Here is a 111426-nt window from a genome sequence, read left to right as displayed (position 1 = left end):
ACGTCGATGCCACGTGCCTGCAGCAGCGGCACCCAGGCGCCATCGGAGCCCAGTCGCGCCCAGCTACCGCCGCCCAATGCCAGCAGGCAGGCGTCGGCGGCCAGTGCGCGTTCGCCGTCCGCGCCGACGATACGCAGGCTGCCATCGATGTTCCAGCCCAGCCAGCGGCTACGGGTATGGATCACCACACCCAGCTCGCGCAGGCGGCGTAGCCAGGCGCGCAGCAGCGGCGCGGCCTTCATGTCGCTGGGGAATACGCGGCCGGAGGTGCCGACGAAGGTGTCAATGCCCAGGCCGTGAATCCAGGCGCGCAGGGCGTCGGCGTCGAAGTCCCGCAGCAGCGCCGCGACCTCGGCCTGGCGCTCGCCGTAGCGGCCGATAAAGGCGTCCTTGGGCTCGGAATGGGTGATGTTCATGCCACCGACACCGGCCAGCAGGAACTTGCGCCCCACCGAGGGCATGGCGTCGAACAGCTCCACGCGCACGCCGCCCTGCGCCAGCACTTCGGCAGCCATCAACCCGGCAGGGCCGCCACCGATGATGGCGACGTGATAAGCGTTGGGTGAAGTGCGTGTGATCATGGCGGCGGAACGGTTCGAGAAAGGCTGCGCATTCTACCCGAGTGCCTTGCGGCCTTGTCATTTGCCCCGGGTTGGGGCAGGTTCAGCTCGAACCTTTTCGGCTGGAGCCCGTTATGTCCCAGATCTGCCCCGACATCGATCCCGATGGCCTGCTCGAATATTCGGTGGTCTACACCGACCGCTCGCTGAACCATATGTCGCAGTCGTTCCAGGGCGTGATGCGCGAGATTTCCGCCACCCTGAAGCAGGTGTACAACGCCCACGCCGTGGCGGTGGTGCCCGGCAGTGGCACCTATGGCATGGAGGCGGTGGCGCGCCAGTTGGCCACCGAGCAGAAGTGCCTGGTGCTGCGCAACGGCTGGTTCAGCTACCGCTGGACGCAGATCTTCGACATGGGCCGGATTCCTGCCGAGGCGCGCGTGCTCAAGGCGCGCCCGGTAGCCGAAGGCCCGCAGGCCGCCTTCGCCCCGGCGCCGCTGGACGAGGTGCTGGCCACCATCGCCGCCGAGAAACCTCAGGTGGTATTCGCCCCGCACGTGGAAACCTCCTCGGGCATGATCCTGCCGGACGACTACCTGCGTGCGGTGAGCGACGCGGTGCACGCCGTCGGCGGCCTGTTCGTGCTCGACTGCATCGCCTCCGGCACCCTCTGGGTGGACATGCAGGCCTGTGGTATCGACGTGCTGATCAGCGCCCCGCAGAAGGGCTGGAGCGCCTCGCCCTGCTGCGCCCTGGTGATGCTCAGCGAAGCGGCCAAGGCGCGCGTCGAGACCACCCAGAGCACCAGCTTCGCCTGCGACCTCAAGAAGTGGCTGCAGATCATGCAGGCCTACGAGCAGGGTGGCCATGCCTACCACGCCACCATGCCCAGCGATGCCCTGGCGCGTTTCCGCGACGCCATGCTGGAGGCCAAGAACCTCGGTTTCGCCAAGGTGCGCCAGCAACAACAGGAACTCGGTGACCGGGTGCGCGCCTTGCTGGCCGCGCGTGGCTTCAAGAGCGTCGCAGCCAAGGGCTTCGAGGCGCCTGGCGTGGTGGTCTGCTACACCGACGATGCGCAGATCAAGACCGGCGCCAAGTTCGCCGCCGTCGGTCTGCAGATCGCCGCTGGCGTGCCGCTGCAATGCGATGAGCCGGTGGACTTCCAGACCTTCCGCCTCGGCCTGTTCGGGCTGGACAAGCTGGGCCATATCGAGCGCACGGTGAAGATGCTGGAGCAGGCGTTGGACAAGGTGCAGGGCTGATTCTCAGCCCTGCTTCACCGCCTGCAGGCTGTAGCTCAGCGGCAGGCGCTCGGGCCTCTCGCGCAGGCGCCATTCACCGTCGGTGCCTGGCTGCATCTGCCCTGGCAGGGCTTCCCAGGGCAGGCAGTCGTGTTCTTCCAGCGCGGTGAGCCGCATGCCCTGTTGCAGCAGCGCAGTGATGATCTCACCCAGGCCGTGGTTCCATTCGTGGGTGACGCTGGCGCTGAGCGTCGCATCGGTCTGCACGTAGCTCTGCTCGTCGTTCCAGACCAGTGGCTCGGCCTGCTCGAAATAGGGGTGGGCGATGCGCAGGTCGTGCTCGCATTCCTCATCCAGGGCCATCAGGATCGGGTGGGCCTCGCGTAGAAACAGGCGTCCACCTAGCTTGAGCAGGGCGGCGACGTTGCGTGCCCAGTCGTCGATACGCGGCAGCCAGTTGAGGGCGCCGATGCTGGTGTAGATCAGGTCGTATCGCTGTTCTCCCAGCACCTGTGTGGCCTCATCAACCGAGGCTTCGACGAAACGGATGCGTTGCTGACAGACCTCGGCCAGGCAGCGCGCCTGTTCCAGCGAGGCGCTGGAGAAGTCCAGGCCGGTCATCCTGGCGCCCAGGCGCGCCAGTGACAGGGTGTCGGTGCCGATGTGGCATTGCAGATGAAGTGCATCCAGCCCTCGGATATCGCCTAGGCGCGGCAGATCGAAGCGCACCACATCGGATAGGTGCTCGTCCGAGTCGATGAAGCGCTGTACCTGATAGTCGGGGGAGGCAGCGTGCAGCGCGGCGCGCTCGTTCCAGTTGGCCTTGTTCAGCTCGAATGAATCGTCCATGAGGCTTTTGTTTCCATGAGGGGGCGAAGCGCGATTATGACGAAGCGCCGGGCGTGCTCGTCAACTCAGGCCTCGTGCCGCCCATACCTTCGCCGCGCTGTGATGGAGGATGCCGTGACGGCGGGCGAGGGCGACGTGATCCTTCGAGTAGCCGCCGCCGATCACCCACAGCACCGGAATGTCGCGGCCCAGGCAGTGCTGCAGCACGGCTTCGTCGCGCGCCGCCAGGCCGGCGTCGGTCAGTTGCAGGTAACCCAGAGCGTCGTCCTTGTGCACGTCGACGCCCGCATCGTAGAGCAGCAGATCTGGCTGGTAGATCGGCAGCAGGTAATTTAGCGTGTCGTCCACCACTTTGAGGTAGTCGGCGTCGCCCATGCCTCGCGGCAGGGGGATGTCCCAGTCGCTCTGCGCCTTGCGCGCCGGGAAGTTCTGTTCGCAGTGCAGCGACACGGTGATGGCATTCGGCTCGTTTTCCAACAGCCGTGCGGTGCCGTCGCCCTGGTGCACGTCGCAGTCGAAGATCAGCACGCGGTGCACGCGCCCCGCCTCCAGCAGGTAACGGGCGATCACTGCCAGGTCGTTGAAGATGCAGAAACCGGAGGGGAAATCGTAATGCGCATGGTGCGTGCCGCCGGCCAGGTGGCAGGCCAGGCCGTGGCGCAGGGCCAGTTCGGCGGTCAGCAGCGAACCGCCCACGGCGCGCACCGTGCGCCGCGCCAGCGCCTCGCTCCAGGGTAGGCCGAGGCGGCGTAGCTCTTCCTGGGACAGTTCGCCCGACATGTAGCGGGTGATGTAGTCCGGGCAGTGGGCCAGGGCGAGAATCTCCGTTGGGCACAGTTCGGGGCGTTGCAGCTCGGCATCGGTGGTCAGGCCACTGTCCACCAGGTGGTCGCGCAGCAGGCGGAATTTTTCCATGGGGAAGCGATGCCCGGCGGGGAAGGGCGGGCTGTAATCCTCGTGGTAGACCAGCGGTAGGGGCATAGGAACTGTATTCATCGAGTCGACGACGCCCTATGGTCGCAGCCAATCGAGGCAATCACCAGGCCGTCGCCTCTTCGTCGGGCAGCCACTGGCGCTGTCGCGTTGAACGTCCTTCAAGCGATGGAAGAAAAGGTTCTTCGCGGAATCTCGGGAAAGCCAGTTTTGATATCAGACTGGCAAGTTTGTGTTGGCTGGTTGTTCTTGTGTCTGTTCCGAATTGCCGCGTTTTTGCTGATGTTTCTGGTTTCGCCCTCCCGGGCGAGTCACTTTTGACGGGCAAAAGTAACCAAAACCCTCCGCCCGGTCATCCGGCCCTCGCTGCGCGAGGGTTCGCTCACTCCATCGCCGCTCCAGAGGCCCGCCGCGGTGGGCCATCCATGGCCCATCGCGGCTCTCGCGACATCCATGTCGCTCAACCTCTTCCACGACGACTCCGTTCGCCCTCCTGGGCGGGCTCTGCACGCGCCTGAACGCGAGGTAACCCAGAAGTAGTGCGCAGTGCTTGTACATGTGTCAGCCCTAGGGCTGACCGGGATGCCGGCTGAAAGCCGGCAAGCTATCCGGGAGAATGAAACTACGCGAATGAAAGTTTTGGTTTAACCCGGCGGCCACGTCATGGCTCCACAGCTACCAGAGCACGCCGGATATGCCCGAAACCAATGTACATTCAGGCGCGCTAACTCCCCCTTCAGGAGGCCGAACGCAGGCATTGCGCAGGGGGCGAGCGGCATGGATGCCGCGAGAGGCTTAAAGGGCCAGGGATGGCCCTTGTAAGCCGACCCCGGAGCGATGCCGGAGTGAGGGGAGTCGAGCGAAGCGAGACCCGGATGGCGGGGGTGCGTTTCTTTTGCTTACTTTTCTTTGCGCATTTCAAAGAAAAGTGAGGCGCCCGAGGGGGCGAAACCCGGAATCTCTGAGGACACCTAAAGCGGCGTCCAAACCACCAACAAGACCACACAAACTTGCCAGTCCAGTATCAATGAAAACGGGATAAACCAAGAAAAACCTCACAGCACGTAGAACAGAATCGCCACGAAGTGCAGAAGGCTGCCAGCCATCACGAACAGGTGCCAGATGCCATGCCAATGGCGAAAGCGGCTGTCGTAGGCGAAGAAGATGATACCCACGGTGTAGAGCACGCCACCGGCGGCCAGCCATTTGAAACCGCTCATGCCCAGAGCGGCGATCAAGGGGTTTACCGCCACCAGCACGATCCAGCCCATCACCGCGTAGATGATCAACGACAGCACACGTGCCTCGGAGCGGGGTTTGATTTCCTGCAGCATGCCGATCAGTGCCAGACCCCATACGATGCCGAACAAGGTCCAGCCCCAGGGGCCACGCAGGGTTACCAGGCAGAAGGGTGTGTAGCTGCCGGCAATGAGCAGGTAGATCGACAGGTGATCGAGTTTTTGCATCACCCGTTTCGCCGGGCCGCGCATGCTGTGGTAGAGGGTGGAGATGCTGTACAGCAGTATCAGGGTGACGCCGTAGATGGCCACTGCGACGATTTTCCAGGCGTCGCCCGTGGCACTGGCCAGTACCAGCAGCCATATTGCACCGATGGCGGCCAGAACGGCGCCGATCAGGTGGCTCCAGGCGTTGAATCTTTCTCCGTGGTACATGCTACCTGCCGTCGTTATCCTGTTGAATCGACGACCTATGGTCGCAGTCTCATGAGTCAATCGCCATGCCCCTGATCGAAACCTCCACCGAGCGCCTGCTGCTGCGCGCCTGGCGCGATGCCGACCTGCCCGCGCTGGTCGCGCTCAATGCCGATGCCGAGGTGATGCGCCATTTCCCTGCGCCCCTGGATGCCGAGCAGAGCGCACAATTGCTGGCGCGCATACGGGCGCATTTCGCCGAGCACGGGTTCGGCTTCTGGGCGCTGGAGCGGCGCGACAGTGGCGAGCTGATCGGCGCCACTGGCCTGGCGCACGTCGGTTTCGAGGCACCCTTCGTGCCGGCCGTGGAAATCGGCTGGCGCCTGGCCCGCGCCCACTGGCGCCAGGGCTATGCCAGCGAAGCGGCGCGTGCGGCACTGGCCGTGGCCTTCGAGCGGCTCGGGCTGGAGCAGGTGGTGAGTTTTACCGTACCGGCCAATCTGCCGTCGCAGGCGGTGATGCGCACCATCGGTATGCGTCGTGACCAGGCCGGCGACTTCCTGCATCCGTTGTTGCCGAGCGGCCATCCCTTGCAGGCGCATGTGCTCTACCGTATCCAGCGCAGCGAGTGGCAGGCAGGCGCTTCGATGGGTATTGCTGGCTAGTGGCAAACCGATGCCGACAGCAGCACGCAAATTCTTTACCATCGCACACCTTGCCAACCTATTCCCCCCTGCACGAGGAGAGACCCCATGACCCAGGTGCTCGATGATCTGGTCGCGCTGCTGAGCCTGGAGCAGATCGAGGAAAACCTGTTCCGTGGCCGTAGCCAGGATCTGGGCTTTCGCCAGTTGTTCGGTGGTCAGGTGCTGGGCCAGTGCATTTCCGCCGCCAGTCAGACGGTGGAAGAAGCGCGCCACGTGCACTCCATGCATGGTTATTTCCTGCGCCCTGGCGATGCCCGCCTGCCGGTGGTGTATCAGGTCGACCGTACCCGTGACGGCGGCAGCTTCAGCACGCGGCGCGTCACGGCGGTGCAGAAGGGCCAGCCGATCTTCTTCTGCAGCGCCTCGTTCCAGTACGACGAAGAGGGCTTTCACCATCAGAGCGCCATGCCCGACGTGCCTGGCCCCGAGGGGCTGAAATCGGAAACCGAGCTGGCGCGCATGGTGGCGCCGATGATTCCCGAGCGCATGCGGGAGCAGGCGACCAGCGACAAGCCCATCGAGATTCGCCCTGTCACCCTGATCAACCCCTTCGCGCCCAAGCCCTGCGAGCCGGTCAAGCATGTCTGGTTCCGCGCGGCTGGCGCGCTGCCGGACGACCCGCAACTGCACAAGTACCTGTTGGGCTACGTCAGCGATTTCAACCTGCTCACCACCTCGATGCAGCCCCATGGCGTGTCGGTGTTCCAGAAGTTCATGCAGGTGGCCAGCCTTGATCATTCGCTGTGGTTCCACCGCAATCTGCGCATGGACGACTGGCTGCTGTACGCCATGGACAGCCCCTGGGCCGGCAATGCTCGTGGCTTCTCGCGCGGCAGCATCTACAACCGCCAGGGCGAATTGGTGGCCTCGGTGGCGCAGGAGGGCCTGACCCGCGTGCGCGAGGACTGGAAGTGAGCCTCGCGGCCGTGCGCCACTGGGTGTTCGACATGGACGGCACCCTGACCCTGGCGGTGCACGACTTCCCGGCGATCAAGCGGGTGCTGGGCATCCCTCAGGAAGCCGACATCCTCCATTACCTGGCCGCGCTGCCGGCCGAGGAGGCAGCAGCCAAGCATGCCTGGCTGCTGGAGCACGAGCGCGAGCTGGCCGTGGCCTCGCGCCCGGCACCCGGCGCCATCGAGCTGGTGCGCAGCCTGTGCGAGCGCGGTTGCCGGCTCGGCATCCTCACCCGCAACGCCCATGAGCTGGCGCTGCTGACCCTGCAGGCCATCGGCCTGGACGACTGCTTCGCCGTTGAGGACATCCTCGGCCGTGACGAAGCACCGCCCAAGCCCCATCCCGGTGGCCTGCTGCACCTGGCCGAGCGCTGGCAGGTGGCGCCGAGCGAGCTGCTGATGGTGGGCGACTACCGTTTCGACCTGGAGTGCGCCCAGGCCGCCGGCGCGCGCAGCGTGCTGGTCAACCTGCCGGACAACCCTTGGCCGCAGTTGACCGAACTGCATGCCGTGGATTGCGCGCAGTTGCTGGCCCGTCTGGGCTGAGGCGATCCCTGGCAGCGTAGCCCGGATGCAATCCGGGGACAGAGTGGCAGGCATTCCCGGATTGCATGCGGGTCATGGTTTGGATCCAGTGGAGCCTGGGCCATGGAAGGAAATACCGTCTGGTCTTTCCTTCAAGGAGCCGCCGTTCGATCAGCGAACACAATATCGTTACCCTAAAACAGGGCTTTCAGTCAGGATTCACGCGCCTTCCGAGCGTTTTCAATCGAGTCGGCCTGGCGCCGCTGCGGTGCCGATGAATTGTTCTTTGGATCCAACTCTGCCAGCTTCGCAGCAGTAGTCCCGACAAGAACAATCAAGGGTTTGCGCTGATGACTCACGCCTTCTTCCCGGCGGCAGGCCGTGCCTGGCCGTCTTCCTCTCTCCCTTCGTTGGCTGTGCGCCTGCCGGTAACCGGCGAAGGGGGGGCGCCATGAGCGATCTGCGACAGGTCGTCGATCAAGGCCCGATGCGTGGCTTCCAGTGGGTGGCCATTGCCGTGTGCGTGGTACTCAACATGATCGACGGTTTCGACGTGCTGGTAATGGCCTTCACCGCTTCCTCCGTGACGGCGGAGTGGGAACTGAGCGGGGGCGAACTGGGCATGCTGCTCAGTGCCGGTCTGCTCGGCATGGCGCTCGGCTCGCTGTTCATCGCCCCCTGGGCCGACCGCATTGGCCGGCGTCCGCTGATCCTTTTGTGCCTGGTGTTGTCCGGCACTGGCATGGTGCTGTCGTCGCTGAGCCAGTCGCCCACGCAACTGGCCTGGCTACGCGGGGTGACCGGGCTGGGCATCGGCGGCATCCTGGCCAGCAGCAACGTGATCGCCAGTGAGTACGCCAGCACGCGCTGGCGGGGCCTGGCGGTCAGTCTGCAATCGACCGGCTACGCCCTGGGCGCGACGCTTGGCGGCCTGCTGGCGGTCTGGCTGCTGTCGCACTGGGGCTGGCGCTCGGTATTCCTCACCGGCGGGCTGATCACCTTCGCCGCCATCGCCCTGGTGCTGCCATGGCTGCCAGAGTCGCTGGATTTTCTTCTGAGCAAGCAGCCGCGCCATGCGCTGCAGCGGGTCAATGCCCTGGCCGCACGCCTGCGCCAGCCGGGCCTGGCGGCATTGCCGGCCAGGCCCGCACAGGCCACCGAGAGCAACGGCAATGCCGTACTGCGGCTGTTCACGCCGTCATTGCTGCGCGGCACATTGTTGATCTGGCTGCTGTTCTTCCTGGTGATGTTCGGCTTCTACTTCATCATGAGCTGGACGCCCAAGCTGCTGACTTCGTCCGGGCTGTCGGTGCAGCAGGGCGTCACCGGCGGGGTCTTGCTGAGCATCGGGGGCATCTTCGGCGCCACGCTGCTGGGTTTGCTCTCGGCACGTTTCGCCCTGCCCCGGGTGCTGGCCGCTTTCATGCTGATCACCGCGCTGTTGCTGCTGCTGTTCACCGGTATCGGCTCGTCCTACCTGGCGGCATTGGGCATGGGGCTGCTGATTGGGCTGTTCTCCAACGGCTGCGTCGCGGGCCTGTATGCGCTGTCGCCGCTGCTCTACGGTGCCTCGATCCGTGCCACCGGCGTGGGCTGGGCCATCGGTATCGGCCGTGGCGGGGCGATACTTTCACCCACCGTGGCCGGGCTGATGCTCGATGGTGGCTGGCAGCCGCTGGAGCTGTATGGCTGGTTCGCCCTGGTGTTCGTGGTGGCGGCGCTGTTCTTGCTGCTGCTGTTGCCGGCACGCCGGGCGGCGCGGCTGACACCTTCGCAGGCCTGAGCCGAGCCGCTTACAGGCGCGTCGCCTTGAAGGTGTCGCAGCGCCCTGGCTGGCCGGTGTCGAAGCCGGTGCTGAACCAGCGCACGCGCTGCTGCGAGGTGCCATGGGTGAAAGCGTCCGGCACCACCTGGCCACGGGCCTGTTTTTGCAGGCGATCATCACCGATGGCGCTGGCGGCGTTCAGCGCCTCTTCCAGGTCGCCGGGCTCCAGCCAGGCGTGGCGGCGTTGGGCGTGATGGGCCCAGACCCCGGCCAGGCAGTCGGCCTGTAGCTCCTGACGTACCAGCAGACCGCCGTCGCCCTCGATGCGTTCGCCGCGTTGGCGCGCAGCGTTGACCTTGGCGGAGACGCCGAGCAGGGTCTGCACATGGTGGCCGACCTCATGGGCGATCACGTAGGCCTGGGCGAAATCGCCGGCGGCCGCGAAGCGCTGCTCCATTTCGCGGAAGAACGCCATGTCGAGGTAAACGCGCTGGTCGCCCGGGCAGTAGAAGGGACCGACTGCCGAGCTGGCGAAGCCGCAGGCCGAATCGACACCGCCGGAAAACAGCACCAGTTGCGGGTCGCGGTACTGCTTGCCGGCCTGCTGGAACAGCTCGCGCCAGGTGTCCTCGGTGTCGCCGAGGATGGCGCTGACGAAGTCGCGCTGCTCATCCTGAGCCGGCGGCGTATTGGCGGGTTGGCTGACCTGCGGCTGGCTGGCCTGACCGGCGATCTGGCCGAGAATCTGCAGCGGATCCTGCCCCGTGAGCAGGCCGAAGGCGACGATCAGCGCCACCGCCCCCAGGCTCAGGCCGCCACCGATGCGTCTGCCCGAGCGGCCGCGCGCGTCCACGACATTGTCACTGCGTCTACCCCGTTGCCAGCGCATGGTTGTGTTCCCCGTTTGCTCAGTTGGCGGGATGGTCGCTCAACACCACATCCTGGCGCTGGCGATCCAGACCGATGACCTGGTAGGCGTCCACCCGCCCACCGTATTCCATGCCGGGCGAGCCCATGGGCATGCCCGGCACGGCGGCGCCGAGCAGGTCGGGGCGTTGGCGCAGTTTGAGGATGTCGGCGGCCGGAACATGGCCTTCGACGAACTGGCCGTCGATCACCCCGGTATGGCACGAGGCCAGGCGTGGCGGCACACCGAGGCGCTGCTTGACCGCGCTCATGTCCTTTTCCACATGGTCGTTGACCACGAAACCATTGGCTTGCAGATGATCGATCCAGGCGGTGCAGCAGCCGCAGTTGGCGTCGCGATGCACGTCGATGGTCAGCGTTTCGCCAGCCTGGGCCAGCGAGCTGAAAAGGCAGAGAGCGAGAAGAGTAGGGCGCATGATGGGGCTCCTGAGGGCGATGGTGTCGAGGATAACCCCATGGCTGAGCAGGCCCAAGCATCCGTGGCTGCGAAGCCAGGCTTCGCAGCCACGGGTAGGGACTGTTGATGTTGCTACGCAACCTCAACAGGTTCTAGGTCACTCCAGAAGCTCCATCAGGCTCGGATCACGCTGCACCGGCTGGATGTCGTCCATATCCACGCTACCCTTGAGCATCAGCTTCAACTGGCTGGCTTTCTGGCAGGCGTTCTTGCCATCGACGAAGACGCCGCCCTGGTTGCACTTCCAGTCATAGAAGTTGGCCAGGCCACCGGCCAGTTGCAGGCTGTAGTCCGTGCTCTTGGTACCTTCGCTGAAGGGCTGGCCGGCCGGGATGTTCTGGAACCAGCGCATCCACTCCGGCGAGCCGACGGCAGGCGGGTTGGCCTGGAAGGTCGGGTTCATGATTGCCAGTTGCGGGTACTCACCGGTCATGTGGCAGCTCATGCAGGAGCTTACCGGGTTGTCCACCGGGCCGTTGAGGCGACCGTTCCAGCCCAGGTGGGTCGGCGGCAGCTCGCGGGTGTTGGCGTTGATCGCGGTTTGCTTGAGGTTGGGGTTGATGCGGGTCTCGGTCGGCTTCGGGTTGCTGTAATCGTTGCCGTTGTCCTGCGGGTCGTTGCCCCACATGATGCCCACCGGCACCAGATTGTCCCAGCCCGGCTTGCCGGTGATGGCGCCGTTGTACTGGAAGGTACCGAAGATCCAGCCGGTTTCGTCGATGCGCGTATCACGCACGGCAATGTCCATCTGGATCAGCGCCACCTCCTTCACCACGCGATCGCCCGAGTCGAAGGTCTTGGTGATGTAGCCCTGCCACAGCACCGGGTTCTGCAGGAAGGGCACCTGGCTGCGGTCGACGTCGGCGAACAGCGGTTTGCACACCACGGTGCCGTTGGCGAAGCTGTTGGGCTTGGAGGTGAAGTCCGGGTTGGGGTTGCTGGGATCCTTCCACACCTGGCCGATGGTGTAGGCGCCGATATCGTTGTAGATGCCCACCGCGTAGGTTTGCCCGGAGGTGGTCTGGGTCGGGGCGAGCTGCTTGGGTTGGATCTGGGCTTCCTTGGTCAGCCCGTGGATGCCTTCGCGGCCCAGTGGGCCGTAGTGCTGCCAGGGCATGTGAAACCAGCCGCGTACCTTGTTCTTCTGCACGTTCCAGTCGTTTTCCACGTTGCCTTCCAGGCAATAGTCCTTCACTGCGTCCATGTAGGCGCGCCAGGTCTCGAAGTCGTTGTTGCGCTCCTTGGGCAGCAGCTTGAAGAAGGCCGGCAGGGCCGAGGCCGGTGGCGCTGAGGTGGGGTAGGTCTGGCTGAGCTGGAACAGCGGGCCATCGTATTCCTGTTCCGATGGCTTGAAGCCGAAGTCGGGATAGACCCCGGCCTGGGCGGCAGTGGTGAGCAGCGGCGTGGTGATTGCCAACGCGCGGATCAGGGTTCCTTGTACGTTACGCATGATCATCTCCTTGATGGAACGCGCCTGCCGGGTCGTCCGTTGGCGGGGCGTCCTTTATGGTTTTCGGCTAGGTGCGGCGCAGGGCCGCTTCACGGTGTTGCGTGGGGGCTCCTGGAGGCAGGTGGCAGAATGCACTCGACAGGAACTGAGGGGTCACGCTGGAGGCGTACTACGGACTTCTCGCGGGCAGGCATGTCGACCTCCTTGTCGAGTACGGTTACACCCTTAGGTGTAGATCACCCTGGCGAAAGTGCAATCGAGCCAAGCTTGGTGCAGGGCATGGCGATTTTCGTCGTATGCTCTGTGTCTCAACCGAACGAGGAGTCCTGGCATGCTGTTCGCCCGAATCGTATTGACGATCCAGATCGTCGTCCTCGCCGGCCTGGGACTGGCCTACTTCATTCGCCCCGAGGAGATGGCCAGCTTCAGCGGCGCGCTGCTGATGGGCAATGCCGCGGTGACCGAGGTGCGCGCCTATTACGGTGGCCTGCAATTGGGCCTGGCGGCCTACCTGGCGATGGCGCTGACGCGCCTGGATCTGCTGCGCCCGGCCCTGATGCTGCTGGTCTTGCTCTATGCCGCGCTGGCCCTGGCACGTGTCGCCGGGCTGTGGCTGGACGGCGGTGCGCAACAGACCTTCAACCTCACCGCGCTGCTACTGGAGGTGGTATCGGCTGGTTTGGCCTGGTGGGCGTTGCGTGGCCTGCAACGCGAGGCCTGATTAGCCATCGGGCGGTAGGGGATGGAGGACAGAAAAAGTTTTTCGCGGAGTCTCGGGAAAATCAGTATTGGGGCGGGACTGGCGAGTTTGTGTGTTGTTTTCGGTGTTCAAGCTGCTTATCGGCGTTTAGTTGATATCTCCCGTTTCGCCCCCCGGCGACCTTCTTTTGTCAAACGCCACAAAAGAAGGCAAAAGGCTTGGCCCCGCCATCCGGCCCCGGCTTCGCCGGGGTTCGTTCGCTCCATCGTCGCTCCGAGGGTCGGCGTACATGGGCCATCCCTGGCCCATTACGCCTCTCGCAGCATCCATGCTGCTCGCCCCTCTACGCAACGATTCCGCTCACCCTCCTGAAGGGGCCATTCGCGCGCCTGAACGAACCGGCATTCCAAAGAATGCTCGACGTGTTCTGGTAACAGTGGAACCCAAACGTGGCTGTCGAATTAAACCAATAGTTTCATTCGAGCAGTTTCATTCGCCTGGATAGCTTGCCGGCCTTCAGCCGGCATCCCGGTCAGCCCTAAGGCTGACCCATGTTCAAGCACTCCACTCTAATTCTGGGTTACCTCGGGTTCAGGCGCGTGCAGAGCCCGCCCAGGAGGGCGAACGGAATCGTCGTGGAAGAGGTTGAGCGACATGGATGTCGCGAAAGCCGCGATGGGCCAGGGATGGCCCACTGCGGCGGGCCTCTGGAACGGCGATGGAGTGAGCGAACCCTGGCGCAGCCAGGGCCGGATGATCGGGCGGAGGGTTTTGGTTACTTTTGCCCGTCAAAAGTGACTCGCCCGGGAGGGCGAAACAAAGAACATCAGCAAAATCGCGGCAATCCAGAACAAGCACCCGAACAAGCTCTCACACAAACTTGCCAGCCCAGTGTCAACCAAGCATTCCCCTGAAAATGCGATGAACCACAAAAAGCGTTGTCCATCCTACTCATCGGCCATGTTGTGTAGCCCGGATGCAATCCGGGGATTTCCACGCGACCAGGTTCCCGACACTCAGCGCCTTTCCAGCAGCACCCCGGCTTCCATATGGTGGGTGTAGGGGAACTGGTCGAACAGGGCGCTGCGCGTCACCTGGTGGGTGTCGGCGAGCTGGGCGATATTGGCCGCCAGGGTTTCCGGGTTGCAGGAGATGTACAGAATGCGCCCGAAGCGTCGGGTCAGCTCGCAGGTGTCCGGATCCATCCCGGCGCGTGGCGGGTCGACGAAGACGCTGCCGAAGTCGTAGCTCGGCAGGTCGATGCCGGCCAGGCGGCGGAACGGGCGCACGCCGTTGAGCGCCTGGGTCAGCTCTTCGGCGGACAGGCGCACCAGCTCGACGTTGCTCACGCCGTTGTCGGCCAGGTTGGCCAGGGCCGCGTTCACCGAACTCTTGCTGATCTCGGTAGCCAGCACACGGCGCACGCGGGTGGCCAGCGGTAGGGTGAAGTTGCCATTGCCGCAGTACAGCTCCAGCAGGTCGTCTGCGCGCTCGCCGAGCACCTCATGGGCCCAGCCGAGCATCTTCTGGCATACCTCGCCGTTGGGCTGGGTGAAGGCGCCTTCCGGCTGGCGGTAGCGGAAGCTGCGCCCGGCCACACTCAATTCTTCCTCCACGTAATCGCGGCCGATCACCAGGCGCTGGCCACGGGAGCGGCCGACCAGGCTGACGTTCAGTTCGGTCGCCAGGCGTTCGGCTTCGGCCTGCCAGGCTGCGTCCAGCGGGCGGTGGTAGGCCAGGGTGATCAGCGCATCGCCGGCCAGGGTGGTGAGGAACTCCACCTGGAACAGCTTGAACGACAGCGCCTCGCTGGTCTGCCAGGCGGCGCGCAGACGCGGCATCAGCTCGTTGATGCGCCGGCTGGCGATGGGGAAGTCGTCCAGCAGGATCGGCGTGTGCTTGTCGCCCGGGGCGAACATCGCGTAGTGGCGCTGGCCGTCTTCACGCCACAGGCGGAATTCGGCGCGCAGGCGGTAGTGTTCGCGCGGCGAGTCGAACACCTCGGGCTCGGGTGCTGCGAAGGGTGCCAGCAATGCGACCAGGCGGGCCTTCTTCTCGGCGAGTTGGGCGTCGTAGGTGGCGGGGTCGAATGCGGGGCGGCTCATCGGTCACTCATGCAGGCTGAAAAACGGGGCGCCATTGTAGCGGAGGCGATGGTCGCGTGCCTGGGGTTGCTCGTCGGCGGCGCGCAAGCCCCTGAGTCGTAGGGTGGATGACGCTTTTTTCATCCACCCTCTGCGTGGCCGGAAAGAAGGTGTTGGTGGACATGAAAAACGATGTCCACCCTACGCCTGGCGCTACGAGCGGCCAGCGTCCCGATCCGCACAGATGTAGGGTGGGCCGGGCAGCGATCCGCTTCAGCCCACCGATACCTGCGATGACATGAGCGCCTGCCTTCAGAACAGCGACAGCTTGATCACGCAGAAGATGGCCAGCGCCACCAGCATGCCGTTCAGTTCGCGGAAGCGCCCGGCCAGGGTCTTGGCGGCGACCCAGGTGATGAAGCCGAAGGCGATGCCGGTGGCGATGGAGTAGGTCAGCGGCATGGCCAGCGCGGTGACCACCACCGGGGCGGCGACGGTGATGTCGTCCCACTCGATCTCGGCCATGCCCGAGGCCATCAGCACGGCAACGAACAGCAGCGCCGGAGCGGTGGCGAAGGCCGGTACGCTGCCGGCTAGCGGAGCGAAGAACAGGGCCAGGAGGAACAGCACGGCGGTGACGATGGCGGTCAGGCCGGTGCGCCCGCCAGCGCTGACGCCCGCCGCCGATTCGATGTAGCTGGTGGTGGTGCTGGTGCCCAGCAGCGAACCACCGAGGGCGGCGGTGCTGTCGGCGATCAGCGCGCGGCCCATCTTCGGCAGGTGGCCGTCCTTGCGCATCAGCCCGGCTTTCTTGGCCACGGCGATCAGGGTGCCGGAGTTGTCGAACAGGTCGACGAAGAGGAAGGCGAAGATCACGCTGATCAGGCCCACGTCCAGTGCGCCGGCGATGTCCAGTTGCAGGAAGGTCGGGGCCAGCGACGGCGGCATCGACACCAGGCCGCCGAACTGGCTGACGCCCAGCAGGATGCTCAGGCCGGTGACCACCAGGATGCTGATCAGCACCGCGCCGGTCACGCGCAGCGCTTCCAGGCCGATGATCAGGAAGAAGCCGAGGATCGCCAGGATCGCCTGCGGGCTGGCCAGGTTGCCGAGGCCGACCATGGTCGCCGGGTTGGCGGCGACGATACCGGCGTTCTGCAGGGCGATCAGCGCCAGGAACAGGCCGATACCGGCAGCGATGGCCGAGCGCAGCTCGAGCGGGATGCTGTTGATGATCCATTCACGGATCTTGAAGATCGACAGCAGGAAGAACAGGCACGCCGAGAGGAATACCGCGCCCAGTGCCACTTGCCAGGTGTGGCCCATACCCAGTACCACGGTGTAGGTGAAGAAGGCGTTGAGGCCCATGCCCGGTGCCAGGGCGATCGGGTAGTTGGCGATCAGACCCATGACCACGGAACCGAAGGCTGCGGCCAGGCAGGTGGCGACGAACACCGCGCCCTTGTCCATGCCGGTCTCGCCGAGGATGCTCGGGTTGACGAAGAGGATGTAGGCCATGGTCAGGAAGGTGGTGACCCCGGCCAGTACCTCGGTACGCACGTTGGTGTTGTGGGCTTGGAGTTGGAACAGTCTTTCCAGCATGTGGGGCTCCCCGGTGCGCGAGCGCGCGGCAATGGTCAGAATCCAAGCAAAGCACATCCACCAGAATGCGCCTCGAACAGGCTTGGTTCCGCGAAAGCCGCGCATCATAGCAGCAAGATTTTTCCCGGTGAATTTATGACCAGGCGGACAGCTTACTACCCGTGAGTCGCGGCTCTGCGCTGCCTCAGGTCAGCATCTGCCGAGCCACTCTCAGGCGCCTTCCTGCTCCAGCAATTGTCGCTTGCGCGCCAATCCCCAGCGGTAGCCGCTGAGGCTGCCGTCGCTGGCCACCACCCGGTGGCACGGCAGCAGCAGGCCGATGGCGTTGCTGGCGCAGGCCCGGGCCACGGCGCGAGGGTGGCTATGCAATTGCGCGGCCAGTTCGCCATAGCTGCGTGTTTCGCCCTTGGGGATGCCCTGCAGGGCCTGCCAGACGCGCTGCTGGAAGGCCGTGCCGCGAATGTCCAGCGGCAGGTGGGCGGCACGCTCGGGCTCCTCGAGCTGATCCAGCACCTGTTGCAGCCAGGCCTGCAGGCCGGGGGCGTCTTCCTCCAGATGGGCTGCGGCGAAGCGCTGTTGCAGCTCGGCGCGCAGGGCATCGGCGCTGTCGCCGAAGAGCAGGGCGCAGACGCCCTGGGCGCTGCTGGCGAGCAGTACCAGGCCCAGCGGGCAGGGGGCGATGGCATAGCGCAGATGTTCGCCGGCGCCTTGCTGGCGACGCAGGCCTGGGCTCATGGCCTGGGGCTCTTCGTACAGGGCACGGGTGCCGGAATAGCCGGCGGCCAGGGCTGCTTGCAGCACGCTGGGGGCGCCGGGCAATTGGGCGTCGAGACGCTGGCGCCGCTCGGCCGCTGCCCAGGCATTGGGGGTGAGCCCGGTGCGCGCCTTGAAGGCGCGGGCCAGGTGCGACGGCGACAGGCCGATGCGCGCGGCCAGTTGCGTCAGGGTCAGGCGTTGTTCGCCGCGCAGCAGCTCACAGGCAGCCGCGACCAGGGCATCGAGCTGCTGCGCCGGACTCTGGCCCTGCGGCGAGCAGCGTTTGCAGGGACGGAAACCAGCGGCTTCGGCACTGGCGGCGTCAATGTGGAAGCTGACGTTGTCGCGTCGCGGCCTGCGCGCTGGGCAATTGGGCCGGCAGTAGATGCCGGTGCTGTGCACGGCGAAGACGAAGCGGCCATCGTGCTGCGCATCGCGGTCGCAGACGGCCTGCCAGCAGCGATCCGGGTCGAGCATGGGGGCGTGCTCCATGGAGGTGGCGATGGCGGGATTGTCCTGCGGCCATCGCCACCTGCCAATCCGCATCGCGCTTTCAAAACCGCTTGGCGGATAACTCCATGCGCTTGCCACTGCGCACCGTGCTGGCAGGAGCGGAGCCGTCCGCTAAGGAGGGCCTCAGCCAGCGATGCGTTCCACGTGGTGGCAGGCCACCTGCCGCGCATCGATCAGCCTCAGCTCTGGCCGTTCGCCGCGGCAGCGCTCGTCGGCGTGTGGGCAGCGCTTGTGGAAGGCGCAGCCCGACGGCGGGTCGAGCGGGTTGGGCAGCTCGCCGCTGATCTTCACCCTGGGCTTGTTCGGGTCGGGGTGAATCGCCGGCGTCGCCGACAGCAAAGCACGGGTGTAGGGGTGCAATGGCCGGCTGTACAGCGCTTCGGCCGGGCCCATTTCCGCCGGGCGGCCGAGGTACATCACCAGCACCTCGTCGGCGACATGGCGCACCACGGCGAGGTTGTGCGAGATGAACACGTAGCCGGTGTCAAACTGCTCCTGCAGATCCATGAACAGGTTGAGTACCTGCGCCTGGATCGACACGTCCAGCGCCGAGGTCGGCTCGTCCGCCACCAGCACCTTGGGCTGCAGCATCATGGCGCGGGCCAGGGCAATGCGCTGGCGCTGGCCGCCGGAGAACATGTGCGGGTAGCGCGCGTAGTGCTCGGGACGCAGGCCCACCTGCTGCATCATCGCCTGCACCTTGTCGCGGCGCTCGGCGCGCGACAGCTCGGTGTTGATCAGCAGCGGTTCGGCCAGTTGATCGCCGATCTTCTGCCGGGGATTGAGCGAGGCGTAGGGGTTCTGAAACACCATCTGCACGTCGCGGCGCAGTTGCTTGCGCTCGGCCTTGCTGGCACCGGCCACTTCGCGCCCGGCAATCTGCAGGCTGCCAGCGCTGGGCTGCTCGATCAGGGTCAGGGCGCGGGCCAGGGTGGACTTGCCACAGCCGGACTCGCCGACCACCGCCAGGGTCTTGCCGGCCGCCAGCGTGAAGGACACGCCATTGAGTGCCTGCAGCGTGGCTGCCGGTTTGAACAGGCCGCGCGAAACGCTGTAGTGGCGGGTCAGCTCACGGGCTTCGAGTACGTTGCTCATCAGGCCACCTCCAGGGGAAAGAAGCAGCGCGCGGCGCCACGGGCATGTTCGTCCAGCGTCGGGCGTTGCTGGTGGCAGCGCTCCTGCACGTAGGGGCAGCGCGGCGACAACAGGCAGCCCAGTGGGCGGTCATAGCGGCCGGGGACGATGCCGGGCAGGGTGGCCAGGCGGCTGGCACCTGCGCTGTGTTCCGGGATGGCTTTGAGCAGCGCCTCGGTATAGGGGTGGCTGGGGGCGTCGAACAGGGTCGGCACCTGGCCCAGCTCCACCGCTTGGCCGGCATACATCACGCAGACGCGCTGGGCGGTCTCGGCGACCACTGCCAGGTCGTGGGTGATCAGCACCAGGGCCATGCCCTGGTCGCGTTGCAGGCTCAGCAGCAGCTCCATGATCTGCGCCTGGATGGTCACGTCCAGCGCCGTGGTGGGCTCGTCGGCGATCAGTAGTTTGGGCTCGGCGGCAATCGCCATGGCAATCGCCACGCGCTGGCTCATGCCCCCGGAAAGCTGGTGTGGGTAAGCGTCGAGGCGGCTGGCGGCAGCGGGAATTTCTACCCGCTCCAACAGCTCCAGAGCGCGGGCGCGTGCCGCCTTGCCTTTCAGCCCCATGTGTTGGTGCAGCACTTCCTCTATCTGGAAGCCCACGGTGTAGCTGGGGTTGAGAGCGGTCATGGGGTCCTGGAATACCATGGCCAGGTCCTTGCCGACGATATGCCGACGCTGCCGGCCTTTCAGGCGCAGCATGTCGGTGCCGTCGAACTGCATGCAGTCGGCCTGGACGATACCGGGGGCATCGATCAGGCCCATCAGCGCCATCATGGTCACCGACTTGCCGGAGCCGGACTCACCGACTATGGCCAGCACCTCGCCCTTGTCCACGCTCAGGTCGAGGCTATCGACCACCGGCATGGCGGAGCCGAAGCGTACGGACAGATTGCGGATATTCAGCAGGCTCATGGGCGTGCCTCCAGGCGTAGGGTGGACGACGCTTCACCCGTCCACCGTCGTGCGTTCAGGGTGGATGAACAGAGCGTCATCCACCCTACGGAGCGGCGAGGTATTGGCATCACTGCAGAGGTAGGGTGCGCCGTGCGCACCGAGAATGCTCCGGATTGCATCCGGACTATGCGGTTACTCATTCCGGGCTCCTCATTGCGCATTCTTGAGTTTTGGGTCGAGCGCATCGCGCAGGCCGTCGCCCATCAGGTTGATCGCCAGTACGCTGAGCAGGATGGCCAGGCCGGGCAGGCTCACCACCCACCAGGCGCGTTCGATGTAGTCGCGCGCCGAAGCCAGCATGGTGCCCCACTCGGGTGTCGGCGGTTGCACGCCAAGGCCGAGAAAGCCCAGGGCGGCGGCATCGAGAATGGCCGAGGAGAAGCTCAGCGTGGCCTGCACGATCAAGGGCGCCATGCAGTTGGGCAGCACGGTGACGAACATCAGCCGTGGCAGGCTGGCACCGGCCAGTTTCGCGGCGGTGACGTAGTCGCGGTTCAGCTCGCTCATCACCGCGGCGCGGGTCAGGCGCACGTAGGACGGCAGCGAGACGATGGCGATGGCGAAGATGGTGTTGATCAGCCCTGGGCCGAGGATGGCGACGATGGCCACCGCCAGCAGCAGCGAGGGCAGGGCCAGCATGATGTCCATCAGGCGCATGATGCCGGGGCCGAACAGGCGCGGGAAGAAGCCGGCAACCAGGCCCAGGAGGATGCCGGGGATCAGCGACAGCAGCACCGAGGCCAGGCCGATGATCAGCGACAGGCGCGCGCCATGGATCAGCCGCGAGAGCAGGTCGCGGCCCAGCTCGTCGGTGCCGAGCAGGAACTGCCACTGGCCACCTTCCAGCCACACTGGCGGGGTGAGCAGAAAGTCGCGGTACTGCTCGCTGGGATCATGTGGCGCGACCCAGGGCGCGAACAGCGCGCAGAACACCATCAGCAGCATGAAGGCCAGGCCGCCAAGGGCGCCCTTGTTATGGGCGAAGGCCTGCCAGAACTCCTTCAGCGGCGAGGGGTAGAGCAGGCTCTGGTCGAGGGTAGTGGCGGTGGTCATGGGTATGCCCCCTCCATGAGGATGAACTTGCTAGGGTGCGCTGTGCGCACCGAATGTTGACCCACAATCATGGTGCGCACAGCCTGGGCGGCCCCGCGACACCCTACGAGACGATTCATCACGCCTTCCTTACTTCTGATGACGAATGCGTGGATTGGCCAGGCCATAAAGGATGTCCACGGTGAAGTTGACCAGGATCACCAGGCAGGCGATCAGCAGAATGCCGTTCTGCACCACCGGGTAGTCGCGGGCGCCGATGGCTTCGATCAGCCATTTGCCGATGCCCGGCCAGGAGAAGATGGTTTCGGTCAGCACGGCGCCGGCCAGCAGGGTGCCGACCTGCAGGCCGAACACCGTCAGCACCGGGATCAGTGCGTTGCGCAGGCCATGCACGAAGACCACCCGCGCTGGCGACAGGCCCTTGGCCCGCGCGGTGCGGATGTAGTCCTCGCGCAGCACTTCGAGCATGGCCGAGCGGGTCATGCGGGCGATCACCGCCAGCGGAATGGTGCCGAGCACGATGGCCGGCAGGATCAGGTGGCGCAGGGCATCGCCGAAGGCGCCGGGCTCATCGGCCAGCAGGGTGTCGATGAGCATGAAGCCGGTCACCGGCGGGATGTCGTAGAGCAGGTCGATGCGCCCGGAAACCGGCGTCCAACCCAGGTTCACCGAGAAGAACATGATCAGCAGCAGGCCCCACCAGAAAATCGGCATGGAGTAGCCGGTCAGGGCTATGCCCATCACTCCGTGATCCAGCGGTGAGCCGCGTTTGAGCGCGGCGACCACTCCGGCTACCAGGCCCAGGGTGCCAGCGAACAGCAGGGCGGCCAGGGCCAGTTCGAGGGTGGCCGGGAACAGGGTGATGAACTCGTTCCAGACGCCCACGTTCGAGCGCAGCGATTTGCCCAGGTCGCCTTGGGCGAGTTGGCCGATGTAGTCGAGATACTGCGCATACAGCGGCTTGTTCAGGCCCAGGCGCTCCATGGCCTGGGCATGCATCTCGGGGTCGACGCGACGTTCGCCCATCATCACTTCCACCGGATCACCGGGGATCAGGCGGATCAGCGCGAAGGTCAGCAGGGTGACGCCGAAGAAGGTGGGGATCAGCAGTCCCAGGCGTCTGGCGATGAATGACAGCATCAGGCGGTTCTACTCCGTTGCGGGATGTATGCACCGGGCTGCATGGCTCGGCGTTTTTGTGGCGTTCGCATAGCCCGGATGCAATCCGGGGATCGGTTAATCACGGCAACTTCACCCGAGCGAAATTGTTCGAGCCCAGCGGGCTGAGGACGAAGCCCTCTATGCCCTTGCGGATGACTGCGAACTGCTTGGGGTGGGCCAGGGCAATCCACGGCGCCTGCTCATGGAAGATCGCCAGGGCCTGGCGATAGAGTGCGGCGCGTTTGCTCTGTTCGGGTTCCCGGCGCGCCTGGGTGATCAGGGCATCGAAGGACTCGTCGCACCATCCGGCCTGGTTCTCGCCGCTTTCAGCGGCGGCGCAGGACAGGTTGGGGGTGAGGAAGTTGTCCGGGTCGCCGTTATCGCCGGCCCAGCCCATGAACACCAGGTCATGCTCGCCGTTCTTGGCGCGCTTGATCAGCTCGCCCCACTCGAACACGCGGATATCGCTCTGAATGCCGACGGCGGCGAGATCGGCCTGCAGCATCTGCGCGCCGATGCCGGGGTTGGGGTTGGTCGGGCCGCCGCCTGGGCGGGTCCAGATCGACAGTTTGAAGCCCTCGCCAAGGCCGGCCTGGGCCAGCAACTGGCGGGCGCGCTCGGGAGCGTGTGGCCAGTCCTGCAGCGTCGGGTCGCTGCCCCACAACGTGCTCGGATAGGGCGCCACGGCAGGAGTGGCGTTGCCTTCGCCGAACTGCGCGCGAACATAGGTGGCCTTGTCGAAGGCCAGGTTCAGCGCCTGGCGCACGCGCACGTCATCCAGCGGTGGGTGGCGGGTGTTGATGCCGATGTAGGCGGTCAGCAGCGAGTCCAGCTCCAGCACCTGCAGGCGCGGGTCGCGTTTGAGTTCGGGGATGTCTACCGGGCGCGGGTACAGGGCGACCTGGCAGTCGCCGGCCTTGAGCCGCTGCTGGCGCACGTTGGGCTCGGGGGTGATGGCCAGCAGCAATCGCTTGATCTGGGGCGGGCCGTCCCAGTAGTCGGGGTTGGCGCGAAAACGCACCTGGGCATCCTTGGCATAGCGCTCGAAGATGAATGGGCCGGTGCCGATTGGCTGGCTATTGAGGCGCTCGGGCGTGCCGACGGCGAGTAGATGATCGGCGTACTCGGCCGAGTAGATGGAAGCGAAACCCATGGCCTGATTGGCCAGGAAGGGCGCTTCCGGATGCTTGAGTACGAAGCGTACGCGGTGCTCGTCGAGCTTGTCGATGCGCTCGATCAACTGCGCCAGGCCCATGGCCTCGGCGAAGGGAAAGCCACGTGGCGACAGCTTGTGCCAGGGGTGGTTGGGGTCGAGCTGGCGCTGAAAGCTCCACAGCACATCGTCGGCGTTGAAGTCTCGGCTCGGGGTGAAATCCGCGTTGCCGTGAAACTTCACTCCCTGGCGCAAGGTGAAGATGTAGCTCAGGCCGTCATCGCTGATCGTCCAGCTCTGCGCCAGGGCCGGGACGATCTCGCTGCTGCCGGGAGCGAAGGCTACCAGGCGCTCGAACAGGGTTTCCGCCGAGGCATCGGCGGTTACTGCAGCGGTGTACTGGACGATGTCGAAGCCCTCGGGGCTGGCTTCCGTGCACACCACCAGGCTGTCGCTGGCAGCCAGCACGGGCCCGGTAAATAGCGCGGCCAGCACCAGGCCGGCACGTAGAAAAGGCAGGGTTGGCATGGGAACTCCTCAAGACGGCGCCCTCACGGGCGCCGCACGCATCACTACTTGTCGATGCTTACGCCATAGAAGGAGTTCAGCGCGAAGGGACTGATGCGGAAGTCATGCACTTCCTTGCGCATCGGCTGGTACACAGTGGAGTGCGCCAGCGGGGTGATGGGCACCTCGCGCTTGAGGATCACCTGCGCCTGCTGGTACAGCTCGGTGCGCTTGTCCACATCGGTGGTGCGCTTGGCGGCCTTGACCAGCTTGTCGTAGTCCTCGAAGCACCACTTGGAGAAGTTGTTGCCGTCGACCGCATCGCAGCCGTAGAGGGTGCCGAGCCAGTTGTCCGGGTCACCGTTGTCGCCGCTCCAGCCGATCAGCATGGCGTCGTGCTCGCCGGCCTTGGCACGCTTGAGGTACTCGCCCCATTCGTAGCTGACGATGCGCGCCTTGATGCCGATCTTGGCCCAGTCGGCCTGCAGCATCTCGGCGATCTGCTTGGCGTTGGGGTTGTACGGGCGCTGCACCGGCATGGCCCACAGGGTGATCTCGGTGCCTTCCTTGACGCCAGCGGCCTTGAGCAGCTCCTTGGCCTTTTCTGGATCGAAGGGCGGATCCTGGATGTCTTCGTTATACGACCACTGGGTCGGCGGCATGCCGTTGACCGCCAGTTGCCCAGAACTCTGGTACACCGCGTTGAGGATAGCCGGCTTGTTCACCGCCATGTCCAGCGCTTCGCGCACTTCCAGCTTGTCCAGCGGCGGGTGGGTGACGTTGTAGGCGATATAGCCGACGTTGAAACCGGCCTGCTCGGGCATCTGCAGGTTGGCATCCTTCTTCAGCGACTCGATGTCCGCCGGGCGCGGGAACAGGGTGACATGGCATTCGCCGGCCTTGAGCTTCTGCATGCGCACCGAGGCGTCGGTGTTGATGGCGAAGATCAGGTTGTCGATCTTCACGTCCTCGGGTTTCCAGTAGTCCTTGTTACCCTTGTAACGGATCACCGCGTCCTTCTGGTAGCGGCTGAACACGAAGGGGCCGGTACCAATGGGCTTCTGGTTGATGTCGGCGGCCTTGCCAGCCTTGAGAAGCTGGTCGGCATACTCGGCGGACTGGATCGAGGCGAAGCTCATGGCCAGGTTCTGGATGAAGGCGGCATCCACCTGGTTGAGGGTGAAGCGCACGGTCATGTCGTCTAGCTTCTCCACCTTGGCGATGTTGCTGTCCATGCCCATGTCGGTGAAGTAGGGGAACTCGCTGGGGTAGGCCTTGCGAAACGGATGACCCTTGTCGAGCATGCGCTCGAAGGTGAACAGCACGTCGTCGGCGTTGAATTCGCGGCTGGGCTTGAAGTAGTCGGTGGTGTGGAACTTCACCCCGGGGCGCAGCTTGAAGGTGTAGATCAGGCCGTCGTCCGAGACTGTCCAGCTTTCTGCCAGGCCGGGCTGAACCTTGGTGCCGCCGCGCTCGAACTGGGTCAGGCGGTTGAAGATGGTTTCCGCCGAAGCGTCGAAATCGGTGCCGGTGGTGTACAGGGCCGGATCGAAGCCGGCGGGGCTGCCCTCGGAGCAGAACACCAGGTTGGCGGCGCTGGCGAGGGGGGCGCTGGCAATCAGCCCAGCGGTAAGCAAAGCCTGGATAATGGCGTTCTTGCGCATCATGACCTCATCGTTTTTTTGCTTGTTGGCGAGGAGCCCCTTGTGAGGGCCTCCTGGCAAGCTATGCAGGGCATGTGCCTGAGGCAAGAGGCAGGCGGCGTTCAGCTCGGGTTGTGTGACGACTCTGTAACCCGTTGTCGCATTTATGAAAGAACAGCGGTGCCAGGTGGCAGAACGCCGCTATCGCTCGATAGCGGCGTTGCTTCGACATGGGGCGTGGCTCAGGGCATCTGCACTTCGATGACGCCATCGGCGCTGACCGTGACCTGGCTGGTGCCGGCTTCGATCTGCGGCGTTGGCGCTGCGTCCATGCTTTCCAGGCCCTTGGCCGCGTAGGCGCGCATGGGCATCGGCGGTTGGAAACCGCCGGTATTGAGGCTCAGGCTGACCAGCTTGTAACCCTTGCCGCCGAGCGCCTCGGTGGCCAGTTGTGCGCGTGCCTTGAAGGCGTTTACCGCGTCCTTGAGCATGGCATCTTCGCGCGCCTTGCGGGTATCGCTGGCGATGCTGAAATCCATGCCGGCCATCTTCATCGATTGCAGCAACTCGCCGGTGAGGGTGGACAGGCGGGCGAAGTCGGCGCTTTCCAGGCGCACTTCGGCGCGCTCGCGCCAGGCCGTGATCTTCTGCCCCTTGTCATCGTAGACCGGGTAACTGTTGCGGCTGCCCAGCTTGACCGCCACGCCCTTGACCTGGCGCGCCTGCTCCAGGGTCTTGTTGAGGGTGTTGGTGATCTCGGCGGCTAGCTTGGCCGGGTCGGTGTTCTGCGACTCGGTATAGAGGGCGACGTGCATCAGGTCGTGAGCCACTTCCTGATTGACCTCGGCACGCAGGGATATCTGGTTGTAGCGCGCCTCGTCGGCGAACAGGGCGCTGCTGGCCAGGCTGGCGGCAGTCAGGGCGAGGGCAGTGGCGAGGCGGGTCAGATTTCGCATGAGGCAGTTCCTTTTTCAGTGGCCGTGATGGCCGTTTCCAGAGGGTAGACGAAAGCAGTTGTGCATTCGGGTTAAACCCGCATGAGGATTTTGGTTCTGGCGGGGCTTGCCGCCAAGGTATGCGTCCGGTTGCCGCAGCGGCGGAAGGCCGCGACAGGCTTGGTTATACTCGCCTGCATTCAATGGAGTCGTCATGCTCGAACCCGTTCAGCTACTGTCCGCCAGCCGCCAGAACCTCTGGCGCCTGACCCTCATCCGTATTCTCGTGCTCGCCGCCCAGGCCGGCTCGGTGGGCCTGGCCTACAAGTCGGGCGTCCTCGCGCTGCCCTGGCTGCAGTTGTCGGTGACCCTCGGCATCTCGCTGCTGCTGTGCCTGGGCACGGCTCTGCGCCTGCGCGGGCCCTGGCCGGTCACCGAGGTGGAGTACGCGGTGCAACTGGCCTGCGACCTGATCATCCACAGCGTTCTGCTGTACTACTCAGGCGGTTCGACCAACCCCTTCGTCTCCTACTATCTGGTGCCGCTGACCATCGCTGCCGCGATTCTGCCGTGGATGTTCACCATCGCCCTCTCCGGCCTGGCCCTGACCGGCTACACCCTGCTGCTGATCTGGACGCACCCGCTGGAGCTGCCCGCCGCCCGCGAGAGCCTGCTGGTCTACGGCATGTGGCTGAGCTTCGCCCTGGCCGCTGCGCTGATCACCTTCTTCGTCGCCAAGATGGCCGAGGAACTGCGCCGCCAGGACGAAATGCGCGCCGAACGCCGCGAGGAAAGCCTGCGTGACCAGCAACTGCTGGCCGTGGCCACCCAGGCCGCTGGCGCTGCCCATGAGCTGGGCACGCCGCTGGGCACCATGAGCGTGCTGCTCAAGGAGTTGCGCCAGGAATACAGCGACAAACCGGCCCTGCAGGACGACCTGGCCCTGCTTCAGGAACAGGTCAAGCTGTGCAAGTACACCCTGCAGCAACTGGTGCGCGCCGCCGAGAATGACCGGCGCCAGGCGGTGGTGGAGCAATCCAGCGTCGAGTGGCTGGAAACCACCCTCAATCGCTGGCACCTGATGCGCCCCGAGGCCAGCTACCGCTACCAGTGTCTGGGCCGTGGTACGCCACCGCGCATCATGCCGCCGGCCGATCTCACCCAGGCGTTGCTGAACCTGCTCAACAACGCTGCCGACGCCTGCCCGGACAAGCTCGATATCCGCCTTGACTGGGACCATCAATGGCTGCGCCTGAGCATCCGCGACCATGGCGTCGGCGTGCCGCTGGCCATCGCCGAACAGCTTGGCCGGCCCTTCTTCACCACCAAGGGCAAGGGCTTCGGCCTGGGGCTGTTCCTCAGCCAGGCCAGCGTGACCCGCGCCGGCGGCACGGTTAAGCTGTATAACCACGAAGAAGGCGGCACCCTCACCGAATTGAAGTTGCCGCGTACCTACGGCGTGGCCTGACAAGGAAAACCAAGCATGAGCGAAGAATCCCTGTTCGAGGGTGAAGAACACCCGCACCTGCTGCTGGTGGACGATGATCCCACCTTTACCCGCGTCATGGCGCGCGCCATGAGCCGCCGCGGCCTGCGCGTCTCCACCGCCTCCAGCGCCGACGAGGGCCTGGCCCTGGCCAAGGAAGACCTGCCCGACTACGCCGTGGTCGACCTGAAGATGGAAGGCGACTCCGGCCTGGTGCTGCTGCCCAAGCTGCTGGAGCTGGATCCGGAAATGCGCGTGGTGATCCTCACCGGCTACTCCAGCATTGCCACGGCGGTGGAGGCGATCAAGCGTGGCGCCGCCAACTACCTGTGCAAACCGGCCGACGCCGACGACGTGCTCACCGCGTTGCTGTCACAACATGCCGACCTCGACAGCCTGGTGCCGGAAAACCCGATGTCGGTGGATCGTCTGCAGTGGGAGCACATCCAGCGCGTGCTGGCCGAGCACGAGGGCAACATTTCCGCCACCGCGCGCGCGCTGGGCATGCACCGCCGCACCCTGCAGCGCAAACTGCAGAAACGCCCGGTGCGGCGCTGAGATGTGGGATGGGCATTAGGCCGTAGGGTGGGCTTTAGCCCGCCAGCGTTGCTCGGCGTGGGCTACGCGGATCGCCGCTCGCTCTACCCTACAAGCTGGCAGGCAGGTTCCTCCGGCTTGCCCATGGCCGATAAATACTTAGCCAGCTAACATAGGTCGCCAGACCTCCCGCTGGTGTGCTTATGTTCGCCGTCGCTGCCCAAACCCTCGCCGTCACGGCCCCCGTATTCGCCATGCTGTTTCTCGGCGTGGTGCTCAAGCGTTTGCGCTGGATCGATGGTGCCTTCATCGATATCGCCTCGAGCCTGGTCTTTCGCGGCACCATGCCGACCTTGCTTTTCCTCGGAGTGGTCAAGGCCGATCTGGATACGGCGCTGCAGCCGGAACTGCTGAGCTACTTCTTCCTGGCCACCGTGGTCTCGTTCTTCGTCGCCTGGGCCTGGGCGGTCTGGCGGGTGCCGTTCGCCGAGCGCGGCATCTACACCCAGGGGGCCTTTCGCGGCAACAACGGCATCGTCGGCCTGGCCCTGGCCACCAGCATGTACGGCGACTACGGCCTGTCGGTCGGTTCCTTGCTCGCAGCGGTGGTGATCCTCTGCTACAACGCGCTTTCGGCGGTCGTCCTGGCCATCTACAGTCCAGGGGTGAAGCCCGGCATCAAGGTCATCGCCCTGAGCATCCTGAAGAACCCGCTGATCATCGGCGTGCTGCTGGCCGTGCCTTTCGCCTACTGGCAGATCCCTCTGCCGCAGTGGCTGCTGACCTCGGCGGAATATTTCGCGCAGATGACCCTGCCGCTGGCGCTGATCTGCATTGGTGGCACGCTGAGCCTGGCCTCGCTACGGCGCAGCAGTGGTGTGGCCATCGGCGCGAGCCTGATGAAGATGGTCTGGCTGCCGCTGCTGAGCACCCTGGGCGCCTGGTTGTGGGGCTTTCGCGGAGCGGATCTGGCGATCCTCTTTCTCTACTTCGCCAGCCCCACGGCCGCCGCCAGCTTCGTCATGGCCCGCGCCGTGGGCGCCAACCACGAACTGGCAGCGGCGATCATCGTCATCACCACCCTGGCGGCGGTGCTGTGCATCAACGCCGGTTTGCTGTTGTTGCAGTGGGGTGGCTGGATCTAGCAGGCTGTTGAAAAACTACCTGCGTTGGCAATACCGCGTTAAAAATGGCCTCAAAATGCTCATTTACAGCACGTAAACTGCGCTTTTTCGGCCATTTTTGCCTTGTCTTGCCTGCCTCGCCGACGTTTTTCAACGGCCTGCTAGGCTTTCAGCATTGGCCCTGGATGTTTTTTCAAGGAGAGAAAAATGGGGGATTCCGTTCATTGGTTCGTTGTGCAGTGTGCCTCCGAGGATGAGGCGCAGGTACGGGCCAGTCGAATACTGAATTGGCTGATCGAGCACAAGATAGTCGTGGCGTCACCTTGTCCCAATACCGGCCTTTATCCGCCGGGGGCCGGGGCACAGGGGTATGATCCGCGCATCGAGTACTGCGGCGTTCAGCTCGTGCCGGAGCGTACTGTGTTCCATGCCGGCGACAGTGGTCTGGATGGCTTGGCCTGTCCGAGCTGTCGGCAGGTCGCAGCCGTTGAAGCGATTGCCTGGGACGACGCTGTCGGCAGTTGGTTCGCTGGGCAAGATGATGTGACGCTGAGCTGTCCAGCCTGTAGCCACGCCAGCCGCTTGCATGACTGGCAGTTCCTGCCCATGCCTTGGGCGTTCGGTAACCTGGGGGTGGGCTTCTGTAACTGGTGGCCGGATGAAGCCCTGACCCAGGCGCTGCTCGCGGAACTGGGGGCGGACGTGCGGCAGGTTCATGCCCATGCATGACGCCTGGCATCGCTGTCGAGAGCGCAGCCTGGTTCTAGCGAAGGTCTACAGCCAGGCTGCTAGCAAGAACTGGTGCGCATAGCGCACCCTACTGTTTCTGCCATTCCTCGATCACGTCCTGCGCGGCGCGGAAGGCGTCGATGCTGGCCGGTACGCCGGCGTACACCGCGCAGTGCAGCAGGGTTTCGCGGATTTCCTCGACCGTGCAGCCGTTGTTCAGCGCGCCGCGCACGTGGCCCTTGAGTTCCTGTGGGCATTTCAGTGCGGTCAGCGCGGCCAGGGTGATCAGGCTGCGGGTCGCGCGCGGCAGGCCTTCGCGCGTCCAGACGCCGCCCCAGGCGTGCTCGTTGACGAAGTCCTGCAGCGGCTGGGTGAAGGCGCTGGCATTGCCCAGGGCGCGGTCGACAAAGTCATCGCCCATCACTTCCCTGCGCACCTGGAGGCCACGATCCTGGTCGTCGCTCATGGCTGCAGTTCCTGTCCGCGTTGCTTGTGCCAGGCGCGCACGGCGATCACCACCAGGGTGATGGCGGTCAGCGGCAGGGCATAGCCGAGCATCGCCTCGCCAAAGGTCTGCGCGAATGGGCGACCTGTGCTGAACAGCACCAGGTAGAGGGTATAAGCCACGTAGTAGGCGAGGAACAGCGCACCCTCCCAGCGGTTGATGCGGTAACCGGCGAAGAAGATCGGCAGGCAGGCCACGGCCACCGCGATCATCACCGGGAAGTCGAAGGCCAGGGCATTGGGTGATACCGCAATGGAGGCTGGTGACACCAGCGAGGCCAGACCCAGCACGCAGAGCAGGTTGAAGATGTTGCTGCCGACGATATTGCCGACGGCGATGTCGCGTTCGCCCTTGATGGCCGCCAGAATCGAAGTGGCCAACTCCGGCAGCGAGGTGCCGACGGCGACCACCGTCAAACCGATGACCAGCTCCGAAATACCCAGTGCTCGTGCAAGTGTCACGGCGCCTTCGACCAGGAAGTTGGAGCCCGCCACCAGCAGTACCAGACCGACGATGACCAGGCCAAGATTGATTGCCCAGGCGTAGGGTTTTGGCTGCTCGTCGAGGCCGAACTCCTTGGCGAACTCATCGTCCTGGCTGCCCTTGTCCTTGCGTGCGCTGTAGATCAGAAAACCGGTGTAGCTGAGCACGCCAGCGAACAGCAAAGCACCGTCGAGGCGACTCAGCTCGCCATCCCAGGCCAGGCCGAAGGTGAGCAGGCTGGCGCCGATCATGATCGGTACATCGAGGCGGATCAGTTGGCGCGAGACGATCAGCGGCGCGATCAGGGCAGTCATGCCGAGAATCAGCAAAACGTTGGCGATATTGCTGCCGACCACGTTGCCGATGGCCAGGTCGCCGCTGCCATTGAGGGCAGATTGCACGCTGACTGCGGTTTCCGGCGCGCTGGTGCCGAAAGCCACCACGGTCAGGCCGATTACCAGCGGTGGAATACCGAACTGGGCCGCCAGCTTGGCGGCGCCGCGCACCAGCACTTCGGCACCGGCCACCAGTAGCACCAGGCCGGCGATCAGGTAGACGTAGGTCATCAGGGTCATTGCAGGGAAGCTCCGAGAAAAGTGCGGCTAGTGTAGCCATGGCCTATCACGGCGCCAGAGGGGCGGCGCAGCGATTTGTTACAGGCTCTGTTCAGTCCAGCGCTTCGATACGTACCGGCGCCACGCCTGAGCGCAGCATGCCCAGGCGCTCGGCGGCGGCGCGCGATACGTCGATGATGCGCCCGCGCACGAAAGGGCCGCGGTCGTTTATGCGTACCACCACGCTGCGCTCGTTGTTCAGGTTGGTCACCCGTACCCGGGTGCCGAAGGGCAGGGTGCGGTGGGCGGCGGTCAGTGCATGCTGGTCGAAGCGCTCGCCGCTGGCGGTGCGTTTGCCATGGTGCGCCTGGGCGTAGTAGGACGCCTTGCCGGTTTCGCTGCTGCCCGCGCCGCCGCCAAAGGTGGAGCAGCCGCCGAGCAGGGCGAACGCACCGAGCAAGGCCCAGGCCTGTAGCCCGGATGCAATCCGGGGGCTGGCGATTTCCCGGATTGTATCCGGGCTACGGATCATCATCGTGCTTTCTCCAGATAGAAAGACGCCGGGCAGGCCCGGCGTCGTTTCGTTGGCTCGAGGCTCAGTCTTCGAGCTTTTTCTTCAGCAGTTCGTTCACTTGCCCCGGGTTGGCCTTGCCCTTGGAGGCCTTCATGGCCTGCCCGACGAAGAAGCCGAACATCTTGCCGCGCTTGGCTTCGTCGCTGGCGCGGTACTGCTCGACCTGCTCGGCATTGGCGGCTAGTACCTCGTCGAGCATCTTGTCGATGGCGCCGGAGTCGGTGACCTGCTTTAGGCCCTTGCTTTCGATGATGGCATCGGCGCTGCCTTCACCGGCGGCCATGGCCTCGAACACCATCTTGGCGATCTTGCCGCTGATGGTGTTGTCCTTGATGCGCAGGATCATGCCGCCCAGGTGCTCGGCGGAAACCGGCGACTGCTCGATCTCCAGGTCTTCCTTGTTGAGCAGGCTGGACAGCTCGCCCATCACCCAGTTGGCCGCCAGCTTGGCATCGCCGCAGACTTTGGCCACCTGCTCGAAGTACTCGGCCATCTCGCGGCTGGCGGAGAGCACGCTGGCGTCGTAGACAGACAGGCCGTACTGGCTCTGGAAGCGCTCGCGTTTCTGCGTCGGCAGTTCCGGCAACTGGCTGCGTACCTCGTCGAGAAAGCTCTGCTCGATCACCACCGGCAGCAGGTCGGGGCAGGGGAAGTAACGGTAGTCGTTGGCTTCTTCCTTGCCGCGCATGGAGCGGGTCTCGTCCTTGTTCGGGTCGTACAGGCGGGTTTCCTGTATGACCTTGCCGCCGTCCTCGATCAGGTCGATCTGGCGCTGGATCTCGTGGTTGATGGCCTTCTCGATAAAGCGGAAGGAATTGACGTTCTTGATCTCGGCACGGGTGCCGAAGGCTTCCTGGCCTTTCGGGCGCACGGACACGTTGCAGTCGCAGCGCAGCGAGCCTTCGGCCATGTTGCCGTCGCAGATGCCCAGGTAGCGCACCAGGGCGTGGATGGCCTTCACATAGGCCACGGCTTCCTTGGCCGAGCGGATGTCCGGCTCGGAGACGATCTCCAGCAGCGGCGTACCGGCGCGGTTGAGGTCGATGCCGCTCATGCCGTGGAAGTCTTCGTGCAGGCTCTTGCCGGCGTCCTCTTCCAGGTGCGCGCGGGTGATGCCGATGCGCTTGACGGTGCCGTCTTCCAGGGTGATGTCCAGATGGCCCTTGCCGACGATGGGGTGATCCATCTGGCTGGTCTGGTAGCCCTTGGGCAGGTCCGGGTAGAAGTAGTTCTTGCGCGCGAAGATGTTACGCGGGCCGATCTCTGCGTCGATGGCCAGGCCGAACTTGCAGGCCATGCGCACGGCTTCGGCGTTGAGCACCGGCAGGGTGCCGGGCATGCCCAGGTCGATCAGGCTGGCCTGGGTGTTGGGCTCGGCGCCGAAGCTGGTGGCGCTGGCGGAGAAAATCTTCGATTGGGTGCTGAGCTGAGCGTGTATCTCGAGCCCGATCACGGTTTCCCATTGCATCTTTAGTGTTCCTCGATCCTGTATGGCATGGACAAGCCCTCTCCCGGCGCTACGCGCCACCCTCTCCCACTCTTCATAAGCAAAGAGTGGGAGAGAGGAAAAGGCCGCATGGCTGCGCCATGGCCTAGAAGCCGCTCGGTGCTTGTTTATGCCAGTCGCTGACCTGCTGGTACTGGTGCGCGACGTTGAGCAGACGACCTTCCTGGAAATAGTTGCTGAGCAATTGCACGCCCACCGGCAGGCCATCGACGAAGCCGGCCGGCATCGACAGGCCAGGAATACCGGCCAGGTTGGCGGTGATGGTGTAGATGTCTTCCAGGTAGGCGGACACCGGGTCGGCGTTCTTCTCACCGAGTTTCCAGGCCAGGTTCGGCGTGGTCGGGCCGAGGATCACGTCGACGTCGTTGAACGCAGCGACGAAGTCGTTCTTGATCAGTCGGCGGATCTGCTGCGCCTTGATGTAGTAGGCGTCGTAGTAACCGGCGGACAGGGCGTAGGTGCCGACCATGATGCGGCGTTTGACCTCGGCACCGAAGCCTTCGCCGCGCGAACGCTTGTACAGGTCTTCGAGGTTGACCGGATTCTCGCAGCGATAGCCGAAGCGCACGCCGTCGAAGCGCGACAGGTTGGAGCTGGCCTCGGCCGGTGCGATCACGTAATAGGCCGCAATGGCGTGCTGCATGTTCGGCAGGCTGATGTCCTTGACGCTGGCGCCGAGCTTTTTCAGCTCCTCGACCACGGCCATTACCTTCTCACCGATGCGCGCGTCGAGGCCGGCACCGAAATATTCCTTGGGCAGGCCGATGCGCAGGCCAGCCAGCGGCTGAGCCAGCGCCGCCAGATAGTCGTCCACCGGCTGGTCGACGCTGGTGGAATCCTTGGCATCGAAGCCGGCCATGGTACCGAGCAGCAGGGCGCAGTCTTCGGCAGTGCGGGCCAGCGGGCTGCCCTGATCGAGGCTGGAGGCGTAGGCGATCATGCCCCAGCGCGACACGCGGCCATAGGTGGGCTTGATGCCGGTGAGGTTGGTCAGCGCCGCCGGCTGGCGGATCGAGCCGCCGGTGTCGGTGCCGGTGGCGGCCGGCAGCAGGCGCGCGGCCACGGCGGCAGCCGAGCCGCCCGAGGAGCCGCCTGGCACGCGGGTTAGATCCCAGGGGTTCTTCACCGGGCCGTAGTGGCTGGATTCGTTGGCCGAGCCCATGGCGAACTCGTCCATGTTCAGCTTGCCGAGCATGACGCTGCCGGCGGCCTTGAATTTCTCCACCACGGTGGCGTCGTAGGGCGCCTTGAAGCCGGTGAGGATCTTCGAGGCGCAGGAGGTCAGCACGCCGTTGGTGCAGAACAGATCCTTGTGGGCGATGGGGGCGCCGAGCAGGGCGCCATTCTCGCCGGCGGCGCGGCGCGCGTCGGCGGCCTTGGCCTGTTCGATGGCGATATCTTCGGTGACGGTGATGAAGCTGTTGAGCTGCGGGTCGAGCTGCTTGATGCGTGCCAGCAGGGCACGGCTCAGCTCTTCGGCGGAGAACTGCTTGGCCTCGAGGCCCTTGGCGATCTCGGCGAGGGTCAGTTGATGCATGGCGGGCCCTTTCCTTTATTCGATGACTTTCGGCACGAGGTACAGGCCGCTTTCCACGGCCGGGGCGATGGCCTGATAGGCGTCGCGCTGGTTGCTCTCGCTGACCACGTCGGCGCGCAGGCGCTGGGTGGCCTCCAACGGGTGAGCCAGGGGCTCGACACCCTGGGTGTCGACGGCCTGCATCTGGTCGATCAGGCCGAGGATGCTGTTCAGGGTTTCGGTGGTTTGCGGAATATCGCTTTCATTCAGGCCCAGGCGGGCCAGGTGGGCGATTTTTTCCACCTCGGAGCGTTCAAGCGCCATGGGGGTCTCCAGTGGAAGATTGGCAGAAAGGCTGCGCAGTACAGGCTGCAGGGAACGGATATCGCGTGCTGGCGGTCAAAGGCCGCGGCGTGCGGCTGCAAGGCCCGGAAAAACAGGCAATCTATCATATTGCCGCCTTGCTCAAAATCCCTGCCGTTGTTAGAGTTTGCCGCACTTTTTACCCGCGCGTTTTTTCCGCGTCTGACTTTTACCCACGCGTTGCCTAGGGTCCTCTCCGAATGTTCAAGAAACTGCGTGGCATGTTCTCCAGCGATCTGTCGATCGACCTGGGTACTGCCAATACCCTTATTTACGTGCGCGAGCGCGGTATCGTCCTGAACGAACCTTCCGTGGTCGCCATCCGTACCCACGGCAACCAGAAGAGCGTCGTCGCCGTCGGCACCGAGGCCAAGCGCATGCTCGGCCGTACCCCTGGCAACATTTCCGCGATTCGCCCCATGAAGGACGGCGTGATCGCCGATTTCAGCGTCTGCGAGAAGATGCTGCAGTACTTCATCAACAAGGTGCACGAGAACAGCTTCCTGCAGCCCTCGCCGCGCGTGCTGATCTGCGTGCCGTGCAAGTCGACCCAGGTGGAGCGTCGTGCCATTCGTGAATCCGCTCTGGGCGCCGGTGCCCGCGAGGTATTCCTGATCGAAGAGCCGATGTCCGCCGCCATCGGCGCCGGCCTGCCGGTGGAGGAAGCCCGTGGTTCGATGGTCGTCGATATCGGCGGCGGCACCACCGAGATCGCCCTGATCTCCCTCAATGGCGTGGTCTATGCCGAATCCGTCCGCGTTGGCGGCGACCGTTTCGACGAAGCCATCATCACCTACGTGCGCCGCAACTACGGCTCGCTGATCGGTGAAGGCACCGCCGAGCGCATCAAGCAGGAAATCGGCACCGCTTACCCGGGCGGCGAGATCCGTGAGGTGGACGTGCGTGGCCGCAACCTGGCTGAGGGCGTACCGCGCAGCTTCACCCTCAATTCCAACGAAGTGCTCGAAGCACTGCAGGAATCCCTGGCGGCCATCGTGCAGTCGGTCAAGAGCGCCCTGGAGCAGTCGCCGCCCGAGCTGGCCTCGGACATCGCCGAGCGCGGCCTGGTGCTGACCGGCGGTGGCGCGCTGCTGCGTGACCTGGACAAGCTGCTCTCCCAGGAAACCGGCCTGCCGGTGATCGTCGCCGAAGACCCGCTGACCTGCGTCGCCCGCGGTGGCGGCAAGGCGCTGGAGATGATGGATCGCCATGCCATGGACCTGCTCTCCACCGAGTGAGTGGTGCTGCCTTGGTTCGCTTGTCGTGCCGCCTCCGGGCGGCACGCGCACATTCAAGCATTGCAGTACACTCGGCCCTATTTCCGCTGACTGGTTCGCCGTACGCATGATTTCGCGCGCTGTTCAATCCACTGGCGCCCAAGGAGCAGGTCATTAAGCCGCTCTTCGCCAAAGGCCCCTCGCTGGGTATCCGCCTGCTGGTGTTTGCCGTGCTGTCGGCTGCGCTGATGGTGGTAGATGCGCGCTTCGATGCGCTCAAGCCAGTGCGCAGCCAGATGGGCCTGGTGCTCACGCCCTTCTACTGGATGGCCGACCTACCGGTGCGTGCCTGGGAGAATGCCACGCAGCAGATCTCCTCGCGCAACGAGCTGATGGCCGAGAACGAGAAGCTCAAGGCCGAAGCCCTGCTGCTGCAACGTCGCCTGCAGAAACTGGCCACGCTCACCGAGCAGAACGTGCGCTTGCGCGAACTGCTCAATTCCGCCGCGCTGGTGGACGAGGACGTGCTGGTCAGCGAGCTGATCGGTGTCGACCCCAACCCCTATACCCACCGCATCCTCATCGACAAGGGTGAGAAGGATGGCGTGTTCCTCGGCCAGCCGGTGCTCGATGCCCGCGGGCTGATGGGCCAGGTGGTGGAAATCATGCCCTACACCGCGCGCGTGCTGCTGATCACCGACACCACCCACAGCATTCCGGTACAGGTCAACCGCAATGGCCTACGCGCCATCGCCGTCGGCACCGGCAACCCTGAGAGCCTGGAACTGCGCCATGTCGCCGATACCGCCGACATCAAGGAAGGCGACCTGCTGGTCAGCTCCGGTATGGGCCAGCGCTTTCCGGCGGGTTATCCGGTGGCCACGGTCAAGCAGGTCATCCACGATTCCGGCCAACCATTCGCCATCGTCCGCGCCACGCCGACCGCTGCGCTGAACCGCAGCCGTTACCTGCTGCTGGTGTTCTCCGATCGGCGCACCCCGGAGCAGCGCGCCACCGATTCGGCCGAGGCTCAGGAGGCCGCCGACCGCGAGGCCGAGCAGGGGCGCACGCCGGCCCCGGCTGCCGAGGCCGCCGCGCCGGCCGCGGGCGCACCCGCTCAGGAGGCCCACTGATGGTCGCAAGCCAAGCACGCAATGGCTGGGTGATCTGGCTCAGCCTGGCCATCGGCCTGTTGCTCAGCGTATCGCCCATGCCGGAATTCATGCAGATCGGCCGGCCCTTGTGGGTTGCACTGTTTCTCACCTATTGGGTGCTGGCGTTGCCGCAGCGCGTCGGCATGACCACCGCCTGGATACTCGGCCTGGCGCAGGACGTGCTGTTCGGCACGCTGTTGGGGCAGAACGCGCTGATCCTGACCCTGATCACTTTCCTGGTGCTGAGCCTGCATCAGCGCCTGCGCATGTTCCCCATGTGGCAGCAGAGCATGGTATTGCTGGTGGTGTTCGGCCTGGCGCAACTGGTGCAGCTATGGCTCAACGCCCTGACCGGCAACCGCCCGCCGACCTTGGCGTTCATTCTGCCTGCCGTGGTCAGTGCGCTGCTCTGGCCCTGGGTGTGCGTCGCCCTGCGTAGCCTGCACCTGCGCCTCAACGTCAACTGAGCGCGACCCGCCTCCGGGCCGGTCGCGGTTCGCCAAGGGAGATACCCGCATGGCCGAGCTGTTCCTGGCCTCCGCTTCGCCCCGCCGTCGTGAACTGTTGGTCCAGATCGGCGTGCCCTGCGTCACGCAAATCGCCTCGATAGATGAAACCCCATTGCCAGATGAGCTGCCAAAGGCCTATGTAGAGCGCCTGGCTCGGGAAAAGGCGCGCGCCGGCCTGCAGGCGCTGGGCGCGCCTGCCGATGCCGTGGTGCTGGGTGCGGATACCAGCGTGGTGATCGATGACGAGATTCTTGGCAAACCGCAGGATTTCGCCGACTTTCAGCAGATGTTGCGCAGGCTGTCCGCACGTACTCATCAGGTGATGACGGCCGTGGCCCTGGTCAGTCGAGAGCGTGAGGTGGCGCAGGTGGTGAGCAGCGATGTCACCTTTCGTGCCCTGAGCGAGGCCGAGATCGCGGCCTACTGGGCCAGTGGCGAGCCCTGCGACAAGGCCGGTGGTTATGGTATTCAAGGGTTGGCGGCAGTGTTCGTCAGTCGCATCGAGGGCAGTTACTCGGCGGTGGTCGGCCTGCCGCTGTGCGAAACGGCGCAATTGCTGGGCGATTTCGGCATCGCCTGCTGGCAAACTCGGCCCGCGACTTAAACTTTCTGCCACGCCGAGCGGGCAGCTAATCCATCAGGACGGATGCATGAGCGAAGAGATTCTGATCAATATCACGCCGATGGAGTCGCGCGTGGCGGTGGTGGAAAACGGCGTTCTGCAGGAAGTGCACGTCGAGCGCACGCAGAAGCGTGGCATCGTCGGCAACATTTACAAGGGCAAGGTGGTGCGGGTGTTGCCGGGCATGCAGGCGGCCTTCGTCGATATCGGCCTGGAACGCGCCGCCTTCATCCATGCTTCGGAAATCTCCACTCGTGAGGGCTCGGCGGTGGAGCCGATCAGCGCCCTGGTGCACGAAGGCCAGAGCCTGGTGGTGCAGGTGACCAAGGATCCCATCGGCAGCAAGGGTGCGCGCCTGACCACGCAACTGTCGATTCCCTCGCGTTATCTGGTGTACATGCCGCGCACCAGCCACCTGGGCATTTCCCTGAAGATCGAGGACGAGGCCGAGCGTGAGCGCCTCAAGCGGGTGGTCGCCGATTGCGTGGCCGCCGAGGGTATCGAGGAGGCCGGCGGCTTCATCCTGCGTACCGCGGCCGAAGGCGCCGGGGCCGATGAAATCCTCATCGACATCCGCTACCTGCGTCGCCTGTGGGACCAGATCGGCGCGCAGATCCAGAGCGCCAAGGCGCCCAGCGTGATCTACGAGGATCTGTCGCTGGCATTGCGCACCCTGCGTGACCTGGTCAGCCTGCGTACCGAGAAGATCCGCGTCGACTCGCGGGAAACCTTCGGCAAGATCACGCAGTTCGTCGCCGAACTGATGCCGGAAATCGCCGACCGCCTGGAGCACTATCCGGGGGAGCGGCCGATCTTCGACCTGTACGGCGTCGAGGACGAGATCCAGCGGGCGTTGGAGCGCAAGGTGCCGCTCAAGTCCGGCGGTTATCTGGTGGTGGATCCGGCCGAGGCGATGACCACCATCGACGTCAACACCGGCGCCTTCGTCGGCCATCGCACCCTCGAAGAAACCATCTTCAAGACCAACCTGGAAGCGGCCACGGCCATCGCTCGGCAACTGCGCCTGCGCAACCTGGGTGGCATCATCATCATCGACTTCATCGACATGATCGACGAAGAGCACCAGCGCCAGGTTTTACGCACTCTGGAGAAGCAGCTCGAACGCGATCATGCCAAGACCAACATCATCGGCATCACCGAACTGGGTTTGGTGCAGATGACCCGCAAGCGCACCCGCGAGAGCCTCGAACAGATTCTCTGCGAGCCCTGCAGCGCCTGCCAGGGACGCGGCAAATTGAAGACGGCGGAAACCATCTGTTACGAAATCTTCCGCGAGATCCTGCGCGAGGCCCGCGCCTACCAGGCGGAAAGCTACCGGGTGCTGGCCAACCAGAAGGTGGTCGATCGCCTGCTGGATGAGGAATCGGGCAACGTCGCCGACCTCGAGGCCTTCATCGGCCGCACCATCAAGTTTCAGGTGGAAAGCATGTACTCCCAGGAACAGTACGATGTGGTGCTGCTCTGAGCGTGGGGGTTGAGATGAATCGTCTCGCAGTTCTGCTGGCCACGCTGCTGCGCTGGGGCCTGGGCCTGTGCGCGGCGTTGCTGGTACTGGCCGCGCTCTATGTCAGCCTGGGTCGCCAACTGCTGCCATTGGTGGCCGAGTACCGCCTGGAACTGGAGGATCGCGCCAGCGCCGAGCTGGGCATGCCGGTGCGCATCGGCCGTCTGGAGGGGCGCTGGCAGGGCTTTGCCCCCTTGCTGGTGGCCCATGATGTCGAACTGGGCGCCGCTGGCGAAGGGCTGAGCCTGGATCAGGTGCAGGTGATTCCCGACGTGCTGGCCAGCCTGCTGGCGCGTGCGCCGCGTCTCGCCCACCTGCAGGTGCAAGGCTTGCAGCTCGACCTGCGCGAGGACGAGCAGGGCGCCTGGCACCTGCGCGGCATGCCGCAACGGGCGACTCCCTCGTTGGACGTGGCGCAGCTACTCGAACGCTTGCAGGTGCTGCAGCGCGCCACCCTGCTCGACAGCCGTGTGGTGCTGCAGCCCTACCAGCACGAGCCGCTGCTGTTCAGCTATGTCAACCTGAGCCTGCGTTACGGTGGTTCCAGCCAGCGACTCGATGGCCGTTTCCTGCTACCCGATGGCCAGCCGGTGGCGCTGCGTCTGCGCACTCGCATGCAGCCACAGCACTGGCGCGAGGCGGCCTCCGAGCTTTACCTCAGCCTGCCGCAGAGCGACTGGGCCACCTGGCTGCCGCCGCGTCTGACCGGCGACTGGCACCTGCAACGCCTGCAGGGCGGTGGCGAACTGTGGCTGACCGCGCAGGGTACTCAGGTGCAGCGCGGCGCCCTGCGCGTGCACGCGCCGCAGGTGCAGGTCGGCTATGCCAAGCGCGCACCGCTGAGCCTCGAGGATCTGGCCTTCAACGCCTTCTTCGAGCAGGACGACGATGGCCTCACCGCGCAGATCGACTCCTTGGCGCTGACGCACGGACAGCAGCGCCTCGGCGAGCTGCACATCGGGCTGTCGCGCCGTGGCGAGGCCGATCAGCCACATTGGGCGCTCACCGCCGATCATCTCGACCTGGCCGCCTGGGCGCCGCTGGTGGCAGCCCTGGCGCCCATGCCGGAGGCCGGCGAGCAGGCGCTGGCGGGCTTGGCGCCGGTCGGCACGGTGAGCAATCTGTCGCTCGACTATTTCCCGGTGGCCAGCGGCGCCGAGCGCCTCAAGTTCGCCGCCAATCTCGAGCGTGTGGGCGTATCGGCCTATCAAGGCGCGCCGGCCGTGGAAAACGTCACCGGTAGCGTCTCGGGTGATCTAGAGAATGGCGAGCTGCGCCTGAATGCCGATGATTTCGCCCTGCACCTCGATCATCTGTTTCCCGAGCCCTGGCGTTACCGTCACGCCCAGGCGCGGTTGACCTGGCAATGGAACGCGCAGGGGCTGACTCTGGCCAGCCCTTACATGCGTGTGGAGGGCGAGGAAGGGCAACTCGCCGGCGATATGCTCATCCGCCTGATGAGCGATCCCGAGGCCGAGGACTACATGGATTTGCGCGTGGGCCTGCGCGATGGCGATGCCGCCTATACTCGCAAGTACCTGCCGACCCGTTCGACGGCCATGAACGAAGCGCTCGCCCACTGGCTGCAGACGGCGATCAAGGGCGGCAAGGTGCAGGAGGGCTACTTCCAGTACCAGGGCTCGATCAACAAGGGGGCGCCGCGTGAAGCCCACAGCATGAGCCTGTTCTTCCGCGTCAGCGATGCCGAGCTGGCCTTCCAGCCTGGCTGGCCGGCACTGCGCGAGGGGCGTGCCGATGTGCTGATCGAGCCGGATGCGGTGCGCGTGCGCCTGCAACAGGGGCGCCTGCTCGACAGCCAGGTGACTGACGTCGCTGCCGATATCGCCCTGTTGCACGACGGCAAGCCGCCGCACCTGAAACTCGAAGGCCAGGTGCAGAGTAGCCTGCCCGACGCCCTCAAGCTGCTGCAGGAGGCGCCGCTGGGTACCCAGCAGATATTCGCCGGTTGGCGCGGCGAAGGCCCGCTGAGCGGGCGTCTGCAACTGGACATCCCCTTGCAGAAAGGCCCGGCACCTGGCGTGGTGGTCGACTTCGCCAGCGAAGGGGCGAGCCTGACGATGGCCAACCCCGATCTGCAGCTCAAGCGGATCCAGGGGGCGTTTCGTTTCGACAGCGCCAAGGGCCTCAGTGCACCTGAAGTGAGTGCCGAGGTGTTCGGCCGACCGCTCAGCGGCCGCATCAGCGCCGACGGCTCGCGTGGCCAGGCACGCACCCGCTTCGATCTGCGCGGCCAGGTGGAGGTCGCCGCCCTGCAGCAATGGCTCAAGGCACCGCCGAGCCTGCCCGTGAGCGGGCTGCTGCCCTATCGGCTGCGCCTGACGCTGGCGGGCGATGACAGCCAGTTGCGGGTCGACTCCAATCTGCGTGGCGTGGCCATCGAGCTACCGGCGCCGTTCGGCAAGGCGGCCAGCGAGGAGCGTTATGCCGACTGGCGCATGACCCTCTCCGGCAATGAGCGGCGCTATTGGGCGCAATACGCCGAGCTGGCCAGCCTGAGCCTGGCGGCGCCGCCGGGCGCCCTGGCCGAAGGCCGCGGTGAGCTGCTGCTGGGCAACACCACGGCGACCCTGCCGAGCCAGCCGGGCCTGCGCCTGCGCGGGCATCTGGACGAGCTGGACTGGGACGCCTGGCAGGGCGTGTTGAGCAAGCACCAGGTGGCGGTCGACGAGCAGAGCCAGCGCCTGTTCCGAGGCGCGCAACTGGATATCGACCTGTTCCGTGGCTTTGGTCAGGAGATCCAGGGGCTGAGTGTAGGTTTGCGCCGGCAAGGCAAGGCCTGGGCGTTGCAGCTCGACAGCGAGCTGGCCGGCGGGCTCGTGCTGTTGCCCGATGCCGAGGCCACGCCGATAACCGCCGACCTGCAGCATCTGCGCCTGCCTGCTGCCGACCCGAGCGTTGCCAAGCAGGCCGATGCCCCCGACCCTCTGGGCGATTTTGACCTGCGGCGGATTCCGGCTCTGGATATCCGTATCGACCAGGTCTGGCGTGGCGACAAACTGCTCGGTGCCTGGTCGCTGAAGGTGCGGCCGGAGGAGCAAGGGGTGCGTTTCGAGGATCTCGACCTCGATCTGCAAGGGCTGAAGATCGGTGGCAGCGCCGGTTGGCGCGGCACGCCGGGTAATACCAGCAGTTGGTACAAGGGGCGCGTGCAGGGCGAAGACCTGGGCAAGGTGTTGCTGGCCTGGGACTTCGCACCGAGCGTGACCAGTGAACGCTTCCGCGTGGATGTCGATGGTCGCTGGCCTGGATCGCCCGCCTGGCTCTCGCTCAAGCGTTTCTCCGGCAACCTCGATCCGTCCCTGCGCAAGGGGCAGTTCGTCGAGGTGCAGGGCTCGGCGCAGGCCCTGCGCGTATTCGGCCTGCTCAACTTCAATTCCATCGGCCGCCGTCTGCGTCTGGACTTTTCCGACCTGCTGGGCAAGGGCCTGAGTTACGACCGGGTCAAGGGCAACCTGCAGGCTACCGACGGCCTGTTCGTCACCCGGGAGCCCATCACCCTGACCGGCCCTTCGAGCAACCTGGAACTCGATGGCAAGCTCGACATGCGCAACGAACAGATCGATGCCAAGCTGCTGGTGACCCTGCCGGTGACCAACAACTTGCCATTGGCTGCCCTGATCGTCGGGGCACCGGCCATCGGTGGTGCGCTGTTCGTCGTCGACAAACTGCTGGGCGACAAGGTGGCCCGCTTCGCCAGCGTGCAGTACGACGTCAAGGGGCCCCTGCAGAATCCCGAGATCACCTTCGACAAACCCTTTGAAAAACCGCAATGAGGTCGCGTCTTGGCGTACCCTGGGGCAACCCTAAGCCATGAGCCCAGCCATGAACCTCGCCGTGATCCAGATGGTCAGCCAGGACGACGTACAAACCAACCTGCGCCTGGCGCGGCGCATGCTGGAGCGTGCCGCCCAGGGCGGGGCGCGCCTCGCCGTACTGCCCGAGAACTTCGCCGCCATGGGCCGCCGTGACCTCGCTGCCATCGGTCGTGCCGAGGCCTTGGGCGAGGGGCCGATCCTGCCCTGGTTGCAACGCGCCGCCCGTGACCTCAGCTTGTGGATAGTGGCCGGCACCTTGCCGTTGCCACCGGATGATGATGCCGAAGGCAAGCCGCGCGCCTGTTCGCTGCTGATCGACGAGCAGGGCGAGCGTGCAGCTCGCTATGACAAGCTGCACCTGTTCGATGTCGACGTGGCCGATAACCGTGGCCGTTACCGTGAGTCGGATGATTTCGCCCATGGTCAGCGTGTGGTGGTGGCGGATACTCCGGTGGGGCGCCTGGGCCTGACGGTGTGCTACGACCTGCGCTTCCCCGAGCTGTTCGCGCTGCTGCGCGACGCCGGCGCCGAGCTGATCAGCGTGCCTGCGGCCTTCACTGCCGTGACCGGTGCAGCGCACTGGCAGGTGCTGACCCGCGCCCGCGCCATCGAGACCCAGTGTTATGTGCTGGCGGCCGGGCAGGGTGGCGAGCATCCGGGATCGCGGCTGACCTTCGGCCATTCGGCGATCATCGATCCCTGGGGTAAGGTGTTGGTCGAACAGGATCAGGGCGAGGGCGCCTTGCTGGCCGCCCGTGATGCCGCTGAACAGGCGGCCATTCGTCAACGCATGCCGGTGCAGCAGCACCGCCGATTCGATTTGTCGGACGTTCCCGCGTCCGTTGTGGAGTGACCATGAATACGATGTTGCAATCCGTCAGCGAGCACCTGCTCGCCCCCGGCAATCTCACGCTCGACAGTCTCGGCAGCGTGCTCGGCGAGGTCGCCGGGCCGGGCATCGATGCCGCCGATCTGTACTTCCAGAGCCAGGTATCGGAAACCTGGGTATTGGAAGACGGCATCGTCAAGGAAGGCAGTTTCAACCTCGATCAGGGCGTTGGCGTGCGTGCCCAGTCCGGTGAGAAGACGGGATTTGCCTACAGCAACGCCATCAGCCTCGATGCGCTGAACCAGGCAGCCCGTGCCGCGCGTTCGATCTCGCGCGCCGGCCAGCAGGGCCGCGTGCAGGCCTTCGTCAGCCCGCAGGTGAGCCAGCTCTACGGCGAAGACAATCCGCTGGATGTGATGAGCCGAGCGGAGAAAGTGGAGTTGCTGCAGCGTATCGACCGCGCCACGCGGGCGCTCGATCCGCGCATCAAGCAGGTCACCGTGAGCCTGGCCGGTGTCTGGGATCGCATTCTGGTGGCCGCCCATGACGGCAGCCTCAGCGCCGACATCCGCCCGCTGGTGCGCTTCAACGTCAGCGTCATCGTCGAGCACAACGGCCGTCGCGAGCGCGGCGGCCATGGCGGTGGCGGGCGCACCGATTACCGCTATTTCCTCGAAGAAGACCGCGCCATGGGCTATGCCCGCGAGGCGCTGCGCCAGGCATTGGTCAACCTCGAAGCCATTGCCGCGCCGGCCGGCACCCTGCCGGTGGTGATGGGCGCCGGCTGGTCCGGCGTGCTGCTGCACGAAGCGGTCGGCCATGGTCTGGAGGGGGATTTCAACCGAAAGGGCAGTTCGGCCTACAGCGGCAAGATCGGGCAGAAGGTGGCGTCGAGCCTGTGCACCATTGTCGACGATGGCACATTGACCGGGCGACGCGGTTCGCTCAGTGTCGATGACGAAGGCACGCCGACCCAGTGCACCACGCTGATCGAGAACGGTGTGCTCAAGGGCTACATGCAGGACAAGCTCAACGCCCGCCTGATGGGCGTGGCCGCCACCGGCAATGGCCGCCGCGAGTCCTACGCGCACCTGCCGATGCCGCGCATGACCAATACCTACATGCTGGCCGGCGCGAGCGAGCCGGAGGAAATCATCCGTTCGGTGAAGAAGGGCATCTACTGCGCCAATCTCGGCGGCGGCCAGGTGGACATCACCAGCGGCAAATTCGTCTTTTCCACCAGCGAGGCCTACCTGATCGAGGACGGCAAGATCACCGCGCCGGTCAAGGGCGCCACCCTGATCGGCAATGGCCCGGAGGCCATGAGCCGGGTGTCCATGGTCGGCAACGACCTGGCTCTGGACAGCGGTGTCGGCACCTGCGGCAAGGACGGCCAGTCGGTGCCGGTGGGCGTCGGCCAGCCGACGCTGAAGATCGACGCGATAACAGTCGGTGGAACCGGCGCATGAGGCAGCTTCAAGCTGCAAGCGACAAGCCGCTTTTACTTGCGGCCTGTAGCTTGCGGCTTGCAGCTACTTCTAACGCAAGCCGCGCTGGATCTCATCGAGCTCGCGGATGTACTTGAACACCTTGCGTGCGGCGGCCGGCGGCTTGTTGCGTGCGGCTTCGTGCTGGGCATGACGGATCAGCCCACGAAGGTGCTGGATGTCGGCCTCGGGGTAGAGCTCGACGAAGCTTTCCAGGGCGCTGTCGCCTTCGCCGATCAGGCGGTCGCGCCAGCGTTCGAGGGCATGGAAGCGCTCGTTGTATTCACGGGTGGAGCTGTCCACCTGGTCGATCAGGGCGAGAATCGCCTCGACATCCTGTTCACGCATCAGCTTGCCGATGAACTGGATGTGACGTTTGCGTGCGGCGTTGGCCGTATGTTTGGGGGCTTCGGCCAGGGCGCGACGCAGGGCGTCGGTCAGTGGCAGCTTGGCCAGCAGATCCGGCTTGAGGGTGGTCAAACGTTCACCGAGATCCTGCAGAGCATGCAGCTCGCGCTTGACCTGGGATTTGCTTTTCTCCAGGGAGAAGTCGTCGTAGGAATCAGACATGGGGCGGGTCCAGAGGGAAACGCCGCCATGATAACAGCAGCTACAAGCGGCAAGCTTCAAGCCAGGAGCGGATTTGGCTTTTACTTGAGGCTTGTAGCTTGAAGCTGCTTTTTAGGAGAGGTTATGAGTGACGTAGAACTGATCGGGCCGCAGGCCTTGCCGGCGCTGCAGGAGCAGGTCGAGGCGATTCTCGCCGAGGCCGCACGCCAGGGCGCCAGTGCCTGCGAGGTGGCCGTGTCGGCTGGCCAGGGGCTGTCCACCACGGTACGCCAGGGCGAGGTGGAAACCGTCGAATTCAATCGTGACCAGGGCTTTGGCATCACCCTGTACGTTGGCCAGCGCAAGGGCTCGGCCAGCACCTCGGCCACTGGCGCGGCGGCCATTCGCGAGACCGTGGCGGCGGCCCTGGCGATTGCCAAGCATGCTTCCGAGGACGAGTGCGCGGGCCTGGCCGATGCCGCCCTGATGGCGCGCGAGTTACCGGAGCTGGATCTCTACCACCCCTGGTCGATCACGCCGGAACAGGCCGTGGAGCAGGCGCTGGTCTGTGAGGCGGCAGCCTTCGCGGCTGACAAACGCATCAAGAATGCCGATGGCACCAGCCTCAACACCCATCAGGGCTGCCGCGTGTACGGCAACAGCCACGGTTTCATCGGCGGTTACGCCAGCACCCGGCACAGCCTGAGCTGCGTGATGATCGCCGAGGGTGAGGGACAGATGCAGCGCGACTACTGGTACGACGTCAATCGCCAGGGTGAGCTGCTGGCCGATGCGGCCGGTATCGGCCAGCGCGCCGCCGAGCGGGCGGTCAGTCGTCTGGGCGCGCGACCGGTGCCGACCTGCGAGGTGCCGGTGCTGTTCGCCGCCGAGCTGGCCGGTGGGTTGTTCAGCCATCTGCTGGCGGCCATTTCCGGCGGCAACCTGTATCGCCATTCTTCCTTCCTCGAAGGGGCGCTAGGCCAGCGTCTGTTCCCCGAGTGGCTGAGCCTCGACGAGCGCCCGCACCTGCCGCGTGCCTTGGGCAGTGCCGCCTTCGACGGCGACGGTCTGGCTACCTACGCCAAGCCCTTCGTGGACAAGGGCGAGCTGGTGTCCTACGTGCTTGGCACCTACTCCGGGCGCAAGCTGGGGCTGCCCAGCACGGCCAACTCCGGTGGCGTGCACAACCTGTTCGTCAGCCATGGCGACGAAGATCAGCAGGCGCTGATCCGCCGCATGGGCTGTGGTTTGCTGGTCACCGAGCTGATGGGGCAGGGCCTGAACCTGGTGACCGGCGACTACTCCCGCGGCGCAGCGGGCTTCTGGGTGGAGAACGGTGAAATCCAGTTCCCGGTGCAGGAGGTGACCATCGCCGGCAACCTGCGTGACATGTTCCGCCAGATCCTCGCGGTCGGCAGCGACCTGGAGCGGCGCGGCAACATCTGCACTGGCTCGGTGCTGATCGACAAGATGACCGTCGCTGGTAGCTGAGTTTCCTCGAATGCTCCGGCGCCCTGCGGGCGCCGGATCAGCACAAGCCCACACAGATTGCGTGTTGATTATGCTTACCAAATGGTAATAAATATCATTACGTAATCGTCGTGTGGGTCGTCATGTTCCCTCATCATTCCTCTTCCTGTCTGGATTGCTGGCATTGGCAAGGCTGGCGCATTCGTTGCGCCTTGCAGCCTGACGAGCCGCGTCTGCTCGACCTGCATCAACTCCACGGCTGCAAGCTGGTGCGCAGTGGCCAACTGCAGGCCTGGAGCATGTGGCAGCGCCTGCTCGAACTGCTTCTCGACAGCGCCATGGATCGGGCCTTGCCCTGGCACTGGCGCTGCCTGTGTCTCGACCATGCCTGGCGGCCGCTCTATGCCCTGGATCGACTGGCCGTCACGCGCCAGCGTCAGCAGCGCCTGAACCATCTCCGCAACCGGCTGGCGACCCTGCGTCTGCAGCCTTCCCTCCGTTTCGATGAACCCGCACAAGGACATCCCTATGAATGACATGGCCACGCGCATCGAGCGCGACAGCATGGGCGAGCTGGAGGTGCCGAGCGCAGCCCTGTACGGCGCGCAGACGCAACGTGCAGTGAACAATTTCCCAGTGTCCGGGCGGCGCATGCCGGCGGCCTTCATCCGCGCCCTGCTGCTGGCCAAGGCGGCAGCGGCACGGGCCAACGTCGAGCTGCAGCAGGTCGATGCGGCCATGGGCGATGCCATAGTCGCGGCCTGCCAGGAACTGCTGGCCGGCGATTGCCTCGAGCACTTTCCGGTGGACGTGTTCCAGACCGGCTCCGGCACCAGCTCCAACATGAACGCCAACGAGGTGATCGCCACCCTGGCCAGCCGTATTCTGGGCAGCCCGGTCAGCGCCAATGACCACGTCAATTGCGGCCAGAGCAGCAACGACATCATCCCCACGGCCATCCACGTCAGCGCTGCTCTCGAGTTGCACGAGCGTCTGCTGCCGGCGCTGGGCCATCTGCTCAAGGTGCTGTGCGAGAAATCCCTGGAGGTGCAGCCCTACGTCAAGACCGGGCGCACCCATCTGATGGACGCCATGCCGGTGCGCATGAGCCAGGTGCTCGACGGCTGGGGCCAGCAGATCCAGGCCAACATCGAGCATCTGCGCGCTCTGCAACCGAGCCTGCAGGCACTGGCGCAGGGCGGTACGGCGGTGGGCACGGGGGTCAATGCGCACCCGCGTTTCGCCGAGTCGTTCTGCCTGGAGCTGAGCGCTCTGAGTGGCATTACCTTCACCCCTGGGCAGAATTTCTTCGCCTTGATCGGCTCGCAGGACACCGCCGTGGCGTTGTCTGGGCAGCTCAGGACGCTGGCCGTGTCCTTGATGAAGATTGCCAACGATCTGCGCTGGATGAACTCAGGCCCTCTGGCTGGCCTGGCCGAGATCGAGCTGGAGGCCCTGCAGCCGGGCTCGTCGATCATGCCGGGCAAGGTCAATCCGGTGATTCCCGAGGCCACCGCCATGGTCGCCGCGCAGGTGATGGGTAATGACGCCACCATCGCCATCGCCGGGCAGTCCGGCAACTTCGAGCTGAATGTCATGTTGCCGCTGATCGCCGACAACCTGCTGGGCAGCATCGACCTGCTGGCCAATGCCAGCCGTCTGCTGGCTGATCGTGCCATCGCCAGCTTCAAGGTCAACCAGGCCAAGCTCAGGGAGGCGCTGGAGCGCAACCCCATCCTGGTCACGGCGCTGAACCCGATCATTGGTTATCTCAAGGCAGCCGAAATCGCCAAGCAGGCCTACCGAGAGGGGCGGCCGATCATCGAGGTCGCGCTGCAGCACACGGATCTGTCGCGCCAGCAACTGGAGCAGTTGCTGAACCCGGAAAGGCTCACCGAAGGCGGACTCTGAAGGCCTGACAGGGGCAGCGCGTGGTCGGCCACCGCCGTTGCCCTCGATTCGTTCATCGCAACTGCCATTTCGGCAAGGGGCTGTCATGGAGCACTGGAAGACCGTCATCGAAGCGGGCAATCGCTGCTTTACCGAGGGGAACTGGGTTCAGGCGCGCGAGCTGTACCTGCAGGCGCTGGCCGAGGCGCAGGTGTTGCTGGGGCGCTGGGCCGATCACGAGCAGGCAGTGGCGGCGTTCGTCGTTTCCCACCACAACCTGGCCGACCTGCACCTGACGCTTGAGCAAGCGGAGTCGGCTGCGGAAAACCTCTGTGCCTGCCATGAGCGCCTGCTGAGCATCCTTGGCAATGGCGCGCTGCCCGAAGCACTGCAGCAAGCGGCGCTCAGGCACAGCCAGCGCACCTATCTCGAGCTGCTGCAGTTCATCGCCGAGTACGGCACCTTTCCGCGCACTGATCGCCTGCTCGGTGCTGCCCGGCGTCATGCCTGTACGCCTCATCCGAGCTGCTCGTGCGGCCCGGGCCCTGTCTATCACTGAAGGAGTTCGTCCATGCCGCACAGTCTGCCAGCCCTGCCTTATGCCTACGACGCCCTGGAACCGCACATCGATGCGCAGACCATGGAGATCCACCACAGCAAGCATCATCAGACCTACATCAACAACCTCAATGCCGCGCTGCAGGGCAGCGAGTACGAGGAGGTGCCGGTGGAAACCCTGCTGCGCGAACTGGCTGAGCTGCCCGAAGCGCTGCATGCAGCGGTGATCAATCAGGGCGGTGGGCACGCCAACCACAGCCTGTTCTGGACGGTCATGTCGCCCAGTGGTGGCGGTGAGCCGAGTGGCGAGCTGGCTGCGGCCATTGACAGTCAACTGGGTGGTTTTGCTGCCTTCAAGGAGGCCTTCACCAAGGCTGCCCTGAGTCGCTTCGGCAGTGGCTGGGCCTGGCTGAGCCTGACCCCGGAAAAGTGTCTGGTGGTGGAAAGCAGCGCCAACCAGGACAGCCCGCTGATGCACGGCAATACGCCGATCCTTGGCCTGGACGTGTGGGAGCACGCCTATTACCTGCGCTACCAGAACCGTCGCCCGGAATATATCGGCGCCTTCTACCATGTCATCGACTGGGATGAAGTGGCGCGTCGATACCGTCAGGCCATGAGCTGAGCCAGCAGGGTATGCGAATGACGCAGGCTGTTCCGTTTGGCCGTAATGGCCGCATTTTTCGTTACCTGCTGGGTGGCACCATCCTGTTCTGTGGTGGCCTGCTGCTGCTGATCCAGGCGTTGGTGCTGCTCGACCAGGGCGCGCAACCGCGCCTGCTGCAAGCGCTACAGGCTGGCCTGCTGTGCGCGTCTGGCACGGCCCTGGGGGCCTTGCCGGTGTTGTGCATGGGCAACCTGTCCGCACGCATGCGTGACAGCCTGCTGGGCTTCGGCGCCGGGGTGATGCTGGCGGCCACGGTGTTTTCCCTGCTGGTGCCAGCACTCGAGGTGGCCAGGGAGCAAGGTTTCTCGGCCTGGGGCGCGGGCGCTCTGACCAGTATTGGCGTGTTGCTGGGGGGGGTTGCCATGCACCTGTTGGGGCGCCGCCTGGCGCAACGGCACGGTGAGCAGAGCCTGGCCTCCGGTCTCATCCTGTTCGTCATCGCCATCACCGCGCACAACGTGCCCGAAGGCATGGCGGTCGGCGTGGCGGCTGCTGCGGGCTTGAGTGGTGCGCAGGGGTTGGCCATCGGCATTGCCCTGCAGGACATGCCCGAGGGGCTGATTGTGGCACTGGGCCTGGCCAGTGCCGGCATGGCGCGCAGCAAGGCGGTGCTGATCGGCGTGGCCTCGGGCCTGGTGGAGCCGCTGTTCGCGGTGCTCTGTGCCTGGTTGGTGGGCATTTCCCAGCTATTGCTGCCCTGGGGCTTGGCGTTGGCGGCGGGGGCGATGCTGTTCGTGGTGATCCATGAAGTCGTGCCCGAGTCGCAGCGCGAGGGGCATGCCAGCGAAGCCAGTCTGGCCCTGGCCGCTGGCTTTTGCTTGATGATGGTGCTGGATACGGCTTTGGCGTAGGGGTACACCCGATCTGTGTAGGGTGCGCTGTGCGCACCGCTTGTACCTCGGATGCAGGGGCTTGGTGCGCACGGCGCACCCTACGGCGTCGTGCATTCCGGGTGCGCCGTGCACGATGGCAACAATGGCAGTGGATGTCTTGAAGCTTGGGGCTTGCAGCTTGTCGCTGCCTCATTCGCCCTCGTCGAAATAGTTCGTGGGGTGCGCTGTGCGCACCGCTTGTACCTCGGATGCAGGGGCTTGGTGCGCACGGCGCACCCTACGGTGTCGTGTATTCCGGGGGGCGCCGTGCACGCTGGCAACAATGGCAGTGGATGTCTTGAAGCTTGGGGCTTGCAGCTTGTCGCTGCCTCATTCGCCCTCGTCGAAATAGTTCGTAGGGTGCGCTGTGCGCACCGCTTGTACCTCGGATGCAGGGGCTTGGTGCGCACGGCGCACCCTACGGTGTCGTGTATTCCGGGGGCGCCGTGCACGGTGGCAACAATGGCAATGGATGTCTTGAAGCTTGGGGCTTGCAGCTTGTTGCTGCCTCACTCGCCCTCGTCGAAATAGTTGTCGATCAGTGCGATCAGCGCCTGCATGGCCGCTTCGTCCTGCTCGCCCTCGGTGTGCAGGTGCACCGGGGTGCCCTTGCCGGCCGCCAGCATCATCACCGCCATGATGCTCTTGCCGTCCACCAGGCTGTCGCTGCTACGGCCGATACGCACCTGGCAGGGGTACTGGCTGGCAACACCGACGAATTTGGCGGCAGCACGAGCGTGCAGGCCGAGTTTGTTGATGATGGTGACTTCGCGGATTGGCATCGCGGCAGGGATTCCTTAGCTGAGGTCGCGGTGGCGAACCTGGACGTTCTTCAACGAATGCTTGAGGGCTTCGCTCAGGCGTGCGGCCAGGTACACCGAACGATGGTGTCCACCCGTGCAGCCGATGGCGATGGTCACGTAGGCGCGGTTGCTGGCGGCGAAGCGCGGCAGCCACTTCTCCAGGTAGGTGAGGATGTCTTGATACATATCTTCGACCTCCGGCTGCGCGGCCAGGTAGTCAATGACCGGCTGATCGAGACCGGAGAAGTCGCGCAGCTCCGGCTTCCAGTAGGGGTTGGGCAGGCAGCGGGCGTCGAACACCAGGTCGGCATCGACCGGCATGCCACGCTTGAAACCGAAGGATTCGACGAGAAAGGCCGTGCCGCTCTGGGTTTGCCCGAGCAGGCGCAGCTTGAGGGTGTCGCGCAACTGGTAGAGGTTCAGGCGCGTGGTGTCGATCTTCAGGTCGGCCAGGTCGATGATCGGCGCCAGCAACTGGCTTTCGTAAGCGATGGCTTCTGCCAGTGAGCGGTTGTCGTTGGTCAGCGGGTGGCGCCGACGGGTTTCCGAGAAACGCTTGAGCAGGGTGTCGTCTTCGGCGTCGAGGTAGAGCACCTCGCAGCGAATACCGCGCTTGTGCACTTCGTCGAGCAGTTCGGGAAAGCGCCGTAGCTGGCTGAGCAGGTTGCGCGCATCGATGGATACCGCGACCTGAGGCAGCATCAGATCGCTCTGCGGCAGGAAGCGTTCGGCCAGATCCGGTAGCAGGCTAGCCGGCAGGTTATCGATGCAGTAGAAACCGTTGTCTTCGAGTACATCGAGGGCAGTGCTCTTGCCGGAGCCGGAGCGACCGCTGACGATGATCAGGCGCATGGTTATTGACCGTTCTGGATGTCCACGACCACCTGGTAGAGCGCTTCACTGGTCGGCGCCTGGCGCAGGCGTTCGCGCACGTCCTGGCGGTCGAGCATGCTGGCGATCTGGCGCAGGAGTTCGAGGTGGGCGTCGGTGGCGGCTTCCGGCACCAGCAGGACGAACAGCAGATCGACCGGCGCGCCGTCGATGGCGTCGAAGTCGACTGCCGTGTCCAGGCGCAGCAGGGCGCTGATCGGTGCGTTGCAGCCGGCCAGGCGACAGTGAGGGATGGCGATGCCGTTGCCGAAGCCGGTGGAGCCAAGCTTCTCGCGGGCGATGAGGCTCTCGTAGATGTCCTGATTGTCCAGCTCATCGAGGTCGCGGGCGACCAGGCTGGCGATCTGTTCGAGCACACGCTTCTTGCTGCCGCCCGGCACGTTCACCAGGGAACGGCCGGGGGTCAGGATATTTTCAAGTCGGATCATGGAAGGGAAATGTCAGCGGGCTGTGGCGCCTTGCAGGCGATCGAGCTGCTTTTCCTTGTGCTTGATGAGTTGACGGTCGAGTTTGTCTGCCAGCAGGTCGATGGCAGCGTACATATCGTTATGTTCGGCGTTGGCGACGACCTCACCGCCAGCAACGTGAAGGGTGGCTTCGATCTTCTGCTTGAGCTTTTCGACCTCCATGATCACCTGAACATTGGTGATCTTGTCGAAGTGGCGTTCCAGTCGGCCGAGTTTCTCGCCGATGTAGTCACGCAGGGCGTCGGTCACATCCAGCTGATGTCCACTGATGTTGACTTGCATACCGCTTTCTCCTTGTTGCCTTGTGTAAGAGATAGGCCTTAACGAGGCCCACCACCGGAACACTGTGGCCTGCTCGCCATGGACGAGCAGTCGATCTTGCTCACATCAGTCGCTTGCGTTCGCTGGAGGGGGCGATACCGAGGGATTCACGGTACTTGGCCACCGTGCGACGGGCGACTTGGATGCCTTGTGCCTCCAGTAAACCAGCGATCTTGCTGTCGCTCAACGGCTTTTTCGCGTTTTCCGCGGCCACCAGTTTCTTGATGATGGCGCGAATCGCCGTCGACGAGCATTCGCCGCCTTCGGAGGTGCTGACGTGGCTGGAGAAGAAGTATTTCAGCTCGTAAATGCCACGCGGGGTATGCATGAATTTCTGCGTGGTGACGCGCGAGATGGTCGACTCGTGCATGCCCACCGCCTCGGCGATGTCGTGCAGCACCAGGGGCTTCATCGCCTCGTCGCCATAGTCGAGAAAGCCGCGTTGGTGCTCGACGATCTGCGTGGCTACCTTCATCAGGGTCTCGTTGCGGCTCTGCAGGCTCTTGATGAACCAGCGCGCCTCCTGCAACTGGTTGCGCATGAAGGTGTTGTCGGCGCTGGAATCGGCGCGTTTGACGAAGCCGGCGTACTGCGCATTGACGCGCAGGCGCGGCATGGCTTCCTGGTTCAACTCCACCAGCCAGCGGCCGTTGTGCTTGCGCACGATGACGTCCGGCACCACGTATTCCGGCTCGCTGGATTCGATCTGCGAGCCCGGGCGCGGATTGAGGCGCTGGATCAGCTCGATGACCTGCTTGAGCTCGTCTTCCTTGAGCTTGGTGCGGCGCATGAGCTGGGCGTAATCGCGGCTGCCGAGCAGTTCCAGGTGTTCGCTGACCAGGCGCTGGGTGTCGTTGAGCCAGGGCGTGCTGGCTGGGAGTTGGCGCAGTTGCAGCAGCAGGCACTCGCGCAGGTCGCGGGCGCCGATGCCGGCCGGCTCGAACTGCTGAATGCGGTGCAGCACCACTTCCACTTCGTCCAGTTCGACGTCCAATTCCGGGTCGAAGGACTCGGTCACTTCCTCGAGGGTTTCTTCGAGGTAGCCATCGTTGTTGATGCAGTCGATCAGGGTGGCGGCGATCAGCCGATCCTTGTCCGACATGGGCGCGAGGTTCAGTTGCCAGAGCAGGTGGCTATGCAGGCTCTCGCCGCTGGAGGTGCGGGTGGTGAAGTCCCACTCGTCATCGTCGTTGCTTGGCAGGCTGCTGGCGCTGGTCTGGTAGATGTCTTCCCAGGCGGTATCGACCGGCAGCTCGTTGGGAATGCGTTCGCCCCACTCGCCTTCCTCCAGGTTATCAACCGTCGGAGTGGCTTCCTGGTAGCTCTCTTCCTTGCTCGGCGCGGGAGCAGCGCTTTCGGCGCCGTCGGCCATCGGGTCGCTGTTGTCGAAGTCGTCGCCGTCTTCCTGGCGCTCGAGCATGGGGTTGGATTCCAGCGCCTCCTGAATTTCCTGTTGCAGATCCAGAGTCGACAGTTGGAGGAGGCGGATGGCCTGTTGCAGCTGCGGGGTCATCGTCAGCTGCTGGCCCATCTTGAGGACTAGCGATGGTTTCATTGCAGACCTTAATTTACCGGCGAGTTACGCCTTCCACATCAGGGCGCCGAAGCGCCGCCAGGAAGCAAATTATATGCCTGAAAATCTCGTCCTTGCCTAGGGGCTGTCCTATTTCCGTCATCTAAATATGGATGTTTACAGACGGAACTCGTGGCCCAGATAAACCTCTTTCACCGTCTGGTTGGCGAGGATGGTCTCGGCGTCGCCTTCGGCAATCAGTTGGCCATCGTTGACGATGTAGGCCGTTTCGCAGATGTCCAGGGTCTCGCGTACGTTGTGATCGGTGATGAGAATGCCGATACCCTTGGTCTTGAGGTGATGGATGATCTGCTTGATGTCGCCCACGGAGATCGGGTCGACACCGGCGAAGGGTTCGTCGAGCAGGATGAACTTGGGGTTGGTGGCCAGGGCGCGGGCGATTTCCACGCGGCGTCGTTCACCACCGGACAGGCTCATGCCCAGGTTGCCTGAGATGTGGTGGATGTGGAATTCCTGCAGCAGGTTCTCCAGCTCCGCCTGGCGCCCGGCGCGGTCGAGATCCTTGCGCGTTTCGAGGATGGCCATGATGTTGTCGGCCACCGACAGCTTGCGGAAGATCGAGGCTTCCTGCGGCAGGTAGCCGATGCCGGCGCGGGCACGACCATGCATGGGCTGGTGGCTGACGTCGAGGTCGTCGATCAGCACACGTCCCTGGTCGGCCTGCACCAGGCCGACGATCATGTAGAAGCAGGTGGTCTTGCCGGCACCGTTGGGGCCGAGCAGACCGACGATCTGGCCGCTCTCGATGTTCAGGCTGACGTCGCGTACGACCTGGCGGCCCTTGTAGCTCTTGGCCAGGTGTTGGGCTTTGAGAATGGCCATTACTGCTGTTGATCCGCGGGTTTGTTCTTGGGTTGGATGACCATGTCGATGCGCGGACGCGGCACGCTGACGTTGTTGCCGGTGGCGCGTCCTGCGTTGACGATCTGGCGGCGGGTGTCGTAGACGATCTTCTCGCCCTCGAAGGTATTGCCTTCCTGGATCACCTTGGCCTGGTCGATCAGTACGATGCGTTCGTTGCTGGCGAAGTACTGGATGGTCTTGCCGTAGGCTTTGACGATTTCCTTGTCCACGGCGGGCTTCTGCTCGTAGTAGGCGAGGTTGCCGACCGAGGTGAACACGTCGATGTCGCCGCTGGCGGTCTGGGTGATGGTCACGGTGTCGCCAGTGATCTTCAGGGTGCCCTGAGTGATGATCACGTCGCCGCGATAGACCGCCACGCCCTGCTTGTCATCCAGTTCGGCGGTATCGGCCTGGATGCGGATCGGCTGGTCGCGATCGGAGGGCAGAGCCCAGGCGGCCGCGCTTCCAAATGCGGCGCCGAGGCTGAGAATCAGGGGGAGGGTGTTAACGAACCTCATGCTGGCCTCTTACGTTGGACAGCAGGAGCATCCTGCCGTCATTCAAGTACGCTTTCATTCCTTGTGCCGTGGTCACCCCGTTGGCCGCGACGATTCTAACGGCTTGCTCGGTCTGCGCATATTCCTTGTCAGGAATTACGGTCATGCGGCTACTGGTGATGATGGTGGGGCGGTTCTTGGCATCGGTACGGGCAATGCGCACGTCGTCGATCAGTTCCACCTCTTTGCCGCCGGGGGATACCTCGGCGCGCTGGCTGGTGACCTTCCACGGCAGGTTGGTGCCGCGGTACAGATCCAGTTTGGGGTTTTGCACCTGGGTGATGTCGGTGCTCTTGACGTGCTCGAGCTTGTCGGCGGTCATGCGGTAGTGCAGCTTGCCATCGTCCTGGAACTGCACGGTGTGCGCGCCGATGGCGTAGAAGTCGATGGTCTCGTCGCTGTCCGTCTGTTGCGGCGTGCGGCTGGTTTCCGGAGCGATGTTCCAGTAGCCGAGTGCGCCGACGAGTACGGCGATCAAGGCGAATATCAGCAGGTTGAGCGCTTTGCGTGGCATGTCGTGCCCTACAGGTAAGCGGCTTGAGCCGCGTCCAGCGTGCCCTGGGCACGCATGATCAGTTCGCAGAATTCGCGCGCAGCGCCTTCGCCGCCACGCGCCTGGGTCACGCCATGGGCGTGCTGGCGGACGAAACCGTCGGCGCTGGCCACGGCCATGCCCAGGCCGACGCGGCGCATGACCGGCAGATCCGGCAGGTCGTCGCCCAGATAGGCGACCTGTTCATAGCTTAGGCCGAGTTCGGCGAGCAGGCCGTCGAGTACCACGAGCTTGTCCTCGCGGCCCTGGAACAGATGCTGGATGCCGAGGTTGTTGGCACGCCGCTCCACCACCGGGGTCTTGCGCCCGCTGATGATGGCGGTGCGCACGCCCGAGGCCATGAGCATCTTGATGCCATGGCCGTCGAGGGTGTTGAAGGTCTTGAACTCGCTGCCGTCTTCGAGAAAGTACAGGCGGCCGTCGGTGAGCACGCCGTCGACATCGAACACGGCCAGTTTCACGGCGCGGGCACGCTGCAGCAAGGTATTCATCACATCACTCCTGCGCGCAGCAGGTCGCCGAGGTTGAAGGCGCCCACCGGGCGGTCTTCTGCATCGACCACCACCAGGGCGCTGATCTTGTTGTCTTCCATGATTTTCAGGGCTTCCGCGGCGAGCATTTCACCATGTACGGTCTTGCCGTGTGGGGTCATCACCTCGTCGATCAGCGCCTGGCGTACGTCGATGCCCTTGTCCAGGGCGCGGCGCAGGTCACCGTCGGTGAAGATGCCGGCCAGGCGGCCGTCGCGCTCCAGCACGGCGGTCATGCCCAGGCCTTTCTGGGTCATTTCCAGCAGGGCGTCGCGCAGGCTGGTGCCACGTTGCACCTGCGGCAGGGTATCGCCGGCATGCATGACGTTCTCCACCTTGAGCAGCAGGCGTCGGCCCAGGGCTCCACCGGGATGGGAGAAGGCGAAGTCCTCGGCGGTGAAGCCGCGCGCCTCCAGCAGGGCGATGGCCAAAGCGTCGCCCAGGACCAGGCTGGCGGTGGTCGAGGAGGTGGGGGCCAGGTTGAGCGGGCAGGCTTCCTGCGCCACGCGGGCATCGAGATTGGCCTCGGCGGCCTTGGCCAGCGGCGACTCGGGGTTGCCGGTCATGCTGATCAGACGGATGCCCAGACGCTTGATCAACGGCAGCAGGGTGACGATCTCGGCGGTGGTGCCGGAGTTGGACAGGGCCAGGACGATGTCGTCCTTGGTGATCATGCCCATGTCACCGTGGCTGGCTTCGGCGGGGTGGACGAAGAAGGCGGCGGTGCCGGTGCTGGCCAGGGTCGCAGCGATCTTGTTGCCGATGTGCCCGGATTTGCCCATGCCCACCACGACCACGCGCCCCTTGCAGTCGAGGATCATCTCGCAGGCCTTGACGAAGCTGGTGTCGAGGCGTGGCAGCAGATCCTGCACGGCTTCGATTTCCATGCGGATGGTGCGGCGGGCGGTTTCGATCAGATCGGGGCGTTGGCTCATGTACGGCGGCTGCTTCGGGTGAAAAGGCGGGGATTATACCGATAAAGGATGACGTGCTCACCTTTTCCAATTCGCAAACTGGCTCGCAAAGCTGTCATGAATCTGAACGTTACAAATCCGTACTCTGGGCCCTGGGGGCTGCAAATGCTATAGTCCGCGGCCATTTCGGCCATCCAGCAGTTGTGTCTCCGAGCATGGGAGGTGGCGTCTGCCAGGAAGGCTTGATTCTCAAGGAGTTCAGATGAGCGCCGAACACGATTACGCGATCGAGCTGCAGGGCGTCAGCTTCCAGCGTGGTTCGCGAGCCATTTTCGACAAGGTCGACATCCGCATTCCGCGCGGCAAGGTCACCGGCATCATGGGGCCGTCCGGTTGTGGCAAGACCACGCTGCTGCGCCTGATCGCCGCCGAGCTGCGCCCGTCCGCCGGTGACGTGCGGGTTGCCGGGGTCAGTCTGCCCAAGCTGTCGCGCGATGAGCTGTTCGACATGCGCAAGCAGATGGGTGTGCTGTTCCAGAGTGGTGCGCTGTTCACCGATCTCGATGTGTTCGAGAACGTGGCCTTTCCCTTGCGCGTGCATACCAAGCTGCCGGAAGAGATGATTCGTGACATCGTCCTGTTGAAGCTGCAGGCGGTCGGTTTGCGCGGTGCCGTCGAATTGATGCCGGACGAGCTGTCCGGTGGCATGAAGCGGCGGGTGGCTCTGGCCCGGGCGATTGCCCTGGATCCGCAGATCCTCTTGTACGATGAACCGTTCGTCGGCCAGGACCCCATCGCCATGGGAGTGCTGGTGCGCCTGATCCGCCTGCTCAACGATGCGCTGGGTATCACCAGCGTCGTGGTCTCCCATGACCTGGCGGAAACCGCCAGCATCGCCGATTACCTCTACGTGGTCGGCGATGCGCAGGTGCTCGGGCATGGCACGCCGGACGAACTGATGAATTCCGATAACCCGCGCATTCGCCAGTTCATGAAGGGCATTCCGGATGGCCCGGTGCCGTTCCATTATCCGGCTCCCGATTATCGCGATGACCTGTTGGGGAAACCTTGATGCGTAGAACTTCTCCGCTGGAGCGGGTGCGCCTGTTCGGCCGTGCGGGTATCGATGTGGTGGCCACGCTGGGGCGTTCGGTGCTATTCCTCGGGCATGCCGTGTTCGGTCGCAGTCGGGCTGGCAAGCCCCTGCAACTGCTGATCAAGCAGCTCTATGCCGTGGGCGTGCTGTCGCTGGCGATCATTGTCGTGTCAGGCATCTTCATCGGCATGGTGCTGGCGCTGCAGGGCTACAACATCCTGGTCAGCTATGGTTCGGAGCAGGCGGTGGGGCAGATGGTCGCCCTGACCCTGCTGCGCGAGCTGGGCCCGGTGGTCACGGCGCTGCTGTTCGCCGGGCGTGCCGGTTCGGCCTTGACCGCCGAGATCGGCAACATGAAGTCCACCGAACAGCTCTCCAGCCTGGAGATGATCGGCGTCGATCCACTCAAGTACATCGTCGCACCACGCCTATGGGCGGGTTTCATTTCCATGCCATTGCTGGCCATGATCTTCTGCGTGGTGGGCATCTGGGGTGGGGCGATGGTCGCCGTGGACTGGCTCGGTGTCTACGAGGGCTCGTTCTGGGTCAACATGCAGAACAGCGTTTCCTTTTACGACGATGTGCTCAATGGTGTGATCAAGAGCGTCGTCTTCGCTTTCGTGGTGACCTGGATCGCCGTGTTCCAGGGTTACGACTGCGAGCCCACATCCGAAGGCATTAGCCGCGCCACCACGCGTACGGTGGTATACGCCTCGCTGGCCGTGCTCGGGCTGGACTTCATTCTGACCGCTTTGATGTTTGGAGATTTCTGATGCAAAACCGCACGCTGGAGATTGGTGTCGGCCTGTTCCTCCTGGCCGGTCTGCTGGCCTTGCTGCTGCTTGCCCTGCGTGTCAGTGGCCTGAGCGTCGGTACCGCTGGCGATACCTACAAGGTCTATGCCTATTTCAACAACATCGCCGGGCTCACGGTGCGGGCCAAGGTGACCATGGCCGGTGTGACCATCGGCAAGGTCAGTGCGATCGACCTGGATCACGACAGTTACATGGGGCGTGTCACCCTGGAACTCGATAGCAAGGTCAACAATCTACCGGACGATTCCACCGCTTCGATCCTGACCGCTGGCCTGCTCGGTGAGAAATACATCGGCATTAGCGTGGGGGGAGAGGAGGCCGTGCTCAAGGACGGCAGCACCATCCACGACACCCAGTCGGCGCTGGTGCTGGAGGATCTGATCGGCAAGTTCCTGCTCAATTCGGTCAATAAAGACGAAGCCAAGTGATGAGGGGCAAAACCATGCTCAAGACCCTGCGTAACTCCCTGCTGGCCATGCTGGCGGTATTGCCGCTGCTGGCGTTCGCTGCGCCCAGCGCGCATGAGGTGGTGCAGCAGACCACCGAGACCCTGCTGGCCGATCTCAAGGCCAACAAGGAGCGCTATCGCAGCGACCCCAATGCCTTTTATGAGTCGCTCAACGAGATCCTCGGGCCCGTGGTGGACGTCGAAGGCATCTCTCGTGGGGTGATGACCGTGCGCTATTCGCGCCAGGCCTCGCCGGAACAGATGAGCCGATTCCAGGAAAACTTCAAGCGTAGCCTGATGCAGTTCTACGGCAATGCCCTGCTCGAATACGACAACCAGGACATCCGTGTGTTGCCAGGCGCCGCGGAGGAGCCGCAGCGGACTTCGGTCGGCATGGAAATCCGTGACGGCAAAGGCGTGGTCTACCCATTGTCCTACACCATGGTCGCGGAGGATGGCACCTGGAAGCTGCGCAACGTGATCATCAATGGCATCAACGTCGGCAAGCTGTTCCGCGATCAGTTCGCCCAATCCATGCAGGCCAATCGCAACGACCTGGACAAGGTCATCGACACCTGGGCCGACACCGTGGCCAAGGCGCGTCAGGCACGGGGCCAATCGTGAGTCGGGCCGAGATCGTCGAGCGTGCCCCTGGGCAGCTCGTGCTCAGCGGTGTGATCGATCATCTCAGTGGGCCTGCCTTGCGCGAGCAGGGTGGCCGGCTGATCCTCGCCAGTGGCGCTGCCCGGCTGCAGCTCGACTGCAGTGCGGTGAGCAAGTCCAACAGCGTTGGCTTGGCCCTGTTGCTGGCCTTCATGCGCGATGCGCGGCAAGCCGGGCGTGAGCTGGTGATCAGCGAGCTGCCCGAAGACATGCGCGAGGTGGCCGAGGTCAGCGGCTTGCTGGAGCTGCTGCCGCTGCAGGGCTGAATCTGCGAACGGGTCGGCAGGCCTGCCGTCGCTGGCGCATCATGCGGGCTTCGCAGGCGAGGGGCTTTTTTGTATGATGGCCGACCCGCGGGCCCAGGGCCCAACTGCGTCAAACGAGGTCGAGCATGCAGGCTGCAGAAGTGAAAAGCCTCCTAGAGGAAAAACTCCCGAATACCCAGGTGGAAGTGGAAGGCGAAGGCTGCAACTTCCAGCTCAACCTGATCAGCGACGAGCTGGCCGCTCTCAGCCCGGTCAAGCGTCAGCAGCAGATCTATGCCCATCTCAACGCCTGGATCGCCGATGGCAGCATCCACGCCGTGACCATGAAATTCTTCAGCCGGGCCGACTGGGCCGCGCGTTCCTGAGCCTGCGGGCGACGAGACTCCTATGGACAAACTGATCATTACCGGTGGCGTGCGCCTCGATGGCGAGATTCGCATCTCCGGTGCGAAGAACTCCGCGCTGCCGATCCTGGCTGCTACCCTGCTGGGTGACGAGCCCATCACCATCTGCAACCTGCCGCACCTGCACGACATCACCACCATGATCGAGCTGTTCGGGCGCATGGGCATCGAGCCGGTGATCGACGAGAAGCTGGCGGTGGAAGTCGACGCCCGCGCCATCAAGACCCTGGTCGCGCCATACGAGCTGGTCAAGACCATGCGCGCCTCGATCCTGGTGCTCGGCCCCATGGTCGCCCGTTTCGGTGAGGCCGAAGTGGCCCTGCCTGGCGGTTGCGCCATCGGTTCGCGCCCGGTCGACCTGCACATCCGTGGCCTCGAAGCCATGGGGGCGAAAATCGACGTGGAAGGCGGCTACATCAAGGCCAAGGCGCCGGAAGGTGGCTTGCGCGGTGCGCACTTCTTCTTCGATGTGGTCAGCGTGACCGGCACCGAGAACATCATGATGGCCGCGACCCTGGCCAAGGGCCGCAGCGTGCTGGAAAACGCCGCGCGCGAGCCTGAGGTGGTCGACCTGGCCAACTGCCTGATCGCCATGGGCGCGAAGATCCAGGGCGCTGGCACCGACACCATCATCATCGATGGCGTCGAGCGCCTGCATGGTGCGCGCTTCGACGTCATGCCCGACCGTATCGAGACCGGCACCTACCTGGTCGCCGCCGCTGTCACTGGTGGTCGCGTCAAGGTCAAGGACGCCGATCCGTCGACTCTGGAGGCCGTGCTGGCCAAGCTGCAGGAAGCGGGCGCGGAGATCACCACCGGCGCCGACTGGATCGAGCTGGACATGAAGGGCAAGCGGCCCAAGGCGGTCAACCTGCGCACCGCGCCTTACCCGGCATTCCCCACCGATATGCAGGCGCAGTTCATCGCCCTCAATGCCATTGCCGAAGGCACCGGCACCATCATCGAGACGGTGTTCGAGAACCGCTTCATGCACGTCTACGAGATGTTGCGCATGGGCGCCAACATCCTGGTCGAGGGCAACACCGCCGTCGTCACCGGTGTCGAGGCACTCAAGGGCGCGCCCGTGATGGCCACCGACCTGCGCGCTTCGGCGAGCCTGGTGCTGGCTGCGCTGGTGGCTGACGGTGACACGCTGATCGACCGCATCTACCACATCGACCGTGGCTACGAGTGCATCGAAGAGAAGCTGCAGCTACTCGGCGCTAAAATTCGTCGCGTCCCGGGCTGATTGCCTGCGTCCGTTGTCGTAGGGCCGCTCCCGTTGGAGTGGCCGCTTCCGCTCAAGGAAACCGTTCCATGCTCACCATTGCCCTGTCCAAAGGCCGCATTCTTGACGACACCCTGCCGTTGCTGGCGGCGGCCGGTATCGAGCCGACCGAGAACCCGGACAAGAGCCGCAAGCTGATCATCCCCACCACCCAGGATGACGTGCGCCTGCTGATCGTGCGGGCTACCGACGTACCCACCTACGTCGAGCACGGTGCTGCCGACCTCGGCGTGGCGGGCAAGGACGTGCTGATGGAATACGGCGGTCAGGGCCTCTACGAGCCGCTGGATCTGCAGATCGCCCAGTGCAAGCTGATGACCGCCGGCAAGGTGGGGGCGCCGGAGCCCAAGGGGCGCCTGCGCGTGGCCACCAAGTTCGTCAACGTGGCCAAGCGTTACTACGCCGAGCAGGGCCGTCAGGTCGAGGTGATCAAACTGTACGGCTCCATGGAGCTGGCGCCGCTGGTGGGCCTGGCCGACAAGATCATCGACGTGGTCGACACCGGCAACACCCTGCGTGCCAACGGCCTGGAGCCACAGGAGCTGATCGCTACCATCAGTTCGCGGCTGATCGTCAACAAGGCGTCGATGAAGATGCAGCACGCACGCATCCAGGCGCTGATCGAGACCCTGCGCGGCGCCGTCGAGGCGCGACACCAAGGCTGATTCCTCACCGCGACCTCTGGTCGCGGCAGCCTATCCGTGTCATAGCCATTTTTCTTGGGTGCCCGCACGGTGGGCTTGCTACATTACGGGCGCCCTAGAAACCGCCATTTAATGAGGCTTTCGCTATGACCGCTCCCATTGCTGTTCGCCGACTCAACGCCGCTGACCAGGATTTCGCCCAGCACCTGGATTATCTGCTGAGCTGGGAGAGTGTGTCCGACGATGGCGTCAACCAGCGCGTGCTGGAAATCATCCAGGCCGTACGCCAGCGTGGCGATGCTGCCCTGGTGGAATACACCCAGCGTTTCGATGGCCTGGAGGTCGCTTCCATGGCCGACCTGATCCTGCCGCGCGAGCGCCTGGAGTTGGCCCTGACCCGTATCAGCCCGGCTCAGCGCGAGGCGCTGGAAGTCGCCGCCGAGCGCGTGCGCAGCTACCACGAGAAGCAGAAACAGGATTCCTGGCGCTACACCGAGGCCGATGGCACCGTACTGGGCCAGAAGGTCACCCCGCTGGATCGCGCCGGCCTGTACGTGCCGGGCGGCAAGGCGTCCTATCCGTCCTCGGTGTTGATGAACGCCATCCCGGCTAAGGTCGCCGGGGTCCCCGAGGTGGTGATGGTGGTGCCGACCCCGCGCGGCGAGATCAACGAGATCGTCCTGGCTGCCGCCGCCATTGCCGGCGTCGACCGCGTGTTCACCATCGGTGGCGCTCAGGCCGTGGCCGCGCTGGCCTATGGCACCGAGAGCGTGCCGCCGGTCGATAAAATCGTAGGGCCCGGCAATATCTACGTCGCCACCGCCAAGCGCCATGTGTTCGGCAAGGTGGGCATCGACATGATTGCCGGCCCGTCAGAGATTCTCGTGGTCTGCGACGGCCAGACCGACCCGGACTGGATCGCCATGGATCTGTTCTCCCAGGCCGAGCACGACGAAGACGCCCAGTCGATTCTGGTCAGCCCGGATGCCGCCTTCCTCGATCGCGTGGCTGCAAGCATCGCCAAGCTGTTGCCGAGCATGGAGCGTGCCGAGATCATCCGCACCTCGCTGGAAGGGCGTGGCGCGCTGATCCAGGTGGCCGACATGGCCCAGGCCATCGAGGTGGCCAACCGCATCGCCCCCGAGCACCTGGAACTGTCGGTGGCCGATCCGGAGGCCTGGCTGCCCGAGATTCGCCATGCCGGCGCCATCTTCATGGGCCGTTACACCGCAGAAGCACTGGGTGATTACGTGGCCGGGCCGAACCATGTGCTGCCCACTTCTGGCACTGCGCGCTTTTCCTCGCCGCTGGGGGTGTACGACTTCCAGAAGCGCTCGTCGATCATCTTCTGCTCGCCGGATGGCGCGTCGGAGCTGGGCAAGAGCGCCTCGGTGCTGGCCCGTGGCGAGTCGCTGACCGCGCACGCCCGTAGCGCCGAATACCGCATCAAACCCTGAGGGTAGGGTGCGCCGTGCGCACCTTGTGAATGTTTTGGTGCGCACGGCGCACCCTACGGGATCACGCTTCGCAGGTTGAACGAAGCGATATCCATCGCCCATGTAACGCATTTCGAGGAGAGAAGGGCAGATGAGCAAATTCTGGAGCCCCTTCGTCAAAGACCTGGTGCCCTATGTGCCAGGCGAGCAACCCAAGCTGAGCAAGCTGGTCAAGCTCAACACCAACGAGAACCCCTACGGCCCGTCGCCGAAGGCCATCGCAGCCATGCAGGCCGAGGTCAACGACAACCTGCGCCTGTACCCCGATCCCAACGGTGATCGGCTGAAGCAGGCGGTGGCCGAGTATTACGGCATCCAGCCAGCGCAGGTATTCGTCGGCAACGGCTCCGACGAAGTACTGGCACATGCTTTCCACGGCCTGTTCCAGCATGATGCCCCCTTGCTGTTCCCGGATATCAGTTACAGCTTCTATCCGGTGTATTGCGGCCTGTATGGCATCGAATACCAGCAGGTGGCGCTGGACGAGCAGTTCCAGATTCGCGTCGACGACTATGCCCGGCCCAATGGCGGCATCATCTTCCCCAACCCCAATGCGCCGACCGGCTGTCTGCTGCAGCTTGACGCCATCGAGCGCCTGCTGCAGACAAACCCGGATTCCGTGGTGTTGGTGGACGAGGCCTATATCGACTTCGGCGGCCAGACGGCGATCGCCCTGGTCGACAAGTACCCCAACCTGCTGGTCACCCAGACTCTGTCCAAGTCGCGTTCGCTGGCTGGCCTGCGCGTCGGTATCGCGGTCGGTCACCCGGATCTGATCGAAGCGCTGGAGCGGATCAAGAACAGCTTCAACTCCTACCCGCTCGATCGCATCGCCATTGCCGGTGCGGCGGCGGCGTTCGAGGATCGCGCCTACTTCGAGAATACCTGCCAGCAGGTGATCGACAGCCGCACAGCGGTGGTAGCTGGCCTGCAAGGGTTGGGCTTCGAGGTGTTGCCGTCGGCGGCCAACTTCGTCTTCGCCCGCCATCCGGGCAAGGATGCCGCCACCCTGGCGGCCGGCCTGCGCGAGCAAGGGGTGATCGTGCGTCACTTCAAGCAGGAGCGCATCGCTCAGTTCCTGCGCATCACCATCGGTACGCCGGAGCAGAACCAGGCCCTGCTGGACGCATTGCAGGGCCTGTAACGGCTCGCTGCAGGAGCGCGCGAAGTCGCTCCTGCAGCGCTCTATCAGTGATGATGACCCTGGCCGACGAAGGTCAGGGAGGCGAACAGGCCGCGGGTTTCGATATCGGCGTCATCCTTGACCGGCAGCTCGACCTCGGCGGCGATGATGTTGAGGCCCTGGTTGCGCACCAGTACCTTGGCGCGGCCCTCGGCATCGGTGGTGGCGCTGATCTCGTCCGGCGCCCCCCGGTAATCGCCCACCAGCTTGATACCGGCCATGGGCTTGCCATCCACCAGCACGCGCACCGGTAGCGGTTTGCCCGGGCCAACCTGCAGGGGATCGACTTCCGGCACGATCACCATTTTCAGTTGTTTCAATTCCGGCAGCCTGGCGCCTTCGCTGTAGATCGCCAGGCTGTACTTGTAGGTGTGCAGCGACTGCGTGGAGTCCGGCACCTGGCTGCGCCCCTGGTTGATCCACTGGCCATCCGGGGTCTTCGACCAGGCACCATTATCCAGTGCCACGGCCATGATCGCCGGTGGCTTGAGCGGTTGCAGGCGGGCGTGGTCGGCCAGGCGCTCGACCGTCACCGGAATCATCTTACCGTTTCTGTCATAGGCCCAGGCGCCGCTGATCTTCGTGGCGTCGAAGGCATTGTCTTCTTCACCATGCCCGTAAACCGTTTCGATATTGCCGCGCCGCTGTTCCGTCCACAGACCGTGGGCCAGGACGTTACCGCAGGCGAACAGGCCGGTGAGCAGCAGGCAGGTACTCAGACGCATGAACAATCTCCAGATAGGGGCGGGGCATCAGTTCCTGGTCGGGCTGATGCAGGAATGTAAATGTAATAACGTTTCATTTGTGCTGCAAGCGACCTTGACTGAGGTCAGGTCGCGTTGAGTCAATTACCGTTGGCGGGAGGGCGGACGCCGATTTCGGCAGTCAGGTCGAGGGTTTTGCCATTGCGCAGGACTTCGATGCGGATCTTGTCGCCTGGCTTGGTGCGCGCGACCTGGTTCATCGAGCGGCGTCCATCGCCTGCCGGCTGGCCGTCGATGCTGAGGATCAGATCGCCGGGTTGCAGCCCAGCCTTCTGCGCCGGGCCATCGCGGTAAAGGCCGGCCACCACGATGCCGGGGCGCCCTTCCAGGCCGAAGGACTCGGCCAGCTCGGGGGTCAGTGGCTGCACCTCGATGCCCAGCCAGCCACGAATCACCTGGCCGTGCTCGATGATCGCCTGCATCACTTCCAGCGCCAGCTTGACCGGGATGGCGAAGCCGATGCCCTGCGAGCCGCCGGACTTGGAGAAGATCGCGGTGTTGATGCCCACCAGGTTGCCACGCGCGTCCACCAGTGCGCCGCCGGAATTGCCCGGGTTGATGGCGGCATCGGTCTGGATGAAGTCCTCGTAGGTGTTGAGGCCCAGTTGGTTGCGCCCGGTGGCGCTGATGATGCCCATGGTCACGGTCTGGCCGACGCCGAAGGGGTTACCGATGGCCAGGGCGACGTCGCCGATGCGCAGGCTGTCCGAGCGTCCCAGGGTCATGGCAGGTAGGTTGTCGAGGTCGATCTTGAGTACCGCCAGATCGGTTTCCGGGTCGCTGCCGACCAGGCGCGCGTGGGTTTCACGGCCGTCCTTGAGGGCCACGACTATCTCGTCGGCACCGCTGACCACATGGTTGTTGGTCAGCAGATAGCCTTCCTTGCTCATCAGCACGGCCGAACCCAGACTCGACTCCATGCGTTGCTGGCGGGGCAGGTTATCGCCAAAGAAACGGCGGAAGGCCGGATCCTCGAACAGCGGATGGCTCGGCTTGCTCACCAGTTTGGTGGTGTACAGGTTGGCCACGGCGGGCGAGGCGATGTCCACGGCATCGGCATAGGACACCGGGCCTGCCTGCGCGCGTTTGGAGGCAGGTGCCTGCACCAGTTGCACATCCGTGCTGGGCAGGCCTACCCATTGCGGGTAGCGCTGAATCAGCAGCAGGGCGATGAGCACGCCGACCAGCAGGGGCCAGCCGAGAAAACGCAGTGCCTGTGGCATCGAGACAATCCTGAGGGTTGCGGGGGTTAGAGGCGCCCCTTAAGGTGGCGCATTATAGTGAGGTACGCCGCAATAAGGCAGCGGCCTCGCAATAGCTTGAGAGGAATCTTAATGGCCATTGCCTTGTCTACCCTGGTTGGCGAAGCTGACCGTTTGCTCAATTCATCGCGCATCAGTGATTACTGCCCCAATGGCCTGCAGGTCGAGGGGCGGCCCCAGGTGCTGCGCATCGTCAGCGGGGTGACCGCCAGCCAGGCGCTGATCGAAGCGGCCATCGAGGCCGAGGCCGATGTATTGCTGGTGCACCATGGCTATTTCTGGAAGGGTGAGAACCCCTGCGTCACCGGCATGAAGCAGCGACGCCTCAAGGCGTTGCTGGCCCATGACATCAGCCTGCTGGCCTATCACCTGCCGCTGGACGTGCACCCCGAGGTGGGTAACAACGTGCAGTTGGCGCGCCAGCTCGGCATCGTCGTCGAGGGCCCGCTGGAGCCGGACAATCCGCGTACCGTCGGCCTGGTCGGTTCGTTGGAGGAGCCGCTCAGTGCCGCCGACTTCGCCCGTCACGTGCAGCAGGTACTGGGTCGTGAGCCGCTGTTGGTCGAGGGCGACGGGCCGATCCGTCGGGTCGGCTGGTGCACCGGCGGCGGTCAGGGCTATATCGACCAGGCGATTGCCGCGGGTGTCGACCTGTACCTCACCGGCGAAGCTTCCGAGCAGACCTTCCACAGCGCCCGCGAGAATGGCGTGAGCTTCATCGCCGCCGGCCATCACGCCACCGAGCGTTACGGGGTACAGGCGCTGGGTGACTACCTGGCGCGTCGTTTCGCCCTCGAGCACCTGTTCGTCGATTGTCCGAACCCGGTGTGAACCGGGCTTTCCTCCCGATATAACACTAGAACCTTTTGGTCTAACCAGCGTCCTGGCTATAAGCAGACGCTGTGTTAGAGTGCCCGCTCGTCCACGGCCCGCCGGCCCATAACAGCAAACCGTGAGTAGCCATGCTCGACAAACTGACCCATCTCAAGCAGCTAGAGGCGGAAAGCATCCACATCATTCGTGAAGTGGCCGCCGAATTCGACAACCCGGTGATGCTCTATTCCATCGGCAAGGATTCCGCCGTGATGCTGCACCTGGCCCGCAAGGCCTTCTTCCCTGGCAAGCTGCCGTTCCCGGTGCTGCACGTCGACACCCGCTGGAAATTCCAGGATATGTACCGCTTCCGCGAGAAGATGGTCAGTGAATACGGTCTGGATCTGCTCACCCACATCAACCCCGATGGTGTGGCGCAGGACATGAACCCCTTCACCTACGGCAGTGCCAAGCACACCGACGTGATGAAGACCGAGGGCCTCAAGCAGGCGCTGGACAAGTACGGCTTCGACGCCGCTTTCGGTGGTGCGCGCCGCGACGAAGAGAAGTCGCGCGCCAAGGAGCGCGTGTATTCCTTCCGCGACAGCAAGCATCGCTGGGATCCGAAGAACCAGCGCCCCGAGCTGTGGAACGTGTACAACGGCAAGGTGAAGAAGGGCGAGTCGATCCGCGTCTTCCCGCTGTCGAACTGGACCGAGCTGGACATCTGGCAGTACATCTATCTGGAGCAGATCCCCATCGTGCCGCTGTATTTCGCCGCCGAGCGCGAAGTGATCGAGATGAACGGTGCGCTGATCATGATCGACGACGAGCGCATTCTCGAACACCTGACACCTGAGCAGAAGGCCAGCATCACCAAGAAGATGGTGCGCTTCCGCACCCTGGGCTGCTACCCGCTGACCGGCGCCGTGGAATCCACCGCCACCACGCTGCCGGACATCATCCAGGAGATGCTCTTGACCCGTACTTCCGAACGTCAGGGCCGCGTGATCGATCACGATGCAGCCGGATCGATGGAAGAGAAGAAACGTCAGGGATACTTCTAAGCCACAAGCTGCAAGCGACAAGCTTCAAGTGGAATGGAGCAGGGCGAAATGGATTTCGAGAAGCTGGATGTCTGGCAACGGTCGAAGTCACTGGCCGTGCAGATCTACCGAGGGCTTCAGGACTGCCGTGATTATGGCTTTCGTGATCAGCTAGGGCGTTCGGCCTTGTCCATTCCCAGCAATATCGCCGAGGGCATGGAGCGAGGTAGCGGCAAGGAAAAGTGCCACTACCTGCGCATTGCCAAGGGCTCGTGTGCGGAACTGCGAACCTAGCTGATGATAGGCAGTGAAATAGGCTACGTTCCCGACTCGCTTGCAGCAGCGTGGATACAGGAAACCCGAGAGCTTTCCAGAATGCTCAGCGGGTTGATCAACAGAATCTCAGGTTAGCCACCGCTTTGGCTTGCCGCTTGAAGCTTGCAGCTTGGAGCTAAGAAAGATGAGTCACCAATCCGATTTGATCAGCCAGGACATCTTCGCCTACCTGGCCCAGCACGAGCGCAAGGAACTGCTGCGCTTTCTTACCTGCGGCAACGTCGACGACGGCAAGAGCACGCTGATCGGCCGTCTGCTGCACGACTCCAAGATGATCTACGAGGATCATCTGGAAGCCATCACCAAGGACTCGAAGAAGGTCGGCACCACCGGCGATGACATCGACCTGGCGCTGCTGGTCGACGGCCTGCAGGCCGAGCGCGAGCAGGGCATCACCATCGATGTGGCCTACCGCTACTTCTCCACCGCCAAGCGCAAGTTCATCATCGCCGACACCCCCGGCCATGAGCAGTACACGCGCAACATGGCCACCGGTGCCTCGACCTGCGACCTGGCGATCATCCTCATCGACGCCCGCTACGGCGTGCAGACCCAGACCCGTCGGCACAGCTTCATCGCCTCGCTGCTGGGCATCAAGCACATCGTCGTCGCCGTCAACAAGATGGATCTCAAAGACTTCGATCAGGGCGTGTTCGAGCAGATCAAGGCCGATTACCTGGCCTTCGCCGAGAAGATCAACCTGCGTCCGACCACCCTCGAGTTCGTGCCGATGTCGGCGCTCAAGGGCGACAACGTGGTGAACAAGTCCGAGCGCTCGCCCTGGTACACCGGCCAGTCGCTGATGGAGATTCTCGAGAGCGTGGAAGTGGCGGGCGACCGCAACTTCGACGACCTGCGCTTCCCAGTGCAGTACGTCAACCGCCCCAACCTCAATTTCCGTGGCTTCGCCGGCACGCTGGCCAGCGGCATCGTGCGCAAGGGCGACGAGGTGATGGCGCTGCCCTCGGGCAAGAGCAGTCGGGTCAAGTCCATCGTCACCTTCGAGGGCGAGCTGGAGCACGCCGGCCCGGGCCAGGCCATCACCCTGACCCTGGAGGACGAGATCGACGTGTCCCGTGGCGACATGCTGGTGCATGCCGACAATCGCCCGCAGGTCACCGACAGCTTCGAGGCCATGTTGGTGTGGATGGGCGAAGAGCCGATGCTGCCGGGCAAGAAATACGACATCAAGCGCGCCACCAGCTATGTGCCGGGCTCGATCCCCAGCATCGTCCATCGCGTCGACGTCAACACCCTGGAGCAGGGCGCGGCCAGCGAGCTCAAGCTCAACGAAATCGGTCGGGTCAAGGTGGCGCTGGATGCCTCGATCGCCCTCGATGGCTACGAGCACAACCGCACCACTGGCGCTTTCATCGTCATAGACCGCCTGACCAATGGCACCGTTGGTGCCGGCATGATCATCGCCGACCCGGTCGGCCATGGTGGTGGTCAGCATGGTCGTCTGGCCCACGTGTCTACCGAAGAGCGCGCCTCGCGTTTCGGCCAGCAGCCGGCCACCGTGCTGTTCAGCGGCCTGTCCGGCGCCGGCAAGAGCACCCTGGCCTATGCGGTCGAGCGCAAGCTGTTCGACATGGGCCGTGCCGTTTACGTGCTCGATGGCCAGAATTTGCGTCACGACCTGAACAAGGGCCTGCCGCAGGATCGCGCCGGGCGTGCCGAGAACTGGCGCCGCGCCGCTCACGTGGCGCGGCAGTTCAACGAGGCCGGCTTGATCGCTCTGGCGGCCTTCGTCGCCCCGGATGCCGAGGGGCGTGAGCAGGCCAAGGCGCTGATCGGTAGCGAACGTCTGGTCACTGTCTACGTTCAGGCGTCGCCGCAGATTTGCGCCGAGCGCGACCCGCAGGGCCTGTATGCCGCCGGCGGTGACAATATCCCGGGCGAGGGCTTCCCCTACGATGTGCCGCTGGATGCCGATCTGGTGATCGACACCCAGACGCAGTCGGTCGAGGAGGGCGTCAAGGCGGTGCTGGAGTTGCTGCGCAGCCGCGGCGCGATCTGACTCGCCGCTGTACCTTCATAACGCCGGGCTCATGCCTGGCGTTGTGCTATCTGCCAGCCGCTAACGAAGGTCACGCAGGCGTTGTCTGTCCGCCTCATGGCTCAGGGCCTGCTCGGCTCGCTCGAGCGCGCGCTGCGCTTGCTCGAAGGCGGCCTGGCGGAAAACCGTATCGCCCATCTGGCTGAGCGCCAGGAGCGTTCTGCGCAACTTCATCTGCACCTCGATCAGGGCGGCGCCGTCGCGGGCGATGGGATTGAAGGCATCCTCGAACAGGCTCTGCGTGTGCAGCGCCTCCACCCAGACCCTGGGAAAGCGTGGTTCCTGGTCGGTTTTCTGATCCCGTGCCCAGGTGCAGAGAATGCGCGCCTGGCGGCCCAGCACGTCGATTGCTGTGCCCGGATCGTTGATCGCCGGTGACAGGGCGCGGGAGGCGATTTCGCTCAATACTGCCAGGCCGAAGCGCGGGTCTTGCTCGAAACTGCGTTCCTTGCCGATAGTGAACGCCTCGCGGATGCATTTCAGCGCGTGCGGGGCTTCGTCGTCCTGGCACGGGCTTGGGATCCAGGCCAGCGGCGTATCGGGATAGACGAAGGTGCCGGGCGCTGCCAGCAGGTGGATATCGCTGTCCAGGCAATCGGCTTGTTCGGCCAGAGCGGCCATGTCGACATGCTGCACATAGCCGACCGTATCAGCCGTCAGGCACAGGGCACTTTCTGGGATCGCCTGGTTGGCGGGCGCCGGGCTGCCGCCCAGGTAGGGATTGGCACAGCGCCAGTCGATGGCGCGTTGGGTGGTCTCCTCGACGCGCTCGGTGGTTTCGCCGACGCGACCCAGGCGGGTCAGATGATCGATCCAGCGCAGCAGGCTGACCACCACCAGGGCGATCACGACGATGGTCACGATGAACAGGACGAAGCGACCCTTGTCGCCATAGGCGCCGGTCTTGAGCACGACGATGCCGACGATGCTGAACAGGAAGGAGCCGATGAAGCTGGACAGTACGTTCTGCGTCAGGCGGTCTTCGATCAGCAGCTTGATCGCGCGGGGCGTGACGTTGCTGGTGGCAGCGCTGTAGGCCGAGGTCATCACGCTGAGGCTGAAGGTGGTTACCGCGAGCATGCTCGAGGCGATGATATTGAGAATGCTGTCGACCGCATCGGAGCCGATGGTAGTGGCTAAGTCCCAGGGCGCCAGGTGTTCGGTCAGCGCGGCCAGGCCGGCGGCGATGCCCAGTGCTCCGATCAGCGTGGCGCGAAACCAGAGCTGCCGGGTCAGTCTTGTCAGGAGCCATTGCCAGCGCGACATGAGGTGTCCTTGGGAAGGGAAACGCTTCCGATCATAGCTGGCCTTGTCCGGCAGAGCATGTATGGGGCAAAAATAAGGTTCTTCGCAATTTCAGGGGAATAGCTGGTTGACTCCGGACTGGCAATTTTGTGTGTTGGTTTCGGTTGTTTTCGGTGTTCAAGCTGCTTATTGGCGTTTAGCTGACGTCTCTTGTTTCGCCCCCCGGCGACCTTCTTTTGTCAAACGCCACAAAAGAAGGCAAAAAGGCTTGGCCCCGCCATCCGGCCCCGGCTTCGCCGGGGTTCGTTCGCTCCATCGCCGCTCCGAGGGTCGGCGTACATGGGCCATCCCTGGCCCATTACGCCTCTCGCAGCATCCATGCTGCTCGCCCCTCTACGCAACGATTCCACTCACCCTCCTGAAGGGGCCATTCGCGCGCCTGAACGAACGGGCACTCCATAGGTTGCTCGGCGTGTTCTGGTAGCTGTGGAACCGCGATTTGGCTATCGAATTAAACCAATACTTTCATTCGTGTAGTTTCAGCTTGCCGGCCTGCAGCCGGCATCTTGGTCAGCCCTTAAGGCTGACCCATGTTCAAGCACTCCGTGCTACTTCTGGGTTACCGCAGGTTCAGGCGCGTGCAGAGCCCGCCCAGGAGGGCGAACGGAATCGTCGTGGAAGAGGTCGAGCGACATGGATGTCGCGAGAGCCGCGATGGGCCAGGGATGGCCCACCGTCGGTGGGCCGCATCCGGTCGGGCCTCTGGAACGGCGACGGAGTGAGCGAACCCTGGCGAAGCCAGGGCCGGATGATCGGGCGGAGGGTTTTGGTTACTTTTGCCCGTCAAAAGTGACTCGCCCGGGAGGGCGAAACAAAGAACATCAGCAAAAACGCGGCAATTCGGAACAGGCACAAGAACAACCAACACCGTATTGCCAGTCCGGTATCAAGCCTGAATTCCCGAGATTCCTCGAAGAACCAAAAACAACGCCCCGGCAGAGCGGGGCGTTGTTGGTCATGCAGATATGATCAGGGCTTCTTCAGGCCATAGCTTTCATCGAGCATGCCTGGGCCATCGCTCTTGGGCGCATAGTCCTTGGGCATTTCATAATTCTTCGGCGGGGTCAGTCGCTCGCGCTTCTCACCGCTTTCGGCATTGTTGAGGCTGGCCAGCAGGCGTTGCCGGGTCAGCTCGTCCAGGGCCAGGCGGTTGGCGCCGTCGGACAGGTGCTCCTGCACGTCCTGGTAGCTCTGGGTGAGTTTCTTCACCAAGTTGGCGGTGGTGTTGAAGTGAGTCACCACTTCGTTCTGGTAGGCCTCGAAGCGCGCCTGCATTTCATCCATCTGCCGCTGCGTCCGGCTCGGCGCGGCATTGGGCGCCAGGCGGGCGAGCACAAAGCCCACGGCAATGCCGACCACCAGGGTCAGGGCAGGTATCAACCAGGCTGTAACGGTCTGTTCCACGAGTCCTTCCTCTCAAAACGGCTTTGCTTTACGTTAGCGGCTTGAGCCTGTGCTGTATATGTTTACCGCGCAGGCAGTTTGCTAGACGAGTCGACCCGTTGCGGGGTCACGGAGTTCAGTGTTGCTCAGTCGCGAAACCCCTCTTTTCATTCGAGGCCCTGTGGGCGAACTCGAAGCCCTTCAACTGGAAGTGCCGAACGCCCGAGGCGTGGCGCTGGTTTGCCATCCCAACCCGGTGCAGGGCGGCACCATGCTCAACAAGGTGGTCTCCACGCTGCAGCGTACCGCGCGCGATTGCGGCTACAACACCCTGCGTTTCAATTATCGTGGCGTGGGCGCCAGCGCTGGCAGCCATGATATGGGCACTGGCGAAGTGGATGATGCCGAAGCCGTCGCCGCCTGGCTGCAGGCACACTACCCGAACCTGCCCATCACCTTGCTGGGCTTTTCCTTTGGCGGCTTCGTCGCTGCTGCACTGGGCGCGCGCCTGGAGGCGCAAGGCCGGGTGCCGAGCAAGCTGTTCATGGTCGCCCCCGCCGTGCATCGCCTGACCGCCGAGACGCCGCCGGCCAGTCAGTGCCCGTTGGTGGTGATCCAGCCCGAAGCGGACGAAGTGGTCGAGCCCCAGGCCGTGTATGACTGGTCGGCCAAGCTCGGGCGTGCCCATGAGCTGCTGAAAGTGGCAGAATGCGGTCACTTCTTTCACGGCAAGCTGACGGATCTGAAGGAACTTCTTCTGCCGCGTCTGTGAGCCTGGCGTAGGGTGCGCTGCGCGCACCTGCATTCGTGTGGTGCGCATGGCGCACCCTACGACCAACCTGGCATTCGAGGCATTCCGCGAGGCGACCCGCGCGAGCGCCGAAACAGTTCAAGCAAAGCGAATCTGATCATGACCACCCGTATCCTTACCGGCATCACCACCACCGGCACGCCGCACCTGGGCAACTACGCCGGTGCCATCCGCCCGGCCATCGCCGCCAGCCGCGATCCGCAGATGGACTCCTTCTACTTTCTCGCCGACTACCACGCCTTGATCAAGTGCGATGACCCGGCGCGCATCCAGCGCTCGCGCCTGGAGATTGCCGCGACCTGGCTGGCGCTGGGCCTGGATACCGACAAGGCGACCTTCTACCGCCAGTCCGACATCCCCGAGATTCCCGAGCTGTGCTGGCTGCTCACCTGCGTTACCGGCAAGGGCCTGCTCAACCGTGCCCACGCTTACAAGGCCTCGGTGGACAAGAACGTCGAAGCCGGTGAAGACCCGGATGCCGGCGTGACCATGGGCCTGTTCAGCTACCCGGTGCTGATGGCAGCGGATATCCTGATGTTCAACGCGCAGAAGGTGCCGGTCGGTCGTGACCAGATCCAGCACGTGGAGATGGCTCGCGACATCGGCCAGCGCTTCAACCATCTGTTCGGCCAGGGCAAGGATCTGTTCGTCCTGCCGGAGGTGGTGATAGAGGAAGAAGTGGCCACGCTGCCCGGTCTCGACGGGCGCAAGATGAGCAAGAGCTACGACAACACCATCCCGCTGTTCGGCACGGCCAAGCAGCTCAAAGAGGCCGTGGCGCGCATCGTCACCGACTCCAGGCTGCCGGGCGAGCCCAAGGATGCCGAAGGCTCGCACCTGTTCACCCTGTACCAGGCTTTCGCCAGCCACGCGCAGCAGGCCGAGTTCCGTGCCGAGCTGGAAGGCGGCCTGGCCTGGGGCGAGGCGAAGAACCGTCTGTACCAGCTGCTCGAAGACACCCTGGGCGAGGCGCGCGAGCGCTACAACGCGCTGATCGCCAAGCCGGCCGATCTGGAGGATATCCTCCTCGCTGGTGCGGCCAAGGCGCGCAAGATCGCCACACCGTTCCTCGGCGAACTGCGCGAGGCCGTAGGCCTGCGTTCGTTCCGCGAGCAAGTGCAGGTTTTCGCTGGCGAGAAGAAGAAAGCGGCCAAGAGTGCGCGTTTCGTCAGCTTCCGCGACGAGGATGGCAGCTTCCGCTTCCGTCTGCTGGATGCCGATGGTGAGCAGTTGCTGCTGTCGAAAGCCTTCGCCGATGGCAAGTCGGCGGGTCTGGTCAACAAGCGCCTGCAGTCTGGCGAGCCACTGGATGTGCGCGCCGAAGGCCTGGCGTTCTCGGTGTGGGTTGATGGCGAAAGCGTGGCGAGCAGTCCCGAGTTCGCCGATGGCCAGGCGCTGGAAGCGGCCATTGCCCGCCTGCGCGAGGCTTTGGCGCCGCAGGAATGAAGTAGCCCGGATGCAATCCGGGACGAGCATCGCCAGCATTCCCCGGATTGCATCCGGCTACGGGCAGATTGCCAAGCAGCGGGGGCGTCGCTAAAGTGACGCCCCCGTTTTTACTTGCCCGGCTAACGAATCATGACTCCCCTCGAGCGTTATCAGGCCGACCTCAAGCGGCCCGACTTCTTCCATGATGCGGCTCAGGAAAATGCCGTCCGCCATTTGCAGCGTCTGTACGATGATCTGATCGCGCGTGACCAGGACAAATCCGGTCTGCTCGGCAAACTGTTCGGCAAGAAGCCGCAGGGGCCGGTCAAGGGGCTGTATTTCTGGGGCGGCGTGGGGCGTGGCAAGACCTATCTGGTCGACACCTTCTTCGATGCGCTGCCCTTCGAGCAGAAGATGCGCACCCACTTCCACCGCTTCATGAAACGCGTGCACGAGGAGATGAAGACCCTCAAGGGCGAGAAGAATCCGCTGACCATCATCGGCAAGCGCTTCGCCGACGAGGCGCGGGTGATCTGCTTCGACGAATTCTTCGTCAGCGACATCACCGACGCGATGATCCTCGCCACCTTGCTGGAAGAACTGTTCAAGAACGGCGTGTCGCTGGTGGCCACCTCCAATATCGTGCCGGACGGCCTGTACAAGGACGGCCTGCAGCGCGCGCGTTTCCTGCCGGCCATCGCCCTGCTCAAGCAGCACACCGACATCGTCAATGTCGACAGCGGCGTCGATTACCGCTTGCGTGCGCTGGAACAGGCCGAGCTGTTCCACTTCCCGCTCGGCCCGGAAGCCGAGGAGAGCTTGCGCAAGAGCTTCCAGAGCCTGCTGCCGGACTGCACCCATATGGTGGAGAACGAGGCGCTGATGATCGAAAACCGCACGATCAATGCCGTGCGTGTGTGCGAGGACGTGGCCTGGTTCGAGTTTCGCGAGCTGTGCGACGGGCCCCGCAGCCAGAACGACTACATCGAGCTGGGCAAGATCTTCCATGCGGTGATCCTGGCCAACGTCGAGCAGATGGGGGTGGCCAAGGAGGACATGGCGCGGCGCTTCATCAATCTGGTGGACGAGTTCTACGACCGCAACGTCAAGCTGATCATCTCTGCCGAGGTGGAGCTCAAGGATCTTTATACCGGCGGTCGTCTGAGCTTCGAGTTCCAGCGCACGCTGAGCCGTCTGCTGGAGATGCAGTCGCACGAGTTCCTCACCCGCCCGCACCGTCCCTGAAGGAAAACGCCCGCACTGTCCAGTGCGGGCGTAGTGCGGTCACTGGGGCAGCAAGCTTCGCCCCAGTTCCAGCGCCTGCGCGCCGTGCTGGACGATCAGTTCACCACCGTAGGTGACGATCAGCAGCGCCACGACCATCACCGCCATCGGCAGGATCCAGCGCTCATAGCGGTAGTAGAAGCTCTTGTCGCGCACCTCCGCGTTGGCGGCGTCTATCTCCGCCTCGCCCACCACCTGCCGGGCCAGTAGGTGGTTGAGTGCCACGGGTGGTGAGAGGTAGGCCAGCTCCATGGCGGTCAGGGTGATCATCCAGAAATGCACCGGGTGAATACCGTTGGCATAGGCGATCGGTGCGATGGTGGCCGACACCAGGATTACCACGCCAAAGGCGTCCATCACCATGCCGATGAGGAACAGCACCAGCATCAATGCGGTGAGTGCCAGCCAGATGCTCTGGAAGTCCTGCGGCATCAGTTCCATGAGGCCGGAGCGTTCGATTACCCCGCCGGTGGAGACCGACAAGGCCATCAGCAGGGTCAGCGCACCGATATGGCCGACGGTGTCGTAGGTCGCTGCGCCCACGGCCTGGGTGAAGTTGCGTTGGCTGTTGCCCTGGTCGTTCTCGACGGCGCTGGGGGCTTCCACCAGCTTTTCGCCACGCAGTTTGTCGAAGATCAGCACCACCAGCAGGATCACTGGCAGCATCACCGGGGCGGTGAATTCGTTCAGGCGTGTGTCGAGCATGTAGCCGTAGATCCAGATCACCACGATGGCGATGAGCAGGTACGGCGCTACTGGCACCAGGGCGCGGGCCATGGCGGGCATGGCGTCACGTGGGTGGGCGATGTTGATGGGCTGTTGACGCAACACCTGCGAGGCGATGAAGAACAGCGTCGAGGTCAGGACGAAAACGGCGATGCCCCAGTTGTACAGTTCGGCCGTAGTCACCTGCTTGTTCAGGGCCGCGACCACCACGATCAGCAGGCAGGGGCGCAGCACCACGCCGAGCGAGCCGGACATCGCCGACACCGCCAGGGCAAACTGACGACGACCGCCTGAGAGCAGCACTTCGCGGTAGATGATGGCCCCGGCGGCGATGACGAAGATACCCGACGCGCCAGTGTAGGCCGTCGGCACCGCTGCGCCGATCAGCAGGATCCAGGTCAGCAGTTCCGGCGACAGACGCCAGGGACGAACCAGATCGAGAAAACGATCGACCACGTTGGTCTGCTTGAGCAGCATACCGGACCAGATGAACAGCGCCAGATTGAGGAAGATGCCCGAGAGCTCGACGAGCTGGCCCAGGTAGATGGCGATGCCGCCATAGTGGCCCTTCATCGAGAATGAGGTGAAGGAACTGATTGCCATGACGGCGTAAAGCGGCGTGGAGAGCAGCGCCAGCCCCAAATTGCCGCCAGGCTCGGCATCTGCCGGTGGTTTCAGGAAGTGATAGACGCTGATCAGGAACAGGCAACTGAACAGGGCGATCCACAAACCATTGAGATAGGGTTTGCTCAGCGGCAGGTCGGCGTTGAGCAGGGTATGCAGGTAGTGGCTGCAGGAAAACACCAGCAAGGCGTTGGCGATGACCATGCCAGCGGACGAAACACGGTGGTCGAGCCGGGTTCTGGCTGGGCGCAGCGAGATATGGTGATGACGCAGGGTGGTGGTGATACCGGCGATGGAAATGAGCAGCAGCAGGAGCAGCGCGCGATTGTCGGTGCCGAAGCGGAATATGCCGAAGAACGAAGTTTCCAGGCCCCGGTACAGCTTCAGCTCGGGGGTGATGTGGGCGACGACGGTGCCGTACATTTCATGGCGTTGGGCACAGAGCTGAGCGGCGCGCTGCAGGGCGCTGCGCTGCGCTTGCGGATCGACCTGGGTATCACCGAACAGGTCGTCGATATCGCTGCTGGCCTGGGCGGGTTGCTTGGCCATCAAGGCATCGATGTCGGGGTTGGGGTCGCAGGTCGGCGCCACCGGGTCGGCGCGCAGCATGAAGTACTGCACGCCGGCAGCCGGATCACCGAACAGGCGCTCACCCATGCGCAACAGTTGGCCATGGAGCATTTCCCCGGTGCCGATAACCAGGGTGAGGGTCAGCAGAAGGAACACTGGCAGGGTGGAAAGCCATCGGCCAAGCCGAGGACGCTCCAGGGCCTGGGGCGGTGCAGGTTGGTCATGACTGGTCATGGTCGAGGCAATGGACATGGCGGGCTCTACGGTCAAGGCAGAGGGGCGCGAGCGCCCCGTTTCGTTGTCGTTATTCGAGGTTCTGCGCGCACTCGGCATCGGCCGGGTTGAGCTGGCAGCGCACGCGCTTCATTACGGCCATCATGCGCTTGTCATAGATGCCTTCTTCGGTCAGCGAAATACGTGCTTCACGCAGCATCACGGTGTACTTCTCCATGTCCTCGGGCGGAATGTCGATCCAGTAGCGGTTGTCGATCTCGCTTTCCGACTGCTTGATGATGCTCATGGCGCGGTCGTACTGGCCGAGGGCATATTCGCGGGACTTCTGCCCGAAACCCTCGGGGAAGCGATCCGGGCGGATGACCAATTGGTAGGTCAGTTGCAATACCGGGAAGCGCGCCACACCGCCGCGTTCACCCATGCCCTTCTGCAATTCCAGCGGTTTGTAGGCGGCTGCCGGTGCGCCGACCACATCCACCGAGCCGTTGTTGAACTTGCCGGCGAAGTTGGTGACGTCGGAGGCGACTGGCTGGGCGCCGATGCGCTGCACCATCTTCGCCTGGGCATTGTCGTAGTCCATGATCGCGAACTTCTTGCCCGACAGTTTGCTGATGTTGTCGATGGTGCGGTCGTTGACGAACAGGTAGGCCGCGCCCATGGGGACGATGCCCGCCACTTCGTAGGGGCCGTTGATCATGAACTTGCTGGCCTTGGGGGCGCTCAGGGTGGTGATCACCGTCTTCAGTGCCGCGTAGCTGGGCAGGGCGCCCAGGGCCTCCAGGCTGCCGGTGAACGTGTTGAACTGGCGGGCGCGCAGGCCCATGATCATCACTCCGTCGCATTGCCCGGCCTTGAAGTCCTCTGCAGCGATCTTCTCGTCGGTGTAGGGCTTGAGCTCTATGCTGGCGCCGAAATTATTGGCCGCTAGCTGGTAGTCCTTCATGATGCTGTAGATATCGCCCTGGGCACCGAGGATGTCGAACACGCAAATCTTCTGAGCGAAGGCCTGCGGGGCGGCGCCCAGCGCCAGGCTGAGCAGGGCGGGGGCGGCTAGGTTGGCAAACTTCATGGCAGATACTCCGGGTCATGCCGCTGAGGCGGATGGCTTGTGACGACCTGCCTTAGAGCAGGTCGTCGATCTCGATGCCGGTATCGACCGGCTGCTTCTCGTCCCAGAAACGCAGCAGGCCACCGATCGGCGTGCGGGTGCCGGTGTTGGCCGTCCAGTAGCGATCGGCATTGTTCATGACGATGCTGCTGCTGATGGCGTCGACCTGGGCATAGGTCTGGTCTAGCTTGAAGCTGCTGCTCGGCGCTTCGGTGGCGCCGAAGGCGCGCAGGACGGTGCGCAGGTGCTGTTCATCGTTCTTCGCCGTGGCGGAGATCGCATACAGTGCGTGAGCCAGGCGCACGCCATGGCGCTCGGCGATCTGCCGCGACTGTTCGAGTACCTGCCAGGGATCCTGCCCATCGCCGCTGCCCGGCAGCATGTTCCAGACCAGGGCACGGGCTGCCATCGGCGCACCCCACCACTTTTCGTTGTCCAGGCAGGCCATGGCGCGTTCGGTCTTGGCCGCGATGTCCTTGGGCACACCGACGGCGTTCTGCGAGTTGATGTCGTTCTGGATGGCCTGCAGCCCCTGGATCAGGCCGAGCAGGTAGACGAGTTCGTCGATGTCCTTGTCGAAGGCCGGGCAGCCGGCGCCGATGCTGATGTCGAAGCGCTGCTCGTAATAACGGACGAAATTCTGATAGGACTGGTACTGGCGCCGTGCTGCCAGTTCGGCATAGCGCTTCTGGGTGATGCGTGCGTCCTGCGCCTCTTCGACCTGCTTGCTGCGCGAGGCGCGCAGGTAGCGCAGTTCCTGCTCGAAGGCGGTCTGCTCGGCACAGCTACCGGCGGTGAGGTAGAGCAGGGTGAGCAGTTGATGGTTGTCTGCCCCCAGGCCGCTGGTGGACTGGATCAGAGGGGCGACTGCCGCGCCGGAATAACAGGCCATGTCGGCATCATGACTTTCCAGCATGGGGCCGACCAGATTGTTCTCCACGAAGCGCAACGATTGGTTGGCACCAAAACGTTTGATCGGGGTACAGGCTGTCAGTAGCACCAGGGATACGATGGCACCCAGGCGCAGCGCACGAGAAACTCCCATGACACTCTCCTTCTTTATTGTTGTTGTGAGCGCGCATCCAAGCGCACGGTCGCATGTGTCTACCACGCGGCAGCGGGCGACTTACGGCAATCACTCTACTGGCAGCGGGTTGGGCTGATACCCAATCTTCTGGTGGGTGTGGCCTGTCGGTAGACAGGCTGTCTAGTAGCAGGCGTTACCGAGCCGAACGAGCGCGGCGAGATGGACTGCCGCGCTGCATCTTCACGGTTGCTGCTGGAACTGCCGGCGATAGTGGTTGGGAGACAACCCGGTATGTTGGCGGAACAGGCGGGCGAAGAAGCTGGCATCGTCGTAACCGATCTCGTAGCTGACGGTCTTGATGCTCTTGCGGGTGGAGGACAGCAGGCTCTTGGCGGTCTCGATGCGCAGACGCTGCAGGTAGTGCAGGGGCTTGTCGCCGGTGGCAGCCTGGAAGCGGCGCATGAAATTGCGGATGCTCATGCCGTGCTCGCGGGCCACGTCCTCGAAGCGGAACTTGTCGGCGTAGTGCTCTTCCAGCCAGTGCTGGATCTGCAGGATGGCGACGTCCTGATGCAGCTTCTGACCGCCGAAACCGATGCGCCCCGGCGTGTAGCTGCGCTGCACCTCGTAGAGGATGTCGCGGGCCACGCCTTGTGCCACGCTGACACCGCAATAGCGCTCGATCAGGTAGATGTACAGGTCGCAGGCCGAGGTGGCGCCGCTGGCGCAGTAGAGGTTGTCGGCATCGGACAGGTGCTTGTCCCGATTCAGTTGCACTTTCGGGAAGCGTTCGGCGAATTCGCCGAAGAAGCGCCAGTAGGTAGCCGCTTCCTTGCCGTCGAGCAGGCCGGCCTCGGCCATCCAGAACACCCCCGTGGCCTCGCCACAGATCGCCGTGCCGGCCGCATGCTGGCGCCTGAGCCAGTCCAATACCTGTGGATAACGCTGACGCAGGGCGTCGAAGTCGTCCCAGAAGGCTGGCAGGATGATCACGTCGCAGCTATCCAGGCCGCCATCCACGGGCACCTGAACCTTGCTGAAACTGTTCATGGGCAGGGCGTCTGGGCTGACCAGGCGGATCTCGAAGGGCGGTTCAAAGCCCAGGCCTTGCTGCCTGGCGTAGCGGATGCCGGCCATGTGGAAGAAGTCCTTGGCCTGCAGCATGGCTGAAGCGAATACACCGTCGGTGGCGAGAATGCTGACACAGCGCAAGGTCGCGTGGGGGGCTGGGGTAACCATGTTTTTTATTCTTGTTGAAGGCTAAGTGGTCATACACTGGCTGGATCGTCTTATTTTTTGGCGCATGTGTCCAGTGTGACCAAGCGTTTGCTTGGCTAAAGTCGAGCAACCCTTCTCTGCCCCGGATTTCAGGTAGCGCCATGATTCCCAGAACGATATTCAGCTCCGACCATGAACTGTTCCGCGATAGCGTGCGCAAGTTTCTCGAGCGCGAAGCCGTGCCTTATCACTCGCAGTGGGAGAAGGACGGCCATGTCGATCGAACCCTGTGGAACAAGGCGGGCGAGGCCGGCCTGCTCTGCTCGCACCTCCCCGAGGAATATGGCGGCATGGCCGCGGATTTTCTCTACAGCGCCGTGGTGATCGAGGAGATAGGTCGTCTGGGGCTGACCGGCATCGGCTTCTCCCTGCACTCGGATATCGTTGCGCCCTACATCCTGCATTACGGCAGCGAGGCGCAGAAGCAGCACTACCTGCCCAAGCTGGTGAGTGGCGAGATGGTCACCGCCATCGCCATGACCGAGCCGGGGGCCGGCTCCGACCTGCAGGGCGTGAAGACCAGCGCTGTGCTCGATGGTGACGAGTACGTGATCAACGGCTCGAAGACCTTCATCACCAATGGCTGGCTGGCCGATCTGGTGATAGTCGTGGCCAAGACCGATCCCAAGGCTGGCGCCAAGGGCACCAGCCTGTTTCTGGTCGAGGCCAGCACGCCGGGCTTTTCCAAGGGCAAGCGCCTGGAGAAGGTGGGCATGAAGGCGCAGGACACCTCGGAGCTGTTCTTCCAGGACGTGCGTGTGCCCAAGGAGAATCTGCTGGGTCAGGCGGGCATGGGCTTCGCCTACCTGATGCAGGAGTTGCCGCAGGAACGCCTGACCGTGGGTGTCGGCGCGCTGGCATCGGCCGAGGCAGCGCTGCAATGGACACTGGACTACACCCGCGAGCGCAAGGCGTTCGGCAAAGCCGTGGCGGATTTTCAGAACACCCGCTTCAAGCTGGCCGAGATGGCCACCGAGCTTCAGGTTGGCCGGGTGTTCATCGACCGCTGTCTGGAGTTGCACCTTGAGGGCAAGCTCGACGTACCCACTGCGGCGATGCTCAAGTACTGGAGCACCGATCTGCAATGCAAGGTGCTCGACGAATGCGTGCAACTGCATGGTGGCTACGGCTTCATGTGGGAATATCCAGTGGCACGCGCCTGGGCCGATGCGCGGGTGCAACGCATCTACGCCGGCACCAACGAGATCATGAAAGAGATCATCGCCCGCGCTCTTTGAGCCTGCACGTCACGTGGCGAACTCGGCCATCGGCGCAGGGCTCCAAGGCATAAAGGCCTGGAGAACCTCATGACCCGATTGAGTGAACTGGCAGCGTCCCCCTTCGCGGGCTGGGACGGCAGCCCGGCGGCTGCCCGTGAACTGCAGGCGCGCCTGGCCCAGCAAGTGCGGCTGGAGGACGATTATCCGCCGCTGCGGCGCCTGGCGGGCGTTGATGTCGGCTTCGAGGAGGGCGGTGCCATCACCCGCGCGGCGGCGGTACTGCTCGACGCCGCAACGCTGGAGCCGCTGGCCGAGTGCGTGGCGCGTATCCCCACTCGCATGCCCTACGTGCCTGGGCTGTTATCCTTTCGTGAGCTGCCGGCCTTGCTGCAGGCATTGGCCGGCTTGTCGCAGGAGCCGGATCTGATCTTCGTCGACGGCCATGGCATCGCCCACCCGCGCGGCCTGGGCATCGCTGCGCACCTGGGTGTGGTCAGCGGCTTGCCGACCATTGGCGTGGCCAAGAAGATTCTTACGGGGCATCACGCCGAGCTGGATGAGACGCAGGGTGCATGCGTCGAGCTGCTGAGCAGGAGGGGCGAGCGAATCGGCTGGGTGTTGCGCAGCAAGGATCGTGTACGGCCGCTGATCGTCTCGCCGGGTAATCGGGTCAGCCTCGAGCGTGCGCCTGAGCTGGTGATGGCCTGTGTCAGACGTCATCGCCTGCCCGAACCGACCCGCCTGGCCGATCGCCTGGCGTCGCGACGCGATGCCAGCAGCGATCAGCCTTCACTTCTTTAGGGAGCCGGGTTGGGTTGCTCCTTGTGAATCGCTTCGATGCCGGCCAGCACTTCCTCGGATAGCTTCAGCTCGGCGCTGGCCAGGTTGCTGTCCAGTTGCTCCAGGCTGGTGGCGCCGATAATGTTGCTGGTGACGAAGGGTTGCGCGGTGACGAAGGCCAGCGCCATCTGCGCCGGGTCCAGCCCATGCTCGCGGGCCAGGGCCACGTAGCGCGAGCAGGCCGCCTCCGCCTGCGGGTTGGTGTAGCGGGCGAAGCGGCTGAACAGGCTGATGCGTGCACCGGCGGGGCGGGCGCCGCCTTCGTACTTGCCACTGAGCATGCCGAAGGCTAGCGGTGAATAGGCCAGCAAGCCGCACTGTTCGCGAATCGCCACTTCCGCCAGACCCACCTCGAAGCTGCGATTGAGCAGGTTGTAGGGGTTCTGGATCGACACCGCACGCGGCCAGCCACGGCTCTCGGCCAGTTGCAGGAACTTCATGGTGCCCCAGGGCGTTTCGTTGGACAGGCCGATATGGCGGATCTTGCCTGCCTTAATCTGCTCGTCGAGCACTTCCAGGGTTTCTTCCAGCGGGGTGAAGTCGGCGTCCCGGTGCGTGTAGCCGAGTTGGCCGAAGAAGTTGGTGGGGCGCTCTGGCCAATGCAACTGGTAGAGGTCGATCCAGTCGGTCTGCAAGCGTTTCAGGCTGGCGTCCAGCGCCGCGACTATGTGCTGGCGATTGAATTTGAGCTGGCCGTCGCGAATGTGCGTGATGCCGTTGCCGGGGCCGGCGATCTTGCTGGCCAGGATCCAATCGGCGCGGTCACCGCGGTGCTTGAAATAGCTGCCGATGATCTGCTCGGTCTTGCTGTAGGTTTCGGCGCGAGGCGGTACCGGGTACATCTCGGCGGTATCGATGAAGTTGATGCCGCAGGCCTTGGCGCGTTCGATCTGAGCATGGCCCTCGGCTTCGCTGTTCTGCTCACCCCAGGTCATGGTGCCCAGGCAGATGGCGCTGACCTTGAGGTCGGTGCGGCCGAGCTGACGGTATTGCATGGCGATCTCCTCGTTTTTTGCTCATGGAAAAAAGGATCCATCAAAGCAGGTTGCTATTTTCGCTGCAATCGGCATAATTCCGCGGCTCTCGACGCGGGAACGCCTAGCTCGCCGACAGAGAAGGTGGGGATGCCTAGCCCACCGAACCCCCTGCCGTGGCGGACGCGCTGACCCGAGCCCCCGATAGCGTCTGTTTCCGGCTGTCTTTGACTTGTCAAAGCAAGCACTATTCAGTAAGATCCGCCGTCTTATTTTCAGGGCGGCCCCTGAGGCTATAGCGAATGAAGACTTTTACTGCAAAACCGGAAACTGTTAAGCGCGACTGGTACGTCGTCGACGCTGCAGGTCAGACCCTGGGTCGTCTGGCCACCGAAATCGCCAGCCGTCTGCGCGGCAAGCACAAGCCCGAGTACACCCCGCACGTTGACACCGGCGACTACATCGTCGTGATCAACGCCGAGCAGGTTCGTGTTACCGGCGCCAAAGCGAGCGACAAGAAGTACTACTCCCACTCCGGTTTCCCGGGCGGCATCAAAGAGATCAACTTCGAGAAGTTGATCGCTCGTGCCCCTGAGCGTGTGATCGAGACCGCGGTCAAAGGCATGCTGCCGAAGAACCCGCTGGGTCGCGACATGTACCGCAAGCTGAAGGTGTACAAGGGTGCCGCTCACCCGCATACCGCTCAGCAGCCCCAAGAACTGAAGATTTAACGGAATAGTTCACTATGTCGGCGACTCAAAACTACGGCACTGGCCGTCGCAAGACCGCAACCGCACGCGTTTTCCTGCGTCCGGGTACTGGCAACATCTCCATCAACAACCGCAGCCTGGATACCTTCTTCGGCCGTGAGACCGCTCGCATGGTCGTGCGTCAGCCGCTGGAGCTGACCGAGACCGTCGAGAAGTTCGACATCTTCGTCACCGTCGCCGGTGGTGGTGTCAGCGGTCAGGCTGGTGCGATCCGTCACGGTATCACCCGCGCTCTGATCGAGTACGACGAGACCCTGCGCAGCCCGCTGCGTAAAGCCGGTTACGTCACTCGTGACGCCCGTGAGGTCGAGCGTAAGAAAGTCGGTCTGCGCAAAGCGCGTAAGCGTCCGCAGTACTCCAAGCGTTAATCGCGACTACGCTTGTCAGAAGCGCCCAGTTTCCTTACGGAGCTGGGCGTTTTTTATGGGGCTGGAAAAATCCTGCGACAACGTGCCGCATATGCGCAGGCCGCGCCCGACAAGGCTTTCGCTGGCCTTGTGCTAGGTAATTACCTTGTCAGAAAAGGGGGTTTTCTTTACCATTTGGCGAATTTTTTGCGCGGCCCGATTTTTACTTAGTAGAGGCCTGAACAACAGGCCACAAAGCTGATGGGAGACGACTGAATGAGCAATGACGGCGTGAATGCAGGCCGGCGTCGCTTCCTGGTAGCGGCCACCTCCGTGGTGGGCGCTGCAGGGGCGGTAGGTGCTGCGACTCCGTTCGTGGGGTCATGGTTCCCCAGTGCCAAGGCCAAGGCGGCCGGGGCACCGGTGAAGGTGAACGTCGCCAAGATCGAGGCGGGTCAGCAGATGGTTGCTGAGTGGCGCGGTCAGCCGGTGTTCATCGTGCGCCGTACCGAGGAGATTCTGAACAACCTGACCAAGATCGAAGATCGCGTGGCCGATCCGGACTCCGAGGCTTCCGTACAGCCCCCCTACGTCGACAAGAAGACCCGTTCGATCAAGCCCGAGCTGCTGGTGCTGGTTGGCCTGTGCACCCACCTGGGCTGCTCGCCGTCCTTCCGTCCGGAAGTGGCGCCCGCCGATCTGGGGCCTGACTGGGTGGGTGGTTACTTCTGCCCGTGTCACGGTTCCCGTTACGACCTCGCCGGGCGCGTCTACAAGGCCCAGCCGGCGCCGTTGAACCTGCCGGTGCCGCCGTATAGCTACGAGACGGATGACGTCATCGTCATCGGTGTGGACCAGGAGAAGGCCTGATGAGCAAATTCATGGAATGGGTGGATGCGCGCTTCCCCGCCACCAAGATGTGGGAAGACCATCTCTCCAAATACTACGCACCGAAGAACTTCAACTTCTTCTACTTCTTCGGCTCCCTGGCACTGCTGGTGCTGGTCAACCAGATCCTCACCGGCATCTGGCTGACCATGAGCTTCACCCCGTCCGCCGAAGAGGCCTTCGCCTCCGTCGAATACATCATGCGTGATGTCGAGTACGGCTGGATCATCCGCTATCTGCACTCCACCGGCGCTTCGGCGTTCTTCGTGGTGGTCTACCTGCATATGTTCCGCGGTCTGCTCTACGGCTCCTACCAGAAGCCGCGCGAGCTGGTGTGGATCTTCGGCATGCTGATCTACCTGTGCCTGATGGCCGAAGCCTTCATGGGTTACCTGCTGCCCTGGGGCCAGATGTCCTACTGGGGTGCCCAGGTGATCATCTCGCTGTTCGGTGCCATCCCGGTCATCGGCGACGACCTGACCCAGTGGATCCGTGGTGACTATCTGATCTCCGGCATCACCCTGAACCGCTTCTTCGCCCTGCACGTGATCGCACTGCCGATCGTCCTGCTCGGCCTGGTGGTGCTGCACATCCTGGCGCTGCATGAAGTCGGCTCGAACAACCCGGACGGCGTCGACATCAAGAAGAAGAAGGACGAGAACGGCGTGCCCCTCGATGGCATCGCGTTCCATCCGTACTACACCGTGAAGGACATCGTCGGTGTCGTGGTCTTCCTCTTCGTGTTCTGCGCCGTGGTGTTCTTCTTCCCTGAGATGGGCGGTTACTTCCTCGAGAAGCCGAACTTCGAGCAGGCCAACCCGTTCAAGACCCCGGCCCACATCGCCCCGGTCTGGTACTTCACCCCGTTCTACGCGATTCTGCGCGCGGTGCCGGACAAGTTGCTCGGTGTCATCGCCATGGGCGCGGCCATTGCCGTGCTGTTCGTCCTGCCCTGGCTGGATCGTAGCCCGGTCAAGTCGATGCGCTACAAGGGCTGGCTGAGCAAGATCTGGCTGCTGATCTTCTGCGTCTCCTTCGTCATCCTCGGCGTACTGGGTGTGCTGGCTCCGACTCCGGGCCGTACCCTGCTGTCGCAGGTGTGCACCGTCCTGTACTTCGCGTACTTCATCCTGATGCCGTTCTACACCAGGATGGAGAAGACCAAACCGGTTCCGGAAAGGGTGACTGGCTGATGAAAAAGCTATTTGCTGCATTTGTATTCGCTGCGATGCCTGTTCTGGCGTTCGCTGCTGGTGGTGAGGATGTGCATCTGGACAAGGTCGATATCGACCTGACCGACAAGGCTGCCATGCAGGACGGCGCACGTACCTTCGCCAACTACTGCATGGGTTGCCACTCGGCCAAGTTTCAGCGTTACGAGCGGGTTGCCAAGGATCTTGGCATCCCCGAAGAAGTGATGATGAAAAACCTGGTCTTCACCGGCGCCAAGATCGGCGACCATATGAAGAACGGCATGCATCCGGAAGATGCCAAGGTCTGGTTCGGTGCCGCTCCGCCCGACCTGACCCTGGTGGCTCGTGTACGTGGCAACGACTGGCTGTACACCTACCTGCGCAGCTTCTACGCCGACCCGACCCGTCCGCTGGGCGTCAACAACACGGTATTCCCGAACGTGGGCATGCCCAACGTGCTGGCTGGTCTGCAGGGCAACCAGGTCATCGGTTGCAAGCAGGTTCAGGTGGTCACCGACGGCAAGAAGCAGTTCGACCCGCTGACCGGCACGCCGATCACCCATGAGGCCTGCGATCAACTCGTCGTCGAGCCCAACACCGGCACCCTGAGCGAGGCCGAGTTCGACGACAAGATCAAGAACCTGGTGACCTTCCTGGCCTACTCGGCCAACCCGGTCAAGCTGAAGTCCCAGCGCATCGGCACCTACGTGCTGCTGTACCTGGCGTTCTTCTTCGTGTTCGCCTACCTGCTCAAGCGCGAGTACTGGAAGGACGTTCACTAAGTCGTTGCGACTCTGCCCGAAACCTGCGCGCCCTGATGGGCGCGCAGGTTTTTGTGCTTGAGGATCCTGGTGCTGCCTAGCATGGCAAGTGCCTGCGAGTCAGGAGTTGCTCGAAGCGTTTGCGTCTCTCATCGCTTGCCGTGGCGGGCGATGGCAAAACCGCTTCTGATCATTTTTCGTGTTTCTGGAATATAAAAGCGAGGAGGATCGCCATGGCGGTGACCAATAGGTTGACCTGCTACTCCGACCCCGCCGACCATTATTGTCATCGGGTGCGTCTGGTGCTCGCCGAGAAGGGCGTCAGCGTCGAGATCATCGAGGTCGAGTCCGGGCGCTGCCCGCCCAAGCTGGCCGAAGCCAACCCCTACGGCACCGTGCCCACTCTGGTCGATCGTGATCTGGCGCTGTACGAATCCTCCGTGGTGATGGAGTATCTGGACGAGCGTTATCCACACCCGCCACTGTTGCCCGTCTATCCGGTGGCGCGGGCCAACAGCCGTCTGCTCATGCATCGCATCCAGCGCGACTGGTGTTCGCTGGTCGACCGGATTCTCGATGCGCGCAGCAAGGAGGCCGACAAGGCCCTGGCGCGCAAGGAGCTACGCGAGAGTCTGACCGGTGTATCGGCGCTGTTCGCCGACAAACCTTTCTTTCTCAGTGAAGAACTGAGCCTGGTCGATTGCTGCCTGTTACCGATACTGTGGCGTTTGCCCGTGCTGGGCATCGAACTGCCACGGCCGGCCAAGCCGTTGCTCGACTACATGGAGCGCCAGTTCGCCCGTGAAAGCTTCCGGGCCAGCCTTTCCAGCGTCGAACGAGACATGCGCTGACGCGCGAGGAGGAGACACCATGAATTCCAGTCGTCCCTACCTGATCCGTGCCCTGTACGAATGGATCGTCGATAACGACTGTACCCCGCACCTGCTGGTCAATGCCGAATACCCCGGCGTGCGTGTGCCGCCAGGTTTCGCCAATGATGGGCAGATCGTGCTCAATGCATCGCCCACTGCGGTGCGCGACCTGCACATGGACAACCAGGCGGTGAGCTTCGAGGGGCGTTTCGGTGGTGTGGCGCACAGCCTCTACCTGCCGTCCCAGGCGATCCTGGCGATCTATGCGCGGGAGAACGGCCAGGGCATGGTCTTCGATGCCGAGCCACATACCGCGCCTCAGGCCGAGGAGCAGGGCCCGGAAGACGATGGCCCGGATGATGGCGGCGAACCGCCACGCCCGAGCGGGCGGCCGAGCCTGAAAGTGGTCAAATAAGCGGCAAGCTTCAAGCTGCAAGTAAAACGGGCGCCCTTAGGCGCCCGTTGTTTTTGCTCTTGCTCTTGCTCTTGCTCTTGCTTGCAGCTTGTAGCTATCAGTTGGTGTACTCGAACAGTCGCACCACCTTCTGCACCCCGGAGACGCCCTGTACCACGTTGGTGGCGGCGTTGGCTTCGGCGCGGTTGACCACGCCCATCAGGTAGACGATGCCGTTCTCGGTGATCACCTTGATGTCGGCACTGGGGACGCTGCTGTCGGTCAGCATCTGCGCCTTGATGCGGGTGGTCAGCAGCGAGTCGTTGCTGCGTGCCAGCAGCGAGGCGGGCTGTTGCACCTGCAGTTCGTTATAGACCTTCTTCACGCCCTGCACGCTGCGTGCACGCTGCGCGGCGAGATCCTTGAGCTCGGCGCGCGGCGTCTGCCCGGCCAGCAGGATCACGCCGTTGTAGGCGGTGACCACGATGCGCGAGGTGGGGCTGCTCAGGTCGGGGTTGGCGTTGCTGATGCTGGTGGCCACGTCGGGGCCGAGGAACTGGTCGTCGATCTTGTTGCCGATGCTGCGGCTGCCACAGCCGGCCAGGGTCAGGACAACGGCCAGGGTGGCGAGGATAACTGCGGAACGCTTCATTCTTCACTCCCGAATAATTGACTGTCGATCAGGTCGCAGAGGCAATGGATGGCCAGCAGGTGAACCTCCTGGATTCGTGCAGTGACTTTCGCCGGTACGCGGATTTCCACGTCTTCCGGCAGCAGCAGCGAGGCCATGCCGCCACCGTCGCGGCCGGTCAGGGCCACGACGGTCATCTCGCGATCATGGGCAGCTTGGATGGCCTGGATGACATTCGCTGAGTTGCCGCTGGTGGAAATGGCCAGCAGAACGTCTCCGGGCTGGCCCAGTGCACGAATCTGTTTGGAAAACACCTCGTTGTAGCTGTAGTCGTTGGCGATCGAGGTGATGGTCGAGCTGTCGGTGGTCAAGGCGATGGCCGGCAGGCTGGGGCGCTCACGCTCGAAGCGGTTGAGCAGCTCGGAGGAGAAGTGCTGGGCATCGCCGGCCGAGCCGCCGTTGCCGCAGGAAAGAATCTTGCCTTCGTTGAGCAGCGCCTGAACCATGATCAGGCTGGCATGTTCGATGTAAGGCACCAGAACGTCCATGGCCTGCTGCTTGGTGTCGATGCTGGCTTGGAAGAGTTGGCGGATTCGCGATTGCATGTCCATCGGTTAAAACCTTGAGTGTGCGGCCGTCAGGCGTCGAAGGCGTTCTTGATCCAGTCGAGGTGCGCGGTATCGCCAGTGCTGATGGCGACCACGTCGAAGCGGCAGGGGTGGCGAGTCCAGCGAACGTGTTGCTGGAGAAACAGTTCGGCCGCGCTGATCAGCTTGTTGCGTTTGCGGGCATCGATGCTTTCCAGGGCGCCGCCCCAGGCGCTGTGACGACGGGCGCGGACTTCGACGAATACTACTGTATCGCCATCGAGCATGACCAGATCGAGCTCGCCGCGGCGACAGCTCCAGTTCTGTTCGATCAGGCGCAGGCCATTACGTTCCAGATGCTGCCGAGCCGCCTGTTCGGCGGCTCGGCCCAGCTCGTTATGGGCGCTCAATTGAGGCTGTCGGGCAGGCGTTGCACCTGACCGTCGTGGAACTCGGCCCAGGGCAACTGACGCTCGATGCGTTGCGTGGCACTCAGGCTGAGGGTGCCGGAGAGGCCGTCGACGCGGGATTCCGGCAGGGCCTTGAGCTGGCCCAGGCGCGGTGCCAGGCGGTAGGCATCGACGCCCATGGCGTACAGGCGGCCCAGGCTGCCACCAGCTTGCGGCCACTGTTCGGCGACCTGCTGACGCAGCGGGTCCTGCGCATCCAGCAGCCAGGGCGTTTCACAGAAGCGGATACCCTCCAGATCCTGATACTGCGCCTGGCTGTGGGCGCCGGTGAACAGGTGCGAGGTGGCGTACACCGGCACGTCGCCAGCGTACTGGAAGGCCAGTGTGGGCTTGATCTGCTGGGCCTGCTGCGGGGTGGCAGCAAGGAAGATGAAGTCGATGTCCTGGCGCCGTGCCGGCTGCGCGTCGAGGCTGGTGCCGAGGGTATTCTGCAGGCGACGGGCGCGGGCTTCGCTTTCACGCAATTGGAACAGGTCGGCGATCTGCCGGGCCAGCTCGACGGGTTGGTCGACGTGCTCGGCTGCGATCAGGGTGCCGCCCTGGGCCTGCCAGCTCTGGCGGAAGGCATCCAGCACGCGGTCGCCCCATTCGCCACGCGGCACCAGGGCCACGGCGCGGCGCATACCATCGGCCCAGGCGCGGCGGGAAACCTCACGGGCTTCGTCCTCGGCGGCCAGGCCGAACTGGAACAGTTGCGCCGGGCCTTCCTGACCGGCATCGCTGTAGTTGAGCGCCAGGGTGGTGATCGGCAGCTTCTCGCGTTCACTGAGCTGCTTGACCAGCGGCTTCTCCAGCGGGCCGACCACCAGTTGCACGCCATCGGCCTGCGCCTGTTGGTAGAAGGCGTCCAGCGACCCGATGCGCGAGCTGTCGTACAGCTTGATCTGCGGTGGGTTCTGCCCGGCTTGCTCGGCCTGGAAGTGCGCAGCCAGGAAGCCGTCACGCAGGGCGCGGGCGACGCCGGCCAACTGACCTTCCTGTGGCAGCAGCAGGGCGACACGAGTCAGCGGCTGGCTGGCCAGCTCACGCAGCTTGACCAGGGCTTGCGGCAATTGCTCGGCGGCTGGGTGTTGCGGGTTTTTCGCCACCCAGTCGTCGATGGCGGCCTGCTGTTGCTCCAGGGTCGGCGTTTCCTTGATCAGGCGGGCCAGCTCCAGCCAGCCGGCCAGGTCGTTGTCGGTACCGGCACTGGTCTGCGGGGGCAGGCTGGAAACCAGTTCCCAGATTTTCTCCTGGTTATCACTGGCGACCTGGCCGCTCAGCAGCGGCGCGATGAACACGCGCTCGCGGGCTGCGGCCAGTATCTGGCCGTCGGCCTCCAGGGCACGGGCGCGAACCAGTTGCGTGCGCACCTGCTGCTCCACCGGCAGTTCTGCCAGACGCTCCAGGCTGGGGTGCTGCAGGGCCTGCAGGGCGCTCTTGGGCTGCTTGCGGGCCATGGCCAGCTCGGCGCTCAGGGTGCTGGCGAAGATCTGCTGCGCCGGTTGCAGGCCATTGAGGTCGAGTTGCTCGAGAATGCGCGAGGCACGCGCGATGTCTTTCTGCTGGTAGGCCTGGTCGGCAGCCGACAGACGCAGCAGGGCGGCTTGTTCCGGCTTGCTCTCGGCAGCCTGTTGCAGCATCTGCTCGATGCTGGCTTGTGGCGTACGCGGTAGCTGGCCCAGGTTGTTGGAGGGCGAGCTGGCGCAGGCGGCGAGCAAGCCCGCTAGGAAGAGTGCTGAGAGAGGGCGCAGGCTAGCGATCATCGGGTCATCCTGATACTTGAGCAAAACGAGCGGCGATTGTACCCAAGGGCTGAGATCGGCGCGATGTCGCTGGGTGTGCAAGCCATCAGAATGAGCACCCATTCAAGCAACGAGTTGTTTCGCGGTCGCGGGCGGGCTGGACGCGCCCTGATGTGCGACCTGCGAATGGCCGAGGCCTTGCGTGCCGAAGGTGCTGGCGGCTATCCGATCGTATATGCCGAAGCCATCGAGGAAGCAGGGTGGTTCGCCGATGGCGCCGGGCGCCATGGGCGTTTCGAGCGCAGAGCCTTGCCCTCAGCGCTCTCTCGGTTCATCGCCTCCCGCGCAGCCCTTGTCGCAGGCCTTTATCCGAAGGTCGAACCTGGCCAGTGCCCGCCCGATCTCCTCAAGTCGTTGCGGTGCGATGCTCGAGCCGCCATAGAGCTGAATCTCTTTCGCTGCCGGGTCGTCGCAGCTAACGCCAATACCTGCCGCCAGGCCTGCGATGATCTCGTTCGCGCGATATTCCACGGCCAATTGGCGCAGGCGAAATCTTGCCACTTTGGCGAACGGGGTCAGGGGGAGTTCATCGAGCATGAACACATGGCGGGGGCGCGCAGGCGGTTCTGCGATCCGGGCAGCGATGAAGGTCATCAGCTCATCCAGCGCGAGCGCAGCCTCTGCTCGGGGCACGAGGTACAGCACTGGCACTTCACCGGCATAGTCATCCGGCATGCCGACGGCGGCTGCCTGTAGCACACCCGGATGCGCCAGGGCGGCGTCCTCGATCATCTGCGGGTCGATGTTATGGCCGCTGCGTATGATCACGTCCTTGGCGCGGCCTACCACTCGCAGTTCACCTGCCGCTGTGACTTCGCCCAGATCCCCCGAGTACAGCCAACTCCCGTTGGGATCCCCCATGATCCCTTCGGCGGTCAGATAGCCTTTGAACACATTGGGGCCACGCACCAGGATTTCCCCTCTGGCTCCTGGGTGAAAACCGCTGTCGGGGCTCCCCAGACAGATCTCGACGTTCGGCACGGGCTTGCCCGTGCTGTGTGAAACGGGACGGCCATCGGTGCGTTGCGCCGTTGCGATGCCGCTGGATTCGGTCATGCCGTAAAGCTGGCAAACCGGCTTGCCGGTCTTTTCCTGCAGACGCAGGAACAGCTCCTGGGGTAAAGGTGAGCCGCCTGTCATGAGCGCCCTCAGCTCATGGAGATCGGCCCCTTCGGTTGAGGTTTCGGCGATGGCTGCGAGGGTCGTGGGCACTCCGGCGAGCAAGGTGATGCGCTGGGCATCCACGATCTTCCATATGTCATCGATGACCTTGCGGCTGCGCATGCCGAGCAGCGAGGGGAATACCAGGGTCGCACCTGTCGACAAGGTGGCGAGCAGCGCGTCGATGGCGCCGCCGACGTGAAACAGCGGCAGGCCACTGAGCAACCTCTCGCTAGTGCCCAGGCCCAGGCCTGACGCAGCCATGAGCGAGGCTGAGGCCATGTTGCGCAGGGAGAGCCGGGCCAGTTTCGGCAGACCTGTCGTGCCGCCGGTATGAATCAGCAACCCCACGCGCTCGGGGTTGTTGGCCGGCAGGGCCGCTGTCGATGGTGCGAGCAGTTCATCCCAGGGTTGCGCCGTGCCGCTGCCGCCGCCAACGGAGACTGCAATGACCTCAGGCGGGTTGCGCATGCCGTCGAGGGCCATCTGCAGGCGCTCCCACACATCCAGCGCCGGATGCGGCCCCATGCTGATCACCGCACGACAACCCGAGAGTGCCAATTGACTGCGCAGAGCCTCTGCCGACAGCAACAGGTTGACCGGGAACGCGACGGCTAAGCAGGTGGCGGCAATCAGGGCCGTTACCGCCTGGGGCACGAAGGGCAGCAGGATCGCCACGCAATCGTGGCGCTGGATGCCGCGTGCCGCCAGCGCCTGGGCGACCGCCCGAACCTCGGCAAGCAGTGCAGCATAGTCGAGCGTTGCGCCGGCTCCCATGCCGTCGACACACAGGTACTCGAGAGCTGGGTGATGGGGATGCTGCGCCGCCGAGCAGGCAAGCAGGTCGAAGGGAGTAGGGCACGACTGCATGCGCTGTTGCAGGCAGACGCTGGTGTTCGGGAGGGTCGTTGACACAGAAGTCTCCTTCGTTGCGCAAGGCGCGCTGCGGGCCGTGCAGGCAGGCTGCGAGCGAGCCTTGGTCAGCCCGCAGCGCTGCGTGGAGTGGTCGAACCTGCCGGGGTACGGCATCGCTCAGGGCGGGCAGGCCAATTACCGGGTTATTGGCCCCGGCGCTGGTCGAGTTCGCGGATGCGTTCACGGGCTTCGTCGCGCTCGGGAATCGGTCGGCCGCTATCGCGCCATTCGACGGCAGCCTTGAAGCCTTCGGCCTGGGCGTAGCGGCGGAACCAGAGGCCCTCCGGGTTGTGGCGGGTGATACCGTCGAACAGGGTGGCCATCATCTGGCTCTGTTCGATGCCCATGTTCAGCATCACCTGGTTCACCACCAGCTTGTGCATCGCCAGGTGCGACTTGGGCACTCCGGCGATGCGATTGGCCAGGGCCATGGTGGCTGATTCCAGCTCGCTGTTTGGCACCACTTCGTTGGCCAGCCCCCATTGCGCCGCTTGCCTGCCATCGATCACATCGCCGGTGAACATCAGTTGCTTGGCCCGGGCGAAGCCGAGGCGGTACGTCCACATCGCGGTTGTCGGGCAGCCCCACACACGGGTGGGCATGTAGCCGATCCTGGCATCCTCGGCCATCACCAGCAGGTCGCAGCACAGCGCGATATCGCTGCCGCCGGCTACCGCATGGCCATGAACCTTGGCGATGGTCGGCTTGCTGCAGCGCCACAGGCTCATGAAATCTTCGGTGTTGCGCTTCATGGCGGCGTAATCGACCATCGGATCCCACGGATGACCTTCCTGCTGGCACGGGTGGTCGGTGAGCTGTTCGGCGTAGTCGCTCAGGTCATAGCCGCCACAGAAACCCTTGCCGGCGCCTTCGACGATGATGACATGAACCTCCTCTTTGGCCTCCGCCCATTCCACCGCCGCCCGGATATCGCCGGGCGTCTGCTCGGTGATCGCGTTCAGGCGTTCGGGGCGGTTGAGCAGGAGGCGGGCTACGCGGGGCGACTGTGGGTCTTGCTCGATGGTGACGGTAGTGAAGACGGGCATCGGAGGCTCCAGTGTTGTTCGTTCGGGGATGGAACAGTCAGAATTGACTGTAGGAGTCCGCCGATAAACAGTCAATGCTGACTGTTTGTCTCATTCACTTCTTTGATGAGTCTTCATGCAGAACGCCACACCCCTCACTACCAAGGCACAGGCCACGCGCCAGCGATTTCTGGATGCGGCGGTCGCTTCATTGATCGAATGCGGCGTTGCGCGCACCACCACGCTGGAAGTGCAGCGCCGCTGCGGAGCCAGTCGTGGTGCGTTGTTGCACCACTTCCCGACCCATGCAGCGTTGCTGTCGGCCACCATCGCCGAACTGGTGCGGCGCAACGACGAGGCGGTGCGCCGGGCAGAGTCGGCCATGAGCCATATCGAGAATCCTGTGGAGCGGGCCGTCCGCACCCTGGCCAGCATGAGCGTACAGCCCGCCTATCTGGCGGAGCTGGAGCTCTGGGGAGCGGCCAGAACCGACCCTGATCTGCAGGCCGCAGTCAGAAGCGCGGAGCGCGATGCCCGAATCGAGCGGGAGAGAGTGGTCGACAGCCTGTTCTCGGCCATTGTCGACAATCCCAACTACGCGGCAGTCAAGGCCTTGAGCATCGCTTTCCTGCGCGGCTTGTCTCTCTCGAGCGTCCTGGTCAGCCATCCTGAGCACGACCAGAGGCTGATTGGCCAATGGATCTGGGCGGTCGAAGCGTTGCTCCAGACGCCGGCACAGTCATGATGACTGCCGGTATGGCCGCGTCAGGAGAGAATGAGGCCGCTTGCTACGAGGCCACGCTCGGTGCTCGCATGCAGGCCTCGATGAGCCCAGGCTCGTTTGCCATGGATGAGCACGCATAATAGGCAGTGGTCGGGTCGCAATCGCCTGGATTGGCAGGCAAGCTGTCGCCCTGATGAACGAGGCCGGACGCCTGGATCAGGTAAGCTGCGGCTTCATAGCGGAGAAAGACATGTATCAGTTAGCGGGGCTGCAGGCCCCATGAGTCAGAGCGCCATTACCAGTGCCCAGCCCGGCACCCTCTATGTGGTCGCCACGCCCATTGGCAATCTCGACGATATCAGCGCGCGGGCATTGCGGACCCTGCGCGAGGTGGCGCTGATCGCCGCCGAAGACACCCGTCATTCGGCGCGATTGCTGCAGCACTTCGGCATTCAGACGCCGCTGGCGGCCTGTCATGAGCACAACGAGCGTGAGCAGGGGGGGCGTTTCCTCGCCAGGTTGCAGGCCGGCGAGGATGTCGCATTGATTTCCGATGCCGGGACACCGCTGATCTCTGATCCGGGTTACCACCTGGTGCGCCAGGTGCGCGCCGCGGGTATGCCGGTAGTGCCGGTGCCCGGGGCCTGTGCGCTGATCGCCGCGCTGTCGGCGGCGGGGCTGCCTTCGGATCGCTTCATCTTCGAGGGCTTTCTGCCGGCCAAGGCGGCGGGGCGCCGTGCGCGTCTGGAGCAGGTGCGTGAGGAGTCGCGCACCTTGATCTTCTACGAAGCGCCGCACCGTATCCTCGAATGCCTGGAAGACATGCGTGCGGTATTCGGTGGTGAGCGCCCGGCCTTGTTGGCGCGTGAGCTGACCAAGACCTTCGAGACGCTCAAGGGGCTGCCATTGGATGAGCTGTGCGCCTGGGTGGCTGCTGACAGCAATCAACAGCGCGGCGAGTGCGTGGTGCTGGTGGCCGGCTGGCAGGCGCCGGAAGGTGAGGAAGCGGTCAGTGCCGAAGCTCTGCGCGTGCTTGACCTGCTCCTGGCGGAGATGCCGCTCAAGCGCGCCGCCGCGCTGGCGGCGCAGATCACCGGAGTGCGCAAGAACCTGCTCTATCAGGTGGCGCTGGAGCGCCAGAATTAAGCCACAAGCGGCAAGCTTCAAGCTGCAAGAAAGAGCAGAGGTCGGCACGCGTTCCGCTTGAAGCTTGTGGCTTGCGGCTTGCGGCTTTGTTACCCTTGTCGGCGGAGAGTCGATCGGACAGTCGCTGCCTTCGCAAGAAGGGGGAGGAAAGTCCGGGCTCCATAGGGCAGAGTGCCAGGTAACGCCTGGGAGGCGCGAGCCTACGGAAAGTGCCACAGAAAACAACCGCCTAAGCACGCAAGTGCCGGTAAGGGTGAAAAGGTGCGGTAAGAGCGCACCGCACGGCTGGCAACAGTCCGTGGCTAGGTAAACCCCACTCGGAGCAAGACCAAATAGGGTTCCATCGGCGTGGCCCGCGCTGGAACCGGGTAGGTTGCTAAAGGCGTGCAGTGATGTACGCCGTAGAGGAATGGCTGTCCTCGACAGAACCCGGCTTACAGATCGACTCTCCTCCCTCCTTCCTTTGTGATGCGCTTCTAGTTCTCGTCGGTTTGATACCGAAAAAATCTTACTCTTAACAAATTACTTTAAGTTTGAAATTCAGCTCTATGGATTGGCTGGATTTTGTACAGTCTTGCCTGTTCTGGCATCGCTTTCTTCCTCGCTTTTATTCGCTAAATCTCCGTCCTGTAAGGATTTTTCCGTTCTGGCGCGCCTTGACTGTGGGGCGGCTGCGTTCCTATAGTGTGCGCGAGTGGTGAAAAGTGGTACGAAGTGGGTATTTATGGGCATGGGAAGCTAATTACAGGGGAAGCGCAGCCGTGTTTCGCGGAGCTAACGCCATCAGTCTTGACGCCAAGGGGCGCCTTGCGATGCCGAGTCGGTATCGCGATGAGCTCGTTGCGCGTTGTGCTGGGCAGCTCATCGTGACCATCGATGCCGTCGATCCCTGTCTTTGCGTCTATCCCCTGCCCGAATGGGAACTGATCGAGAGCAAGCTGCGTGAGCTGGCTTCCTTTCGTGAGGAGAACCGCCGCCTGCAACGTCTGCTGATCGGTAATGCCGTCGACCTCGAACTCGACGGCAGTGGCCGTTTTCTCGTTCCGCCGCGCTTGCGCGGCTACGCCAAGCTGGACAAGCGAGCGATGCTCGTTGGCCAGCTGAACAAGTTTCAACTCTGGGATGAAGATGCCTGGAATGCCGTAGCTGAAGCCGACCTGGCTGCCATCAAGGAACCAGGTGCTCTTTCCGATGACCTCCGTGACCTGATCCTGTGACCATGACCGATAGCGACTTCCGCCATATCACCGTGCTGCTCGACGAAGCCGTCGAGGGCCTGGCGGTGCGCGTCGATGGCTGCTACATCGATGGCACCTTCGGTCGTGGAGGGCACAGCCGGCTCATCTTGCACAAGCTTGGCCCGGGAGGACGGCTGCTGGGGTTCGACAAGGATCCCCTGGCAATAGCCACCGGGAAAGCATTGGCGGCCGATGACGGCCGCTTTGTCGTTGTACAGCGCAGTTTTGCGGAACTTGCCGAGGAAGTTGCTGTCCGTGGGCTGGCCGGCTCTATCTCGGGCATTCTGTTGGATCTGGGGGTTTCCTCGCCGCAACTGGATGACCCTGAGCGTGGCTTCAGCTTCCTCAATGACGGCCCGCTGGACATGCGCATGAATCCGCAGGTCGGGGTCAGTGCTGCCGACTGGATCGCCAGCGCCGACGAGGACGAAATCGCCCGCGTGCTCAAGGAGTACGGCGAGGAGCGTTTCGCCAAGCGCATGGCCCGCGCCGTGGTGCAGCGCCGTGCCGAGCAGCCGTTCACACGCACCGCCGATCTGGCCAAGGTGCTGACCGATGCCAACCCAGCCTGGGAGAAAGGCAAGAACCCGGCAACCCGCGCCTTCCAGGGCATTCGCATTCACGTCAACAACGAGCTGGGCGATCTCGAGCGCGGCCTCGATGCGGCGCTGGACGCCCTGGAAATCGGTGGCCGCCTGGTGGTGATCAGCTTCCATTCCCTGGAAGACCGCATCGTCAAGCAGTTCATGAAGCGTCAGGCCAAAGGCGAGGCGGACAAGCTGCCGCGTGATCTGCCGATCATCCCCAAGGCCTTCGAGCCACGCCTGAAGCTGATCGGCAAGCCGGTATTCGCCAGCGAGGCCGAACTCAAGGCCAACCCGCGTTCGCGTAGCGCAGTCATGCGCATCGCGGAGAAGCTGCGATGAGCCGGCGTTTCGGCAAGTCCATGCCCGGCGGCAGCCTGCTGTTGCTGGCGCTGTTTCTCGCCATTCTGGTATCGGCGGTGGCCGTGTCCTACAGCGCCCACTGGAGTCGCCAGTTGCTCAATGACCTTTATGGCGAGCTGAGCGTGCGTGACAAGGCGCAGGCCGAATGGGGGCGCCTGATTCTCGAGCAGAGCACCTGGACGGCGCACAACCGCATCGAGACGCTGGCCAGCGAGCAGCTCAAGATGCACATTCCCGATCCCGCCGCCGTGCGCATGGTGCAGCCATGATCGGTCTCGAAGGCGCGCTCTATCCCTGGCGTTTCCGCCTGGTGCTGGCGCTGCTCGCCTTGATGGTGGGCGCCATCGCCTGGCGCATGCTCGATCTGCAGGTGCTCGACCATGACTTCCTCAAGGCCCATGGCGATGCGCGCAGCGTGCGACACATTCCGATTCCGGCGCACCGCGGCCTGATCACCGACCGCAACGGCGAGCCGCTGGCGGTCAGCACACCGGTCATCACCCTCTGGGCCAATGGCAAGGAGCTGCAGAGCGCGCGCGACAAATGGCCGGTGCTGGCTGCCGCGCTGGGTCAGGATCCGGCCAGCTTCGCCGAGCGCCTGGAGCAGAACAAGGAACGCGAGTTCATGTACCTGGTGCGTGGTCTGACCCCGGAGAACGGTCAGCGCGTGCTCGATCTCAAAGTGCCGGGCGTCTATTCCATCGAAGAGTTCCGCCGTTTCTATCCGGCAGGCGAAGTGGCCGCCCATGTCGTCGGCTTCACCGACATCGACGACCGTGGCCGCGAAGGCATGGAGCTGGCCTACGAAGACTGGCTGGCCGGCGTGCCGGGCAAGCGCCAGGTGCTCAAGGATCGTCGCGGGAAGCTGATCAAGGATGTGCAGGTGGCGCAGAACGCCAAGGCCGGCAAGTCCCTGGCGCTGTCCATCGACCTGCGCCTGCAGTACCTGGCCCATCGCGAACTGCGTAACGCGCTGCTGGAGAACGACGCCAAGGCCGGCAGCCTGGTGATGGTCGACGTGAAGACTGGCGAAGTGCTGGCGATGGTCAACCATCCCACCTACAACCCCAACAACCGTCGCAGCCTGACGCCGGCGGCGATGCGCAACCGCGCCATGATCGATGTGTTCGAGCCGGGCTCCACCATGAAGCCGCTGTCGATGGCTGCAGCCCTGGAAACCGGGCGCTGGAAGCCCAGCGATGTGGTGCAGGTCGGCAACGGCACGCTGCGCATCGGTCGTTACACCATCCGTGACGTATCCCGCACCGAAGGGCCGGCGCTGGATCTGACCGGCATCCTGATCAACTCCAGTAACGTCGGCATGAGCAAGGTGGCCTTCGATGTCGGCGGTGAGCGCATCTACGACACCATGAGCAAGCTGGGCTTCGGCCGTGATACCGGCCTGGGCTTCCCTGGTGAGCGAGTTGGCAACCTGCCCAACCATCGCAAGTGGCGCGAGGCGGAAACGGCCACGCTGTCCTACGGCTATGGCCTGTCGGTTACTGCGGTGCAACTGGCTCATGCCTACGCGACCCTGGCCAATGGCGGCGCCATGGTGCCGCTGTCGATGATTCGCATGGATGGCAAGCCGAGCTCGATGCAGGTGGTGCCCAAGGATGTCGCGACCACCCTGCAAGGCATGCTGCAGCAGGTGATCGAGGCGCCGCGCGGCGTGTTCCGTGCTCAGGTGCCGGGTTATCACGTGGCCGGCAAGAGTGGTACTGCGCGCAAGAGCAGCGTCGGCACCCGAGGATATCGTGAGAACGCCTACCGCTCGCTGTTCGCTGGTTTCGCCCCGGCGCAGGATCCGCGCATCGCCCTGGTGGTGGTGATCGACGAGCCGGGCAAGGGCGCCTACTTCGGTGGTCTGATTTCGGCGCCGGTATTCAGCAAGGTCATGGCTGGTTCCCTGCGTCTGATGAACATCGCTCCGGATAACCTGCCGTCGGACGAGCAGAAAGTGGCCGCAGCTAGTCAGGGAGGGCGCAACTGATGCCCATGCCGCTCAATCAATTGTTGCCTGTTGCCGAGAGCAGTGTGCTGGTGCGTGAGCTGACTCTGGACAGCCGCAAGGTGCGCCCGGGCGATCTGTTCCTGGCCGTGCCCGGCACCCAGCAGGATGGTCGTGTGCATATCGCCGATGCTATCGCCCGCGGTGCCGCTGCGGTGGCCTTCGAGGCCGAAGGGGCTGCGCCCATGCATGCCGATAGTGCCGTGCTGGTGCCGGTCAAGGGCCTGGCTGGCCAGCTCTCGGCCATCGCCGGGCGCTTCTACGGTGAGCCGAGCCGCGCTTTGCATCTGATCGGTGTTACGGGTACCAACGGCAAGACCAGCGTCAGCCAGTTGCTGGCGCAGGCACTGGATCTGCTCGGTCAGCGTTGTGGCATCGTCGGTACCCTGGGCACCGGTTTCCATGGCGCGCTGGAGCAGGGCAAGCACACCACCCCCGATCCGGTCGGGGTGCAGGCCACCCTGGCCTCGCTCAAGCAGGCCGGCGCACGCGCCGTGGCGATGGAGGTTTCCTCCCATGGTCTGGATCAGGGCCGCGTCGCGGCGCTGGAGTTCGACGTGGCGGTGTTCACCAACCTGTCGCGCGATCACCTCGATTACCACGGCAGCATGCAGGCCTATGGCGCAGCCAAGGCCAAGCTGTTCGCCTGGCCGAACCTGCATTGTCGAGTGATCAACCTCGATGACGCCTTTGGTTGTGAGCTCGCCGCGCAAACGCACGAGTCACGCCTGATCGGCTATAGCCTCAGCGATGCCAGCGCCTTCCTTTATTGCCGCGATGCGCAGTTCGATGATCACGGCGTACGTGCCCACCTGGTCACGCCGCGTGGCGAGGGCGTGCTGCGCAGCAATCTGCTCGGCCGCTTCAACCTGAGCAACCTGCTGGCCGTGGTCGGCGCACTGCTGGGCATGGATTACCCCCTCGACGAAATTCTCAAGGTGCTGCCGCAATTGCAGGGGCCGGCTGGCCGCATGCAGCGCCTCGGTGGCGGCGACAAGCCGCTGCTGGTGGTGGATTACGCGCACACCCCGGATGCCCTGGAAAAAGTACTCGAAGCCATGCGCCCGCATGTCGAAGGCCGTCTGCTCTGCCTGTTCGGCTGCGGCGGCGACCGTGATCGCGGCAAGCGCCCGCTGATGGCGGCGGTGGCCGAACGCTTGGCCGATGGGGTGTGGGTGACCGATGACAACCCGCGCAGCGAGGATCCGGCGCAGATCATCGCGGACATCCGTGCCGGCTTCGGTGCGCCGGACAAGGTGCAGTTCATTCACGGCCGTGGCGATGCCATTGCCCGTCTGGTCGCCCAGGCTGAAGCCAGCGACGTGCTGGTGCTGGCGGGCAAGGGGCATGAGGACTACCAGGAAATCATGGGCGTGCGTCAGCCGTTCTCCGATCTGATCGAAGCGAACAAGGCCCTGGCGGCCTGGGAGGCTGCTCATGCTTAAATCCTGGCTGCTCAGCGACGTCGCCGCCGACCTCAGTGCGCGCCTGGTCGGTGCCGATGTGGCCTTTTCCGCCGTCGGCACCGACAGCCGTACCATCGCTGCCGGGCAACTGTTCGTGGCGCTCACCGGGCCGCGTTTCGACGGTCACGATTACCTCGCCGACGTAGCCGCCAAGGGCGCCGTTGCCGCGCTGGTCGAGCGCGAGGTCGCAGGCGTGGCGTTGCCGCAATTGGTTGTTGCCGATACCCGCCTGGCCCTCGGCCAGCTCGGTGCCTTGAATCGCCAGGTCTTCACCGGCCCGCTGGCCGCCGTCACCGGCTCCAGCGGCAAGACCAGCGTCAAGGAAATGCTCGCCGCCATCTTGCGTGCTGGCCTGGGCGGCGCCGTGCTGGCCACCCGTGGCAACCTCAACAACGACCTCGGTGCACCGCTGACTCTGCTGGAGCTGGCGCCTGAGCATCGCGCCGGGGTGATCGAACTGGGCGCCAACCATGTCGGCGAGATCGCCTACACCGTCAGCCTGACCCGGCCGCAGGTGGCCATCCTCACCAATGCCGGCAATGCCCATGTCGGCGAGTTCGGTGGGCCGGAGAAGATAGTCGAAGCCAAGGGCGAGATTCTCGATGGGCTTTCCGAACAGGGCGTGGCCGTGCTCAATCTCGATGACAAGGCTTTCGCCATCTGGCAACGCCGTGTCGCTGGGCACCAGGTGCTGAGTTTCGCCCTGCACGACAGCCGCGCCGATTTCCACGGCGTCGATCTGGCCCGTGACGAGCGCGGCTGCCAGGGTTTCACCTTGCGCAGCCCGGCTGGCAGCGCGCGTATCCAGCTCAATCTGCTGGGTGAGCACAACGTCGCCAACGCCCTGGCCGCCTGCGCCGCAGCCCATGCCCTGGGCATGCCGCTGACGGCGATGGTTGAAGGTCTGCAGGGTTTGCAGCCGGTCAAGGGCCGCGCCGTCGCGCAACTGGCGCCGAGCGGTGTGCGGGTGATCGACGACAGTTACAACGCCAACCCGGTGTCGATGTGCGCGGCGGTGGACATACTCGCCGGCTTTTCCGGGCGCACCGTTCTGGTGCTGGGGGACATGGGCGAGCTGGGCGAGTGGGCCGAACAGGGCCATCGCGATGTCGGCCGCCATGCCGTGGGCAAGGTCGACGCGCTGTATGCGGTTGGCCCACTGATGCGTCACGCAGTCGAGGCATTTGGCGCCGCAGGCCGCCACTTCGCCGACCAGGCCGAGCTGATCGAAGCGCTTCGCGCCGAGCAGGCCGGCAGCACATTACTAATCAAGGGATCTCGCAGCGCTGCCATGGAAAAAGTAGTGGCGGCGCTGTGCGACGTAGCTGGGGAGAATCAATAAATGCTGCTGCTGCTGGCGGAGTACCTGCAACAGTTCCACAAGGGCTTCTCGGTCTTTCAGTACCTGACCCTGCGCGGCATCCTCGGCGTGCTCACCGCCCTGGCGCTTTCGCTGTGGCTTGGCCCTTGGATGATCCGCACCCTGCAGGTGCGCCAGATCGGCCAGGCCGTGCGCAACGATGGCCCGCAATCGCACCTGTCGAAGAAGGGCACGCCGACCATGGGCGGGGCGCTGATTCTCACTGCCATTGCCGTCAGCACCCTGCTCTGGGCCGACCTGTCCAACCGCTACGTCTGGGTGGTGCTGGCCGTGACCCTGGCGTTCGGCGCCATCGGCTGGGTCGACGACTACCGCAAGGTGATCGAGAAGAACTCGCGTGGCCTGCCGAGCCGCTGGAAATATTTCTGGCAGTCGGTATTTGGCCTGAGCGCTGCTGCCTTCCTTTATATGACTGCGCAGAGCCCGGTGGAAACCACCCTGATCCTGCCGCTGCTGAAAGACGTGAGCATCCCGCTGGGCATCGGCTTCGTGGTCCTGACCTACTTCGTCATCGTCGGCTCGAGCAACGCGGTGAACCTCACCGATGGCCTCGACGGTCTGGCCATCCTGCCCACGGTGATGGTCGGTGGTGCCCTGGGCATCTTCTGCTACCTGTCGGGTAACGTGAATTTCTCCCAGTATCTGCTGATTCCCTACGTACCGGGTGCCGGTGAGCTGATCGTGTTCTGCGCCGCGCTGGTGGGGGCCGGCTTGGGCTTTCTGTGGTTCAACACCTATCCGGCGCAGGTGTTCATGGGCGACGTCGGCGCGCTGGCGCTGGGTGCAGCACTGGGCACCATTGCCGTGATCGTGCGTCAGGAAATCGTGCTGTTCATCATGGGCGGCGTCTTCGTCATGGAAACCCTGTCGGTGATCATCCAGGTCGCCAGCTTCAAGCTGACCGGCAAGCGCGTGTTCCGCATGGCGCCGATCCATCACCATTTCGAACTCAAGGGCTGGCCCGAGCCACGTGTGATCGTCCGTTTCTGGATCATCACCGTGATTCTCGTGCTGATCGGCCTGGCCACCCTGAAACTGAGGTAATTACGCGTGTCGTTG

The 111426-nt window shown here is 64.0% G+C and carries 108 protein-coding genes, 1 other RNA gene and 1 pseudogene (2 of these 110 only partly in view); 61 read left to right on the top strand and 49 right to left on the bottom strand.

The window, feature by feature from the left end; all coding sequences use genetic code 11:
* On the bottom strand, window positions 1-581 hold the start of the coding sequence (locus PVE35_RS20980; protein WP_277372869.1) for a TIGR03862 family flavoprotein. It extends 652 nt beyond the left edge of the window; only the first 581 of its 1233 coding nucleotides appear in the window; its start codon is at window positions 579-581; the stop codon falls past the left edge of the window.
* 113 nt (window positions 582-694) lie between these two features.
* On the opposite strand from PVE35_RS20980, the gene PVE35_RS20975 reads away from it, so the two are divergent.
* Entirely contained in the window at window positions 695-1825 is a 1131-nt protein-coding gene (locus tag PVE35_RS20975) for an aminotransferase class V-fold PLP-dependent enzyme (RefSeq protein ID WP_277372868.1), read from the top strand.
* Between the two features lie 3 nt (window positions 1826-1828).
* Here PVE35_RS20975 and PVE35_RS20970 read toward each other — a convergent pair whose 3' ends face one another.
* The 3 genes from PVE35_RS20970 to PVE35_RS20960 all read right to left on the bottom strand — a co-directional run bounded on the left by PVE35_RS20970 (window position 1829) and on the right by PVE35_RS20960 (window position 5259).
* Window positions 1829-2653: a class I SAM-dependent methyltransferase gene (locus PVE35_RS20970; RefSeq protein ID WP_277372867.1), complete on the bottom strand. Its 825-nt coding sequence runs from the start codon at window positions 2651-2653 to the stop codon at window positions 1829-1831.
* A 60-nt stretch (window positions 2654-2713) separates the two neighbouring features.
* On the bottom strand, window positions 2714-3634 hold the full coding sequence (locus PVE35_RS20965; protein ID WP_277374916.1) for a histone deacetylase: 921 nt from the start codon (window positions 3632-3634) through the stop codon (window positions 2714-2716).
* Window positions 3635-4641: 1007 nt separating this feature from the next.
* Window positions 4642-5259, bottom strand: coding sequence for a hemolysin III family protein (locus PVE35_RS20960; protein ID WP_268179011.1), 618 nt, complete (start codon window positions 5257-5259; stop codon window positions 4642-4644).
* A gap of 65 nt (window positions 5260-5324) precedes the next feature.
* Here PVE35_RS20960 and PVE35_RS20955 point away from each other — a divergent pair, with 65 nt between their 5' ends.
* The 4 genes from PVE35_RS20955 to PVE35_RS20940 all read left to right on the top strand — a co-directional run bounded on the left by PVE35_RS20955 (window position 5325) and on the right by PVE35_RS20940 (window position 9209).
* A complete protein-coding gene (locus PVE35_RS20955; RefSeq protein WP_277372866.1) occupies window positions 5325-5903 on the top strand; it encodes a GNAT family N-acetyltransferase in 579 nt (192 codons plus the stop codon).
* 87 nt (window positions 5904-5990) lie between these two features.
* A complete protein-coding gene (tesB, locus tag PVE35_RS20950; protein WP_277372865.1) occupies window positions 5991-6860 on the top strand; it encodes an acyl-CoA thioesterase II in 870 nt (289 codons plus the stop codon).
* Window positions 6857-7447 carry an HAD family hydrolase gene (locus PVE35_RS20945; protein ID WP_277372864.1) on the top strand — a complete coding sequence of 197 codons (591 nt, stop codon included), beginning with the start codon at window positions 6857-6859 and terminating at the stop codon, window positions 7445-7447. The genes tesB and PVE35_RS20945 overlap by 4 nt, the downstream gene beginning before the upstream one ends.
* Before the next feature lie 430 nt (window positions 7448-7877).
* Window positions 7878-9209, top strand: coding sequence for an MFS transporter (locus PVE35_RS20940; RefSeq protein ID WP_268179007.1), 1332 nt, complete (start codon window positions 7878-7880; stop codon window positions 9207-9209).
* A 10-nt stretch (window positions 9210-9219) separates the two neighbouring features.
* Here the strand turns inward: PVE35_RS20940 and PVE35_RS20935 are convergent, their stop codons facing one another.
* From PVE35_RS20935 to PVE35_RS20925, 3 genes are all read right to left on the bottom strand, one after another.
* A complete protein-coding gene (locus PVE35_RS20935) occupies window positions 9220-10080 on the bottom strand; it encodes a neutral zinc metallopeptidase (RefSeq protein WP_277372863.1) in 861 nt (286 codons plus the stop codon).
* A 19-nt stretch (window positions 10081-10099) separates the two neighbouring features.
* Window positions 10100-10534, bottom strand: a complete 435-nt coding sequence (locus tag PVE35_RS20930; RefSeq protein ID WP_277372862.1) for a DUF411 domain-containing protein — start codon at window positions 10532-10534, stop codon at window positions 10100-10102.
* A 138-nt stretch (window positions 10535-10672) separates the two neighbouring features.
* On the bottom strand, window positions 10673-12025 hold the full coding sequence (locus PVE35_RS20925; protein WP_277372861.1) for a hypothetical protein: 1353 nt from the start codon (window positions 12023-12025) through the stop codon (window positions 10673-10675).
* Between the two features lie 331 nt (window positions 12026-12356).
* Here PVE35_RS20925 and PVE35_RS20920 point away from each other — a divergent pair, with 331 nt between their 5' ends.
* The gene (locus PVE35_RS20920; RefSeq protein ID WP_277372860.1) at window positions 12357-12746 is read left to right on the top strand and encodes a DUF4345 family protein; all 390 of its coding nucleotides are present in this window, start codon (window positions 12357-12359) and stop codon (window positions 12744-12746) included.
* Between the two features lie 995 nt (window positions 12747-13741).
* Here the strand turns inward: PVE35_RS20920 and trmA are convergent.
* The 10 genes from trmA to PVE35_RS20870 form a co-directional block, all read right to left on the bottom strand.
* Window positions 13742-14830 carry a tRNA (uridine(54)-C5)-methyltransferase TrmA gene (trmA, locus tag PVE35_RS20915; RefSeq protein WP_277372859.1) on the bottom strand — a complete coding sequence of 363 codons (1089 nt, stop codon included), beginning with the start codon at window positions 14828-14830 and terminating at the stop codon, window positions 13742-13744.
* 291 nt (window positions 14831-15121) lie between these two features.
* Window positions 15122-16411: an NCS2 family permease gene (locus tag PVE35_RS20910; protein WP_277372858.1), complete on the bottom strand. Its 1290-nt coding sequence runs from the start codon at window positions 16409-16411 to the stop codon at window positions 15122-15124.
* Between the two features lie 210 nt (window positions 16412-16621).
* A complete protein-coding gene (ada, locus tag PVE35_RS20905) occupies window positions 16622-17644 on the bottom strand; it encodes a bifunctional DNA-binding transcriptional regulator/O6-methylguanine-DNA methyltransferase Ada (RefSeq protein ID WP_277372857.1) in 1023 nt (340 codons plus the stop codon).
* 159 nt (window positions 17645-17803) lie between these two features.
* Window positions 17804-18775 carry a peptide ABC transporter ATP-binding protein gene (locus tag PVE35_RS20900; RefSeq protein ID WP_277372856.1) on the bottom strand — a complete coding sequence of 324 codons (972 nt, stop codon included), beginning with the start codon at window positions 18773-18775 and terminating at the stop codon, window positions 17804-17806.
* Window positions 18775-19731, bottom strand: coding sequence for an oligopeptide/dipeptide ABC transporter ATP-binding protein (locus PVE35_RS20895; RefSeq protein ID WP_277372855.1), 957 nt, complete (start codon window positions 19729-19731; stop codon window positions 18775-18777). The genes PVE35_RS20900 and PVE35_RS20895 overlap by 1 nt, the downstream gene beginning before the upstream one ends.
* A 192-nt stretch (window positions 19732-19923) precedes the next feature.
* The gene (locus PVE35_RS20890) at window positions 19924-20826 is read right to left on the bottom strand and encodes an ABC transporter permease subunit (RefSeq protein WP_277372854.1); all 903 of its coding nucleotides are present in this window, start codon (window positions 20824-20826) and stop codon (window positions 19924-19926) included.
* Window positions 20827-20955: 129 nt separating this feature from the next.
* Window positions 20956-21966, bottom strand: coding sequence for an ABC transporter permease subunit (locus PVE35_RS20885; protein WP_277372853.1), 1011 nt, complete (start codon window positions 21964-21966; stop codon window positions 20956-20958).
* Between the two features lie 100 nt (window positions 21967-22066).
* Entirely contained in the window at window positions 22067-23668 is a 1602-nt protein-coding gene (locus PVE35_RS20880) for an ABC transporter substrate-binding protein (RefSeq protein ID WP_277372852.1), read from the bottom strand.
* A gap of 44 nt (window positions 23669-23712) precedes the next feature.
* Window positions 23713-25311, bottom strand: coding sequence for an ABC transporter substrate-binding protein (locus PVE35_RS20875; protein ID WP_277374915.1), 1599 nt, complete (start codon window positions 25309-25311; stop codon window positions 23713-23715).
* A gap of 221 nt (window positions 25312-25532) precedes the next feature.
* Entirely contained in the window at window positions 25533-26246 is a 714-nt protein-coding gene (locus PVE35_RS20870) for an SIMPL domain-containing protein (RefSeq protein WP_277372851.1), read from the bottom strand.
* 193 nt (window positions 26247-26439) lie between these two features.
* Here PVE35_RS20870 and PVE35_RS20865 point away from each other — a divergent pair, with 193 nt between their 5' ends.
* The 4 genes from PVE35_RS20865 to PVE35_RS20850 all read left to right on the top strand — a co-directional run bounded on the left by PVE35_RS20865 (window position 26440) and on the right by PVE35_RS20850 (window position 30101).
* On the top strand, window positions 26440-27693 hold the full coding sequence (locus PVE35_RS20865; RefSeq protein ID WP_277372850.1) for an ATP-binding protein: 1254 nt from the start codon (window positions 26440-26442) through the stop codon (window positions 27691-27693).
* A gap of 15 nt (window positions 27694-27708) precedes the next feature.
* The gene (locus tag PVE35_RS20860) at window positions 27709-28269 is read left to right on the top strand and encodes a response regulator transcription factor (protein WP_268178992.1); all 561 of its coding nucleotides are present in this window, start codon (window positions 27709-27711) and stop codon (window positions 28267-28269) included.
* A 182-nt stretch (window positions 28270-28451) separates the two neighbouring features.
* On the top strand, window positions 28452-29393 hold the full coding sequence (locus PVE35_RS20855; RefSeq protein WP_268178991.1) for an AEC family transporter: 942 nt from the start codon (window positions 28452-28454) through the stop codon (window positions 29391-29393).
* A gap of 186 nt (window positions 29394-29579) precedes the next feature.
* Window positions 29580-30101, top strand: coding sequence for a hypothetical protein (locus PVE35_RS20850; protein ID WP_277372849.1), 522 nt, complete (start codon window positions 29580-29582; stop codon window positions 30099-30101).
* An 88-nt stretch (window positions 30102-30189) separates the two neighbouring features.
* Here the strand turns inward: PVE35_RS20850 and PVE35_RS20845 are convergent, their stop codons facing one another.
* The 6 genes from PVE35_RS20845 to gatC all read right to left on the bottom strand — a co-directional run bounded on the left by PVE35_RS20845 (window position 30190) and on the right by gatC (window position 35564).
* Window positions 30190-30567, bottom strand: coding sequence for a carboxymuconolactone decarboxylase family protein (locus tag PVE35_RS20845; RefSeq protein ID WP_277372848.1), 378 nt, complete (start codon window positions 30565-30567; stop codon window positions 30190-30192).
* The gene (locus PVE35_RS20840; protein ID WP_268178988.1) at window positions 30564-31664 is read right to left on the bottom strand and encodes a calcium/sodium antiporter; all 1101 of its coding nucleotides are present in this window, start codon (window positions 31662-31664) and stop codon (window positions 30564-30566) included. Before PVE35_RS20840 ends, PVE35_RS20845 begins: the two co-directional genes overlap by 4 nt.
* A 91-nt stretch (window positions 31665-31755) precedes the next feature.
* The gene (locus tag PVE35_RS20835; RefSeq protein WP_277372847.1) at window positions 31756-32178 is read right to left on the bottom strand and encodes a septal ring lytic transglycosylase RlpA family protein; all 423 of its coding nucleotides are present in this window, start codon (window positions 32176-32178) and stop codon (window positions 31756-31758) included.
* 61 nt (window positions 32179-32239) lie between these two features.
* Window positions 32240-33685 carry an Asp-tRNA(Asn)/Glu-tRNA(Gln) amidotransferase subunit GatB gene (gene gatB / locus PVE35_RS20830; RefSeq protein ID WP_277372846.1) on the bottom strand — a complete coding sequence of 482 codons (1446 nt, stop codon included), beginning with the start codon at window positions 33683-33685 and terminating at the stop codon, window positions 32240-32242.
* Between the two features lie 124 nt (window positions 33686-33809).
* Window positions 33810-35261 (bottom strand): Asp-tRNA(Asn)/Glu-tRNA(Gln) amidotransferase subunit GatA, encoded by a 1452-nt coding sequence (gatA, locus tag PVE35_RS20825; protein ID WP_277372845.1) that lies wholly within the window; start codon window positions 35259-35261, stop codon window positions 33810-33812.
* A 15-nt stretch (window positions 35262-35276) separates the two neighbouring features.
* A complete protein-coding gene (gatC, locus tag PVE35_RS20820; RefSeq protein WP_268178984.1) occupies window positions 35277-35564 on the bottom strand; it encodes an Asp-tRNA(Asn)/Glu-tRNA(Gln) amidotransferase subunit GatC in 288 nt (95 codons plus the stop codon).
* A 239-nt stretch (window positions 35565-35803) separates the two neighbouring features.
* Between gatC and mreB the strand changes: the two genes are divergently transcribed.
* The 8 genes from mreB to tldD all read left to right on the top strand — a co-directional run bounded on the left by mreB (window position 35804) and on the right by tldD (window position 46764).
* The gene (mreB, locus tag PVE35_RS20815) at window positions 35804-36841 is read left to right on the top strand and encodes a rod shape-determining protein MreB (RefSeq protein WP_268178983.1); all 1038 of its coding nucleotides are present in this window, start codon (window positions 35804-35806) and stop codon (window positions 36839-36841) included.
* A 200-nt stretch (window positions 36842-37041) separates the two neighbouring features.
* Window positions 37042-37953 carry a rod shape-determining protein MreC gene (gene mreC / locus PVE35_RS20810; protein ID WP_268178982.1) on the top strand — a complete coding sequence of 304 codons (912 nt, stop codon included), beginning with the start codon at window positions 37042-37044 and terminating at the stop codon, window positions 37951-37953.
* Window positions 37950-38441 (top strand): rod shape-determining protein MreD, encoded by a 492-nt coding sequence (gene mreD / locus PVE35_RS20805; RefSeq protein WP_268184381.1) that lies wholly within the window; start codon window positions 37950-37952, stop codon window positions 38439-38441. Before mreC ends, mreD begins: the two co-directional genes overlap by 4 nt.
* 49 nt (window positions 38442-38490) lie before the next feature.
* A complete protein-coding gene (locus tag PVE35_RS20800) occupies window positions 38491-39087 on the top strand; it encodes a Maf family protein (RefSeq protein ID WP_268178981.1) in 597 nt (198 codons plus the stop codon).
* Between the two features lie 46 nt (window positions 39088-39133).
* A complete protein-coding gene (gene rng / locus PVE35_RS20795; RefSeq protein ID WP_268178980.1) occupies window positions 39134-40591 on the top strand; it encodes a ribonuclease G in 1458 nt (485 codons plus the stop codon).
* Window positions 40592-40605: 14 nt separating this feature from the next.
* Window positions 40606-44424: a YhdP family protein gene (locus PVE35_RS20790; RefSeq protein ID WP_277372844.1), complete on the top strand. Its 3819-nt coding sequence runs from the start codon at window positions 40606-40608 to the stop codon at window positions 44422-44424.
* A gap of 49 nt (window positions 44425-44473) precedes the next feature.
* A complete protein-coding gene (locus PVE35_RS20785) occupies window positions 44474-45319 on the top strand; it encodes a carbon-nitrogen hydrolase family protein (protein WP_277372843.1) in 846 nt (281 codons plus the stop codon).
* 2 nt (window positions 45320-45321) lie between these two features.
* The gene (gene tldD, locus PVE35_RS20780) at window positions 45322-46764 is read left to right on the top strand and encodes a metalloprotease TldD (protein WP_277372842.1); all 1443 of its coding nucleotides are present in this window, start codon (window positions 45322-45324) and stop codon (window positions 46762-46764) included.
* A 69-nt stretch (window positions 46765-46833) separates the two neighbouring features.
* Here the strand turns inward: tldD and yjgA are convergent, their stop codons facing one another.
* Window positions 46834-47352: a ribosome biogenesis factor YjgA gene (gene yjgA, locus PVE35_RS20775; protein ID WP_256665883.1), complete on the bottom strand. Its 519-nt coding sequence runs from the start codon at window positions 47350-47352 to the stop codon at window positions 46834-46836.
* 123 nt (window positions 47353-47475) lie between these two features.
* Between yjgA and pmbA the strand changes: the two genes are divergently transcribed.
* The 6 genes from pmbA (at window position 47476) to PVE35_RS20745 (ending at window position 52767) form a co-directional block, all read left to right on the top strand.
* Window positions 47476-48822 carry a metalloprotease PmbA gene (pmbA, locus tag PVE35_RS20770; RefSeq protein ID WP_277372841.1) on the top strand — a complete coding sequence of 449 codons (1347 nt, stop codon included), beginning with the start codon at window positions 47476-47478 and terminating at the stop codon, window positions 48820-48822.
* Between the two features lie 122 nt (window positions 48823-48944).
* The gene (locus PVE35_RS20765; protein WP_277372840.1) at window positions 48945-49337 is read left to right on the top strand and encodes a FagA protein; all 393 of its coding nucleotides are present in this window, start codon (window positions 48945-48947) and stop codon (window positions 49335-49337) included.
* Entirely contained in the window at window positions 49330-50712 is a 1383-nt protein-coding gene (locus tag PVE35_RS20760; RefSeq protein WP_277372839.1) for a class II fumarate hydratase, read from the top strand. The genes PVE35_RS20765 and PVE35_RS20760 overlap by 8 nt, the downstream gene beginning before the upstream one ends.
* A gap of 85 nt (window positions 50713-50797) precedes the next feature.
* Window positions 50798-51250: a hypothetical protein gene (locus tag PVE35_RS20755; protein WP_268178973.1), complete on the top strand. Its 453-nt coding sequence runs from the start codon at window positions 50798-50800 to the stop codon at window positions 51248-51250.
* 12 nt (window positions 51251-51262) lie between these two features.
* Window positions 51263-51874 (top strand): superoxide dismutase, encoded by a 612-nt coding sequence (locus tag PVE35_RS20750; protein ID WP_277372838.1) that lies wholly within the window; start codon window positions 51263-51265, stop codon window positions 51872-51874.
* A 17-nt stretch (window positions 51875-51891) separates the two neighbouring features.
* Entirely contained in the window at window positions 51892-52767 is an 876-nt protein-coding gene (locus PVE35_RS20745) for a ZIP family metal transporter (protein ID WP_277372837.1), read from the top strand.
* 530 nt (window positions 52768-53297) lie between these two features.
* On the opposite strand, the gene PVE35_RS20740 is transcribed toward PVE35_RS20745, so the two are convergent.
* From PVE35_RS20740 to PVE35_RS20695, 10 genes are all read right to left on the bottom strand, one after another.
* Window positions 53298-53570 carry an HPr family phosphocarrier protein gene (locus tag PVE35_RS20740; protein WP_268178970.1) on the bottom strand — a complete coding sequence of 91 codons (273 nt, stop codon included), beginning with the start codon at window positions 53568-53570 and terminating at the stop codon, window positions 53298-53300.
* Window positions 53571-53585: 15 nt separating this feature from the next.
* Window positions 53586-54443 carry an RNase adapter RapZ gene (gene rapZ / locus PVE35_RS20735; RefSeq protein WP_268178969.1) on the bottom strand — a complete coding sequence of 286 codons (858 nt, stop codon included), beginning with the start codon at window positions 54441-54443 and terminating at the stop codon, window positions 53586-53588.
* 2 nt (window positions 54444-54445) lie between these two features.
* Window positions 54446-54910: a PTS IIA-like nitrogen regulatory protein PtsN gene (gene ptsN / locus PVE35_RS20730; RefSeq protein WP_268178968.1), complete on the bottom strand. Its 465-nt coding sequence runs from the start codon at window positions 54908-54910 to the stop codon at window positions 54446-54448.
* A 12-nt stretch (window positions 54911-54922) separates the two neighbouring features.
* Window positions 54923-55231 (bottom strand): ribosome-associated translation inhibitor RaiA, encoded by a 309-nt coding sequence (gene raiA, locus PVE35_RS20725; RefSeq protein ID WP_268178967.1) that lies wholly within the window; start codon window positions 55229-55231, stop codon window positions 54923-54925.
* A gap of 100 nt (window positions 55232-55331) precedes the next feature.
* Window positions 55332-56825 carry an RNA polymerase factor sigma-54 gene (locus PVE35_RS20720; protein WP_268178966.1) on the bottom strand — a complete coding sequence of 498 codons (1494 nt, stop codon included), beginning with the start codon at window positions 56823-56825 and terminating at the stop codon, window positions 55332-55334.
* A 135-nt stretch (window positions 56826-56960) separates the two neighbouring features.
* Window positions 56961-57686 (bottom strand): LPS export ABC transporter ATP-binding protein, encoded by a 726-nt coding sequence (gene lptB, locus PVE35_RS20715; RefSeq protein ID WP_268178965.1) that lies wholly within the window; start codon window positions 57684-57686, stop codon window positions 56961-56963.
* Window positions 57686-58225: a lipopolysaccharide transport periplasmic protein LptA gene (gene lptA, locus PVE35_RS20710; RefSeq protein WP_268178964.1), complete on the bottom strand. Its 540-nt coding sequence runs from the start codon at window positions 58223-58225 to the stop codon at window positions 57686-57688. The genes lptB and lptA overlap by 1 nt, the downstream gene beginning before the upstream one ends.
* Window positions 58212-58778, bottom strand: a complete 567-nt coding sequence (lptC, locus tag PVE35_RS20705; RefSeq protein ID WP_268178963.1) for an LPS export ABC transporter periplasmic protein LptC — start codon at window positions 58776-58778, stop codon at window positions 58212-58214. The genes lptA and lptC overlap by 14 nt, the downstream gene beginning before the upstream one ends.
* A gap of 8 nt (window positions 58779-58786) precedes the next feature.
* A complete protein-coding gene (locus tag PVE35_RS20700) occupies window positions 58787-59308 on the bottom strand; it encodes an HAD family hydrolase (protein ID WP_268178962.1) in 522 nt (173 codons plus the stop codon).
* Window positions 59308-60282, bottom strand: coding sequence for a KpsF/GutQ family sugar-phosphate isomerase (locus tag PVE35_RS20695; RefSeq protein WP_277372836.1), 975 nt, complete (start codon window positions 60280-60282; stop codon window positions 59308-59310). The genes PVE35_RS20700 and PVE35_RS20695 overlap by 1 nt, the downstream gene beginning before the upstream one ends.
* Before the next feature lie 241 nt (window positions 60283-60523).
* On the opposite strand from PVE35_RS20695, the gene PVE35_RS20690 reads away from it, so the two are divergent.
* The 10 genes from PVE35_RS20690 to hisC all read left to right on the top strand — a co-directional run bounded on the left by PVE35_RS20690 (window position 60524) and on the right by hisC (window position 68525).
* Window positions 60524-61333 carry an ABC transporter ATP-binding protein gene (locus PVE35_RS20690; RefSeq protein ID WP_268178960.1) on the top strand — a complete coding sequence of 270 codons (810 nt, stop codon included), beginning with the start codon at window positions 60524-60526 and terminating at the stop codon, window positions 61331-61333.
* A complete protein-coding gene (gene mlaE / locus PVE35_RS20685) occupies window positions 61333-62130 on the top strand; it encodes a lipid asymmetry maintenance ABC transporter permease subunit MlaE (RefSeq protein ID WP_268178959.1) in 798 nt (265 codons plus the stop codon). Before PVE35_RS20690 ends, mlaE begins: the two co-directional genes overlap by 1 nt.
* Complete coding sequence (gene mlaD / locus PVE35_RS20680) at window positions 62130-62600, top strand: outer membrane lipid asymmetry maintenance protein MlaD (RefSeq protein ID WP_268178958.1); 471 nt, start codon at window positions 62130-62132, stop codon at window positions 62598-62600. The genes mlaE and mlaD overlap by 1 nt, the downstream gene beginning before the upstream one ends.
* Before the next feature lie 14 nt (window positions 62601-62614).
* Window positions 62615-63244, top strand: a complete 630-nt coding sequence (locus tag PVE35_RS20675; RefSeq protein ID WP_268178957.1) for an ABC transporter substrate-binding protein — start codon at window positions 62615-62617, stop codon at window positions 63242-63244.
* A complete protein-coding gene (locus tag PVE35_RS20670) occupies window positions 63241-63549 on the top strand; it encodes an STAS domain-containing protein (protein WP_268178956.1) in 309 nt (102 codons plus the stop codon). Before PVE35_RS20675 ends, PVE35_RS20670 begins: the two co-directional genes overlap by 4 nt.
* A 125-nt stretch (window positions 63550-63674) precedes the next feature.
* Entirely contained in the window at window positions 63675-63914 is a 240-nt protein-coding gene (locus PVE35_RS20665; RefSeq protein WP_220802712.1) for a BolA family protein, read from the top strand.
* Window positions 63915-63936: 22 nt separating this feature from the next.
* Window positions 63937-65202 carry a UDP-N-acetylglucosamine 1-carboxyvinyltransferase gene (gene murA / locus PVE35_RS20660; RefSeq protein WP_268178955.1) on the top strand — a complete coding sequence of 422 codons (1266 nt, stop codon included), beginning with the start codon at window positions 63937-63939 and terminating at the stop codon, window positions 65200-65202.
* Between the two features lie 68 nt (window positions 65203-65270).
* Window positions 65271-65906, top strand: coding sequence for an ATP phosphoribosyltransferase (gene hisG, locus PVE35_RS20655; protein WP_277372835.1), 636 nt, complete (start codon window positions 65271-65273; stop codon window positions 65904-65906).
* Between the two features lie 125 nt (window positions 65907-66031).
* Window positions 66032-67342: a histidinol dehydrogenase gene (gene hisD, locus PVE35_RS20650; RefSeq protein WP_277372834.1), complete on the top strand. Its 1311-nt coding sequence runs from the start codon at window positions 66032-66034 to the stop codon at window positions 67340-67342.
* A 130-nt stretch (window positions 67343-67472) separates the two neighbouring features.
* The gene (gene hisC, locus PVE35_RS20645; RefSeq protein ID WP_277372833.1) at window positions 67473-68525 is read left to right on the top strand and encodes a histidinol-phosphate transaminase; all 1053 of its coding nucleotides are present in this window, start codon (window positions 67473-67475) and stop codon (window positions 68523-68525) included.
* Between the two features lie 44 nt (window positions 68526-68569).
* Here hisC and PVE35_RS20640 read toward each other — a convergent pair whose 3' ends face one another.
* Complete coding sequence (locus PVE35_RS20640; RefSeq protein WP_277372832.1) at window positions 68570-69289, bottom strand: DUF4198 domain-containing protein; 720 nt, start codon at window positions 69287-69289, stop codon at window positions 68570-68572.
* Window positions 69290-69408: 119 nt separating this feature from the next.
* Window positions 69409-70551 carry a Do family serine endopeptidase AlgW gene (algW, locus tag PVE35_RS20635; RefSeq protein WP_268178950.1) on the bottom strand — a complete coding sequence of 381 codons (1143 nt, stop codon included), beginning with the start codon at window positions 70549-70551 and terminating at the stop codon, window positions 69409-69411.
* A gap of 111 nt (window positions 70552-70662) precedes the next feature.
* On the opposite strand from algW, the gene PVE35_RS20630 reads away from it, so the two are divergent.
* The 4 genes and pseudogenes from PVE35_RS20630 to cysN all read left to right on the top strand — a co-directional run bounded on the left by PVE35_RS20630 (window position 70663) and on the right by cysN (window position 74805).
* Window positions 70663-71421 (top strand): Nif3-like dinuclear metal center hexameric protein, encoded by a 759-nt coding sequence (locus PVE35_RS20630; RefSeq protein ID WP_268178949.1) that lies wholly within the window; start codon window positions 70663-70665, stop codon window positions 71419-71421.
* A 131-nt stretch (window positions 71422-71552) separates the two neighbouring features.
* The gene (gene cysD / locus PVE35_RS20625; RefSeq protein WP_159971489.1) at window positions 71553-72470 is read left to right on the top strand and encodes a sulfate adenylyltransferase subunit CysD; all 918 of its coding nucleotides are present in this window, start codon (window positions 71553-71555) and stop codon (window positions 72468-72470) included.
* Window positions 72471-72518: 48 nt separating this feature from the next.
* Window positions 72519-72860: pseudogene (locus PVE35_RS20620) on the top strand (four helix bundle protein).
* Window positions 72861-72909: 49 nt separating this feature from the next.
* Window positions 72910-74805, top strand: coding sequence for a sulfate adenylyltransferase subunit CysN (gene cysN, locus PVE35_RS20615; RefSeq protein WP_268178946.1), 1896 nt, complete (start codon window positions 72910-72912; stop codon window positions 74803-74805).
* A 60-nt stretch (window positions 74806-74865) separates the two neighbouring features.
* Here cysN and PVE35_RS20610 read toward each other — a convergent pair whose 3' ends face one another.
* Window positions 74866-76110: a DUF2254 domain-containing protein gene (locus PVE35_RS20610; protein ID WP_277372831.1), complete on the bottom strand. Its 1245-nt coding sequence runs from the start codon at window positions 76108-76110 to the stop codon at window positions 74866-74868.
* A gap of 1008 nt (window positions 76111-77118) precedes the next feature.
* Window positions 77119-77553 (bottom strand): DUF1043 family protein, encoded by a 435-nt coding sequence (locus PVE35_RS20605; protein WP_268178944.1) that lies wholly within the window; start codon window positions 77551-77553, stop codon window positions 77119-77121.
* 121 nt (window positions 77554-77674) lie between these two features.
* On the opposite strand from PVE35_RS20605, the gene PVE35_RS20600 reads away from it, so the two are divergent.
* From PVE35_RS20600 to zapE, 3 genes are all read left to right on the top strand, one after another.
* A complete protein-coding gene (locus PVE35_RS20600; protein ID WP_277372830.1) occupies window positions 77675-78304 on the top strand; it encodes an alpha/beta fold hydrolase in 630 nt (209 codons plus the stop codon).
* Window positions 78305-78442: 138 nt separating this feature from the next.
* Complete coding sequence (locus PVE35_RS20595; RefSeq protein ID WP_277372829.1) at window positions 78443-79789, top strand: tryptophan--tRNA ligase; 1347 nt, start codon at window positions 78443-78445, stop codon at window positions 79787-79789.
* A 132-nt stretch (window positions 79790-79921) separates the two neighbouring features.
* A complete protein-coding gene (gene zapE / locus PVE35_RS20590) occupies window positions 79922-81016 on the top strand; it encodes a cell division protein ZapE (RefSeq protein WP_268178941.1) in 1095 nt (364 codons plus the stop codon).
* Window positions 81017-81055: 39 nt separating this feature from the next.
* On the opposite strand, the gene PVE35_RS20585 is transcribed toward zapE, so the two are convergent.
* The 4 genes from PVE35_RS20585 to PVE35_RS20570 all read right to left on the bottom strand — a co-directional run bounded on the left by PVE35_RS20585 (window position 81056) and on the right by PVE35_RS20570 (window position 86481).
* Window positions 81056-83227, bottom strand: coding sequence for a TRAP transporter large permease subunit (locus PVE35_RS20585; protein ID WP_268178940.1), 2172 nt, complete (start codon window positions 83225-83227; stop codon window positions 81056-81058).
* Window positions 83228-83279: 52 nt separating this feature from the next.
* Window positions 83280-84278, bottom strand: a complete 999-nt coding sequence (locus PVE35_RS20580; RefSeq protein WP_277372828.1) for a putative solute-binding protein — start codon at window positions 84276-84278, stop codon at window positions 83280-83282.
* 52 nt (window positions 84279-84330) lie between these two features.
* On the bottom strand, window positions 84331-85362 hold the full coding sequence (locus PVE35_RS20575; protein WP_277372827.1) for a hypothetical protein: 1032 nt from the start codon (window positions 85360-85362) through the stop codon (window positions 84331-84333).
* A 222-nt stretch (window positions 85363-85584) separates the two neighbouring features.
* Entirely contained in the window at window positions 85585-86481 is an 897-nt protein-coding gene (locus PVE35_RS20570; protein ID WP_268184379.1) for a GlxA family transcriptional regulator, read from the bottom strand.
* A 242-nt stretch (window positions 86482-86723) separates the two neighbouring features.
* Here PVE35_RS20570 and PVE35_RS20565 point away from each other — a divergent pair, with 242 nt between their 5' ends.
* Both PVE35_RS20565 and nfi read left to right on the top strand, forming a co-directional pair.
* Window positions 86724-87860, top strand: coding sequence for an acyl-CoA dehydrogenase family protein (locus PVE35_RS20565; protein ID WP_268178937.1), 1137 nt, complete (start codon window positions 86724-86726; stop codon window positions 87858-87860).
* 69 nt (window positions 87861-87929) lie between these two features.
* Window positions 87930-88643 (top strand): deoxyribonuclease V, encoded by a 714-nt coding sequence (gene nfi, locus PVE35_RS20560; RefSeq protein WP_277372826.1) that lies wholly within the window; start codon window positions 87930-87932, stop codon window positions 88641-88643.
* Here the strand turns inward: nfi and PVE35_RS20555 are convergent.
* On the bottom strand, window positions 88640-89677 hold the full coding sequence (locus PVE35_RS20555; RefSeq protein WP_277372825.1) for an NADP(H)-dependent aldo-keto reductase: 1038 nt from the start codon (window positions 89675-89677) through the stop codon (window positions 88640-88642). The genes nfi and PVE35_RS20555 overlap by 4 nt on opposite strands.
* A 281-nt stretch (window positions 89678-89958) precedes the next feature.
* Here PVE35_RS20555 and rplM point away from each other — a divergent pair, with 281 nt between their 5' ends.
* The 7 genes from rplM to PVE35_RS20520 all read left to right on the top strand — a co-directional run bounded on the left by rplM (window position 89959) and on the right by PVE35_RS20520 (window position 94902).
* The gene (gene rplM, locus PVE35_RS20550; RefSeq protein ID WP_268178934.1) at window positions 89959-90387 is read left to right on the top strand and encodes a 50S ribosomal protein L13; all 429 of its coding nucleotides are present in this window, start codon (window positions 89959-89961) and stop codon (window positions 90385-90387) included.
* Between the two features lie 14 nt (window positions 90388-90401).
* Window positions 90402-90794 (top strand): 30S ribosomal protein S9, encoded by a 393-nt coding sequence (gene rpsI, locus PVE35_RS20545; RefSeq protein WP_013714129.1) that lies wholly within the window; start codon window positions 90402-90404, stop codon window positions 90792-90794.
* A 255-nt stretch (window positions 90795-91049) separates the two neighbouring features.
* Window positions 91050-91643, top strand: coding sequence for a ubiquinol-cytochrome c reductase iron-sulfur subunit (gene petA, locus PVE35_RS20540; protein WP_277372824.1), 594 nt, complete (start codon window positions 91050-91052; stop codon window positions 91641-91643).
* Window positions 91643-92854, top strand: coding sequence for a cytochrome bc complex cytochrome b subunit (locus PVE35_RS20535; RefSeq protein WP_268178932.1), 1212 nt, complete (start codon window positions 91643-91645; stop codon window positions 92852-92854). The genes petA and PVE35_RS20535 overlap by 1 nt, the downstream gene beginning before the upstream one ends.
* Entirely contained in the window at window positions 92854-93636 is a 783-nt protein-coding gene (locus PVE35_RS20530; protein ID WP_268178931.1) for a cytochrome c1, read from the top strand. Before PVE35_RS20535 ends, PVE35_RS20530 begins: the two co-directional genes overlap by 1 nt.
* A 212-nt stretch (window positions 93637-93848) precedes the next feature.
* Window positions 93849-94466 (top strand): glutathione S-transferase N-terminal domain-containing protein, encoded by a 618-nt coding sequence (locus tag PVE35_RS20525; protein WP_268178930.1) that lies wholly within the window; start codon window positions 93849-93851, stop codon window positions 94464-94466.
* A 19-nt stretch (window positions 94467-94485) separates the two neighbouring features.
* Window positions 94486-94902, top strand: a complete 417-nt coding sequence (locus PVE35_RS20520; protein WP_268178929.1) for a ClpXP protease specificity-enhancing factor — start codon at window positions 94486-94488, stop codon at window positions 94900-94902.
* Between the two features lie 97 nt (window positions 94903-94999).
* On the opposite strand, the gene PVE35_RS20515 is transcribed toward PVE35_RS20520, so the two are convergent.
* The 6 genes from PVE35_RS20515 to PVE35_RS20490 all read right to left on the bottom strand — a co-directional run bounded on the left by PVE35_RS20515 (window position 95000) and on the right by PVE35_RS20490 (window position 101475).
* Complete coding sequence (locus PVE35_RS20515; RefSeq protein WP_268178928.1) at window positions 95000-95533, bottom strand: BON domain-containing protein; 534 nt, start codon at window positions 95531-95533, stop codon at window positions 95000-95002.
* A complete protein-coding gene (locus PVE35_RS20510; RefSeq protein ID WP_268178927.1) occupies window positions 95530-96123 on the bottom strand; it encodes a phosphoheptose isomerase in 594 nt (197 codons plus the stop codon). Before PVE35_RS20510 ends, PVE35_RS20515 begins: the two co-directional genes overlap by 4 nt.
* 26 nt (window positions 96124-96149) lie before the next feature.
* On the bottom strand, window positions 96150-96509 hold the full coding sequence (locus tag PVE35_RS20505; protein WP_277372823.1) for a YraN family protein: 360 nt from the start codon (window positions 96507-96509) through the stop codon (window positions 96150-96152).
* Entirely contained in the window at window positions 96506-98314 is a 1809-nt protein-coding gene (locus PVE35_RS20500; RefSeq protein WP_268178925.1) for a penicillin-binding protein activator, read from the bottom strand. Before PVE35_RS20500 ends, PVE35_RS20505 begins: the two co-directional genes overlap by 4 nt.
* A gap of 294 nt (window positions 98315-98608) precedes the next feature.
* Window positions 98609-100291, bottom strand: coding sequence for an AMP-binding protein (locus tag PVE35_RS20495; protein WP_277372822.1), 1683 nt, complete (start codon window positions 100289-100291; stop codon window positions 98609-98611).
* A gap of 281 nt (window positions 100292-100572) precedes the next feature.
* Window positions 100573-101475 (bottom strand): crotonase/enoyl-CoA hydratase family protein, encoded by a 903-nt coding sequence (locus tag PVE35_RS20490; RefSeq protein ID WP_277372821.1) that lies wholly within the window; start codon window positions 101473-101475, stop codon window positions 100573-100575.
* Window positions 101476-101590: 115 nt separating this feature from the next.
* Here PVE35_RS20490 and PVE35_RS20485 point away from each other — a divergent pair, with 115 nt between their 5' ends.
* The 11 genes from PVE35_RS20485 to murD all read left to right on the top strand — a co-directional run.
* The gene (locus PVE35_RS20485) at window positions 101591-102199 is read left to right on the top strand and encodes a TetR/AcrR family transcriptional regulator (protein ID WP_277372820.1); all 609 of its coding nucleotides are present in this window, start codon (window positions 101591-101593) and stop codon (window positions 102197-102199) included.
* Window positions 102200-102457: 258 nt separating this feature from the next.
* Window positions 102458-103324, top strand: coding sequence for a 16S rRNA (cytidine(1402)-2'-O)-methyltransferase (gene rsmI, locus PVE35_RS20480; protein WP_277372819.1), 867 nt, complete (start codon window positions 102458-102460; stop codon window positions 103322-103324).
* A 105-nt stretch (window positions 103325-103429) separates the two neighbouring features.
* An RNA gene (rnpB, locus tag PVE35_RS20475) (RNase P RNA component class A) lies at window positions 103430-103777 on the top strand.
* Between the two features lie 308 nt (window positions 103778-104085).
* Window positions 104086-104541: a division/cell wall cluster transcriptional repressor MraZ gene (gene mraZ / locus PVE35_RS20470; protein WP_268178920.1), complete on the top strand. Its 456-nt coding sequence runs from the start codon at window positions 104086-104088 to the stop codon at window positions 104539-104541.
* A 2-nt stretch (window positions 104542-104543) separates the two neighbouring features.
* Window positions 104544-105488 carry a 16S rRNA (cytosine(1402)-N(4))-methyltransferase RsmH gene (gene rsmH / locus PVE35_RS20465; protein WP_277372818.1) on the top strand — a complete coding sequence of 315 codons (945 nt, stop codon included), beginning with the start codon at window positions 104544-104546 and terminating at the stop codon, window positions 105486-105488.
* Window positions 105485-105778 carry a cell division protein FtsL gene (gene ftsL / locus PVE35_RS20460; protein WP_268178918.1) on the top strand — a complete coding sequence of 98 codons (294 nt, stop codon included), beginning with the start codon at window positions 105485-105487 and terminating at the stop codon, window positions 105776-105778. Before rsmH ends, ftsL begins: the two co-directional genes overlap by 4 nt.
* The gene (locus PVE35_RS20455) at window positions 105775-107502 is read left to right on the top strand and encodes a penicillin-binding protein 2 (protein WP_268178917.1); all 1728 of its coding nucleotides are present in this window, start codon (window positions 105775-105777) and stop codon (window positions 107500-107502) included. The genes ftsL and PVE35_RS20455 overlap by 4 nt, the downstream gene beginning before the upstream one ends.
* Window positions 107502-108965 carry a UDP-N-acetylmuramoyl-L-alanyl-D-glutamate--2,6-diaminopimelate ligase gene (locus tag PVE35_RS20450; protein WP_268178916.1) on the top strand — a complete coding sequence of 488 codons (1464 nt, stop codon included), beginning with the start codon at window positions 107502-107504 and terminating at the stop codon, window positions 108963-108965. Before PVE35_RS20455 ends, PVE35_RS20450 begins: the two co-directional genes overlap by 1 nt.
* On the top strand, window positions 108958-110328 hold the full coding sequence (murF, locus tag PVE35_RS20445) for a UDP-N-acetylmuramoyl-tripeptide--D-alanyl-D-alanine ligase (RefSeq protein ID WP_277372817.1): 1371 nt from the start codon (window positions 108958-108960) through the stop codon (window positions 110326-110328). The genes PVE35_RS20450 and murF overlap by 8 nt, the downstream gene beginning before the upstream one ends.
* Window positions 110329-111411, top strand: a complete 1083-nt coding sequence (gene mraY / locus PVE35_RS20440; RefSeq protein ID WP_268178914.1) for a phospho-N-acetylmuramoyl-pentapeptide-transferase — start codon at window positions 110329-110331, stop codon at window positions 111409-111411.
* A 6-nt stretch (window positions 111412-111417) separates the two neighbouring features.
* Window positions 111418-111426, top strand: partial view of a UDP-N-acetylmuramoyl-L-alanine--D-glutamate ligase gene (gene murD, locus PVE35_RS20435; protein ID WP_277372816.1) — the 5' end (the start) only. 1338 nt of this gene lie beyond the right edge of the window; the window shows 9 of its 1347 coding nt (coding positions 1-9); the start codon lies at window positions 111418-111420; its stop codon lies off the right edge, out of view.

The sequence above is a fragment of the Pseudomonas sp. AA-38 genome (assembly GCF_029457475.1).
Lineage (GTDB): Bacteria > Pseudomonadota > Gammaproteobacteria > Pseudomonadales > Pseudomonadaceae > Aquipseudomonas.
This window is presented reverse-complemented; position numbering and strand designations above follow the sequence as displayed.

Bases quoted from the DNA above. Each gene is read 5' to 3' on its own strand.
- PVE35_RS20975 (WP_277372868.1), top strand. From the start codon at position 695: ATGTCCCAGATCTGCCCCGACATCGATCCCGATGGCCTGCTCGAATAT.
- PVE35_RS20970 (WP_277372867.1), bottom strand. From the start codon at position 2,653: ATGGACGATTCATTCGAGCTGAACAAGGCCAACTGGAACGAGCGCGCC.
- PVE35_RS20965 (WP_277374916.1), bottom strand. From the start codon at position 3,634: ATGCCCCTACCGCTGGTCTACCACGAGGATTACAGCCCGCCCTTCCCC.
- PVE35_RS20960 (WP_268179011.1), bottom strand. From the start codon at position 5,259: ATGTACCACGGAGAAAGATTCAACGCCTGGAGCCACCTGATCGGCGCC.
- PVE35_RS20955 (WP_277372866.1), top strand. From the start codon at position 5,325: ATGCCCCTGATCGAAACCTCCACCGAGCGCCTGCTGCTGCGCGCCTGG.
- tesB (WP_277372865.1), top strand. From the start codon at position 5,991: ATGACCCAGGTGCTCGATGATCTGGTCGCGCTGCTGAGCCTGGAGCAG.
- PVE35_RS20940 (WP_268179007.1), top strand. From the start codon at position 7,878: ATGAGCGATCTGCGACAGGTCGTCGATCAAGGCCCGATGCGTGGCTTC.
- PVE35_RS20935 (WP_277372863.1), bottom strand. From the start codon at position 10,080: ATGCGCTGGCAACGGGGTAGACGCAGTGACAATGTCGTGGACGCGCGC.
- PVE35_RS20930 (WP_277372862.1), bottom strand. From the start codon at position 10,534: ATGCGCCCTACTCTTCTCGCTCTCTGCCTTTTCAGCTCGCTGGCCCAG.
- PVE35_RS20925 (WP_277372861.1), bottom strand. From the start codon at position 12,025: ATGCGTAACGTACAAGGAACCCTGATCCGCGCGTTGGCAATCACCACG.
- PVE35_RS20920 (WP_277372860.1), top strand. From the start codon at position 12,357: ATGCTGTTCGCCCGAATCGTATTGACGATCCAGATCGTCGTCCTCGCC.
- trmA (WP_277372859.1), bottom strand. From the start codon at position 14,830: ATGAGCCGCCCCGCATTCGACCCCGCCACCTACGACGCCCAACTCGCC.
- PVE35_RS20910 (WP_277372858.1), bottom strand. From the start codon at position 16,411: ATGCTGGAAAGACTGTTCCAACTCCAAGCCCACAACACCAACGTGCGT.
- ada (WP_277372857.1), bottom strand. From the start codon at position 17,644: ATGCTCGACCCGGATCGCTGCTGGCAGGCCGTCTGCGACCGCGATGCG.
- PVE35_RS20900 (WP_277372856.1), bottom strand. From the start codon at position 18,775: ATGAGCAACGTACTCGAAGCCCGTGAGCTGACCCGCCACTACAGCGTT.
- PVE35_RS20895 (WP_277372855.1), bottom strand. From the start codon at position 19,731: ATGAGCCTGCTGAATATCCGCAATCTGTCCGTACGCTTCGGCTCCGCC.
- PVE35_RS20890 (WP_277372854.1), bottom strand. From the start codon at position 20,826: ATGACCACCGCCACTACCCTCGACCAGAGCCTGCTCTACCCCTCGCCG.
- PVE35_RS20885 (WP_277372853.1), bottom strand. From the start codon at position 21,966: ATGCTGTCATTCATCGCCAGACGCCTGGGACTGCTGATCCCCACCTTC.
- PVE35_RS20880 (WP_277372852.1), bottom strand. From the start codon at position 23,668: ATGCCAACCCTGCCTTTTCTACGTGCCGGCCTGGTGCTGGCCGCGCTA.
- PVE35_RS20875 (WP_277374915.1), bottom strand. From the start codon at position 25,311: ATGCGCAAGAACGCCATTATCCAGGCTTTGCTTACCGCTGGGCTGATT.
- PVE35_RS20870 (WP_277372851.1), bottom strand. From the start codon at position 26,246: ATGCGAAATCTGACCCGCCTCGCCACTGCCCTCGCCCTGACTGCCGCC.
- PVE35_RS20865 (WP_277372850.1), top strand. From the start codon at position 26,440: ATGCTCGAACCCGTTCAGCTACTGTCCGCCAGCCGCCAGAACCTCTGG.
- PVE35_RS20860 (WP_268178992.1), top strand. From the start codon at position 27,709: ATGAGCGAAGAATCCCTGTTCGAGGGTGAAGAACACCCGCACCTGCTG.
- PVE35_RS20855 (WP_268178991.1), top strand. From the start codon at position 28,452: ATGTTCGCCGTCGCTGCCCAAACCCTCGCCGTCACGGCCCCCGTATTC.
- PVE35_RS20850 (WP_277372849.1), top strand. From the start codon at position 29,580: ATGGGGGATTCCGTTCATTGGTTCGTTGTGCAGTGTGCCTCCGAGGAT.
- PVE35_RS20845 (WP_277372848.1), bottom strand. From the start codon at position 30,567: ATGAGCGACGACCAGGATCGTGGCCTCCAGGTGCGCAGGGAAGTGATG.
- PVE35_RS20840 (WP_268178988.1), bottom strand. From the start codon at position 31,664: ATGACCCTGATGACCTACGTCTACCTGATCGCCGGCCTGGTGCTACTG.
- PVE35_RS20835 (WP_277372847.1), bottom strand. From the start codon at position 32,178: ATGATGATCCGTAGCCCGGATACAATCCGGGAAATCGCCAGCCCCCGG.
- gatB (WP_277372846.1), bottom strand. From the start codon at position 33,685: ATGCAATGGGAAACCGTGATCGGGCTCGAGATACACGCTCAGCTCAGC.
- gatA (WP_277372845.1), bottom strand. From the start codon at position 35,261: ATGCATCAACTGACCCTCGCCGAGATCGCCAAGGGCCTCGAGGCCAAG.
- gatC (WP_268178984.1), bottom strand. From the start codon at position 35,564: ATGGCGCTTGAACGCTCCGAGGTGGAAAAAATCGCCCACCTGGCCCGC.
- mreB (WP_268178983.1), top strand. From the start codon at position 35,804: ATGTTCAAGAAACTGCGTGGCATGTTCTCCAGCGATCTGTCGATCGAC.
- PVE35_RS20800 (WP_268178981.1), top strand. From the start codon at position 38,491: ATGGCCGAGCTGTTCCTGGCCTCCGCTTCGCCCCGCCGTCGTGAACTG.
- rng (WP_268178980.1), top strand. From the start codon at position 39,134: ATGAGCGAAGAGATTCTGATCAATATCACGCCGATGGAGTCGCGCGTG.
- PVE35_RS20790 (WP_277372844.1), top strand. From the start codon at position 40,606: ATGAATCGTCTCGCAGTTCTGCTGGCCACGCTGCTGCGCTGGGGCCTG.
- PVE35_RS20785 (WP_277372843.1), top strand. From the start codon at position 44,474: ATGAACCTCGCCGTGATCCAGATGGTCAGCCAGGACGACGTACAAACC.
- tldD (WP_277372842.1), top strand. From the start codon at position 45,322: ATGAATACGATGTTGCAATCCGTCAGCGAGCACCTGCTCGCCCCCGGC.
- yjgA (WP_256665883.1), bottom strand. From the start codon at position 47,352: ATGTCTGATTCCTACGACGACTTCTCCCTGGAGAAAAGCAAATCCCAG.
- pmbA (WP_277372841.1), top strand. From the start codon at position 47,476: ATGAGTGACGTAGAACTGATCGGGCCGCAGGCCTTGCCGGCGCTGCAG.
- PVE35_RS20765 (WP_277372840.1), top strand. From the start codon at position 48,945: ATGTTCCCTCATCATTCCTCTTCCTGTCTGGATTGCTGGCATTGGCAA.
- PVE35_RS20760 (WP_277372839.1), top strand. From the start codon at position 49,330: ATGAATGACATGGCCACGCGCATCGAGCGCGACAGCATGGGCGAGCTG.
- PVE35_RS20755 (WP_268178973.1), top strand. From the start codon at position 50,798: ATGGAGCACTGGAAGACCGTCATCGAAGCGGGCAATCGCTGCTTTACC.
- PVE35_RS20750 (WP_277372838.1), top strand. From the start codon at position 51,263: ATGCCGCACAGTCTGCCAGCCCTGCCTTATGCCTACGACGCCCTGGAA.
- PVE35_RS20745 (WP_277372837.1), top strand. From the start codon at position 51,892: ATGACGCAGGCTGTTCCGTTTGGCCGTAATGGCCGCATTTTTCGTTAC.
- PVE35_RS20740 (WP_268178970.1), bottom strand. From the start codon at position 53,570: ATGCCAATCCGCGAAGTCACCATCATCAACAAACTCGGCCTGCACGCT.
- rapZ (WP_268178969.1), bottom strand. From the start codon at position 54,443: ATGCGCCTGATCATCGTCAGCGGTCGCTCCGGCTCCGGCAAGAGCACT.
- ptsN (WP_268178968.1), bottom strand. From the start codon at position 54,910: ATGATCCGACTTGAAAATATCCTGACCCCCGGCCGTTCCCTGGTGAAC.
- raiA (WP_268178967.1), bottom strand. From the start codon at position 55,231: ATGCAAGTCAACATCAGTGGACATCAGCTGGATGTGACCGACGCCCTG.
- PVE35_RS20720 (WP_268178966.1), bottom strand. From the start codon at position 56,825: ATGAAACCATCGCTAGTCCTCAAGATGGGCCAGCAGCTGACGATGACC.
- lptB (WP_268178965.1), bottom strand. From the start codon at position 57,686: ATGGCCATTCTCAAAGCCCAACACCTGGCCAAGAGCTACAAGGGCCGC.
- lptA (WP_268178964.1), bottom strand. From the start codon at position 58,225: ATGAGGTTCGTTAACACCCTCCCCCTGATTCTCAGCCTCGGCGCCGCA.
- lptC (WP_268178963.1), bottom strand. From the start codon at position 58,778: ATGCCACGCAAAGCGCTCAACCTGCTGATATTCGCCTTGATCGCCGTA.
- PVE35_RS20700 (WP_268178962.1), bottom strand. From the start codon at position 59,308: ATGAATACCTTGCTGCAGCGTGCCCGCGCCGTGAAACTGGCCGTGTTC.
- PVE35_RS20695 (WP_277372836.1), bottom strand. From the start codon at position 60,282: ATGAGCCAACGCCCCGATCTGATCGAAACCGCCCGCCGCACCATCCGC.
- PVE35_RS20690 (WP_268178960.1), top strand. From the start codon at position 60,524: ATGAGCGCCGAACACGATTACGCGATCGAGCTGCAGGGCGTCAGCTTC.
- mlaE (WP_268178959.1), top strand. From the start codon at position 61,333: ATGCGTAGAACTTCTCCGCTGGAGCGGGTGCGCCTGTTCGGCCGTGCG.
- mlaD (WP_268178958.1), top strand. From the start codon at position 62,130: ATGCAAAACCGCACGCTGGAGATTGGTGTCGGCCTGTTCCTCCTGGCC.
- PVE35_RS20675 (WP_268178957.1), top strand. From the start codon at position 62,615: ATGCTCAAGACCCTGCGTAACTCCCTGCTGGCCATGCTGGCGGTATTG.
- PVE35_RS20665 (WP_220802712.1), top strand. From the start codon at position 63,675: ATGCAGGCTGCAGAAGTGAAAAGCCTCCTAGAGGAAAAACTCCCGAAT.
- murA (WP_268178955.1), top strand. From the start codon at position 63,937: ATGGACAAACTGATCATTACCGGTGGCGTGCGCCTCGATGGCGAGATT.
- hisG (WP_277372835.1), top strand. From the start codon at position 65,271: ATGCTCACCATTGCCCTGTCCAAAGGCCGCATTCTTGACGACACCCTG.
- hisD (WP_277372834.1), top strand. From the start codon at position 66,032: ATGACCGCTCCCATTGCTGTTCGCCGACTCAACGCCGCTGACCAGGAT.
- hisC (WP_277372833.1), top strand. From the start codon at position 67,473: ATGAGCAAATTCTGGAGCCCCTTCGTCAAAGACCTGGTGCCCTATGTG.
- PVE35_RS20640 (WP_277372832.1), bottom strand. From the start codon at position 69,289: ATGCGTCTGAGTACCTGCCTGCTGCTCACCGGCCTGTTCGCCTGCGGT.
- algW (WP_268178950.1), bottom strand. From the start codon at position 70,551: ATGCCACAGGCACTGCGTTTTCTCGGCTGGCCCCTGCTGGTCGGCGTG.
- PVE35_RS20630 (WP_268178949.1), top strand. From the start codon at position 70,663: ATGGCCATTGCCTTGTCTACCCTGGTTGGCGAAGCTGACCGTTTGCTC.
- cysD (WP_159971489.1), top strand. From the start codon at position 71,553: ATGCTCGACAAACTGACCCATCTCAAGCAGCTAGAGGCGGAAAGCATC.
- cysN (WP_268178946.1), top strand. From the start codon at position 72,910: ATGAGTCACCAATCCGATTTGATCAGCCAGGACATCTTCGCCTACCTG.
- PVE35_RS20610 (WP_277372831.1), bottom strand. From the start codon at position 76,110: ATGTCGCGCTGGCAATGGCTCCTGACAAGACTGACCCGGCAGCTCTGG.
- PVE35_RS20595 (WP_277372829.1), top strand. From the start codon at position 78,443: ATGACCACCCGTATCCTTACCGGCATCACCACCACCGGCACGCCGCAC.
- zapE (WP_268178941.1), top strand. From the start codon at position 79,922: ATGACTCCCCTCGAGCGTTATCAGGCCGACCTCAAGCGGCCCGACTTC.
- PVE35_RS20585 (WP_268178940.1), bottom strand. From the start codon at position 83,227: ATGTCCATTGCCTCGACCATGACCAGTCATGACCAACCTGCACCGCCC.
- PVE35_RS20580 (WP_277372828.1), bottom strand. From the start codon at position 84,278: ATGAAGTTTGCCAACCTAGCCGCCCCCGCCCTGCTCAGCCTGGCGCTG.
- PVE35_RS20575 (WP_277372827.1), bottom strand. From the start codon at position 85,362: ATGGGAGTTTCTCGTGCGCTGCGCCTGGGTGCCATCGTATCCCTGGTG.
- PVE35_RS20570 (WP_268184379.1), bottom strand. From the start codon at position 86,481: ATGGCCGGCATCCGCTACGCCAGGCAGCAAGGCCTGGGCTTTGAACCG.
- PVE35_RS20565 (WP_268178937.1), top strand. From the start codon at position 86,724: ATGATTCCCAGAACGATATTCAGCTCCGACCATGAACTGTTCCGCGAT.
- nfi (WP_277372826.1), top strand. From the start codon at position 87,930: ATGACCCGATTGAGTGAACTGGCAGCGTCCCCCTTCGCGGGCTGGGAC.
- PVE35_RS20555 (WP_277372825.1), bottom strand. From the start codon at position 89,677: ATGCAATACCGTCAGCTCGGCCGCACCGACCTCAAGGTCAGCGCCATC.
- rplM (WP_268178934.1), top strand. From the start codon at position 89,959: ATGAAGACTTTTACTGCAAAACCGGAAACTGTTAAGCGCGACTGGTAC.
- rpsI (WP_013714129.1), top strand. From the start codon at position 90,402: ATGTCGGCGACTCAAAACTACGGCACTGGCCGTCGCAAGACCGCAACC.
- petA (WP_277372824.1), top strand. From the start codon at position 91,050: ATGAGCAATGACGGCGTGAATGCAGGCCGGCGTCGCTTCCTGGTAGCG.
- PVE35_RS20535 (WP_268178932.1), top strand. From the start codon at position 91,643: ATGAGCAAATTCATGGAATGGGTGGATGCGCGCTTCCCCGCCACCAAG.
- PVE35_RS20530 (WP_268178931.1), top strand. From the start codon at position 92,854: ATGAAAAAGCTATTTGCTGCATTTGTATTCGCTGCGATGCCTGTTCTG.
- PVE35_RS20525 (WP_268178930.1), top strand. From the start codon at position 93,849: ATGGCGGTGACCAATAGGTTGACCTGCTACTCCGACCCCGCCGACCAT.
- PVE35_RS20520 (WP_268178929.1), top strand. From the start codon at position 94,486: ATGAATTCCAGTCGTCCCTACCTGATCCGTGCCCTGTACGAATGGATC.
- PVE35_RS20515 (WP_268178928.1), bottom strand. From the start codon at position 95,533: ATGAAGCGTTCCGCAGTTATCCTCGCCACCCTGGCCGTTGTCCTGACC.
- PVE35_RS20510 (WP_268178927.1), bottom strand. From the start codon at position 96,123: ATGGACATGCAATCGCGAATCCGCCAACTCTTCCAAGCCAGCATCGAC.
- PVE35_RS20500 (WP_268178925.1), bottom strand. From the start codon at position 98,314: ATGATCGCTAGCCTGCGCCCTCTCTCAGCACTCTTCCTAGCGGGCTTG.
- PVE35_RS20495 (WP_277372822.1), bottom strand. From the start codon at position 100,291: ATGGGAGCCGGCGCAACGCTCGACTATGCTGCACTGCTTGCCGAGGTT.
- PVE35_RS20490 (WP_277372821.1), bottom strand. From the start codon at position 101,475: ATGCCCGTCTTCACTACCGTCACCATCGAGCAAGACCCACAGTCGCCC.
- PVE35_RS20485 (WP_277372820.1), top strand. From the start codon at position 101,591: ATGCAGAACGCCACACCCCTCACTACCAAGGCACAGGCCACGCGCCAG.
- rsmI (WP_277372819.1), top strand. From the start codon at position 102,458: ATGAGTCAGAGCGCCATTACCAGTGCCCAGCCCGGCACCCTCTATGTG.
- rsmH (WP_277372818.1), top strand. From the start codon at position 104,544: ATGACCGATAGCGACTTCCGCCATATCACCGTGCTGCTCGACGAAGCC.
- ftsL (WP_268178918.1), top strand. From the start codon at position 105,485: ATGAGCCGGCGTTTCGGCAAGTCCATGCCCGGCGGCAGCCTGCTGTTG.
- PVE35_RS20455 (WP_268178917.1), top strand. From the start codon at position 105,775: ATGATCGGTCTCGAAGGCGCGCTCTATCCCTGGCGTTTCCGCCTGGTG.
- PVE35_RS20450 (WP_268178916.1), top strand. From the start codon at position 107,502: ATGCCCATGCCGCTCAATCAATTGTTGCCTGTTGCCGAGAGCAGTGTG.
- murF (WP_277372817.1), top strand. From the start codon at position 108,958: ATGCTTAAATCCTGGCTGCTCAGCGACGTCGCCGCCGACCTCAGTGCG.
- mraY (WP_268178914.1), top strand. From the start codon at position 110,329: ATGCTGCTGCTGCTGGCGGAGTACCTGCAACAGTTCCACAAGGGCTTC.